Annotated in this window: 113 protein-coding genes, 3 tRNA genes and 4 pseudogenes (1 of these 120 cut by a window edge); 60 read left to right on the top strand and 60 right to left on the bottom strand. The window is 66.7% G+C overall.

The features are described from left to right. Window positions 1-469 carry the 3' portion of a hypothetical protein gene (locus ABDZ81_RS11280; protein WP_343774080.1) on the top strand. The gene continues 293 nt to the left of window position 1, outside the view, so only the last 469 of its 762 coding nucleotides appear in the window; the start codon falls outside the window, past its left edge; its stop codon occupies window positions 467-469. Between the two features lies 1 nt (window position 470). On the opposite strand, the gene ABDZ81_RS11275 is transcribed toward ABDZ81_RS11280, so the two are convergent. Further along, window positions 471-1,211 (bottom strand): CehA/McbA family metallohydrolase, encoded by a 741-nt coding sequence (locus ABDZ81_RS11275; protein ID WP_343774078.1) that lies wholly within the window; start codon window positions 1,209-1,211, stop codon window positions 471-473. Window positions 1,212-1,465: 254 nt separating this feature from the next. Between ABDZ81_RS11275 and ABDZ81_RS11270 the strand changes: the two genes are divergently transcribed. After that, entirely contained in the window at window positions 1,466-2,215 is a 750-nt protein-coding gene (locus ABDZ81_RS11270) for a ribonuclease H-like domain-containing protein (protein WP_343774077.1), read from the top strand. A gap of 37 nt (window positions 2,216-2,252) precedes the next feature. Here ABDZ81_RS11270 and ABDZ81_RS11265 read toward each other — a convergent pair whose 3' ends face one another. Then, window positions 2,253-2,984: a fumarylacetoacetate hydrolase family protein gene (locus tag ABDZ81_RS11265; RefSeq protein ID WP_343774076.1), complete on the bottom strand. Its 732-nt coding sequence runs from the start codon at window positions 2,982-2,984 to the stop codon at window positions 2,253-2,255. 203 nt (window positions 2,985-3,187) lie between these two features. Between ABDZ81_RS11265 and ABDZ81_RS11260 the strand changes: the two genes are divergently transcribed. The 4 genes from ABDZ81_RS11260 (at window position 3,188) to ABDZ81_RS11245 (ending at window position 4,453) form a co-directional block, all read left to right on the top strand. Beyond that, window positions 3,188-3,262 (top strand) — tRNA-Glu (locus tag ABDZ81_RS11260). A 242-nt stretch (window positions 3,263-3,504) separates the two neighbouring features. After that, window positions 3,505-3,714, top strand: a complete 210-nt coding sequence (locus ABDZ81_RS11255; RefSeq protein WP_343774075.1) for a hypothetical protein — start codon at window positions 3,505-3,507, stop codon at window positions 3,712-3,714. 97 nt (window positions 3,715-3,811) lie between these two features. Next, window positions 3,812-3,885: transfer RNA gene (locus tag ABDZ81_RS11250), tRNA-Lys, on the top strand. 187 nt (window positions 3,886-4,072) lie between these two features. Beyond that, a complete protein-coding gene (locus tag ABDZ81_RS11245; protein ID WP_343774074.1) occupies window positions 4,073-4,453 on the top strand; it encodes a DUF7344 domain-containing protein in 381 nt (126 codons plus the stop codon). A gap of 204 nt (window positions 4,454-4,657) precedes the next feature. On the opposite strand, the gene guaB is transcribed toward ABDZ81_RS11245, so the two are convergent. After that, a complete protein-coding gene (gene guaB, locus ABDZ81_RS11240) occupies window positions 4,658-6,157 on the bottom strand; it encodes an IMP dehydrogenase (RefSeq protein WP_343774073.1) in 1,500 nt (499 codons plus the stop codon). A 239-nt stretch (window positions 6,158-6,396) separates the two neighbouring features. Between guaB and ABDZ81_RS11235 the strand changes: the two genes are divergently transcribed. From ABDZ81_RS11235 to ABDZ81_RS11215, 6 genes are all read left to right on the top strand, one after another. Then, window positions 6,397-6,603: a DUF8099 family protein gene (locus ABDZ81_RS11235; protein WP_343774072.1), complete on the top strand. Its 207-nt coding sequence runs from the start codon at window positions 6,397-6,399 to the stop codon at window positions 6,601-6,603. Between the two features lie 3 nt (window positions 6,604-6,606). Next, on the top strand, window positions 6,607-7,557 hold the full coding sequence (locus ABDZ81_RS11230) for a DUF5794 domain-containing protein (RefSeq protein ID WP_343774071.1): 951 nt from the start codon (window positions 6,607-6,609) through the stop codon (window positions 7,555-7,557). 70 nt (window positions 7,558-7,627) lie between these two features. Continuing rightward, window positions 7,628-7,855, top strand: coding sequence for a DUF5795 family protein (locus ABDZ81_RS11225; RefSeq protein ID WP_343774070.1), 228 nt, complete (start codon window positions 7,628-7,630; stop codon window positions 7,853-7,855). Window positions 7,856-7,901: 46 nt separating this feature from the next. Continuing rightward, a tRNA-Trp gene (locus ABDZ81_RS11220) sits at window positions 7,902-8,074 on the top strand. Between the two features lie 59 nt (window positions 8,075-8,133). After that, complete coding sequence (locus ABDZ81_RS18160) at window positions 8,134-8,385, top strand: DUF7563 family protein (protein WP_425541908.1); 252 nt, start codon at window positions 8,134-8,136, stop codon at window positions 8,383-8,385. After that, complete coding sequence (locus ABDZ81_RS11215) at window positions 8,382-8,804, top strand: PD-(D/E)XK family putative nuclease (RefSeq protein WP_343774069.1); 423 nt, start codon at window positions 8,382-8,384, stop codon at window positions 8,802-8,804. Before ABDZ81_RS18160 ends, ABDZ81_RS11215 begins: the two co-directional genes overlap by 4 nt. A gap of 20 nt (window positions 8,805-8,824) precedes the next feature. On the opposite strand, the gene ABDZ81_RS11210 is transcribed toward ABDZ81_RS11215, so the two are convergent. After that, the gene (locus ABDZ81_RS11210) at window positions 8,825-9,031 is read right to left on the bottom strand and encodes a hypothetical protein (protein WP_343774068.1); all 207 of its coding nucleotides are present in this window, start codon (window positions 9,029-9,031) and stop codon (window positions 8,825-8,827) included. A gap of 461 nt (window positions 9,032-9,492) precedes the next feature. Here ABDZ81_RS11210 and ABDZ81_RS11205 point away from each other — a divergent pair, with 461 nt between their 5' ends. Continuing rightward, on the top strand, window positions 9,493-9,732 hold the full coding sequence (locus tag ABDZ81_RS11205; protein ID WP_343774067.1) for a hypothetical protein: 240 nt from the start codon (window positions 9,493-9,495) through the stop codon (window positions 9,730-9,732). Window positions 9,733-10,512: 780 nt separating this feature from the next. Here ABDZ81_RS11205 and ABDZ81_RS11200 read toward each other — a convergent pair. Both ABDZ81_RS11200 and ABDZ81_RS18195 read right to left on the bottom strand, forming a co-directional pair. Then, window positions 10,513-10,830: pseudogene (locus ABDZ81_RS11200) on the bottom strand (PD-(D/E)XK family putative nuclease); the annotation flags it as partial. A 12-nt stretch (window positions 10,831-10,842) separates the two neighbouring features. Beyond that, window positions 10,843-10,932, bottom strand: a pseudogene (locus tag ABDZ81_RS18195) (hypothetical protein); the annotation flags it as partial. A 178-nt stretch (window positions 10,933-11,110) separates the two neighbouring features. Between ABDZ81_RS18195 and ABDZ81_RS11195 the strand changes: the two are divergent. After that, entirely contained in the window at window positions 11,111-11,674 is a 564-nt protein-coding gene (locus tag ABDZ81_RS11195) for a hypothetical protein (protein WP_377074295.1), read from the top strand. Window positions 11,675-12,505: 831 nt separating this feature from the next. Here the strand turns inward: ABDZ81_RS11195 and ABDZ81_RS11190 are convergent. The 4 genes from ABDZ81_RS11190 to ABDZ81_RS11180 all read right to left on the bottom strand — a co-directional run bounded on the left by ABDZ81_RS11190 (window position 12,506) and on the right by ABDZ81_RS11180 (window position 14,659). Then, on the bottom strand, window positions 12,506-12,628 hold the full coding sequence (locus ABDZ81_RS11190; protein WP_343774066.1) for a hypothetical protein: 123 nt from the start codon (window positions 12,626-12,628) through the stop codon (window positions 12,506-12,508). A 9-nt stretch (window positions 12,629-12,637) separates the two neighbouring features. Then, entirely contained in the window at window positions 12,638-13,336 is a 699-nt protein-coding gene (locus tag ABDZ81_RS11185; RefSeq protein ID WP_343774065.1) for a TrmB family transcriptional regulator, read from the bottom strand. Window positions 13,337-13,679: 343 nt separating this feature from the next. Further along, the gene (locus tag ABDZ81_RS18155) at window positions 13,680-14,147 is read right to left on the bottom strand and encodes a DUF7344 domain-containing protein (protein WP_377074296.1); all 468 of its coding nucleotides are present in this window, start codon (window positions 14,145-14,147) and stop codon (window positions 13,680-13,682) included. 122 nt (window positions 14,148-14,269) lie between these two features. Further along, window positions 14,270-14,659 (bottom strand): DUF7522 family protein, encoded by a 390-nt coding sequence (locus ABDZ81_RS11180; protein ID WP_343774064.1) that lies wholly within the window; start codon window positions 14,657-14,659, stop codon window positions 14,270-14,272. Window positions 14,660-14,942: 283 nt separating this feature from the next. Between ABDZ81_RS11180 and ABDZ81_RS11175 the strand changes: the two genes are divergently transcribed. Beyond that, a complete protein-coding gene (locus tag ABDZ81_RS11175; protein WP_343774063.1) occupies window positions 14,943-15,767 on the top strand; it encodes a hypothetical protein in 825 nt (274 codons plus the stop codon). Between the two features lie 34 nt (window positions 15,768-15,801). On the opposite strand, the gene ABDZ81_RS11170 is transcribed toward ABDZ81_RS11175, so the two are convergent. Next, window positions 15,802-16,365 (bottom strand): NUDIX domain-containing protein, encoded by a 564-nt coding sequence (locus ABDZ81_RS11170; protein ID WP_343774062.1) that lies wholly within the window; start codon window positions 16,363-16,365, stop codon window positions 15,802-15,804. A 149-nt stretch (window positions 16,366-16,514) separates the two neighbouring features. Beyond that, window positions 16,515-18,662 (bottom strand): glycyl aminopeptidase, encoded by a 2,148-nt coding sequence (locus ABDZ81_RS11165; protein WP_343774061.1) that lies wholly within the window; start codon window positions 18,660-18,662, stop codon window positions 16,515-16,517. A gap of 181 nt (window positions 18,663-18,843) precedes the next feature. Here ABDZ81_RS11165 and ABDZ81_RS11160 point away from each other — a divergent pair, with 181 nt between their 5' ends. Together ABDZ81_RS11160 and ABDZ81_RS11155 are read left to right on the top strand one after the other, a co-directional pair. Continuing rightward, window positions 18,844-19,908 carry a pyridoxal-phosphate-dependent aminotransferase family protein gene (locus ABDZ81_RS11160; RefSeq protein ID WP_343774060.1) on the top strand — a complete coding sequence of 355 codons (1,065 nt, stop codon included), beginning with the start codon at window positions 18,844-18,846 and terminating at the stop codon, window positions 19,906-19,908. Between the two features lie 106 nt (window positions 19,909-20,014). Then, on the top strand, window positions 20,015-21,208 hold the full coding sequence (locus ABDZ81_RS11155) for a redox-regulated ATPase YchF (protein WP_343774058.1): 1,194 nt from the start codon (window positions 20,015-20,017) through the stop codon (window positions 21,206-21,208). A 14-nt stretch (window positions 21,209-21,222) separates the two neighbouring features. Here the strand turns inward: ABDZ81_RS11155 and ABDZ81_RS11150 are convergent, their stop codons facing one another. Next, window positions 21,223-22,413, bottom strand: a complete 1,191-nt coding sequence (locus ABDZ81_RS11150) for a CapA family protein (protein ID WP_343774056.1) — start codon at window positions 22,411-22,413, stop codon at window positions 21,223-21,225. Between the two features lie 120 nt (window positions 22,414-22,533). On the opposite strand from ABDZ81_RS11150, the gene eif1A reads away from it, so the two are divergent. The 3 genes from eif1A (at window position 22,534) to ABDZ81_RS11135 (ending at window position 25,198) form a co-directional block, all read left to right on the top strand. Beyond that, window positions 22,534-22,818, top strand: coding sequence for a translation initiation factor eIF-1A (gene eif1A, locus ABDZ81_RS11145; protein WP_343774055.1), 285 nt, complete (start codon window positions 22,534-22,536; stop codon window positions 22,816-22,818). A 101-nt stretch (window positions 22,819-22,919) separates the two neighbouring features. Next, window positions 22,920-24,386, top strand: a complete 1,467-nt coding sequence (locus tag ABDZ81_RS11140; RefSeq protein ID WP_343774054.1) for a type IV pilin domain-containing protein — start codon at window positions 22,920-22,922, stop codon at window positions 24,384-24,386. Between the two features lie 74 nt (window positions 24,387-24,460). Then, window positions 24,461-25,198: a profilin-fold protein gene (locus ABDZ81_RS11135; RefSeq protein ID WP_343774053.1), complete on the top strand. Its 738-nt coding sequence runs from the start codon at window positions 24,461-24,463 to the stop codon at window positions 25,196-25,198. A gap of 58 nt (window positions 25,199-25,256) precedes the next feature. Here the strand turns inward: ABDZ81_RS11135 and ABDZ81_RS11130 are convergent, their stop codons facing one another. Both ABDZ81_RS11130 and hpt read right to left on the bottom strand, forming a co-directional pair. After that, complete coding sequence (locus ABDZ81_RS11130) at window positions 25,257-26,633, bottom strand: uracil-xanthine permease family protein (protein WP_343774052.1); 1,377 nt, start codon at window positions 26,631-26,633, stop codon at window positions 25,257-25,259. A 187-nt stretch (window positions 26,634-26,820) separates the two neighbouring features. Continuing rightward, window positions 26,821-27,366: a hypoxanthine/guanine phosphoribosyltransferase gene (gene hpt, locus ABDZ81_RS11125; RefSeq protein ID WP_343774051.1), complete on the bottom strand. Its 546-nt coding sequence runs from the start codon at window positions 27,364-27,366 to the stop codon at window positions 26,821-26,823. A gap of 127 nt (window positions 27,367-27,493) precedes the next feature. On the opposite strand from hpt, the gene ABDZ81_RS11120 reads away from it, so the two are divergent. Continuing rightward, entirely contained in the window at window positions 27,494-28,105 is a 612-nt protein-coding gene (locus ABDZ81_RS11120) for a class I SAM-dependent methyltransferase (protein ID WP_343774050.1), read from the top strand. A gap of 25 nt (window positions 28,106-28,130) precedes the next feature. Here the strand turns inward: ABDZ81_RS11120 and ABDZ81_RS11115 are convergent, their stop codons facing one another. The 3 genes from ABDZ81_RS11115 to ABDZ81_RS11105 all read right to left on the bottom strand — a co-directional run bounded on the left by ABDZ81_RS11115 (window position 28,131) and on the right by ABDZ81_RS11105 (window position 30,439). Then, window positions 28,131-29,522 (bottom strand): FAD-dependent oxidoreductase, encoded by a 1,392-nt coding sequence (locus ABDZ81_RS11115; protein ID WP_343774049.1) that lies wholly within the window; start codon window positions 29,520-29,522, stop codon window positions 28,131-28,133. A 174-nt stretch (window positions 29,523-29,696) separates the two neighbouring features. Beyond that, window positions 29,697-29,930 carry an ion channel gene (locus ABDZ81_RS11110; RefSeq protein WP_343774048.1) on the bottom strand — a complete coding sequence of 78 codons (234 nt, stop codon included), beginning with the start codon at window positions 29,928-29,930 and terminating at the stop codon, window positions 29,697-29,699. Between the two features lie 17 nt (window positions 29,931-29,947). Continuing rightward, entirely contained in the window at window positions 29,948-30,439 is a 492-nt protein-coding gene (locus ABDZ81_RS11105; protein WP_343774047.1) for a YciE/YciF ferroxidase family protein, read from the bottom strand. 171 nt (window positions 30,440-30,610) lie between these two features. Between ABDZ81_RS11105 and ABDZ81_RS11100 the strand changes: the two genes are divergently transcribed. Continuing rightward, window positions 30,611-31,645 (top strand): LEA/WHy family protein, encoded by a 1,035-nt coding sequence (locus ABDZ81_RS11100; RefSeq protein ID WP_343774046.1) that lies wholly within the window; start codon window positions 30,611-30,613, stop codon window positions 31,643-31,645. 342 nt (window positions 31,646-31,987) lie between these two features. Here the strand turns inward: ABDZ81_RS11100 and ABDZ81_RS11095 are convergent, their stop codons facing one another. Beyond that, on the bottom strand, window positions 31,988-32,980 hold the full coding sequence (locus tag ABDZ81_RS11095; RefSeq protein WP_343774045.1) for a glycerophosphodiester phosphodiesterase: 993 nt from the start codon (window positions 32,978-32,980) through the stop codon (window positions 31,988-31,990). A gap of 135 nt (window positions 32,981-33,115) precedes the next feature. Continuing rightward, the gene (locus ABDZ81_RS11090) at window positions 33,116-34,183 is read right to left on the bottom strand and encodes an inositol monophosphatase family protein (RefSeq protein WP_343774044.1); all 1,068 of its coding nucleotides are present in this window, start codon (window positions 34,181-34,183) and stop codon (window positions 33,116-33,118) included. 362 nt (window positions 34,184-34,545) lie between these two features. Between ABDZ81_RS11090 and ABDZ81_RS11085 the strand changes: the two genes are divergently transcribed. From ABDZ81_RS11085 to ABDZ81_RS11070, 4 genes are all read left to right on the top strand, one after another. Beyond that, window positions 34,546-35,541 (top strand): metal-dependent hydrolase, encoded by a 996-nt coding sequence (locus ABDZ81_RS11085; RefSeq protein WP_343774043.1) that lies wholly within the window; start codon window positions 34,546-34,548, stop codon window positions 35,539-35,541. A gap of 81 nt (window positions 35,542-35,622) precedes the next feature. After that, window positions 35,623-36,273 carry a hypothetical protein gene (locus tag ABDZ81_RS11080; RefSeq protein ID WP_343774042.1) on the top strand — a complete coding sequence of 217 codons (651 nt, stop codon included), beginning with the start codon at window positions 35,623-35,625 and terminating at the stop codon, window positions 36,271-36,273. A 59-nt stretch (window positions 36,274-36,332) separates the two neighbouring features. Beyond that, entirely contained in the window at window positions 36,333-36,941 is a 609-nt protein-coding gene (locus ABDZ81_RS11075; protein ID WP_377074436.1) for a DUF2238 domain-containing protein, read from the top strand. A 68-nt stretch (window positions 36,942-37,009) separates the two neighbouring features. Continuing rightward, the gene (locus ABDZ81_RS11070; RefSeq protein WP_343774040.1) at window positions 37,010-37,399 is read left to right on the top strand and encodes a pyridoxamine 5'-phosphate oxidase family protein; all 390 of its coding nucleotides are present in this window, start codon (window positions 37,010-37,012) and stop codon (window positions 37,397-37,399) included. Between the two features lie 24 nt (window positions 37,400-37,423). On the opposite strand, the gene ABDZ81_RS11065 is transcribed toward ABDZ81_RS11070, so the two are convergent. The 3 genes from ABDZ81_RS11065 to ABDZ81_RS11055 form a co-directional block, all read right to left on the bottom strand. Beyond that, window positions 37,424-39,085 (bottom strand): ABC1 kinase family protein, encoded by a 1,662-nt coding sequence (locus ABDZ81_RS11065; RefSeq protein WP_343774039.1) that lies wholly within the window; start codon window positions 39,083-39,085, stop codon window positions 37,424-37,426. Between the two features lie 18 nt (window positions 39,086-39,103). Continuing rightward, a complete protein-coding gene (locus ABDZ81_RS11060; RefSeq protein WP_343774038.1) occupies window positions 39,104-39,460 on the bottom strand; it encodes an Hsp20/alpha crystallin family protein in 357 nt (118 codons plus the stop codon). A gap of 76 nt (window positions 39,461-39,536) precedes the next feature. Next, window positions 39,537-40,322: a GIDE domain-containing protein gene (locus ABDZ81_RS11055; protein ID WP_343774037.1), complete on the bottom strand. Its 786-nt coding sequence runs from the start codon at window positions 40,320-40,322 to the stop codon at window positions 39,537-39,539. A 271-nt stretch (window positions 40,323-40,593) separates the two neighbouring features. On the opposite strand from ABDZ81_RS11055, the gene ABDZ81_RS11050 reads away from it, so the two are divergent. After that, window positions 40,594-42,186 carry a hypothetical protein gene (locus ABDZ81_RS11050; protein ID WP_343774036.1) on the top strand — a complete coding sequence of 531 codons (1,593 nt, stop codon included), beginning with the start codon at window positions 40,594-40,596 and terminating at the stop codon, window positions 42,184-42,186. 167 nt (window positions 42,187-42,353) lie between these two features. Here the strand turns inward: ABDZ81_RS11050 and ABDZ81_RS11045 are convergent, their stop codons facing one another. Next, window positions 42,354-42,986 (bottom strand): HAD family hydrolase, encoded by a 633-nt coding sequence (locus tag ABDZ81_RS11045; protein WP_343774035.1) that lies wholly within the window; start codon window positions 42,984-42,986, stop codon window positions 42,354-42,356. Between the two features lie 83 nt (window positions 42,987-43,069). Between ABDZ81_RS11045 and ABDZ81_RS11040 the strand changes: the two genes are divergently transcribed. After that, the gene (locus ABDZ81_RS11040; protein WP_343774034.1) at window positions 43,070-43,915 is read left to right on the top strand and encodes an ABC transporter ATP-binding protein; all 846 of its coding nucleotides are present in this window, start codon (window positions 43,070-43,072) and stop codon (window positions 43,913-43,915) included. After that, complete coding sequence (locus ABDZ81_RS11035; protein ID WP_343774033.1) at window positions 43,915-45,153, top strand: ABC transporter permease; 1,239 nt, start codon at window positions 43,915-43,917, stop codon at window positions 45,151-45,153. The genes ABDZ81_RS11040 and ABDZ81_RS11035 overlap by 1 nt, the downstream gene beginning before the upstream one ends. Window positions 45,154-45,241: 88 nt before the next feature. Here the strand turns inward: ABDZ81_RS11035 and ABDZ81_RS11030 are convergent, their stop codons facing one another. From ABDZ81_RS11030 to ABDZ81_RS11020, 3 genes are all read right to left on the bottom strand, one after another. After that, a complete protein-coding gene (locus ABDZ81_RS11030; RefSeq protein ID WP_343774032.1) occupies window positions 45,242-45,565 on the bottom strand; it encodes a hypothetical protein in 324 nt (107 codons plus the stop codon). 113 nt (window positions 45,566-45,678) lie between these two features. After that, on the bottom strand, window positions 45,679-46,047 hold the full coding sequence (lwrS, locus tag ABDZ81_RS11025; protein ID WP_343774031.1) for an LWR-salt protein: 369 nt from the start codon (window positions 46,045-46,047) through the stop codon (window positions 45,679-45,681). A 3-nt stretch (window positions 46,048-46,050) separates the two neighbouring features. Continuing rightward, window positions 46,051-46,326, bottom strand: a complete 276-nt coding sequence (locus ABDZ81_RS11020) for a 4a-hydroxytetrahydrobiopterin dehydratase (protein ID WP_343774030.1) — start codon at window positions 46,324-46,326, stop codon at window positions 46,051-46,053. Window positions 46,327-46,553: 227 nt separating this feature from the next. Here ABDZ81_RS11020 and ABDZ81_RS11015 point away from each other — a divergent pair, with 227 nt between their 5' ends. The 3 genes from ABDZ81_RS11015 to ABDZ81_RS11005 all read left to right on the top strand — a co-directional run bounded on the left by ABDZ81_RS11015 (window position 46,554) and on the right by ABDZ81_RS11005 (window position 52,080). Then, a complete protein-coding gene (locus ABDZ81_RS11015) occupies window positions 46,554-47,288 on the top strand; it encodes an MBL fold metallo-hydrolase (protein WP_343774029.1) in 735 nt (244 codons plus the stop codon). Window positions 47,289-47,486: 198 nt separating this feature from the next. Continuing rightward, window positions 47,487-51,329 (top strand): efflux RND transporter permease subunit, encoded by a 3,843-nt coding sequence (locus ABDZ81_RS11010; protein ID WP_343774028.1) that lies wholly within the window; start codon window positions 47,487-47,489, stop codon window positions 51,327-51,329. Continuing rightward, on the top strand, window positions 51,322-52,080 hold the full coding sequence (locus ABDZ81_RS11005; RefSeq protein ID WP_343774027.1) for a TrmB family transcriptional regulator: 759 nt from the start codon (window positions 51,322-51,324) through the stop codon (window positions 52,078-52,080). Before ABDZ81_RS11010 ends, ABDZ81_RS11005 begins: the two co-directional genes overlap by 8 nt. 21 nt (window positions 52,081-52,101) lie before the next feature. Here the strand turns inward: ABDZ81_RS11005 and ABDZ81_RS11000 are convergent, their stop codons facing one another. The 5 genes from ABDZ81_RS11000 to ABDZ81_RS10980 form a co-directional block, all read right to left on the bottom strand. Next, window positions 52,102-53,169, bottom strand: a complete 1,068-nt coding sequence (locus tag ABDZ81_RS11000) for an mRNA surveillance protein pelota (protein ID WP_343774026.1) — start codon at window positions 53,167-53,169, stop codon at window positions 52,102-52,104. A 107-nt stretch (window positions 53,170-53,276) separates the two neighbouring features. Continuing rightward, window positions 53,277-54,011: a DUF4013 domain-containing protein gene (locus tag ABDZ81_RS10995; protein WP_343774025.1), complete on the bottom strand. Its 735-nt coding sequence runs from the start codon at window positions 54,009-54,011 to the stop codon at window positions 53,277-53,279. Between the two features lie 2 nt (window positions 54,012-54,013). Further along, complete coding sequence (rqcH, locus tag ABDZ81_RS10990) at window positions 54,014-56,170, bottom strand: ribosome rescue protein RqcH (RefSeq protein ID WP_343774024.1); 2,157 nt, start codon at window positions 56,168-56,170, stop codon at window positions 54,014-54,016. Window positions 56,171-56,256: 86 nt separating this feature from the next. Further along, window positions 56,257-56,391, bottom strand: a complete 135-nt coding sequence (locus ABDZ81_RS10985) for a hypothetical protein (RefSeq protein ID WP_343774023.1) — start codon at window positions 56,389-56,391, stop codon at window positions 56,257-56,259. 25 nt (window positions 56,392-56,416) lie between these two features. Beyond that, window positions 56,417-56,827 carry a hypothetical protein gene (locus ABDZ81_RS10980; RefSeq protein ID WP_343774022.1) on the bottom strand — a complete coding sequence of 137 codons (411 nt, stop codon included), beginning with the start codon at window positions 56,825-56,827 and terminating at the stop codon, window positions 56,417-56,419. A 128-nt stretch (window positions 56,828-56,955) separates the two neighbouring features. On the opposite strand from ABDZ81_RS10980, the gene ABDZ81_RS10975 reads away from it, so the two are divergent. Next, the gene (locus ABDZ81_RS10975; protein ID WP_343774021.1) at window positions 56,956-57,873 is read left to right on the top strand and encodes an AEC family transporter; all 918 of its coding nucleotides are present in this window, start codon (window positions 56,956-56,958) and stop codon (window positions 57,871-57,873) included. Window positions 57,874-57,973: 100 nt separating this feature from the next. Then, entirely contained in the window at window positions 57,974-58,759 is a 786-nt protein-coding gene (locus tag ABDZ81_RS10970; protein ID WP_343774020.1) for a ZIP family metal transporter, read from the top strand. 29 nt (window positions 58,760-58,788) lie between these two features. Here ABDZ81_RS10970 and ABDZ81_RS10965 read toward each other — a convergent pair whose 3' ends face one another. After that, entirely contained in the window at window positions 58,789-59,220 is a 432-nt protein-coding gene (locus tag ABDZ81_RS10965) for an SHOCT domain-containing protein (RefSeq protein WP_343774019.1), read from the bottom strand. A 198-nt stretch (window positions 59,221-59,418) separates the two neighbouring features. Here ABDZ81_RS10965 and ABDZ81_RS10960 point away from each other — a divergent pair, with 198 nt between their 5' ends. The 4 genes from ABDZ81_RS10960 to ABDZ81_RS10945 all read left to right on the top strand — a co-directional run bounded on the left by ABDZ81_RS10960 (window position 59,419) and on the right by ABDZ81_RS10945 (window position 62,993). Beyond that, the gene (locus tag ABDZ81_RS10960) at window positions 59,419-59,559 is read left to right on the top strand and encodes a hypothetical protein (RefSeq protein WP_343774018.1); all 141 of its coding nucleotides are present in this window, start codon (window positions 59,419-59,421) and stop codon (window positions 59,557-59,559) included. Window positions 59,560-59,561: 2 nt separating this feature from the next. Beyond that, window positions 59,562-61,748 (top strand): amino acid permease, encoded by a 2,187-nt coding sequence (locus tag ABDZ81_RS10955; protein WP_343774017.1) that lies wholly within the window; start codon window positions 59,562-59,564, stop codon window positions 61,746-61,748. Window positions 61,749-61,789: 41 nt separating this feature from the next. Next, complete coding sequence (locus ABDZ81_RS10950) at window positions 61,790-62,266, top strand: Lrp/AsnC family transcriptional regulator (RefSeq protein WP_343774016.1); 477 nt, start codon at window positions 61,790-61,792, stop codon at window positions 62,264-62,266. A 211-nt stretch (window positions 62,267-62,477) separates the two neighbouring features. After that, complete coding sequence (locus ABDZ81_RS10945) at window positions 62,478-62,993, top strand: CNNM domain-containing protein (RefSeq protein WP_343774015.1); 516 nt, start codon at window positions 62,478-62,480, stop codon at window positions 62,991-62,993. 125 nt (window positions 62,994-63,118) lie between these two features. On the opposite strand, the gene ABDZ81_RS10940 is transcribed toward ABDZ81_RS10945, so the two are convergent. The 6 genes from ABDZ81_RS10940 to ABDZ81_RS10915 all read right to left on the bottom strand — a co-directional run bounded on the left by ABDZ81_RS10940 (window position 63,119) and on the right by ABDZ81_RS10915 (window position 68,838). Next, window positions 63,119-64,777: a tRNA uridine(34) 5-carboxymethylaminomethyl modification radical SAM/GNAT enzyme Elp3 gene (locus ABDZ81_RS10940; RefSeq protein WP_343774014.1), complete on the bottom strand. Its 1,659-nt coding sequence runs from the start codon at window positions 64,775-64,777 to the stop codon at window positions 63,119-63,121. Window positions 64,778-64,857: 80 nt separating this feature from the next. Further along, the gene (locus ABDZ81_RS10935) at window positions 64,858-65,397 is read right to left on the bottom strand and encodes a PIN domain-containing protein (RefSeq protein WP_343774013.1); all 540 of its coding nucleotides are present in this window, start codon (window positions 65,395-65,397) and stop codon (window positions 64,858-64,860) included. Then, window positions 65,394-65,690 (bottom strand): AbrB/MazE/SpoVT family DNA-binding domain-containing protein, encoded by a 297-nt coding sequence (locus ABDZ81_RS10930; RefSeq protein ID WP_343774012.1) that lies wholly within the window; start codon window positions 65,688-65,690, stop codon window positions 65,394-65,396. The genes ABDZ81_RS10935 and ABDZ81_RS10930 overlap by 4 nt, the downstream gene beginning before the upstream one ends. Before the next feature lie 105 nt (window positions 65,691-65,795). Then, window positions 65,796-66,047 carry a hypothetical protein gene (locus ABDZ81_RS10925; protein ID WP_343774011.1) on the bottom strand — a complete coding sequence of 84 codons (252 nt, stop codon included), beginning with the start codon at window positions 66,045-66,047 and terminating at the stop codon, window positions 65,796-65,798. 124 nt (window positions 66,048-66,171) lie between these two features. Then, window positions 66,172-68,415, bottom strand: a complete 2,244-nt coding sequence (locus ABDZ81_RS10920; protein ID WP_343774010.1) for an OB-fold nucleic acid binding domain-containing protein — start codon at window positions 68,413-68,415, stop codon at window positions 66,172-66,174. A 159-nt stretch (window positions 68,416-68,574) separates the two neighbouring features. Further along, window positions 68,575-68,838 carry a hypothetical protein gene (locus ABDZ81_RS10915; protein WP_343774009.1) on the bottom strand — a complete coding sequence of 88 codons (264 nt, stop codon included), beginning with the start codon at window positions 68,836-68,838 and terminating at the stop codon, window positions 68,575-68,577. Between the two features lie 145 nt (window positions 68,839-68,983). Here ABDZ81_RS10915 and ABDZ81_RS10910 point away from each other — a divergent pair, with 145 nt between their 5' ends. From ABDZ81_RS10910 to ABDZ81_RS10900, 3 genes are all read left to right on the top strand, one after another. After that, window positions 68,984-69,706: a metal-dependent hydrolase gene (locus tag ABDZ81_RS10910; RefSeq protein ID WP_343774008.1), complete on the top strand. Its 723-nt coding sequence runs from the start codon at window positions 68,984-68,986 to the stop codon at window positions 69,704-69,706. Between the two features lie 101 nt (window positions 69,707-69,807). Continuing rightward, entirely contained in the window at window positions 69,808-70,185 is a 378-nt protein-coding gene (locus ABDZ81_RS10905; RefSeq protein WP_343774007.1) for an OsmC family protein, read from the top strand. Between the two features lie 367 nt (window positions 70,186-70,552). After that, on the top strand, window positions 70,553-71,017 hold the full coding sequence (locus ABDZ81_RS10900) for a DUF5799 family protein (RefSeq protein ID WP_343774006.1): 465 nt from the start codon (window positions 70,553-70,555) through the stop codon (window positions 71,015-71,017). Between the two features lie 10 nt (window positions 71,018-71,027). Here the strand turns inward: ABDZ81_RS10900 and ABDZ81_RS10895 are convergent, their stop codons facing one another. The 11 genes from ABDZ81_RS10895 to ABDZ81_RS10845 all read right to left on the bottom strand — a co-directional run bounded on the left by ABDZ81_RS10895 (window position 71,028) and on the right by ABDZ81_RS10845 (window position 80,980). Continuing rightward, window positions 71,028-71,171, bottom strand: a complete 144-nt coding sequence (locus tag ABDZ81_RS10895) for a DUF7557 family protein (RefSeq protein ID WP_343774005.1) — start codon at window positions 71,169-71,171, stop codon at window positions 71,028-71,030. 74 nt (window positions 71,172-71,245) lie between these two features. Next, window positions 71,246-71,803: an SHOCT domain-containing protein gene (locus ABDZ81_RS10890; protein ID WP_343774004.1), complete on the bottom strand. Its 558-nt coding sequence runs from the start codon at window positions 71,801-71,803 to the stop codon at window positions 71,246-71,248. Window positions 71,804-71,870: 67 nt separating this feature from the next. After that, a complete protein-coding gene (locus tag ABDZ81_RS10885; RefSeq protein ID WP_343774003.1) occupies window positions 71,871-72,851 on the bottom strand; it encodes an isocitrate/isopropylmalate dehydrogenase family protein in 981 nt (326 codons plus the stop codon). A 241-nt stretch (window positions 72,852-73,092) separates the two neighbouring features. Further along, on the bottom strand, window positions 73,093-73,254 hold the full coding sequence (locus ABDZ81_RS10880; protein ID WP_343774002.1) for a hypothetical protein: 162 nt from the start codon (window positions 73,252-73,254) through the stop codon (window positions 73,093-73,095). 130 nt (window positions 73,255-73,384) lie between these two features. Then, on the bottom strand, window positions 73,385-74,020 hold the full coding sequence (leuD, locus tag ABDZ81_RS10875; protein WP_343774001.1) for a 3-isopropylmalate dehydratase small subunit: 636 nt from the start codon (window positions 74,018-74,020) through the stop codon (window positions 73,385-73,387). After that, complete coding sequence (leuC, locus tag ABDZ81_RS10870; RefSeq protein WP_343774000.1) at window positions 74,017-75,438, bottom strand: 3-isopropylmalate dehydratase large subunit; 1,422 nt, start codon at window positions 75,436-75,438, stop codon at window positions 74,017-74,019. Before leuC ends, leuD begins: the two co-directional genes overlap by 4 nt. After that, window positions 75,435-75,707, bottom strand: coding sequence for a DUF7989 family protein (locus ABDZ81_RS10865; RefSeq protein ID WP_343773999.1), 273 nt, complete (start codon window positions 75,705-75,707; stop codon window positions 75,435-75,437). Before ABDZ81_RS10865 ends, leuC begins: the two co-directional genes overlap by 4 nt. Continuing rightward, complete coding sequence (ilvC, locus tag ABDZ81_RS10860) at window positions 75,700-76,746, bottom strand: ketol-acid reductoisomerase (RefSeq protein WP_343773998.1); 1,047 nt, start codon at window positions 76,744-76,746, stop codon at window positions 75,700-75,702. Before ilvC ends, ABDZ81_RS10865 begins: the two co-directional genes overlap by 8 nt. Window positions 76,747-76,819: 73 nt before the next feature. After that, on the bottom strand, window positions 76,820-77,440 hold the full coding sequence (gene ilvN / locus ABDZ81_RS10855; RefSeq protein ID WP_343773997.1) for an acetolactate synthase small subunit: 621 nt from the start codon (window positions 77,438-77,440) through the stop codon (window positions 76,820-76,822). Window positions 77,441-77,442: 2 nt separating this feature from the next. After that, window positions 77,443-79,260 (bottom strand): biosynthetic-type acetolactate synthase large subunit, encoded by a 1,818-nt coding sequence (ilvB, locus tag ABDZ81_RS10850; RefSeq protein WP_343773996.1) that lies wholly within the window; start codon window positions 79,258-79,260, stop codon window positions 77,443-77,445. A 484-nt stretch (window positions 79,261-79,744) separates the two neighbouring features. Then, window positions 79,745-80,980 carry a LeuA family protein gene (locus tag ABDZ81_RS10845; protein ID WP_343774326.1) on the bottom strand — a complete coding sequence of 412 codons (1,236 nt, stop codon included), beginning with the start codon at window positions 80,978-80,980 and terminating at the stop codon, window positions 79,745-79,747. Between the two features lie 371 nt (window positions 80,981-81,351). Between ABDZ81_RS10845 and ABDZ81_RS10840 the strand changes: the two genes are divergently transcribed. Then, a complete protein-coding gene (locus ABDZ81_RS10840; RefSeq protein WP_343773995.1) occupies window positions 81,352-81,807 on the top strand; it encodes a ferritin-like domain-containing protein in 456 nt (151 codons plus the stop codon). Window positions 81,808-81,923: 116 nt separating this feature from the next. Further along, window positions 81,924-82,220: a DUF5779 family protein gene (locus tag ABDZ81_RS10835; protein ID WP_343773994.1), complete on the top strand. Its 297-nt coding sequence runs from the start codon at window positions 81,924-81,926 to the stop codon at window positions 82,218-82,220. Between the two features lie 14 nt (window positions 82,221-82,234). On the opposite strand, the gene ABDZ81_RS10830 is transcribed toward ABDZ81_RS10835, so the two are convergent. Further along, window positions 82,235-82,927, bottom strand: coding sequence for a VOC family protein (locus tag ABDZ81_RS10830; RefSeq protein ID WP_343773993.1), 693 nt, complete (start codon window positions 82,925-82,927; stop codon window positions 82,235-82,237). Window positions 82,928-83,004: 77 nt separating this feature from the next. Here ABDZ81_RS10830 and ABDZ81_RS10825 point away from each other — a divergent pair, with 77 nt between their 5' ends. Both ABDZ81_RS10825 and ABDZ81_RS10820 read left to right on the top strand, forming a co-directional pair. Beyond that, a complete protein-coding gene (locus tag ABDZ81_RS10825; protein ID WP_343773992.1) occupies window positions 83,005-83,724 on the top strand; it encodes a hypothetical protein in 720 nt (239 codons plus the stop codon). A gap of 81 nt (window positions 83,725-83,805) precedes the next feature. Next, a complete protein-coding gene (locus ABDZ81_RS10820) occupies window positions 83,806-84,312 on the top strand; it encodes a JAB/MPN domain protein-containing protein (protein ID WP_343773991.1) in 507 nt (168 codons plus the stop codon). A gap of 11 nt (window positions 84,313-84,323) precedes the next feature. Here the strand turns inward: ABDZ81_RS10820 and ABDZ81_RS10815 are convergent, their stop codons facing one another. After that, on the bottom strand, window positions 84,324-84,533 hold the full coding sequence (locus ABDZ81_RS10815) for a ribbon-helix-helix domain-containing protein (protein ID WP_343773990.1): 210 nt from the start codon (window positions 84,531-84,533) through the stop codon (window positions 84,324-84,326). A gap of 118 nt (window positions 84,534-84,651) precedes the next feature. Here ABDZ81_RS10815 and ABDZ81_RS10810 point away from each other — a divergent pair, with 118 nt between their 5' ends. Further along, a complete protein-coding gene (locus ABDZ81_RS10810) occupies window positions 84,652-84,975 on the top strand; it encodes a DUF5789 family protein (protein WP_343773989.1) in 324 nt (107 codons plus the stop codon). A gap of 12 nt (window positions 84,976-84,987) precedes the next feature. Here the strand turns inward: ABDZ81_RS10810 and aglJ are convergent, their stop codons facing one another. Next, window positions 84,988-85,917 (bottom strand): S-layer glycoprotein N-glycosyltransferase AglJ, encoded by a 930-nt coding sequence (aglJ, locus tag ABDZ81_RS10805; protein WP_343773988.1) that lies wholly within the window; start codon window positions 85,915-85,917, stop codon window positions 84,988-84,990. Window positions 85,918-86,109: 192 nt separating this feature from the next. On the opposite strand from aglJ, the gene glmU reads away from it, so the two are divergent. Continuing rightward, window positions 86,110-87,312: a bifunctional sugar-1-phosphate nucleotidylyltransferase/acetyltransferase gene (gene glmU / locus ABDZ81_RS10800; protein ID WP_343773987.1), complete on the top strand. Its 1,203-nt coding sequence runs from the start codon at window positions 86,110-86,112 to the stop codon at window positions 87,310-87,312. A 540-nt stretch (window positions 87,313-87,852) separates the two neighbouring features. On the opposite strand, the gene ABDZ81_RS10795 is transcribed toward glmU, so the two are convergent. After that, a complete protein-coding gene (locus ABDZ81_RS10795) occupies window positions 87,853-88,806 on the bottom strand; it encodes a hypothetical protein (protein WP_343773986.1) in 954 nt (317 codons plus the stop codon). 123 nt (window positions 88,807-88,929) lie between these two features. Between ABDZ81_RS10795 and ABDZ81_RS10790 the strand changes: the two genes are divergently transcribed. From ABDZ81_RS10790 to ABDZ81_RS10760, 7 genes are all read left to right on the top strand, one after another. After that, entirely contained in the window at window positions 88,930-90,324 is a 1,395-nt protein-coding gene (locus ABDZ81_RS10790; protein ID WP_343773985.1) for an NAD-dependent succinate-semialdehyde dehydrogenase, read from the top strand. Window positions 90,325-90,327: 3 nt separating this feature from the next. Continuing rightward, a complete protein-coding gene (locus ABDZ81_RS10785; protein ID WP_343773984.1) occupies window positions 90,328-91,953 on the top strand; it encodes an acetolactate synthase large subunit in 1,626 nt (541 codons plus the stop codon). A gap of 77 nt (window positions 91,954-92,030) precedes the next feature. Beyond that, a complete protein-coding gene (locus ABDZ81_RS10780) occupies window positions 92,031-93,614 on the top strand; it encodes a midas domain-containing protein (RefSeq protein WP_343773983.1) in 1,584 nt (527 codons plus the stop codon). A gap of 59 nt (window positions 93,615-93,673) precedes the next feature. After that, window positions 93,674-94,447, top strand: coding sequence for a diphthine synthase (gene dph5 / locus ABDZ81_RS10775; protein ID WP_343773982.1), 774 nt, complete (start codon window positions 93,674-93,676; stop codon window positions 94,445-94,447). Window positions 94,448-94,508: 61 nt separating this feature from the next. Continuing rightward, entirely contained in the window at window positions 94,509-95,009 is a 501-nt protein-coding gene (locus ABDZ81_RS10770; protein WP_343773981.1) for a helix-turn-helix domain-containing protein, read from the top strand. A 67-nt stretch (window positions 95,010-95,076) separates the two neighbouring features. Continuing rightward, the gene (locus ABDZ81_RS10765; RefSeq protein WP_343773980.1) at window positions 95,077-96,309 is read left to right on the top strand and encodes an alanyl-tRNA editing protein; all 1,233 of its coding nucleotides are present in this window, start codon (window positions 95,077-95,079) and stop codon (window positions 96,307-96,309) included. A gap of 104 nt (window positions 96,310-96,413) precedes the next feature. Further along, the gene (locus ABDZ81_RS10760) at window positions 96,414-97,586 is read left to right on the top strand and encodes an acyl-CoA dehydrogenase family protein (protein WP_343773979.1); all 1,173 of its coding nucleotides are present in this window, start codon (window positions 96,414-96,416) and stop codon (window positions 97,584-97,586) included. A 339-nt stretch (window positions 97,587-97,925) separates the two neighbouring features. On the opposite strand, the pseudogene cysE reads toward ABDZ81_RS10760, so the two are convergent. Both cysE and ABDZ81_RS10750 read right to left on the bottom strand, forming a co-directional pair. Then, window positions 97,926-98,477, bottom strand: a pseudogene (gene cysE, locus ABDZ81_RS10755) (serine O-acetyltransferase); the annotation flags it as partial. 267 nt (window positions 98,478-98,744) lie between these two features. Then, window positions 98,745-99,761 (bottom strand): lysylphosphatidylglycerol synthase transmembrane domain-containing protein, encoded by a 1,017-nt coding sequence (locus ABDZ81_RS10750; protein WP_343773978.1) that lies wholly within the window; start codon window positions 99,759-99,761, stop codon window positions 98,745-98,747. A gap of 115 nt (window positions 99,762-99,876) precedes the next feature. Between ABDZ81_RS10750 and ABDZ81_RS10745 the strand changes: the two genes are divergently transcribed. Beyond that, window positions 99,877-101,448, top strand: coding sequence for a sulfatase (locus tag ABDZ81_RS10745; RefSeq protein WP_343773977.1), 1,572 nt, complete (start codon window positions 99,877-99,879; stop codon window positions 101,446-101,448). 86 nt (window positions 101,449-101,534) lie between these two features. Beyond that, entirely contained in the window at window positions 101,535-102,059 is a 525-nt protein-coding gene (locus ABDZ81_RS10740; protein ID WP_343773976.1) for a DedA family protein, read from the top strand. Window positions 102,060-102,315: 256 nt separating this feature from the next. Here ABDZ81_RS10740 and ABDZ81_RS10735 read toward each other — a convergent pair whose 3' ends face one another. Further along, the gene (locus ABDZ81_RS10735; protein ID WP_343774325.1) at window positions 102,316-103,725 is read right to left on the bottom strand and encodes an aryl-sulfate sulfotransferase; all 1,410 of its coding nucleotides are present in this window, start codon (window positions 103,723-103,725) and stop codon (window positions 102,316-102,318) included. Between the two features lie 243 nt (window positions 103,726-103,968). Here ABDZ81_RS10735 and ABDZ81_RS10730 point away from each other — a divergent pair, with 243 nt between their 5' ends. Genes ABDZ81_RS10730 through ABDZ81_RS10720 form a run of 3 tightly spaced genes read left to right on the top strand, consistent with a single transcriptional unit; the run spans window position 103,969 to window position 106,955 of the window. Continuing rightward, window positions 103,969-104,838 carry a hypothetical protein gene (locus ABDZ81_RS10730; protein ID WP_343773975.1) on the top strand — a complete coding sequence of 290 codons (870 nt, stop codon included), beginning with the start codon at window positions 103,969-103,971 and terminating at the stop codon, window positions 104,836-104,838. A gap of 49 nt (window positions 104,839-104,887) precedes the next feature. After that, a complete protein-coding gene (locus tag ABDZ81_RS10725; RefSeq protein ID WP_343773974.1) occupies window positions 104,888-105,859 on the top strand; it encodes a glycosyltransferase family 4 protein in 972 nt (323 codons plus the stop codon). Window position 105,860: 1 nt separating this feature from the next. Beyond that, on the top strand, window positions 105,861-106,955 hold the full coding sequence (locus ABDZ81_RS10720; protein ID WP_343773973.1) for a glycosyltransferase: 1,095 nt from the start codon (window positions 105,861-105,863) through the stop codon (window positions 106,953-106,955). A 37-nt stretch (window positions 106,956-106,992) separates the two neighbouring features. On the opposite strand, the gene ABDZ81_RS10715 is transcribed toward ABDZ81_RS10720, so the two are convergent. Beyond that, window positions 106,993-107,787, bottom strand: a complete 795-nt coding sequence (locus ABDZ81_RS10715; protein ID WP_343773972.1) for a helix-turn-helix transcriptional regulator — start codon at window positions 107,785-107,787, stop codon at window positions 106,993-106,995. A 246-nt stretch (window positions 107,788-108,033) separates the two neighbouring features. Here ABDZ81_RS10715 and ABDZ81_RS10710 point away from each other — a divergent pair, with 246 nt between their 5' ends. Beyond that, on the top strand, window positions 108,034-109,035 hold the full coding sequence (locus ABDZ81_RS10710; protein WP_343773971.1) for a DMT family transporter: 1,002 nt from the start codon (window positions 108,034-108,036) through the stop codon (window positions 109,033-109,035). A gap of 40 nt (window positions 109,036-109,075) precedes the next feature. Here the strand turns inward: ABDZ81_RS10710 and ABDZ81_RS10705 are convergent. Further along, a pseudogene (locus tag ABDZ81_RS10705) lies at window positions 109,076-109,174 on the bottom strand (ArsR family transcriptional regulator); the annotation flags it as partial. A gap of 93 nt (window positions 109,175-109,267) precedes the next feature. Next, on the bottom strand, window positions 109,268-109,939 hold the full coding sequence (locus ABDZ81_RS10700; RefSeq protein ID WP_343773970.1) for a hypothetical protein: 672 nt from the start codon (window positions 109,937-109,939) through the stop codon (window positions 109,268-109,270). Window positions 109,940-110,113: the final 174 nt, after the last annotated feature.

Raw genomic sequence — 110,113 nt, 5'->3', positions numbered from 1 at the left:
CGTCCATCTCGCCGTCGAGGACGTCGCCGCGGAGCGCGGGCTGCCGGTCGTCGCGTCGGGTCGACATCCGCTCGCCGCGGCGTCCGAGAGCTCCATCCGGTGGCGCGCCGGCGGCTGGATCGCGGCGCTCGCGGGGGTTTCGGGGCTCGCGAGCGTCGCCGTTCTCCCCGGCCTCGGCACCGCGCTGTTTCTCCTGACCGCGCTGGCGCTGGTCGCGGCGTACCTGCTCGCGTACTCCGGCGCTCGGATGGACGCCGACGCCGATCGGCTGTTCGAGCGAACCCTGCAAATCGCCGAGGAGCGGGGCGCTCGTCACCCGGTCGCCGTCGTCAGGTCCTCGCGGCGCGCCGGCGTGGTGCGGCGAGCGAAGTCGGCCAGGATCAGAACCCGGGAGCGCCAGCTCAGTCCGGTCGAGGACGAAACGGGTGACGAAGACGACCTGGACGAAGAAGGCGAGTTCGCGGAGTGAGCTACCCGCTGCTATAGGGCGATACCGAGAGCCCGGGCATGCGGGCGGCGACGCCGTAGGCCGCCTTCTTGAGGGCGCCGTTGGCGTACTGGCGGACGCTGCGGGTGATCGGCGTTCGCTTGCCGCTGATGCTCGTCGCGCCCGAGCGGATCGCGTCGACGACGACCTCGCCGTCGACGTCGGGGCGCGCGATCTCGGTGTCCGAGAGCGTGATCTCGGTGTACGCGCGCCCGACGAACGGCAGGTAGTGAGCGTCGCTGGCGCCGATCGGCGGGTAGTCGTGCCGGCGGGCGTACGTCCGCGCGCGGCGGTTCCGGTAGCCGGTGAACACCATCGAGTTGAACACTTCGATCGCGTCGCAGTCGTCGAGGTTGCGCTTGCGGACGCCGTGGCGCGAGCGCTGGAACGGGTGGGGGACGATCGCGACGCCGCCGTCGTCCCGGACGACCTCGATCGTCTTGTCGAGGTCCATCCCCTTGGCGGGTCGGCTGTCGACGCCGATCGCCAGCAGGTGGCCCTGCGCGGTCGAGACCTCGACGCCGGGGATGCCGACGAGGCCGAACTCGTCGGCCAGCTCGACGGCCCGGCGCGACGCCTCGATCTCGTCGTGATCGGTGATCACCACGCCGTCGAGCCCGATCGCGCGAGCGTGCGCCAGAATCATCTCCACCGGTTCGCGGCCGTCGTATGACTGCTCGGAGTGGACGTGCGGATCGATCGCGATCGATACCCCCTCTGTCATCTACCATCCGAACGTCCTCGGGACGCATTAACTGCTCGGTCGTCGGGGTGGGTAGCGCAGCCCTGCGACGCGGGAGCGGCGACTCGCCAGTCCTATCGCGGTAAGTTCGCCTTTCGCGCCGCGTTCGTCCGCGATTCTCGGCCGCGCGATCCCGACGCCGACCGCCGCGGCGCGTCCGGCTTGACGGCGGCGTCCACCCCTCGCCCGCCCGCGGAAAGCGAACGTTTACGACCGAGCGGCGCTCCAGACGACACGTGCGCATCGAGAACAGTTTCATCCCCGTCAGCGGCGTCGGCGAGGCGACCGAGCGAAAGCTCTGGCGCGCCGGGGTGACCCACTGGGACGAGTTCGACGGCTCCGTCGTGGGCCCGACCCGCGCCGAGGCCATCGAGTCGTTCATCGCCGAGGCCTACGAGCGCCTCGACCGCGGCGACGCCCGCTACTTCGACCGAGCGCTGCCCTCCGGCGAGCGCTGGCGGCTGTACGAGAACTTCCGATCGGACGCCTGCTTCTTCGACATCGAGACGACCGGGCTCGATCACGACCGCGACTCGGTGACGACCGTGAGCTTCCACCGCGGCGGCGACACGACGACGCTCGTCAAGGGCGAGAACCTGACCGCCGACGCGCTCGCCCGCCAGTTCGAGGGCGCCGATCTGCTGGTGACGTTCAACGGCAAGCGCTTCGACGTCCCGTTCCTGGAGACGTCGTTCGACCTCGATCTGGACAAGCCCCACGTCGATCTGATGTACACCTGCAAGCAGCTGGGTTACTCGGGCGGGCTCAAGACCGTCGAGAAGGACGTCGGCATCGAGCGCGACCGCCCGGACCTCTCGGGTCGCGACGCCGTCCGCCTCTGGCGCGAGTACGAGAACGGCGACGACGACGCGTTGGACACGCTGGTATCCTACAACCGCGACGACGCCGTCAACCTCAAGGAGCTGATGGAGACCGTCACCGACGAGCTCCACCGCGACGTGTTCGAGGCCGCCCGTCAGGACTGATCGGCGCTCGTTCGGAGACCGTTCGGGCGCTCTCCGCTCAGGGCGCGCGAACGTCGTGTTCGAGCGTCCCGACGCCCTCGATTTCGACCTCGACGGTGTCGCCGTCAGCGAGCGGACCGACGCCGGCGGGCGTCCCGGTCGCGATCACGTCACCCGCTTCGAGGGTCATGTACTCGGTGATCTCCTCGATCAGCTCCGGGATCGAGAAGATCAGCAGTTCCGTCGAGGAGTCCTGGCGCGTCTCGCCGTTGACCCGAAGTGTGATGCTCGCGTCGTCGGGCACCTCGTCGGGCGTCGCCACGACGGGGCCCATCGGCGCGGCGCCGTCGAACGCCTTTCCTCGCACCCAGTTCTGTTCGACCCGCTGGTCGTCGCGATTGGAAACGTCGTTCACGCAGGTGTACCCCTCGACGACGTCCAGAGCGTCGTCGGCGTCGACGTTCCGGCACTGCTCGCCGATCACGACGCCGAGTTCGGCCTCGTGTTCGACCTGCTCTTTGCCCTCGGGGAGCGCGATCTCGTCCCCGTGGCCCGCCAGCGCGTTCGGCGGTTTCAGAAACAGGAGCGGCCGATCCGGTACGTCCTCGTCGCGCTCGTCGGCGTGCTCGGCGTAGTTCCGGCCGATGCAGACCACCTTCGAGGGATCGGTCGGCGGGAGCACGTCCACGTCTTCCGGGTCGTACTCGCTGCCGCCGAAGCGGATCGTCCCGTCGCGGTACTCGCCGCGTCGCACGGACCCCGCAGGGTCCCGAAAGCGTACGTACTTCATGCTCCGTCGTCGGTCGGCCAGCGCGTTAAACGTTCGACATCCGGCACCGCGTTCCGTCGGCGTCGGGACGCCGCTTTCGCCCGAATGCCGCTGATGAGTCGGCCCCCGAAACGCCTTCCCACGGCGCCTTCGGAACGACACCTTTAAGCGAATTAGCCGGATACCCAAGAGTACGCTTCGCTGATCGCGAGGCGGTCTGCGGCGCTCCGTTGGTGTAGTCCGGCCAATCATTTCGGCCTTTCGAGCCGATGACCTGGGTTCAAATCCCAGACGGAGCACTTCTCTCGATGCAAACCGGCGAGCGACCGCTGTGTCGCGAGCAACGTTTGCGAGAGGAATGTAACTCGCTGGGATTTGAACTACGCGAGACGAGCGGAGCGAGTCTCGCCATCGAGTTCAAATCCCAGATGGAGCATCCTTCTGTGGAACCACGCACCGGAAAGTTATTGCTCGCACCGAGCGCGCTTCGCCGGTCGATCGGGTGATAACTACTTTTTCGGAGGAGTGGAAACGTCTCGACATGCTCGACGACGTCATCGAGATCGCCGGCTCCGCGATCTTCGATGCGGCGCTGGACAGGCGAGACGATCGGAGCGGGCCCCACTGGGCCGCGCTCTTCATCGGGACCGTCTTCGGCATCGGGTCGCTGGGGCTGCTCGCGACGGGACAGCTCGGCGTCGGCATCGCCGCCCTGTTCGTCGGCGGCGTGCTGTTCGGATGGGGGATGTGAGCGCGGGCGGTCGGTGCGGCGGTTCGTCACCGCTCCACAATCACGAAGTTGAAACACAACGTATTTCACTGTACCCCGGTAACCCGAAAGTGCAGGAGGGCCGGTAGCTCAGTCCGGCAGAGCGTCTGACTCTTAATCAGACGGTCGCGCGTTCAAATCGCGTCCGGCCCGCTTTTCCCGCGATCATTCACGTGGTAGTATCAACTGTCGACCGGTGCGATGCGGTCGTACAGTGTAGCGGACACGAGAATCGCCCGCCGGTATTATCCCGCTATACATTAGTGTAATAAAACGGGCATGCAGTTTCCGGTACAGCAACCAAATCTTATGTAGGTGCTCGTCGTTGAATCCGATAGCAATGGCTAACGACCATAGTCCGGTACTCGGGGGCGAAAGGCGTTCGAGCGCGACGGACGACCGGCCGCTGAACGCGGCGGTGCTGGAACGAGAACTCGAACTGCTGGGCCACGAACGACGGCGTCGGATGATCCAGATCTTGGAAAACGCCGACGCGAGCACCTTCGACCGACGCGAGATCGCCCGTCGGATCGCGGCGGCGGAAGCCGGCGCCGACGCGGCGTCCGACGAAGTCGTTCGACGCGTCGAGTGTTCGCTTCACCACAAACACCTCCCGATGCTCGACGAGTACGGCGTCGTCGACTACGATTCCGACGCGGGGGTAACCACGTACTCGCCGTCCCGGGAGTTCGACCGGCGAGTGCTGGCGTCGGTCGAATGACGGAGCGGTAGCGACGCGAATCCGAGCGACGGTTCCCGACGACGCACCGCGACGCCGTAAGGCATTTTGGATCGCCGAACAGTAGTTCGGACTGGCATGTCCGACTTCGAAACGTACGACTGTGACTCCTGTGGTAGCGAGTTCAAAGCGTACCCGGACGCCAACGCCGCGGAAAAGCAGGCCTGCAGCCCGACCTGCGAGTAGTTACTCGTCGGGGCTGTAGTTCGGCGCCTCGTCCGTGATGACGACGTCGTGGGCGTGGCTCTCGCGCTGGCCGGCGCCCGAGACGCGGACGAACTCGGCGCGCTCCTTGAAGCCGGGGATCGTCTCGGCGCCGACGTAGCCCATCCCGCTTTGCATCCCGCCGGTGAGCTGGTGGAGCTCGCTGGCGAGGCTGCCCTTGTACGGCGTCGCCGCCTCGACGCCCTCGGGGACGTACTCGTCTTCCTCGTCTGGTTCCTCTTTCAGGTAGCGGTTGTCCTCGTCGTCGCCGGCGGACATCGCGCCGACCGACCCCATCCCGCGGTACTGCTTGTACTTCTTGCCGTTCATCGTGACGACGCGGCCCGGCGCCTCGTCGGTGCCCGCGAAGTACGAGCCCAGCATCACGGCGTCCGCGCCGGCCGCGATCGCCTTGATCGCGTCGCCGGAGTAGCGGATGCCGCCGTCCGCGATGACGGGCACGTCGTGCTGGCTGGCCACGTCCGCGACCTGCGTGACCGCGGTGATCTGGGGCATCCCGGCCCCGCTGACGACGCGGGTGGTACAGATCGAGCCGGGCCCGATGCCGACCTTGATCCCGTCCGCGAACTCGACGAGTTCGGCGGCGGCCTCGCGCGTGCCGATGTTGCCGACGACGACGTCGGCGTCGACCTCCTCTTTGATCTCGCGGGATCCCTCGACGACGTTCCGATTGTGGGCGTGGGCGGTGTCGATGAAGAGCACGTCGGCGCCCGCCTCGTCGGCGGCGACGGCGCGCTCGAGGTTGAACGGGCCGACAGCGACGCCGCAGCGCAGGCGGCCGTTCTCGTCGCGGGCCGCGTCGCCGTACTCGCGGCGCTGGAGGATCCCCTGCATCGTGACGAGACCCGACAGGCGGTTCTCGTCGTCGACGACGGGGACGCGCTCGATCTTGTGCTCGTACATCAGTTCGAGCGCCTCGCGCGCGGTGACGTCCTGGGGCGCGGTGATGACCTCGTCGGTCATCGCCTCGCGGACCTCGTCGTGCTCGCCGACTTCGAGGTACGGGCGGATGTCCGTGCCCGAGATGATCCCGAGCACCTCGCCGTCGTCGTCGACGACGGGAGCGCCGCTGACGCCCTCCCCTTCCATCATCGCGTCGACCTCCCGGACGGTCTGACCGGGCTCGGCCGTGACGACGTCGCGGATGATCAGTTCGTCGGCTCGCTTGACTTTCTCGATCTCCTCGACCATGCGGTCGAGATCCAGGTTGCGGTGGACGACGCCGAGTCCGCCCTGGCGCGCCATCGCGATCGCCATGTCGCTCTCGGTGACGGTGTCCATCGCCGCCGAGAGGACGGGGACGTTCAACTCGACGTTACGCGAGACTCGCGTGCCGAGATCGGCTTCGTCCGGTTCGACCGTGCTCTCCTTGGGGCGGAGCAGCACGTCGTCGAACGTCAGCGCTTCCGGTACGCGAAGTTTCTCCGAGAATGGACCGTCGTCGGGAACGTCGTTCGCCATGTCAGTGGTCCGCCGCGCCGCCCCAAAAACGTTGCGAGACGCCGCTCCACTGGGGAGATCTGTCACGCCTGCGCGGCGTTCGCCGCCCGATTGGGTGCTCAAGAGCCCGGTCGACGAACGTCCACGCATCGGTGTACGAAGTTGAACATCGACGAGTGTACTCGCCCGTATCGGGCGTTTCGGGGCGTGTGTCCGCGTCTCACGGAACGTTTATGGCTCCACCTGATAGATTATGTAGTATGGACGTCGCCAGTTCCATCGCAGCCAGCATCGCTGGTCAGCCGCGCGCGGACGCGGACCACTGCTTTACAGCCGCGATGGAGAGCAAACTGGCGACAAATCGGACGGACGGCGCGAACTGGTTCGCCGGCGCAACGGGCGTCCGGGCGGGACCGCAACGCGGCGCCGACCACCCGCGGGCCAGGGGGCACGGCCACCCGACGTGAGCGATGAGTAGCTCCCAACACCCGGTCGCCCTGGAGATCGAAGAGCTGGTCGGCGGCTCGACCAGACTCCTGGCGACCGTCATGTTCCTGCCGCTGCTCGATGGCATCTTCCCCGCGCTCGTGCTCGCGGGCGCCCTCGACTCGACCGCCGGCATCCTGCAGGTCGGCCTGCTGGTGTTCGGCGGCAGCGCGACCGTCGCGGTCATCCTCGCGGAGATGGACGGCGGCCCGCGCGAGCAGGCGACGACCGTGTTATTGGTCGGCGTCCCGCTGCTCGCGCTCGCTGCGATCGAGGCGGCGCTGGCGCCGACGATCGAGAGCGTCCTCGAGATGGTGATCTTCGAGCGCTTCGCCGCGCTGGTGATCCTCGCAGTCGCCGCCCAGACCGCCAGCGCCCGCATCGGCGAGCTCCTGCCGCGACCGGCGGTCATCGTCGGCCTCGGGCTGTTCGCCAGCCTCGACGTCGGCGGCCTGCAGGTCGCGCTGGTGACCGACCCCGAGCTGGTCGCCCGCGGCGTCGCCGCGGCGGGCGTCGGCGTCGGCTTCGCGCTCGCCGTCGCGCTGCTGGCGCCGACGCTGCGCGAGCTGGTCCACCTCGACCGGTTCCGCTTCGGTAGCGCCGTCGCGCTGGGGCTGCTCCCGCTGTCGCTGCTGGGCTACCCGTTCGGCGACTACGCGCCGCTGGCGGTGCTCGGCCTGACGACGCTGTTCGCGCTCGACCCGAACGCCGAACCGCCGGGCGACGCGGCGGTCGGTTCGGCGTCGACGAGCGAAGGCGGGACGGAGCGACGATCGCGTGAGACTCCCGCCGAAGTCGGTGGCACCGACGACCACCCGCTGGCCGCGGCGAACCCGCAGGTCCCCGACGGCGGCGACCGCAGCCGGGGATGGGACACCGTCGGCGCGGACGACGCCGAAGACGGACCGGGCGAGAGCCGCGAACCCTGGCTCTGAGACGCGGCGGCGTCACGACGCCGCGGCGCGGTTCCAAGACTTTACACGCGCGCCCTTCTTTCGGTGAGGTATGAGCGATAATCGCGTCGTCCAGGGTCGCATGGTCACGCCACTGAGCCTCGCCGAACTGATCGAAGACGACGACGTCATGGACGCCGAGGCGATCGAGGAGGCCGACCGCCAGTGTCCCGACTGCGGCGGCGACGTCCTCGAAGTCGTCTACATGCCCGGCGTCACCGAACTCGTCACGGGGCGGAAATGCCAGGACTGCGACTGGGCCGAGACCGAGCGGGACTGACCCGAATCGAAACCACTTTAGGGCGGTCGGGCCAACGAAATTCCGAGGGGTCGTGGCCAAGTCCGGGATGGCGACTGACTCCAGAGATATCCGCCCGGTGACGAACTCCACTGATATGCCGAGCGGGCGACTGATCATCGCTCGCGTTGACGACGCTCTGGAGTACCGAGGCGATTCGGAGATATCAGTCGATCGGGGGTTCAAATCCCTCCGACCCCACTTGAAATAAAAAGGACGTGGACGGTTTTACCACGTTCTCGACACAACTTCTATAGGGGGTGGTCCGCGTGACGATCGCCCCCTGGTCGTCACCCTCCAGTACCGACTGTCTCAACTGCGAGGCTCACGTTTTAGCCGACTTCCGGCGGGTCTACGGCGACGCTGACGACCAGGCCCATCGTTGCCCACAGTGCGATACCTGGGTGCGACTCTTCGAAGGGAGCGCTGCCGGGCTCGACGTCCGGACGCCTGACCCTGAAACATCGCCCGGTTGCCATGGGAACGATCCGGCGGAGGGGTGGTCGGCGTGAGCACGCCGTCGATGCAATCGGCCAGCTCGAAGCGAGCGGGCGAGCGCGCGGAGTCCAACGTGATCGACGCGGTATCCGAACTCACCTACCTGCCGGATACCGAGGTCGAGCACGCTGACGCCGAGGTCGAGACTACCATATCGCCCCGCGCCGGGCTGCCGACCATCGCGCTGCCGGTGGTCGAACAGGGAACGCTCGTCGAGATCAAGAGCGCGATGGTCCGCCTCGAAAGCGGTGGGCATGGGCGGTTCTACCTCCGACGCGAGCAACACGAGCAGGTTCGTGCTGACGCCGGCGTCTATCTGTTCGCGGTCTGTGAGCCGACGCCCGACCGATCGGTCCTCGCGCTGAAGTTCGTCGCGGCGACCTCGCTCGACGAGATCGGCGCCGGCCCTGGAGGTGATTGGCGTGACGAGTGAATGGTACGCAAGTGCGGAAGTCAGTTTACCCGCTCCTCTCGCTGCTGCTCGACGCCTTCCAGAATTAGATCGACAGCTTCCCAGATCTTCCCGTCCGAATAGAGATCCTCAACGGTCGCTTCGAGTTCGTCATCCTCCAGTATCTCCTCTTGGAGATAGCGCTGGACAACCCGTTCACCATGGTGTTGATAATTATCCTTCCGTTCCTCAGACGAGCGACCACTCATTGTCTGTTCATAGTAGTTCAACCAGAGCGTCTCAAAGGTTCACCCTAGATAGCTATGTATTCCATTGTCCGGGAGCCTCTACACTTAGGATTTGTACCGTTCATCATCTGGAACAGTAATCGGTTACGAGGAGAAGAGGAATCCCGATAAGATTGGTCCCGGCCCAGAGGGTGATCGGCGTGGCGAGGGAGCCAGCCGACCGCGACCGTACCGCCGAACTCGACGCACCGGAGTCCGGCGAGCGAGGCATCCTTCGATGCGGTCTGTACCGGGTGCGGGCAGGTCCGGGTCAAGCGCGCTGACGAGGACCCGGAGAACCCTACGTCGTTCAAACACGCCTGTCACCGCTGTAAGACGGCGACGTGGTGGAACCCGATCCGAACGCTGACCGGGGTGATGCGGATAAACGAGTACCCGGCAGTGGAGGTAAAGAATGAGAGCGGGGCCGGAGGTCGATCGCCGTGAACGTCCTCCTGGCGCAGAAGGAAGGCTCGAACACGGTGTACAAGCCGAGCAACGACGGGCCGAACGAAGATATCGTGGGCTACAACCACCGCCTCGTGCTGCCGAAAGCCGACGCTCGCGAGTTGAGGACGTCGACGCCCGGCAAGCGGCGTCGAGCGCGTTCCAGAAGGGATGCAGAAGTACGCCGCCACCTTCGAGTTCGACGAGGACCGCGCGGGGCGAACGATCCGAATTGACACGCTCCTGGGCGAACTCAAATCTACGTCGTTCCCCTATATCGCCGACGTGATCGACGCCGCTCGAAGCTATCGACGCTCGCCCGGTAGCGCGGCCCCTCGTAGTGGCAACACTGTTCTACGGTCCGATTTCGACAAGTTCAGTTGCTATTCTTGGGTGGTTACGGACAAGTTAGGGATACTTGCGTCGAGCGGCGTCGACGCGATCGGCTCCGAGCTGACGCCGGGCGATTCCCGCTGTGCGGGAGATCCCCCTTAGGAAGTGTGCCGAAGGGAACCCGGCGGAAAAAGTACTCCGCGCCGCGGGATTCCAAATGAAACACCGGACAGCATGGCAGGCGAGAGAACCAATTCATTACAGACGAGAGGATGAACATTCACATCAAACTCAAAGACAACCTTTTTGGACATGTGAACGAATTATTACTTCGCGGTGGTTTTGGAACTGCCGCTCGTCGATTCATTGGCATACCGAGGGTAATACACGGGAGCTCCTGTGGGCGGGTGGGTGCCCGCCACTCATTCACATCTGTAGTGAACTATTACTTCATAGATATCGAATTGCCAACACCAATTGCCAATACCATACATGAATTTATATTTCTCAAGCCCGTAGGATCGATACCAGCATAGTGCTGGCGTGCCACACGAGGGCCGAATCCCGATCGAGCATCCCATCCGCTGGTATCTACCGTCGTGTGGTACAGGCGTAATGCACGACCCCGGTCGTGGGCGGGCCGATAGCCCCGCCGCCTCACCATCATGTTCCGCCGGTCATTCTTAGAAAAGTTCGTCAATCCCGAGTTTCGCCTGTTGGGTATCGCGGTGATCGCCGCCACCGTGCCACCGGATTAGCGGGAGATCGCCAGCGCGGACCATCTTGTCGTCGAGCACGGTACAGCCCTCTCGGCCGTGCGGGCGGTACACGACGAAACAGTACCAGCCGTCAGCTCGTCGAAGCCGATCGTGATACTACCGGTAGATTTTGAAGTTACCCGGCTGGCCGTCGGCGTGCTCGACCATCGTGCTCTTGATCTCGACGGGCGTTCCGTTCTTGAATCGCGCGTCGTGCCAGCTCGCCCGGTCGAGCTGGAACTTGAGGATCACCATCAGGAGCACGATGACGAACTCCATGTCGGTCAGATCCTCGCGCGTGGTCTGGCCGTTCGTGGTCCAGGCGATGAAGATCACCGCCATGGTGACGACGAACGCCTAGGTGATTTCGGTGCCGTGAGCTGCGTACAGCGCGTCGTCGAACGACCAGAAACTCAAAGCGGAGGACGAGACGAAGCTCCCGTCGTTCTACCGTTCGTCGCAGAAGCACTTCGGGCGACCCAAGCACGCCTTTCTCGAAGTGGCGTGGCACGTCGGAGCGCGAATGAGCGGCGTTCGGGCGCTCGACCTCCGGGACTTCGATCCCGATCGACAGACGCTCGAATTCCGTCACCGACCGCCGACCCTTCTCAAGAACAAGACGGAAGGCGAGCGGATCGTCGGGATCTCGGAGTCCGTCGTCGACGCGCTCCAGGCGTACATCGAACGCGAGCGATTCGCGAAGCGAGACGACAACGGTCGAGAACCGTTGTTCTCCGGGCGGCAGGGACGCCCGTCCGATTCGACGTTCCGCGCCTGGTCGTACATGGGCACCCAGCCGTGCGTCGTCGAGGCGTGCCCTCACGGGAAGCGTCGCGCGACGTGCGATTACACCCGGCGGAACTTCTCCAGTAAGTGCCCGTCGTCGCGGTCACCCCACGCGATCCGCACCGGATCGATCACGTGGCAGCTGCTACGTGGGCTCGATATCGAAACGGTCGCCAAGCGAGTGAACGCCCGGCTCGAGACGATCCGCCGGCACTACTACAAGGCGACCGAGCGCGAGGGGTTCGAGGAACTGCGCGCAGAGAAAACCCTGAAACTTGATATCGAAGACAGCAATGAGTGAGATATTCGCCCAAAAATCGGCTCGTACAGCCCGACTGACCATCGCAGTTCAGGAGAGGGTTCCCTCCGACCCCACTCTCTCTGGCGACAAACGGACGTGAGGAGCCTGAGGTATTCACGTCGGAGGGTTTGAACCGCGCAAGACGAGCAAAACGAAGTCCTCGCGGTTCAAATCTCTCCGACCAACTACCTTTCGGCGGACCTGCGTAGCGCGCGCTTGCCACGCGTGAATATTTGTTCTGATTGTATTCACCGACCGCCGCGAGTACTGGGCAGAAACCCGGTTCAGCTGGGAGTTACGTTCCCCCTCGCGGCGAATCCCTATTTCACATCAAATGTCGACTGTTTGGGTAGCTTGGTGAATTGCTATCTCGCGATAGTCCGAACACTACCGTTCGCTGATCTAGTAGTTTACTGGACCTAATGCACTGTCTTTACCTGTGTCTGTAGATGCGTGCCCTCAACCCGCATAGAGGTGATACGAAATTTCTCCTCACACATTTAGTATTTCTAACGCTAATTACCAATGGCATACATGAATTTATAATTCTCAAGTCGTTATAGGTCAATACCAGCGCACGCTGGTGTACCACACGCCGACCGAATCCCGACCGAGCGTCCATTGACTGGTATCCGAAGACAGTGTGGTACGGCCGTAGTACACGGTTCGACCGTGGGCGGGCCGATAGCCCCGCCGGCCCAACTGATTCCGCCGGTACTATGTCGAGAGCCACTGCTCGATCAGCAACTATGCCCGATCGTCAGTAGCAAATATCGGCCCGTCGCCCGCTCCGGAAGCACCACGGGACAACGGCACAACCGGCAGGCCGGATCAGTTCTTTTCGGGATCGGCGCCGCGCCCCAGGCCCGTCGCCATCAGCCGGCGGGCGATCACGACGATGCCGTTCTCGAACCCCTTGCCGAACACGGCCTTCTCCCGCTGTTCGGAGCGCACCGTCGGTCGCTAGGTCGTACTAACCAGGATGGAGCTGCGATCGACGAGCAGGAGCTGGCTGATAGAAACGGTGTCGGTCGGATCGTCTTCGAGCTCCGAGAGCCACTCAAGTTCCGAGACGAACACCTCGACGTCCGGCATCGACTCAACGACGCGGTCGCGCAGATCATCCGACACTGTGCCGACGAGGACGGTCGTTCCGCGATCCTGTGCGGCCCGGAGCTGATCGAAAAGATCCTCGGTAAGCTTGCTCTCGTCGCCGACGACCAGCACGATCTCGTCGTCGGCGTCGTCGAGTAGCGACTTCGTCCGGTTCCGGATCGCCGATTCGCCGGAGAGCGACCAGACCTCGTGGGCGACCTCTTCCTCGTCCTCCTCCAGCGACACAGCGTCGATCGAGGCCAGCGAGTCGGCAAGTTTCTCCGTGCGGGACTCGAACTCCTCCCGGAGCGTCGCCGCCGCCTCGTCGATCTTGACGGCGCGGTACTGCTGGGGATTCGAGTGCTGGATCTCGACGAGTCCCTTGGCCTCCAGCACGCGGATGGCGTCGTAGACGCGCGTCCGCGGGACTTCCGAGACGTCACTGATGTCTTTAGCCGTCGCTTTCGGCAGTCGCGACAGCGCGACGAAGCACTTGGCCTCGTACTCTTTCAGCCCCAGCTGCTGGAGCAACTCTACCGACTGTTCGTGACTCGAGATGTCCTTCATGGGTCCCAACCACACGACCGGCGAACCGGTGTTGTCGACACTAACGTGCCCACTCGGAAGTCAGTTCTCCCTCGGGAAGCGATACTCGCCGGATGAAGGTGTAAGAGTGACAGGAAACGCTGCTGTCACCCGATTAATCACAGTACCATTATACGTGTAGAGGGAGAAGTCCCATCCGGCGCGGAGCAAGGACTGGTCCCAACCACCTCACTCCGCGCCGAACTGCCGATTTCCGGCAGTTTTCGGCGTGATTCGGACTGTGACGGACCACTGATCTTCTGCGACGGTTCGTCCGCGTCAACGGCCGATGACGCGCCTCGACGAACGGTTATAACTCCGAGCATCACACGTTTCGACTAACTGTGGTGCTACGACCCCGGACGCCGAACGGCGAAGTATCACGGACGCACGGCGTCCGCGAGCGACACGGATATCGGAGCAGAGAGAACGAGACCGAAAGCACCGTCAGCCGCGGTAGCGACGGGAGGAGCGCAAGCGACGACCGGTCATTCGGACGGCAGCGTTCCGACGAGCTCGTCCCGGTTTTTTCGAGCAGGACGAGCAACGGTCGGATCTGATCGAACAGCGGTCCCTTCGTGATCTCGTGGCGCTCACGATCCCAGTCGATCAGTCCGTAGTCTTCCAGTTTCGGCAGGTGGACGTGATGGAGTTCCGTCGCGCGCGATCGCTCTTCGTCCGTCCGAACAGCAGTGGTCACGGATCTGTCGTCGCCCGGGTTTTTGTCCAGGATCGCCAGCAGCACCTCGCGCCGCTGCTCGTCGGCAAGTGCGTCAAAATGGTCATCGATCATGTGCTCCTCGCGTACTCTCCTCGAACGCCGGCGGTAAATACCGGTAGCACTTTCGCGGGACGGATTTGTTTGAGGAAACGAGTGACAGATGAGTGTGCGTTCGGTCGGGGGACCGTCGACCGCTACGCGGCCCCGGTGTTCTCCCGTAGTACCCCACGTACGGCGGTCGCGAGCTCGTCGAACTCGTCCATGTGCATCTCGTCGGTCGTCACGTACACGCCGCGATCGCCGACGATGACGCGGGTGACGTAGCCGTACTCGAACGCGCGGATCGTGAACTCGTACTCGCCGAGTTCGGAGTCGCCGTAGGTCTGCTGGGACGTGAACCCGAGACGTTCGTTGGCTACGAATCGATCGAGTTCGGCGTCCTGCTCGAGGTCGCTGCGGATGTAGAGCTGGTCGTAGTCCTCCGCGGTAAAGAGGGTGATACTGCGCAGCGTGTCGCCGATCGACGTCCGACACGCGCTGATGAGTTCTTCTGCCAGTTCCTCGCTATTTGATTCTCCCGACATAGATGTACGTAGCGGCAGTCTCGAACTTCAACGTCGGGCCGCTGCGGGACCGACGCCGACCTTGCGACAAGTGTCAGAATTTCAAGTGGAAAGTATTATAGTGTAACGCGAACTAATTAGAAATATGAAGCGACTGGTGAAGGTCCTGCTCGTACTGTTCGTGATCGCCGCCCTCTGGAAAGTGGTGTCGACCGACGCCGAGGTCGACGTCGAGTACGACGACGCGTAGCGACGCCGCTTTTCGGAGCGAATCACTTACCCCTCTGCCCGCCCAGCATCGGGTATGTACGGCGTGGTGACGCGCAACGAGGAGGAGTTGGCGTGGGGCGAGTTCGACCGGTCGTTCTACGAGGTCAAGGACGTCACCGGCCGGGCCAGCGAACCCGTCGCCGGCGCGGTCAACATGATCTCGTGTTTCGGCGACACCGCGGCGGCCGACGCGCGTCCAGAACTGGTGCCCGTCAGCGAGGACGGCGAGCGCGCGACCCGCGAGCGGCCGTACTTCGACTGGACCTACGTCTGTCCCAATCGCGACGAGTACCGCGCCGGCATCTTGGAGATGGTCGAGGACGCCGCCACGGCGAGCGGGGACGTTCGGCTCGACGACGTCGGCTTCCCGCGCGGCGAGTACTGCCACTGCGAGGTCTGCGAGGAGCGGTTCGCCGCGAGCGAGTACGACGATCGGCCGACGTGGCGGGCGAGCGTGATCACCGAGTTCGTCGCCGAGGCGGCCGATCGGGTCCCGGGCGACACGTACCTGACGCTCCATCCCGATCCCTACCCTGGTCACCTCTACGAGCGCTCCGGGATCGACGTCGAGGCGATCGAGCCCCACGTCGACGAGTTCGTCGTCCCGCTGTACGACACGGCGTACGCGACGACCTACTGGATCGAGACGATCGCGAAGGGGTTCCAGTCCCGCCTGGACACGCCCTTCAGCGTCGAACTGTACGCCGTCGACGTCGACATCGACGATCTGCTCCGGGCCGCCGACGTCGCCGGGGAGTACGGCGAATCGGTGCTGTTCGGCTACGACGCCAGCAACGCGCGGGCGGCGCTGCGCAGGCTCACAGCCGAGTCCAACGACGGCGTCAGCCACGGCGAGTAGGACGCCGCGGCGTCGGTCGGCGTCCCGCCGACTCTCAGACCGACAGTGCCCGCTCCCGCCAGGCGAGGATGTCCCGGCGGTCGCGGGTGTCCTCGGGCGGCTCGGCGAACCACCGTGCTTCCGAAATTTCGCCGTCGGGATCCGATACGGTCGGCTCGGTGGTCTCGGCCTCGCCGGCGAACACCGGCAGCACGCCCCACGTCTCGGAGTCGTCGGCGACGACTCGCACGTCGGTGAGGATCGCCAGCCCGTCGTAGTCGACCTCGACGCCGGCTTCCTCCGCGACTTCGCGCTCGGCGGCCTCGCGGAACGTCTCTTCCTCGCGGACGCCGCCGCCCGGGAGCACCCAGAGGTCGACGTCCTCGTGGCGTACCAGCAGAAGTTCCCCAGACGGCCGGTAGACGATCGTGTGGGCGCCGTACGGCGTCCCGTTGTCCCGGATGCGCTCGGCGAGCGTTCGGAAGCGCGGTCGGCTTACCCGGCGCGTGCGATCGAACTCCAAGTAGTCCTCGTACCGCCGGTCGAGCCGGTGGCGCGCCTGCTCGGCGCACTGGTTCGCTTCGTCCGCGAGATACCAGAGGTCGTCGAACGACGTCATCGGCGACGCTGGCGGACGGAACTGCGATCGGGCGGCGTGACGGGGCGGAGGGAGAGCGAGCGGCTGATCATACTGTACTGTCCAGTCGACTGGCAGGAATACCCTTCGAAACGGGCAGATGACGACGCCGCGGCGTCCCGGCTCGGGCGTCAGGGGCGTCGAAGCGCGTACGCGCCGCCAACCAGCAGCGCGAACGCCGCAACTACCGCGATCCCGGTGCCGAGCGTATCGTTCCCAGGCCAGCCGCCACCAGCCCCGTCGTCGCCGCTGGTCCAGCCGCCGTCACCCGCCCCGCCCTCGATCGATCCGGACTCGGCGACGCGCACGGTCGATTCGCTGCGACGCTGCCCGTCGTCGATCGAGATCCTGTAGGTGCCCGCGCCCTCGAACGCCAGCGACACGTCGACGGTCCGTCGCCCGTCGGCGTCGAGCAGAACGTCGCGCTCCGCTCGCCGCTGGCCGTCCGCGCTGACCGTCAGCGTCGCGCGGCCGGGGTAGTCGGCGTCGTTCGTCACGGTCGCGGTCACGGTGACGTTCTCGCCCATCGCGAGGCGATCGCGGTCGAGCGCCACGTCGGTCACGCGCGCGGCGGCCGGCTCGCGCACCGTCACGGAAAGCTCGGCGCCGCCCACGGAGAGTTCGTACTCGCCGGGCTCGTCGAACGTCCGATCGAACGTCAGCGTCCGCTCCGCGTCGGCGTCCAGCCGTCCGGTTCGTCGGTCGACGACCGTCCCGTCGACCCGGAACGCGGCGTCGTACGTCCCCTCGGTGCCGCCGTCGTTCCGGACGGTCGCGTCGAGCGAGAGCCGCTCGTCCGCGACGAGCGTGATCGGCCGCTCGCCGCCGATCGAGCGCTGGCGGTACTCGCCGTCGACGCGGATCGCGTCCGGGCTGTCGACGTCGGGCAGTTCGTAGCTGATCCGCGCCGACAGCTGTCCGAACGCTTTCTCGTGCTCGTCGGCCGACCAGAGCGCGGGCGCATCGCTGGTCTCGGTGTACCGCCGAGCCGTCGCTCTCGGGTCCTCGCCGCCGGCGTCGCCGACCATCGAGAGGAAGGCCGCCTGAGAGATCGGCTCGCCGCGCTCGTTCATCCGTTGGAACGGCGTCTGGAGCGTCGCGCCGCTGTCGGTCGCGAGCCGGAGCCGGCGGTCGATCTCGCCGGCCGCGAGCGCGCCCTTGTCGTAGTTGGCGCCGTCGGGCCACGTCGACGGCTCCGACAGCACGGCGTCGGCGTAGCGGCTGTTGCGGCCCGCAGACAGACGACTCCGGAACCGCTCGAACTCGATCCGATCCTGTTCGAGCGTCAGCGACGCGGCGTAGTAGGTCGCGGCGGCTTCCGTGAACCACCTCGTCGCCTCCGTGGTCTCGTAGTCCTGACGCGTGTGGACGTACTCGTGGAGCCAGACGTTTCCGGGTTCGTCGACCCGCTCCGAGTCCCGGACCCAGCCGTCGGCGTCGCCCGTCTGGAGCCCGCGCACGCCCCAGCCCACGTCGCCGGTGGGCGCCGCGATCAGAAACACCTCGTCGTCGAGATCGTCAACCCGGAGCGCGTCCGACGCGTGGTTCAACGAGTCGAACACGTCCTCGGGATCCTCGGCCATCGTCGCCGCGTCGGGGACTACCAGACGAAACTGCTGGCGATCTCCGTCGTGCGTGATCGTCTCGTGGGCGCCCAGGAACGCGATCCGGCCGCCGACGGCGCCCGATCCGTCGACGGTCGTCTCGCGATCGATCGCGACCTGTCCGCCGCCCGACCAGCTCCAGCTGTGGTAGAGTCGGGGCTGCTGGACGAGCGCCCACTCGCCCGTATCGACGAACGTGTACGACCCCGATCCGGCGATCGGCCCGCTCTCGTCGAGCGTGCGGTTCACCGCGAGCGTGTACGTCGCCGTCGGGTCGTCGGTCCGCCCGTCCCACGTCAGGTTCCCGCCGGAACCGGTCGAGAACCCGTCGGTGGACTCGACCGTCGGATCGTCGAACAACTGCACCTTCAGCGTCTCGAGTCGGTCCGGCGTCGCGTACCGGAGCTCGACTGCGATCGTCCCGGGACGCTCGGGGAGCCGGTGTAACCGCGCTTCGGCGCCGAGCGTGTCGGCGTCGCTGGCGGCGGTCGTCGTGGCGTTCCCTCCTGCTATCCCACGATCCGCGCTCGTGGACGCCGACGCAGTCACGCGGTCTGCGCTCGTCGACGCCGTCGCGATGTCCGCGGTCGTCGGCGCCGACGCCACCGGCGCCGCGACGCCGCCGACTAGCGTCACGACGAGCAGCGTCGCGAGAACGACCCGTCTGCGTAGCACACTCCGGCACTTGGCCTCGGTTGCCTTGAGCGTTCCCGATAGTTACGGTTGCGTTCGGCTTGTTTCACCGGGATCGACGGCGGCATCGTCCCGCGACCGAGAGGGGCGGACACGTCGCGACGACCCGCCAGCGCGGACGAGTTCGGCTGCATTTATGCACGCGGCGGCCCGCCCTCGAAGCATGGACGAGGACCCACTGCTGATGACGCCCGGGCCGACGGCCGTCCCCGCCGCGGTGCGCGACCGGATGGCCGAGCCCGCGCCGAACCCGGACGTCGAACCGGAGTTCGTCGAGTTCTATCGCGACCTGACCGACAAGCTGGCCGCCGTCTACGGCGACGACGACCTCGCGATCCTGGGCGGCGAGGGCATTCTCGGACTGGAGGCCGCGGTCGCCTCGCTCGTCGAGGACGGCGACCGCGCGCTCTGTATCTCGAACGGACTGTACGGCGACGGGTTCGCCGACTTCGTCGAGGACTACGGCGGCGAGGCGGTCACCTGCCGCGCGCCCTCGACGGGCGGGATCGACGTCGACGCCGTCGCCGAGGAGTTGGAAGACGGGGAGTTCGACGTCGCGACGATGGTCCACTGCGAGACGCCGACCGGGACGCTGAACGATCTCGATCCGGTGCTCGACCTGCTCGACGACCACGACGTGCTGAGCGTCGTCGACGCCGTCTCCTCGCTGGGCGGGACGCCCGTTCCAACGGGCGAGATCGACGTCTGCATCGGCGCCAGCCAGAAGTGCTTCAGCGCGCCGCCGGGGCTCGCGGTGCTGTCGATTTCGGATGCGGCCTGGGAAAAGATCGAGGCGACCGAGGTCCGCTCGTACTACGCCGATCTGACGCCCTGGAGGACCGCCGCCGACGAGGAGTGGTTCCCCTACACCATGCCCGTCAACAATCTGCAGGCGCTCGACGCCGCCGTCGACCTGCTGCTCGAGGAAGGGGTCGACGCCGTCTTCGAGCGTCACGACGCCGCCGCCGAGCTGTGCCGGGAGCGCGGTCGAGAGATCGGGCTGGAACTCTATTCGGACGCCGACGTGGCGTCGCCGACGGTCACCGCGTTCCGCGTCGAGGGGCGGGCACAGGAACTCCAGCAGCGGCTTCGGGAGGAAGAGGGCGTCGTGCTCGCGACCGGGCTCGGTGATCTGGAAGACGACGTGCTCCGCGTGGGGCACATGGGCCACAACGCTCGCGAGGACCGCGTCGAGCGCACGATGGACGCCATCGATCGGGTGCTGTAGTCCGAACACGCGACGGGAGCCCGTTCGCCCGCCTCTGCCCCGTCAACGCATACCGAAGCGCCGACGGAGAGAAATCCGTATAGGCCCCGCTCTACGATTGCAGGCAATGAGTTACCGGATCGGACTCGTCGGCAAGCCCTCGGTGGGCAAGTCGACGTTTTTCAACGCGGCGACGATGAACGACGTGCCGGAAGGCGCCTATCCCTTCACGACGATCGACCCGAGCGTGGGCGAGGCGTACGTGCGCGTGCAGTGCGCGGCCCCCGAGTTCGACGAGACCTGCACGCCCAACACCGGCTACTGCGACGACGGCGTCCGCTTCGTGCCGACGAAGATCGTCGACGTCGCGGGGCTGATCCCCGGCGCCCACGAGGGCAACGGGCTGGGCAACCAGTTTCTGACCGACCTCAACGAGACCGACGTGCTGGTCCACGTCGTCGACTTCTCGGGCAAGACCGACATCGAGGGCGAGCCCACCGAGGACCACGATCCGCGCGAGGACATCGACTTCCTCGAAACCGAACTCGACCAGTGGTACCTCGACGTGCTCGAGAAAGGCATCGAGCGCTACCGGAGCGGCCACGTCACCGAGGACGACGACATCGAGGAGGAGATGGCCGAGCAGATGAGCGCGTTCCGGACCAACGAGGACGAGATCAAGCTGCTGATCCGCCGCGTCGGCGTCGGCTTCGATCCCGGGGAGTGGGACGACGAGGACAAGTTAGAGCTCGCCCGCGAGATCCGAAAGGAGACCAAGCCACTGGTGATCGCCGCGAACAAGATGGACATGCCGGAAGCGCAGGCCAACTGGGAGGAAATCACCGACGATCCCGAGTACGACCACCTCACGTTCGTTCCGGCGAGCGCGCACGCCGAGAAGGCCCTCAAGTCCGCGGACGAGGGCGGCGCGGTCGACTACCGACCCGGCGACGGCGAGTTCGAGATCGTCGCCGACGTCTCCGACGAACAGGAAGCGGGTCTCGAACAGATCCGCGAGTTCCTCGACGACTTTGGCTCGACGGGCGTCCAGGACGCCCTGGAAGCCGCGCTGTTCGACGTGCTCGGCGTCACGCCGGTGTTCCCCGGCGGCGCCAACGGGCTGGGCAACGAGCGCGGCGAGGTGCTGCCCGACTGCTACCTGCTGCCCCCCGATTCCACCGCGGAGGACTTCGCGTACAGCCTCCACTCCGACATCGGCGAGGGGTTCCTCCACGCGATCGACTGCCGGTCGAACCGCCAGCGCGGCGCCGACTACGAACTCGACGACCGCGACGTGCTCGAAGTCGTCACGACGAACTGAGGGCGTCGGTCGCGTTACGCGCCGTCTCGATCGCCCTCGTTCGTACCGGTCCGGTTTCCGCTCGCGCTCTCGTTCGTACCGCTCTCACTTCCGCTCGCGCTTTCCTCGCCTTCGGCGTCGCCGAGCGGGATCCGGACGCCGCGGCCCGATCGCTCGACGGTCGTTCCGAACGGCGCCGAAAGCGTTCGCATCCGCTCTCTGAGCCACGCCGCGGCGTCGTCGCCGGCCCGCTCCGAACGTCTGTCGGCGATCTCGATCGGTCGGAGTTCGAGGGCCGTTAGCTCGCTGCCGTCGACCGCAAGCTCGAACAGGAAGCTCCGGTCGTTGTGCAGCCCCTCCTTGATCGCGTAGTCGTCGACGAAGTCGCCCGCGTCGTAGATGATCGGCCGCCCGCGGTACGTCTCGACGCCCTGGATCACGTGGGCCGAGTGCCCGTGGACGACGTCGACGCCCTCGTCGATCAGCCAGCGGGCGAACCGCTGCTGATCGGTCGAGGGTTCGACCTCCCAGTTGGGGCCCCAGTGCAGCGACGCCACGACGAGGTCGGCGCCGCGCTCTCGAGCCGTCGCGACGCCGTTCCGGACCGCGCGCCGGGTCGCTTCATCGTCCGCCGAGAGCGCGACGTGTGCCGTCCCGGGGCTGTCGGGACCGGCGCCGAACTGGCTCCACTGATCGGTCAGCCCCAGCACGCCGACGCGCAGCCCGCCGGCGTCGACGACCGTCGGTTCGAGCGCGGCGTCGACGTCCGCCCCCGCTCCGGCGTGGGCGATCCCGCCCGCCGAGAGGTGATCGAGCGTGTCCAGCAGCGCCGTCTCGCCGAAGTCGAGCAGGTGGTTGTTCGCGAGGCTCACCGCGGCCACGTTGCCGGCATCGAGCGCGGGCACCGCCCAGTCGGGGTCGGCCCGGAAGTAGAACGTCTTGTCCGGCCAGCGCTCGCCGCGCTCGGAGACGCAACACTCCAGGTTCGCGACGACGCCGTCGAGCGACTGCAGGTGCTCGTGCATCGACCCCCAGACGTCGGCGGGCGAACCGTCCCGGTGAACCGCGTCGACGTCGCGGCCGAACATCAGATCGCCCACGAAACCGACGCGGTGGTCGGCCGACGACGGTCGAAGCGGCTCGCCGGGAGACCGCTCCGTCGGCGCCTGACAGCCCGCCAGGGGAACGAGCGAGGCCGCGAGCAACTCCCTGCGGGTTCGCGTCATCGTCCGGTCACGGCGGTACGATCCAGCGACGGATACAAAAACGTGCCCCACCGCGTGCGTCGTGAGCCGTGGTACCGTTTCTTACCAACCACTTAAACGTCCGCGGGTCCTATTACGGCTGTGAGTGAAGAAAGCGGGCGTCGGAATCTCCGAATGCCCAACGACGACGAGCTGTTTGCGGTCGTGACCGAACACAACGGCGGGAACCACGTCCGCGTTCGCTGCGAGGACGGCAAGGAGCGCATGGGCCGGATCCCCGGCCGCATGAAGTACCGCACCTGGATCGAGCAAGACGACATCGTGGTCGTCGAGCCCTGGGACTTCCAGGACGAGAAGGCCAACATCGAGTGGCGGTACACGAGCCAGGACGCCGAGCAGCTCCGGCAGGAAGGCCACATCGACTAACTCGATTTCTACGAGGCATCTTCGCGCGCGCCGACTGCACAGTGTCGACGCCGCAATAGCTCGGGAAAGTTACAACCGTTCCGAGTCCATACGAACCGCTCATGCGCGGTTTCGACCGATCCGCGGCGGACGACGCCGAGCGCGCGGTGGCGCCGGTAGTCGGCGTCGGGCTCCTGATCGCTATCGTCGTCACGCTGGCGGCGGTCACGCTGTTCATGCTGGGCGGTCTCACCGACGGGACGGAGTCTGCCCCTCAGACCGCACTCGACTTGCAGTCCCAGGACGACGGTCCCGGCCACGAACTCGTCCACCAGGGCGGTGACAACCTCGACGAGCAGGAGGGCCGCATCGTCGTCCGCGGCGTCGCCGACCCCGACGTGGTCGAGAGCGGGACTCTCAGCGCCGACAGCGCCGTGACGGTGTACCCCGTCGAGGAGGAAGTCGAGATCGTCTGGGTCGCCGACGAGTCCGACGAGAGCCACGTCCTCGATACGTTCGAGGCCGATCCGATCCCGGCGACCCCCGACGAGGGCTGCGAGTGGGTCGAATCGGAGACGAGCGGCGGCACCGGCGACCTCACGGTCGACGGCATCACGGTCGCCTGCGACGTCGACACCAGCGGCGACGTCGACGTCATCGGAGGCGGATCGGTGGTCGGAGACGTAGAGGGGGAGGAACTCGACTTCGACGACGGAGCCGTCTACGGCGACGTGAACGCCGCGCAAGACGTCGATCTCACCGACGCGAACGTCACCGGCGTGGTCGACGCCGACGGCGACGTCACTCTCGACACCGGCTCCTCGATCGACGGCGCCGTCGCGGGCGACGAGGTCGACCTCGACGCGTCGACCGCCGGCGGTCCCGTCGACGCCGATAGCGATCTCGACCTCACGAACGCCAGCGTCGATGGCCCGGTCGACGCCGGCGGAGACGTGACGCTCGATACGGATTCTTCCGTCAGCGGCGGTATCGCGGGCGACGAGATCGACCTCACTACCTCGACGGTCGACGGAGAGATCGAGGCCGATAGCAGCCTCGATCTCTCCGATACCGACGTGGGCGGCCCGGTCGACGCCGACAGCGACGTGACGATCGACACCGGATCGGCGGTCGGCGGCGCGGTGGCGGGGAACGCGCTGACCGTCACCGGCTCAGAGATCGACGGCGCGGTCGACGCTACCAGCTCCGTCGATCTCGGAAGCTCGCGGGTCAGCGGCGGCGTCGAGGCTGATTCGGACGTGACGTTCTCGAACGCGACCGTCGGCGGTGACGTCGACACCGCGGGCGACGCAACCGTCGACACCGGCTCGTCGATCGACGGCGATCTGTCCGGCGGCGAGGTCGGCGTCAGCGGTTCGACGATCGCGGGAACCGTCGAAGGGGGCGACGTCGAGATCCAATCCGCCGCCGACGTCGACGGTGCAGTCGCCGGGACCGGCGACGTCGGGATCGACGGAAGCACCGTTTCGGACCACGCTTACGTCGACGGCGACTTCGATTGCGACTCGTCGACGGTTCACGGCGACGACTGCGGCGACTACTCGTCGCAGGAGTACAGCGACTACTGAGCGCTCCTCGCTGTTCTCCCGTCGTGCGGGTCGGAGTCGCACCCGTTAAGCCCGCCCGGATCCTCCGTTCGCGCGTGACAGACTGGCCAGACGTAGACGTCGCTGACGCCGAAGCGGTCGCGGAACAGCGCGACGAGGTCGTCGCCGCGGTGGAGGACCACGCCGGCCGGGTCGCCTACCAGCTCGCCCGCCTCCAGGGCGGGGACTACGGGCAGGAGACGTTCGCCACCGAGCGCGGCGAGTGGACGGTGAAGTACGAGGCCGGCGATCTGGAGTACCTCCGATTCGATCCGAAGTCGGGTTCGGAGACGTACGTCGTCTCGACGAAGCAACCGCCCGAGCCCGAGCCGCTGGCGACGGCGCTGGTCGACTACGAGGCGTTCGTAGCGGCCTTTAACGACCACGTCGACTCGCTCGACGGCGTCCTCGACGACGTGTCGACGGAGTTCCCGAGCGTCGAGACGACCGACGCCGTCGTCGCCCAGCGCGATCGCGTGCTCGGACGCATCCGCGAACTCTGCGACGTGATCGCGGGCGAGCTCCAACGCTACGAGGGCGGCGACTACGGGACCTTCGTGACCCGCGTCGACGGCACGCGCTGGGAGCTCAAGTGGGACACGGACGGCACGCAGTACCTCCGGGCCGGCGGCTCGGGCGGCGTCTACGTGCTCTCGCAGTACGAACCGCCGTCGGCCGCCGACATCCGGGAGTACGCCCCCGCGTTCTCCGGGTTCGTCGACGCGTACAACGAACACGTCGAGGAGCTGGAATCCGATCTCCGAAAGGTGTCGGTCGACGGAAAGACCGCCTGAATACGGGCAGACGGACTATATACGGGCAGAGAGCGAAAGAAAGAGCGACCGAATCGCGTCAGTCGTCGGTCGGCGCTTCGACGTTCGGCGTCTCGACCGACGATTCCTCGGGGGCGACGTCGAACAGCGGACTGTGCTCGCCGGGAACGAACGTGTTGAGCACCAGCGCCGTCAGCGCCGTCATGATGACGGGCTCGCTGAAGAACGTTTCGGCGCCCGAGGGCAACTGGGCGAGGGCTTCGGGACGCGTCGTCACGCCGAGCCCGATCCCGAGCGAGGCGGCGACGATGACCATGTTCCGCCGGTCGAGTTCGGTGTGCAGCGTGATCAGGCGGAAACCGCTGGCGGCGACCATTCCGGCCATCAGCAGCACGGCGCCGCCGAAGACCGCCTGCGGGATCGTCGTGACCGCAGCGCCGACCTTGGGGCTCAGACCCAGAACGACGAGCATGGCGCCGGCGATGCCGACGACGTGGCGGCTCATCACGCCGGTGAAGTTGACGATGCCGGCGTTCTGCGAGAACGAGGTCACGGGGAAGGCGCCGAACAGCGAGCCGAGCGAGCTCAGGAGGCCGTCGGTGAACAGGCCGCCGCGGAACTCCTCGTCGGTCGGGTTCCGCCCCTCGGCCGCGGTGACGCTGGACATGTCGCCGACCGTCTCCATCGCGGAGACCAGAAACAGGAACGCGAACGTGACGATCGGCACCGGCTCAAACGAGAGTTCGAAGGCGCCGGGCCGCGGGAGCGCGACCCAACTGGCTGCGGACACGGCACCGAAGTCAACGTAGCCGAGCGCGAGGGCCGCTCCGTAGCCGACGGTGATTCCCGCGAGGATGCTCAGGAGCCGCGCGACGCCGTCGGCGAACAGGTTGAGCACGACCGCGACGCCCAGCACGAGCGCGGCGAGCCCGAGGTTGTGCAGCGCCCCGTAGTCGGCGGCGCCGACGCCGCCGGCCGCGTAGTCGATCGCGACGGGGATCAGGTACAGGCCGATGATGACCACGACCAGTCCCGTGACCAGCGGCGGGAAGAAGGGTTTGATCCGCTTGAACTGCCAACCGATCAGTCCTTCCACGGTGAATCCCGTCACCAGAATCGCGCCGAGGACGGCACCGAGACCGTAGTCGACGCCGATCGTCGTCGCCGCGCCGACGAACGTGAAGCTCGTTCCCATCACGATCGGTAGCTTGGCGCCGACCGGGCCCGCAGTGTACGCCTGCACGACCGTCGCCAGTCCTGAAAACAGGAGTACCATCTGGACGATGTAGGCCACGTCGACGCCGCCGACCGCGTTGCCGACGATGTACGCCACCGCGGTCGCCGGGACGATCATCACCGCGACGTGTTGCAGTCCCAGCAGGATCGACCTGGGCAACGGCGGCCGCTCGTCGAGTTCGTATTCGAGCTCGATCTCGCCCTCCGTATCTGTCGCCATCTATGCACCCAACCAGCTACCCGGGTTCAATAATAGTTTCGTGTTCGAGCGCATCTCGATGCTAGCTGGCGGAGAAGTATGCACCCACGTGCATATTCATGGGTCGGGATGCCGTACCGCGATTTCGCTCGCGGCGAGTAACTTCGGATCGGCGTCCAGCCGAGAATGTCCACTGAGAACGTGACGCTCAGTGGATGATGACTTCGCCGTCCTCGACGGTGATATCGATGAGACTGGTCGCCTCGTAGTCGGTGTCGTCGAGCGCCGAACTGCCGACCTTGCGGATCACCACGACGATATCCGATATTTCGGCGCCGATGTCGTCGAGCGCGCCGGTGACGGCCGCGAGCGTCCCGCCGGTCGAGAGCAGGTCGTCGACGATCAGCACGCGGTCGCCCTCCTCGACGTCGTTGATGTACATCTCCGACTCGGAGTAGCCGGTCGTCTGGTGGAGCGCGACCTCGCCGTCGAGGCCGTACTGGCGCTTGCGGATGACGACCAGCGGAATGTCGGTCTGGAGCGACAGCGCGGTCGCGATGTGGATCCCCATCGCCTCGGGCGCGACGATCTTGTCGACGTCGAGGTCGGCGGCCTGCGTGACGCCGACGACCACCTCCCGGAGCAGTGCGGGATCGAGCATCGGGACGCCGTTGCTGATCGGATGCACCAGGTACTCGTAGCCGTCCTTGTCGACGATCGGGGCCTCGTGAAGCGACTGCTGTAACCGTTCCATACCGCCCGTTTCTCCGATCCGCGGAAAAGCGATTCGTTCTCGCGGTCGCCGGACCCGACTCGACACGGCCCCGTGGCGGCGTCCTCACTCCGGGAGGGATTTACGGCTCGGCGCCGACTACCGGGTAATGGACTCTCCCGACGTCCGAGACCAGTGGGCCGAGCGGAGCGGCGAGTACTCGCCGGACTACTACGCCCACTACGGCCCCGACGAGACGAGCGAGGCGATCCGCGAGGCGCTCGACGGGCTGGCGTCGGACGCGCCCGTGCTCGAACTAGGTTGCAGTTCGGGGCGTCATCTCGCGCACCTCCGCGAGCACGGGTTCGAGACCCTCCACGGCGTCGACATCAACGCGGACGCGTTCGACGTCATGGAGGACGCCTACCCCGGGCTGGCCGACGACGGGACGTTCTACGTCGAGGCGATCGAGGACCTCGTCGAGCGCTTCGACGACGATCACTTCGCCGCCGTCTACTCCGCGGAGACGCTCCAGCACGTCCACCCCGACGCGACCGACGTGTTCGAGGAACTCGCGCGGATCGCGAGCGACCGAATCGTCACCGTCGAGAACGAGGGCGACCACCGCGACGACGACCCGGACGTGAACTACGTCCGCGACGAGCTGCCGCTGTTCTACCGCGACTGGCGCGAGATTTTCGAGGCGTTCGGCTTCGAGCAGGTCGAAACACGGCCGACAAAGCGCGACACGCTGCGAGTGTTCCGGGCGAGCGAGCGCTGAGTGACACCCGCCCTCCGAGCGCCGATCAGTCCTCGGCGGGGACCGGATCGGGCTCTTCGGCCTCCTCGGGGTCGTCCGAGTCCGCCCGCGGGAAGTTCTCGATCGTCTCCTCGCGGAACGCTTCCTCGTCGAACCCGTAGTCCTCGTCGAAAAAGTCCAGCAGCTGGTCGGTGTCGCGCATGGCGTTCTTGACGCAGGTCGACGCGCCGGGCGAGGGCGTGATGTTGAAGATGATCCCGTCGCCGGTGATCTTGGCCTCGCCCATGTCCAGCGACTTGGCCTCGGTGTCGACTATCTGCGGGCGGACGCCGCCGTACCCCTTCGCGCGGTCGATGTCGTCGACGTCGGCCGTCGGGACGACCTTCTGGACGTTCGGCAGGAACGCCCGCTTGCCGACCACGGGGAGGTCGTAGATCAGGTTCCGGACGACGTACGGGAACAGGATGCGGTCGGCGAGGATGTTGGCGTAGCTCAGGAACGAGTCCACGTTCATCCCGAACACGTCGGCGAAGTCGCCGATCGTCTCGATCCGACCCCGCTCCAGGGTCGGCACCAGCTTCGCGGTCGGGCCGAAGCGGGTGACGCCGTCGTCGTGGACGTCGGCGTCACCGTGGACCGCCGCGAACGGCAGCTTCTTCATCTGGAGCGTGTACACCTTCCCGTTGAGCATGTCGCCGCCCAGGAAGAAGCTCCCGGCGACGGGCAGCAGCGACTTGTTCTCGCCGTAGCCCATCTCCTTGGCGATCTGGAGGCTGTGGGAACCCGCGGCGACGACCGCCACGTCGGACTCGAACTGCGGGCCGCCGGTGTCGACGACGTAGCCGTCGTCGGTCTCCTCGATGTCCGTGACTTCGGTGCCGACGAACACGTCGACGCCCTCCTCCTCGCGGGCGTTCTCGACGAACGACTTGGCGGTCTGGCCGTAGTCGACGACGTAGCCGTCGGGCGTCTGCAGGGCCAGCATCTCGGTATCGGGGTCCCGACCCTCGACGACCTTCGGTTCGAGGTCGGCGATCTCTTCGCGACCGATGTCCCGGAGCTTGGGGAACAGGTCGCCGAAGCCCTCCTCGTAGTAGCGTTCCTCGAGGTTCTGAACTTCCTCGTCGCCGACCGCCAGTACCATCTTGCTGCGCTTGCTGTGCATCTCGCGGTCGGGATCCTCGTTCTCGAGGTAGCCCGCCATCATCTCCGCGCCCTCCTTGACCTCCTCGGCCTTCTCCAGGGTGTAGTTCGTCTCGATGTCCCCGAAGTGCAGCGTCTGGGAGTTGTTGGTGTGGTGGGAGTTGATCGCCGCGATCTCGTCTTCCTTTTCTAGGAGCGCCACGCGCTCTATGTCCGTGAACTTCGCCACGGTGTAGAGCAGCGCCGCGCCGCTGATGCCGCCGCCGACGATGATGAGGTCGTATTTCTCTGTCATAGCTGACACCTGTGTCGCTGGAACCGGCTCTGACTGGACGAATGGATTTGAGGTACTTCTGTATCCCGATGTTCGGCTGGGAGCCGATCCCGTCGCCTGCTGCCGATTAGCATCCGTTCCCGCCTCTGACGCCCGACGATCCGGGCACCTCTCTCCGTCTCGACACGCCCGGCGTCACCGCGTCGCACGATAGCCGATCACGAACACCAGCATCGCGACGACGATCGCGCCCGGCGACGTCTGGATCGACATCGGGACCCGCGCGATCCCGACCGGCTGGTAGTCGTCCATGCCAAGCGTCGTGAACGCGGGTGTACTGAAGTACACGCTGTCGAAGAATAGTCGCCGATTTTCCGCGATGCTCGCGTAGTGAGCAGCGTGCGATCGATCGCCGGAGCCGCCCGCCACGGAGGCGCCTCGGCGATTCAGTCGCCGGCGACTTGCTGCCGATCGAACTGCTCGCCGGCCTCCGAGAGTTCGTCGAGCGCCGCCTCTTCCTCGCGCAGCGTCTCCTCTAGTATGTCTGCGGCCTCGTCGTGGCCGAGCTTGCCCGCCAGCGACGTGACGTTCCCGTACATCGCGATCTCGTAGTGCTCGGTCTTCTGGCCCGTCGAGATGTTGTACCGGTCGAGCACCTCGCCGTCGTTCTCGCCGGCGAACGCCTCGTGTTCCTGGATCAGCGCGTCGACGACCCGCTCCTCGCGGCGCTGGGGCTCCTCGCCGATCTCCTCGAACACTTTTTCGAGGCGCTCGACGTGCTGCTCGGTCTCCTCGCGGTGCTCGGCGAATCCCTGACTGACCTCCTCGTGGTCGGTCTGGTCGGCCAGCGTGTCGAGCGCGTCGAGCAGCTTCTGTTCGGTGTAGTACAGCTCTTCGAGGCCCTGTACGAGCAGTTCGTCGGTTGATTCGGTAGTCATGATCCACTAGCCGCTGCCACGGCGCCGTCAATGAGCGCGGACGTTGGGTGTGCAGGCGAACTAAAACCGGGGCGGTAATCCGACGCGCACGGTCAGTTCGAGGGGCACGTAAGGGGCTTGCAACTGCCACGTCGGCGTCAAAGGACACGTCCGTCGAGTCACCAACTATCGATGGCCCTCGGGTGGAAATCGGGAGTCGCCGCGCTCGTCGTGATCGCGTTGCTCGGTGGAATCGTCGCGTACGGGCTCGTGGTGGTCGACAGACCGCGCGTCGAGTCGGTCGACAACAGCTGGGGCACAGTCGAGGAGAATCGGAGCGAGGTCGAGACGGAGATCGCCGTCGACAATCCGTTGTTGCTCCGCGTCAGCGATGGTGCGGCGAACGTGAGGTACACCGTCGCGATGAACGACGTCAGGGTCGCCGACGAGCGGGAAAAGCGAGTGCAGCTACAGGGCCGCGACGACGTCGTCACGGTCCGAACGTGGGTCGACAACGACGAGATTCCGGACTGGTGGGTGACCCACGTCAACCGGAACGAGACGACGACCGTGCGAGTCGATCCAACGGTCGCCCTGGAGTACGGCGGCGTCGACGTCCCGGCGGACTCGTTGACGCGCGAGCGGACGTTCCGCACCGATCTCCTCGAACCGCTGCAGACGGAGCAAACGCGCGAGTTCTCGGCGTTCAATCGGACGGCACTCGTCGTCAACGAGACCGACGCGCAGTGGGGGCACGCGACGGCCGAGCGGACGCCGATCAACGCGTCCGCGACGGTCACGAACCCGCTCCCGGCGCCGCTCCCCATCACGAACGTGAGCTACACCGTCCGGATGAACGGGGTCGTCGTCGGGCAAGGGCAGGCCGGCCAGCAGACCCTGATCCCAGCCGAGAGCACCCGGACGATTCGGGCGAACGCGACCATCGACAACTCCGAGCTGGACGAGTGGTGGGTCACGCACTTGCGGAACGACGAGACGACGCAACTCTCGGTGGACTTCAACGCGACGGTCGAGTACGCCGGGATCGAGCGCGAGCTGCCCCTGGAGTTCGTCTCCTACAACCGGACCTTCGAGACTGACGTGTTCGCGTCGTCGGGAAGCGGCGCCGAGGCTCGCGTCGCTGCACCGACCGGCGCTCCCGGCTCCGAAACGCACGCTTCGACGCTCGCAGGGAGGAGCGCAACCGACGCTCGTCGACCGAGCTGAGAGGTGGCGGACGACGAAGAGATAGCGATGAGACGGCGAACGGCGACGGGATGGCGCCGTTCCAGTTCGACGCCGAGCGCCGGTCGGTCTCGCCGATCGGCGTCGACGTCCGACGGCAGCTCCGGGGATCGCCGACGAAATCCCGGCGATCGAGAGCGAACCGCCGGGACCGCTCGAGGGCAGGCTAGAGAGCCGGATCATCGTGGGCCATCTGACGCTGTTCCCGGATCGGCCGTAATGCGACGCGACACCGTTCAGAACGGGGAAACTCTCGCGGTCGAGATCGGACCCGGCGGTGTCGAGAGAGCAGCAGCGCCGACTCAGAGGCGCCGCGTCGCCGACTTACGCGAGCAGGCCGGGATAGTCGGCGATGATCCCGTCGACCCCCGCGTCGACGAGCTGCTCCGCCTGGTACCAGGTACCGACCGTCCACGTGTTGACCTCCCGCCCCTCGTCGTGGGCCCGCTCTACCAGGTCGATGTCGGCGAATCCGGGATCGTCGATGTAGTAGGAGTCGTTGAAGAACGGCGTCCCTTCGACCATGTTGTACGGCGGATGGAGCGCCTCGCAGTCGTACTCGTCGGTGATCTCGAGTCCGACGTCGATCGAGTCCCAGAACAGGAACGCGATCGGAACGTCGGCGTCGCACTCCCGCGTCGTCGCGAGCGCGGCCTCCATGAACGACGACACGAGGACGTGATTCTCGAACTCGGACGCGACGTCGAGCACGCGCCGCGCGAACGGCCGCCAGACGTCCTTCCGGCCCTCCAGTTCGTCCCCTTCCAGCTTCTCGGCGAACCGGACGTCGACATCGCCCGGGTTCTTCAGTTCGACGTTGACGGCCACGCTCGGCGGGATCGCCGACAGGACCTCCCGCAGCGTCGGCACCGTCTCACCGCTGTCGAGGACCTCGGCGCTTCGCACCTCCGAACAGGGCGTGTCCCACACGAGCGTGTTCTCGTGGTCGGTGACCCCCCGCTCTCCGCCGTCGCGCGAAGCGAGCCGGTCGTCGTGGAAGACCACGACCTCGAAGTCGTCGCCCTCGTGGGGGCGTCCGCCGCAGGGCACCACGTCGATCTCGATCATGTCTGCGCCGCGCCGGGCCGCGCCGCGACCTTTTCCCCCTCTCGAGGCGTTCTCCACCGCGGCGACCGTGTTCTCCGGATACACGCCCGCGAACCCGCGGTGCGCGATCAGCGTCGTCGACTCGTCGTCCCGCGAATCGCCGTCGTCGCGTCCCTCTGCATTCGCTGCCCCTCCCACGTACGATCCTATTACTGCGCCGCCCGTCGCCTTCAGCAGGGTTCGCCGGTCGATGTCGGGAATCTCGAACATTGCATGGAACGGTGACAACGAGCCCCATGATAAAATATTTTATAAAATAATTTTAATATATGTTTATTGTCACCGGCGGCTGTCCGCCCCGAGCGAAGGCAGCGGAAGCATCCCCCGGACGACCGGAACCGCGGGCTAGCGTTCGAGCGTGTCGATCGGCCTCGTGAGCCAGTCCTTCCCGGAGTCTTCGAGCAGATCGAAGAAGTCGTCGTGGAGTTCGCCGTTCGAGGCGACGACGTTCCCCTCCAGAATACTGTCGAGGTCGGTGTTCCCCTCGAAGTCGGTCACCGTGCCGCCCGCCTCGCGGACGATCAGCGCCTCCGGTGCGACATCGACCGGCTTCAGGTCCTTCACCGAGACGGTGTCGAACACGCCCTCGGCGACGAACGCCAGGTCGGGCGCGGCGGCCCCGAGCAGTCGCGTCCCCTGGGTGTTCGCGAACAGGTACCGCCACAGCCCCATGTAGTCGAAGTCGTCCGCCGTCGCGCGGCTGTAGAAGCCGACGCCGTGGAACGAGTCCTCGACGGCCTCGGTGTCGGAGACCGACAGCTCCGCGGGCTCCGAGTCCTCGGCGACGAGGTCGTAGCCGTCGCTCCGGAACTTGTAGGCGCCCTCGTCCCTGACCGCGACGTACACCTCGTCCCAGAGCGAGTAGTACATCACGCCGGCGTGTAGCTCCCCGTCCTTCGTGACCGCGAGGTTGACGCCGAAATGGGGAATCCCCTTGACGAAGTTCGTCGTCCCGTCGAGCGGGTCGATGATCCAGACGTACCCGCCTTCGAGCTGCCCGCCCTGTTCCTCGCCGTACAGCGCGTGGTTCTCGTCCTCGAAGTCGTCGCCGAGCTCCTCCCTGATCGTGTCGCGGATCAGCGTCTCGGCCTCCGTGTCGACCTGGGTGAGGAGGTTCTGCGGATCTTTCTCCTCCGCCTGTCCGATCTCGCCGTAGTAGTTCTGGTGGAGCTGTGCCGCCTTCGCCGTCGCCAGAACCGCGATCCGGAGGTATCGGTCCTCGATCGGCAACTGACCCTGAAGGTCATCGATCTCGACCCCCTCGTCGTCACCCTCCTGAGCGAGCGCGCTGAGCATCCCGTTGGAGCCGACGATGCCGGCGGCCCCGGTCACGCCCGCCAGCTTGAGAAACCGGCGGCGCGCTTCGCTCTCTGTACCGCTGTCGCGTTCGTAACCACCATTGCCATTGGACATGGCCTATTTCGAACGTCAACGAACGGGTGCTTAAATCTAGCAAAATTAAATTTCAGCTACGTATATTAACTGCGTCACATCTCTACCGCTGAATAATACCACGTGTATTACGGAAATTGGTTCTCGAAATGTGGGCCGCGGGCTCGACGACATTCCAGAGGTCGAAAAGTCGGCCTCGGCACTCATAGGGCTCGTCGTCGCCGGGTGCCGAGTCCGGCTCGGAGCGGAGCCGTCGTCATCGGCCGGTCGTCGGTACGCGCCCGCTGAACTAAAACCGTCCGCACCGGCGCGGCCGGAGCACTGTCACCACCGCACACGCCCGGCGAGGGGCTTATACGCGCTCCTAACCTAGCCGCGGTGACGTGTTTCTCGGACACGCGCTGCTGGCGTTCGCCCTCGCGACGCTGGTCGCGGACTGGCGAGGCTGGCCGGCTCGGCGGGCGCTGACGCTCGGGCTGGTCGCCGGTGCGTTCGCCGCGATCCCCGACGTCGACGTCGCGTACGCCGCGGTGGCGATCGACGTCGACGCACTCAACGCCGCCTCGATCACACAGCCCAGCACGTTCTGGGACGCGACGCGGGACGTCCACCGGACGATGACCCACTCGCTGGTCGTCGCGCTGCTTGCGGGTCCCGCGTTCGGCCTCTGGGCGGTCAAGCGAACCGGTTCGCAGCTGACCCGAGCGGCGGGGCGGGGCGTCAGCGCCGTCGCGCTCGCGGCGCTGGTCGGCGCCGCCTACGCGGTGAGCGGCCCGCTCGGCGGCGTCGTGATGGGGCTGTTCGCGGTCGCCGGCGTCGGCGTCGCGACGCTGTGCCGGATCGCGACCGACTTCCCGGCGCGGACCGTCGCGCTCGCGGCGACCGCCGGGCTGCTCTCCCACCCGTGGGGCGATCTGGTAACCGGCGAGCCGCCCCGGCTGTTCTACCCGTTCGACGTCGGCGTGTTCGACGGTCGTGTGCTGCTCCATGGCGATCCCACGCTCCACCTGCTGGGCGCGTTCGCGATCGAACTCTCGGTCGCGTGGCTCGCCGCCGTGACGATCGCTCGCGTCGCGGGGTTCTCGATGGGAGAGCTGATCGATCTGCGGGCGCTCGCCGGCGCCGCGTACGGCGTCGCAGCGGTCGCGATGGCGCCGCCGACGCTGGCGGTGTCCTATCACTTCGTGTTCTCGATCCTCTCGGTCGGCGTGATCTGTGCGGGCGTCTCGACCCGACCGACCGCGGTGCCGACCGCAGCAGAACTTCGACGGCAGTTCGGGCGTCATCCCCTGCTGCTGGGCATCACGTTCACCGCGCTGACGGGGATCACCGCGGCGCTGGTCGGGTACGCGGCGGTGTACCTCGTCGTCGCGGCGTGACGCCGCGTCGCGAGCCGGACCGACCCACCCCGATGCCTGCCGGCCACACATAATTTTATGTGGGAAGTCCTTACGGTCGCTATGTCTCTTTCCGAGCTCGATCAGATGCTCGACGACGGCCGCAGAAACGCGGTCATCGCCTGGCTGCTGGTCGCGCTGCTGGCGGCCGCGAGCGTGGGCGTCGTCGTGAGAGCGGGCGCGCTCTGGTCGCTGTTCGCGTTCGTGTTGCTCGTACTGGCGCTGATACCGCCCGCAGCCTACCGGACGCCGCGGATAATGCTGCCCTGGGAGGTGTTGCTGATGGCCGCGCTACCGGTCGTCGGACTCGCACTCGGCGCCGAGATACTGTCGAGCCAGTTCGCGGCGTACTTCGCGGTCGCCGCGATCGCGCTGGTGATCGCCGTCGAACTCCAGTCGTTCACGTCGATCCGGCTCTCTCCCGGCTTCGCGGTCGTGCTCGTCGTCATGTCGACGATGGCCGCAGCGGCGCTGTGGGGCGTGGTTCAGTGGGGATTCGACATCTACCTGGGAACCAGCTACATCACCCCCGTCGACGACCCGGATCAGGCCAACGCGAACCTGATGTGGGAGTGGATCTACTGTACTCTCGCGGGGCTGTTCGCGGGCGGCGTGTTCACGCTGTACTTCCGGCGCCGGATCACCATGGAGGATCGCGTGCCCGCCGAGATGAAAGACGAGGTGCTCGGCGACGAGCGAGGTGAGCGCCTGTGAACAACCTGCTTTCTCGGGGGCTCCCCTCGAAGCGACGCCAGCGCCAGCTGTCGTACTTCATGGAGATCAGTCTGGTCGGCCTGCTGTTCGTCGGTCTCGAACGAGGCAGCGTCGGCGTCATCGTCAACGCCGGCATGTGTCTGGCGGTGACCCAGCTCCCGCCGATCCTCGAACGTGACTACGATCTGCCGATGGACCCCCGGCTCACGCTGTGGATCACGAGCGCCGCATTCCTCCACGGCGTCGGCGTCGTCGGCATCCCGGGCGTGACGGAGGGGAACTTCTACTCCGGCGTCCCGGTGGTCAGCGAATACTGGGACCACATCACACACGCCCTCTCGTCGTCGGTCGTCGCGGCGGCCGGCTACGCGACGGCGCGGGCCGTCGATCAGCACTCCGAGAAGGTGTTCCTGCCGCCGAAGTTCATGGGCGTGATCATCCTGCTGTTCGTGCTGGCGTTCGCGGTGGTGTGGGAACTGCTGGAGTTCGGGATCGGCGTCGCCGCCACGGAGTTCGGCACCGCGTCGGTGCTCACCCAGTACGGCGTCTACGACACGCTGAAGGACGTCCTGTACAACTCTGTCGGCGCCGTCATCGTGGCGGTGTGGGGCGGCGTCTACCTGAACGACATTTCGGATGCGATCGCCGAGCGACTCGGGCTGAACTAGATCCGGCATCCTGGTGATCTCTGCAGGGCGAGTCTGACTGTTTTCCGCGTCGAGGTCGTACGCCCGCTATGGCAGACGCCGTTCCCGAACGAGCCGAGACGCTGCTCACCGGCGAGCCGCTGATGGCCCACCTCGCGACCAGCGTCGACGACCGGCCCCACGTCGCGCCGGTCTGGTACGACTACGCCGACGGCGTCGTCGAGGTGCTGACCGGTGGCCGAAAACTCCGAGATATCCGCGAGAACCCGAAGGTGGCGATCTCGGTCCAGAAGGCCGTCGGCGGCGACGCCGAGTGGATGGTCGCGCTCCACGGCACCGCCGAGATCGTCGACGACGAGGCGGCGACGCGCGAGGCCGCTCGTCGGATCAACGCGAAGTACGGCGCGAGCGAGGACGCCTACGCCGAGAACGTGCTCGTGCGGATCGACGTCGGGTCGGCGCAGTTCCGGGAGTACTGACGAGCCGAGAGGTGCCGAACGTCCTCAGTCGCCGCCGCGCCGCTGGCGCATGCTCTGGCGGGTGAACTGCGGCTTCGCGCGGATGCCGCGCCTGCTGCGGAACGAGCGGTACAGCATCGCGACGACGAACACTGTGAACGCGCCGGCGATCGCCGCCGAGAGGATGGTTCCCCAGGCGTACAGCAGCGCCGTCGATAGCGTTCCGGCGGCGCCCAGCATCCCGAGGACGATCCGTTTCGCCAGCTTGTCCAGCAGGTCGTCCGAATCCTCCAGATCCGCCCGGAGATGGAAGTCCTCGCGCTCGACGCGGTCGAGCGCGCTCTCGAGTTTCGGCGGCACGCGGACGGCCGACTCGGCCGACTCGCGGAACTGCTCGCCGGCCTCCGCGACGTAGCGTCGGGCGGTCTCCTCGCGGTAGCCCTGCTCGGTGAGATACTCCGTCGCGCTGGAGATGAAGTCGTGGTTCTCGTCGAGGGTGACGCAGACCCCCTCGACGACCGTCGCGACGCGCAGGACGAGCGCGAGGTTCTTCGGCAGGCGGAACGGGAACTCGTAGATCGAGTCCTCGATCTGGCCGACGATCTGCTGGACGCGGTACTGCTCGATGTCCTCGCCGCGGGCGTCGGCGATCGCCAGCTCCATCACGTCTGCCATCACCGCCCGGTCGGCGTCGGGGCTGAGCGTCCCCATCTCGATGAGCGCGTCGAGGATGCCGTCGATGTCCTGGTTGGCGATGGCGACGTAGAAGTCGACGATCTTCTCCTGGAGGAACGCGTCGACCCGCCCGCTCATCCCGAAGTCGTAGAACACGATCGTCCCGTCGTCCTGCACCGCGAGATTGCCGGGGTGGGGGTCGGCGTGGAACACGCCGTCGTCGATGATCATCTGCATGTACGCCCGCTGGAGGTTTTCGGCGACGGCGCCTCGGTCCACGCCGCGCTCGTCGAGTTCGTCGACGCGGCTGATCTTCGTCCCCGGAAGGTACTCCATCGTGAGCACGCGCGGGCCGGAGTGGCTCTCGACGACCGGCGGGATCTTGATGGCCTCGTCGTCCGAGAAGTTCCCGCGGATCTCGGTGAGCATCGCGGCCTCGCGCTGGTAGTCCATCTCCTCGCGGATCGTCTTGTCGAACTCGTCGGCGAGGTTCCGCAGCGAGAACGAGCGGCCCTCGCCGACGAAGCGCAACAGCAGCGGGAGCGACCACTTGACCACGCGCAGGTCGGCCTCGACGAGCGACTCGACGCCGGGGCGGCGGATCTTCACGGCCACGTCGTCGCCGTCGACCGTCGCGCGGTACACCTGCCCCAGGCTGGCGCCGCTGATCGGGTCGGTGTCGAACTCGTCGAACCGGTCGTCGATCGGCCCGAGTTCGTCTTCGAGCACTTCGCGAGCTGGCTCCCACTCCGCCGGCGGCACCTCGTCTTGCAACTGGGAGAGCACCTCGATGTACTCCGGGGGCAGGATGTCCGGCCGCGTCGAGAGCAGCTGGCCGAGCTTGATGAACGTCGGCCCCAGCGTCAGCAGGGCGTCGAGCAGGTGCTCGGCGCGCTGCTGTCGGGTCTCGGCGTCGACCTGCCGACCGCGGCCGAACAGCAGGAACCGGTTGCGGTCCCGGGCGTAGGCGAGCAACAGCGGCAGAAAGCGCCTGGCGACGACGAGAAAGCGCCAGTACGCCCTGAGGTTCACCAGCGTCACCACCTCGCGCTACTCGGCGGTGACTTCGATGGTAGTTTCGACGTCCTGGCCCCGCTTGGGCACGGTGAGCTCGAGGACGCCGCTCGACATCGAGGCCTCGGCGTCCTCGCCCGAGGCGTCCGGCGGCAGGGGTAGTTCGGCGTCGAGAAACAGGGATCGGTCCTCGCGGAGGTAGCGAAACTCCGCGGGAGCGGACTTCGTGCGCCGCGCTTCGATCACGAGGCGGCCGTCCTCGACGCGCACGTCCAGCGTCTCGGCGGTGACGCCCGGCAGGTCGATCACCAGCTTGTACGCCTCGTCGCTCTCGAGGAGGTCGGCGAACACGGCGTCGGGGAGGTCGCGCAGGGCCTCGCGCAGCGCTGACATGCGCGTCACTTGGGAGCGGGGAGCGTTAAAGCCCGTGGTCGCGGCCAGCGCGCTCCGATCGGTTCTCGGAACCGCATCAGAGTCCGCCGACGACGAAGGCCCCGGCGATGGCGACGATCACGGCGCCGAAGATCGCGTACGTCGCGCCGGACTTGACCTGCCGCCGGATCGCGTCGGATTCGGAGCCCTTCGAGATGCGGAACCGCGGCGTCGCCTTCCCGCTGCCGATCACGGCGTTCACGGACCCGGAAACGTCCCCTATCGAGCGCCCGTGTCGCGACTGTCCGTAGACGTGGATCTCGTCGCCGGCGTCGATGCGCCGCTCGATGTAGCGCCGCCGATCGCCGTGGTGGATCGAGAGCGGGCCGATCGAGGTCTCGCCGCCCTCCTCGCGCTCGACGCCCACGCTATCGAGAAACTCCTGGATCTCCTCGGGCGGCGTCTCGCCGCCGTCGGACTCGATCTCGGCGTCGCGTTCCAGCGAGTACTCGGCGCCCTCGGGATCGATCGCGACGCTGCCGCTGTCGTCTTCCAGCAGGAACGGAACGGCGTTGAGGTTCTCGTGGAGCGTCTCCCAGTGGCTGTTCTTCCCGGAACTTTTCCACTCCTGAATCTTGTACTCGCAAACGAGCGTCGGCGTCCCCGTGAACGGCGACTGCAGCGTCCGTCCGCCCGACGCCGCCGTCCCCTCGACTTCGACCGCGCCGGTGACGTTCGCGACGTCCATCACCGCCACGGGATCGTTGCGCCACAGCGTCCAGCCCTGCCACAGTTCGATTGCGGCGTGCCACCACAGCCAGCCGACCAGCGCCGCGAGGCCGACGCCGACGGCGAGCAGCCACGGCGGGAGGTTCGCGATCATGGGGCGATGTTATTTCCGGCAACTAATAAATCGTATCATTGTCAGGATGGCGTCGATCGGGCGCTCGGACGGGGCTAGATCTTATCTGTTATCCGTCTTCCATTGATGTTCTTTCCGGTTCTCCCCCCTTCATTTGGATTTTGTAAACAATAGGTATCGTTTGAGGTTTAAAAGAAACTAGGTGGAGGAGTGAAGCAGTTTCCCTTGAGAGATGTGTTTACCGTCCAGTAATTATTTGAAAGCTGTCTTCTAAATATAGATAATAACTGGTATGGCCGACGAAGATCTCTACTCCCGCCGTAGAATATTGCAGACAGGAACTACAATAGCGACAACACTTTTAACTGGATGTGCGGATCCGCTTAGCAGCAACGCCAATGATTCTGTCAATGTAAATAAAATCGATCTCTCAGCCCATGAAGATACTATCCGTCTACCTTCAGTCTGGACCGATGAGGATAGTTTGGAGGATGTGCAAGCCACTCTGACTGCGGAGATAGAAGCAGACAGTAAACTCGGAGAAGCAGTACTGGAAAGCAACGGAGAAGAGTACCAGTCCTGGAACGACCTAGGTCGTACACTCGAACAAGAAATAACAGTGCCTCCAGGAGACCTCCAGAACGGAGAAAACACGTTCACACTCACCTCAAACAGAAACAAAGACAGCCACCGAATAACCAAAGAAACCCCTCAAACCCACCTACTCAACCTCCAACCAGCTAACGAAAACAACGCCGACAGCAACATCTTCACCACATACCAACCACCAAAACAGATACAACACAACCAACTAACCATCGACCTCCAAAAACTAGAAAACTGGCACGATAACGACTACGAAAACATCGAACACCAAGAAGGAAGCCAGTTCATACAATCAATCGGCACAGACACACCAGAAGACAGCATATCACACCAAGCTAAAACCCGGCCAGAAAGCGTCAGATACCCTAACGAAGAAGGAAAATCCAACACGTACGGACACTTCGACTACCAAAAATTCTCCAGCTCAGAATCAGTCGGAGAAGCATTAGACTGGCTACAGACCTACTTATTCAACTGGCAGAGAAACTTCGATGATCCCGGACCGATCTCCACGGAAGACGAACTATACGCAGCAGTACTACAAGAAGGACTCGACCAACATACCGATATTGAGTCGCATTTCTGGGCGTTCGACCTACCGGAAGCACCAGCCAGCACACACGGAAACGGACTTGTCTACGACCAAACCAACAACGAACTCCGAATCATGGAAACAATATCCGCCCCAGAAACATGGAGCCCCGAAACCGGAGAACAATACCACCCACTGGTCGAAAACTCAAACTACCTCAACCCAGACCACGACGCATACAGCAGCTGGTGGCACCCACTCAGATTCAACGGAGAAAAGACAGGAAAAAACTCTCTCAGCCTCAGAGACGGAAATTTCTATGCTTCCACCGTTCTTAGAGGCATAGCAACAGGGCAGGATGAAGATGTAGAACTAACAACGAATTCAGCTGAGTCGGGTATTGCTCCGGTAGGTAACTACCTACCTGATCTTATGGATAAACTCCGGAACTGGAACGTGAACGACGAATACGACGAAGAACTATTCCAAGAAATCAAAGACCAGTCCAAAGCATACAACAAACTCAGAAACGGACACGAAAACTACCTTGTCGGCGGAACGGTCGAAAATCCGATTTACGCCAAAGTAGACCAAAGCACGGTAGAAAAAGCCTGGAACAACCCCGAAGAAACCATCGTTGATTACGTGGAGGAACTGGACGAAGAAATATACGAACAAATGGTTTCAGGAACAGCATCCGCATCAATCGAAACCACCAACCAACTACTCGAACCCACAAGCGCATAAACACACAATCGCCTGTCAAGGGCTTTGAACCATGCGTTCACCGTTCTCCGCCGTGTTTCCCTTGGATTTTATATAGAACCTTTAGTTCAGGTTCGGATACCCCGTGTTTCCTTTGAGGGCTTTGAACCCTTGGTCCTAGATACGGCCGGGCCGGCCTTCCGGCGGGCTCAGCCCAGCTCGTCGAACGACCGGATGCGCCGGTCGCCCCACACCGCGAAGCCGCGCTCGTCGGGATCGTAGCGCTGGACGTGGATGCCGTCGAGTCCGGCGTTCCGGGCCGCACCGACGTCCTCGGCGCTGTCGCCGACGAGCGCGCCGACGTGACCGTTGTGCGCGACGCCGAGGTCGCGCATGGCGCGCCGCACCGGCGCCGGGTCGGGCTTCCAGCCCAGCTCGTCGGTACAACAGACAACCGTATCGAACCAGTCGGCGATGTCGTGGTGCCGGAGGACCGGATCGGTGAGATACTGCTGGCAGTGGGTGACCAGCCCCGTCGGGCGTTCGAGGTCCGGGACGACGGCGGCGTCATCGAAGAGGAACGTCGACTCCGAGCGCGTGGTCGGATCTTCGACCTCGTGGAACGTCTCCCAGAACGTCGCGGCGTCGACGTCCATCCCCTCGATGACGCGGTCGCGCTGCCCGCCGTACCCGTGCCAGAGCACCTCGGCCTGCCGATCCGTGATCTCGACTCCCAGCCGGTCGCCGACCTCGCCCATCACGTCGCGGACGTAGGTGGGCTCGACGTCGACCAGCGTGCCGTCGAGGTCGAGCAGCCAGAAGTCGTAGTCCGGGAGGGCCATGGGGCACACGAGTACGCGACGGTCGCCAATAAGCGTTCTCCCCGGAGGAATACGGGGCTGGAGCCCTTACGTCCATCCGACTGATGACGGGTCACACGGACGCGGCCGACGCCGACGGCGCCACCGGAACCCCGCCGCCGGCGGTATCGCTCTCCGGCGTCGGCAAGCGCTACGAGCGCGGCGGCGAGGTCGTACGAGCGCTCGACGACGTCTCGCTCGACCTCCCGCGAGGGTCCTACACCGCCGTGATGGGCCCGAGCGGCTCGGGCAAGAGCACGCTGATGAACCTGGTCGGCTGTCTGGACACGCCCAGCGCCGGCACCGTGCTGGTCGACGGCGAGGATGTCTCCGCGCTGTCCGACGACGGGCGCGCGCGGATCCGAGGCCAGAAGGTCGGGTTCGTGTTCCAGACGTTCAACCTGATGCCGCGGCTCACCGCCCGGGAAAACGTCGCGCTGCCGCTGGTCTTCCGGGGCGTCGACCGCGCCGATCGGCTGGAGCGGGCGGACGAGCTGCTCGCCCGGGTCGGACTCACGGATCGGACGGACCACCGCCCCAACGAGCTTTCGGGCGGGCAGCGCCAGCGCGTCGCCATCGCGCGGGCGCTCGCGAACGACCCCGCGATCGTGCTCGCCGACGAGCCAACTGGGAATCTCGACGCCGAGACGGGACGGGCGATCTTGGGGGAGTTCGAGCGCCTCCACGAAGCGGGGACGACGGTGTTGCTGGTGAGCCACGAGCGCCACGTCGCCGAGCACGCGGAACGGATCGTCCAACTCCGTGACGGCGAGATCGAGGGGATCGAGGAGATCGAGGAGCGGCGTCGAGCGGCCGTCGCGGACGCTCCGGACGGGCCGGGAGGCTCACCGACCGGCACGGGCGCCCCGGACGGTTCGGACTCACCGACCGGCGCAGACGGGGATCGCTGATGGAACTCCGCGAGAGCGTCCAGCTGAGCCTGCGGGCGATCCGCGAGCACGGGCTCCGATCGGCGCTGACTGTCGTCGGCATCACGATCGGCATCGCCGCGGTGATCACGTTCGTCACGCTCGGGGCGAGCCTCCAGGCGGAGGTCGTCGGCGAGGTCTCCGGCGACGCGCCGCCGGAGATGCAGGCGACTGTCGGCCCCGAGGGGCAAGAGGGCGGCCCGCCGGGGGCGTCGACCGTGCCTGCGTTCACCGAGCGCGACGTCGAGGAGATTCGGGACCTCCCGAACGTCGGCCAAGCGATACCGCAGGGGACCGTCCAGATCGCCACGCTCGAACACGAGGGCCGATCGATCGCCTGGGAGAGCGCGACGGCGACGACGCCGGGCTACTTTGCGGACCGGCAGTTCGAGTCCGGGGGTCCGTTCGAGCAGGGGGCCAACGAAGTGGTCGTCAACGAGCAGGCCGCCTCGCTGTTCGACCCCGAACTGGAGGTCAACGACACGCTCGTCCTGCAAAGCGGCGCGAACAGCACCCGCGAGGCGACGGTCGTCGGCGTCCTCGAAAACGGAGGGGATGGTCCCTTCGGCGACATCTCGATCCCGCAGGTGTACGTGCCGACCGATCCGTTCTACGAGACGACCGCGGAGAGCCCGGCGACCGGCGAGCGCCAGCGCGTCTACCCCTCTCTCACCGTGGTCGCGAGCGACTACGAGAGCGTCCCCACAGTCCAGTCCGACGTGCAGGCGTACCTGAGAAACGACTCGGACGCCCGCTCGCTCAAGCCCGACGAGTACGAGTTCTCGGTCCAGACCAACGAGGAACTCGTCGAGCAGATCCGCGAGGTGATCGGCACGTTCACCGGGTTCGTCGCCGGAATCGCCGTCATCTCGCTGATCGTCGGCGCCGTCGGCATCGCCAACATCATGCTGGTCAGCGTCACCGAGCGCACGCGCGAGATCGGCATCATGAAGGCCGTCGGCGCGCGGCGCCGCGACGTGCTCCAGCTCTTTCTCGTCGAGTCGGTGCTGCTGGGTATCGCCGGCGCCGTCCTCGGGACCGTCGTGGGGCTGGCCGGCGGCTACGTCGCGACGGACTACCTCGATCTCTCGCTGACGTTCGCGCCCGAGTGGTTCGCGGCCGCGGTGGTCGTCGGCGTCGGCGTCGGCGTCCTCGCGGGGCTGTATCCGGCCTGGAACGCCGCGCGGGTCGATCCGATCGAGGCGCTCCGGCGGGAGTGAGGGCGTCGGCTAGTTTCCAAAGATTCGCTTGAGGTTCAGCGAAACCACCGTTAGGGAGAGTTGCGTTCTGCCCAGTCTGCTTTGACTGTTAGTCCTCATCATCTTGAAGACGGCGCTGTTTCGCTCCAGTCTGTAATCCGATAAGACTGGCACCAATGAGCATACTTAGCATCCCAAGAAGGATGAACCCCAATGCAATCGTCGTAGTGATTGTCGCCGTGGCAAGCATGAGGTGTCCGAGAACGACAGCACCGCCAATGAGAAACAACCCCAGTCCGGCGGTCGTTATCGGTACTGCCCAATGCGTATATGCCATCTCAGATTCGACCACCATCTGCAGAAGGATGGCGAACGCAGGAAGTGAGAGCGCCACTAACTGCAGAATGCTAAATGCAAGTTGCCTGTCAACCATACTCTCACTACCAGTGCTACAAAAATCGGTCTATCGGTCAATCCGTGACCTGCATCTACCACTAACCGGGAACGCATCAAAGGGGACTGAATCGTACCACCGCCCCTCAAAGTTCAGGACTCGACTTCCACGGAACTCCCGAAGTACTTGGTGAGCGCCTCACTGACGTTGTCAGCCTTGAACAACTCCAGATCCTCCGAAATAGCCGCCTTGAGCGCGTCGTAGTACTCCTCATCGGTGTCGAACCGCCGGTACTCGACGGATTCGACAGGTACGCCCAGCGCGTCCTCGGCGAGCTCGCGGGCGTGAACTGGATCGTTCACCTCGCCCCGCCAGAGGTTGTCGCGGAAGAACAGCCAGCCGTCCTCGCCGGGCGGATCGGCGGCGCGGTACAGCGTCGTCTCGAACGTCGCGGGCTCGACGCTCACCGGGGCGTCGGGCGAGAGCCGGAAGCGCACGGAGAAGACGTACGTCGCGTCCACCGGTCAGGTCTCGTTTTCGATCAGCTCCGCCATGTGGATGTCCTGGTCCGTGATGCCGCCCTCCTCGTGGCTGGTGAAGCGGACCTCGACTTCCTCGTAGCGGATCTCGATCGTCGGGTGGTGGAACTCGGCTTCGGCGATCTCGCCGACCATCTGCGCGAACGTGACCCCGCGGAGGTAGTCGTCGAACTCGTAGACGCGCACGATCTCGTCGCCGTCGCGCTCCCACTCATCGGGCAACTGTTCCGCGATCTCGTCGTCGGATAGCAGGTCGGCCATACGGCCTGCAACGGGGGCATCCGAAATAAATCATGTCCCCGCGACCGCGGTTCGGCGTTCCGTCGCGTCTCAGTCGGGGGACGACAGTGCCACGATGCCACGCATCAATGATATCGAACTGACTGTTTCGGCCGTCGTTCGGCGTCGACGCTCGCGTCGGGCGACTCGATCGGACATCGTTCCGCGGGTGCAAAGCGGTTATGGGGGTTCGGGACGGCGAGACGAGTATGCGCGTCACCTTTCTCGGGACCGGCAGCGCGATGCCGACGGGCGATCGCTTCCAGTCGGGCCTGCTCGTCCAGGACGAGGGCCGAACCCTGCTGGTCGACTGCGGCAGCGGCGTCCTCCACCGGCTCCAGCAGAGCGGCGTCGGCTACGAGTCGGTGTCGACGGTGCTGCTGACCCACCACCACCTCGATCATGTCGCAGATCTGCTACCCCTGCTGAAGGCACGCTGGCTCGCCGGCGAGGAGACGCTGACGGTCGTCGGGCCGTCCGGGACGAAGGCGCTGGTCGACGACCTGCTGGACGTGCACGACTACCTCGACGGCCGGGTCGACCTGAGCGTCCGCGAGGTCCACCCCGGCGAGTTCTCGGTCGCCGGCTTCGACGTGCGAGCGCGGGAGGTCCGACACTCCAAGTACGGACTCGCCTACCGGTTCGACGACCGGCTCACGGTCAGCGGCGACACCGAGGCGTTCGCCGGACTGGCGTCGTTCGCCGAGGGGTCGGGGCTGCTGGTCCACGACTGCTCGTTCCCCGACGACGTCGAGGTCGACAACCACCCGACGCCGTCGTCGCTCGGGCGGGCGCTCTCGGGCCGCGAGATCGGGCGCGTGTACCTCACGCACCTCTATCCGCACACCGAGGGGCGCCACGACGAGATGCTCGAGAGCGTCGGCACCCACTACGACGGCGACGTCCGGTTCGCCGAGGATCTGACGACCGTCCGGATCGACTGAGGGGACGCGGCGCCGTCTCCGCGCGGCTGGTTCTGAACGGCGAGGCGATGCCAAAGCGACCGCCGTCTCTCGATTTTCGCTTCGGTCGCGTACCGTCACAATTAAACCCGCCGTACTGTTAGTAGCGTCATAACAACAGTGGTGTTGTATGCAGGATACTAACAGAAACGCGCCGAACGGTCGCCGGAGGGGGTCGCGGTGAGCCTCCCGGAACGTCTCGCGTCGCTGATCGCGAACCATTCGAGGATCGCCATCGCGGCGATGCTCGTGTTGACGCTCGCGCTCGGCAGCGGCGCCGGGATGGTCGAACAGTCGTCGTCGCTCGATCAGTTCCAGAGCGACAACGAGGAGGTCGACGCTCAGAGCTACATCGACGAGAACTTCGTCCCGCCGGGGGAGGAAAACATCACTCAGGTGCAGGTGATCGTCAGGAACGAGAGCGGCAACGTCCTCTCGAAGGACTCGCTGCTGTCCTCCTTGCGCTACCAGCGGTCGCTGCTCGACAACGAGTCGGTCAACGCCACGCTCGATCAGGACCAGCCGGCGACCGGCGTGTCGAACTTGATCGCGATCACGGCGGTCAGTCAGGAGCGCGCTGCGGAGTTGGAAGCTCGCACTGCACCGCTGAGCGACGCGCTCAACACGACGGTCGGACTACAGCGCCAGTACGATCAGCTCAACGCATCCTACCAGCAGGGTGAGATCAACCAGTCGACCTACCAGGCCCAATCCGCGGAGATCGAGCGGTCGATGGCCGCGACGCGGGCCGACGCCACCGCCGAGCTGAGCGCCGAGAAGTCGGCCCGGTTCAACGCGTCGGCCGCGGCGGTCAGGAACGTCACCCACCAGCAAGCGCTTCTGCAGGGCCGATACGACAGCGGTGAGATCAACCAGTCGACCTACGAGGAGCGCTCCGCTGAGCTGGACGAACAACTGCAGGAGGCCTACCAGCAGGGCACCCAGGGCGTCTTCGCCGAGGAGTTCGCCGCGCTCCGGAGCCAGGAGAACCGACCCTCGATCGACGAGCAGATCGAACAGCTGGAGTCGATGAGCGACGAGGAGGTCGAGGCGCTCGTGGCGTCGACGCTCGATCCCGACAGCGGGCAGGGGATCGCCTACCAGCTGATGTCGACGTCGTACGAGCCCGGCGAGACCACCGCCGACGCCCGGATGATGCTGGTCCGCCAGGAGGTCGCCGACGCCGGTAACGCCCAGACCGGCGAGGCGAGCGACGTCCTCATCGACAGCCAGAGCGCGATGCAGAACCTCGCCGACGACTCGGCGTCGACCGACGAGTACGTCGTGTTCGGCTTCGGGCTGATCAGCGACGAGATGAACCGCTCGATGGGCGACAGCTTAGCGATCGTCGGGCCGCTGGCGATGCTGTTCGTCCTGCTGACCCTGATCGTCGCCTACCGCGACCTGCTGGACATCGCGCTGGGCTTCGTCGGCATCGTCGCCGTGTTGCTCTGGACGTTCGGGTTCATGGGCTGGGCCGGGATCACGTTCAACATGATCTTCATCGCGGTGCCGGTCCTGCTGATCGGGCTCTCGGTGGACTACGCGATCCACGTGTTCATGCGCCACCGCGAGCAGCGCCAGGAGCGGGGCGCAGCGGCGAGCGAGGGCGCCCGGCCGGCGATGAAGGTCGCGCTGACCGGCGTCGGCGTCACGCTCGTGTGGGTCACCGCGACGACCGCGATCGGGTTCCTCTCGAACCTCGTGAGCCCGCTCGGGCCGATCCGGGACTTCGGCATCGTCAGCTCGGTCGGGATCTTCTCAGCGCTGCTGATCTTCGGCATCCTCGTCCCGGCCGTCAAGATCGAAATCGACGAGTTCCTCGAAGCCCGCGGCTTCGACCGCAAGAAGCGCGCGTTCGGCACCGGCGGCGGTCGCCTGGCGAACGCGCTCTCGACCGGCGAGACGCTGGCGCGGAAGGCGCCGCTCGCGGTGATCGCGATCGCGCTCGTGATCAGCGTCGCCGGCGGCGCCGCCGCGACGCAGGTCGACACCAGCTTCCAGCAGGAAGACTTCATCGCCGACGATCCGCCGGACTGGATGGACAGCCTTCCCGGTCCGCTCGAACCCGGCGAGTACACCGCCAAGGACCACATGAACTACGTGTACGACAACTTCGTGGTCCAGAACTCGCAGGGCCAGATCCTCGTCAGGGGCGACGGCGTGACCGATCCGGAGACGTTACACCGGATCGACGAGGCCGAGGGCGAGGCCGCCGAGATGGGCACGGCCGTCGTGCTCTCGAACGGCGAGGCCGACGTCCGGAGCCCGCTCACGGCGATGCAGAGCGCCCGGAGCAACGAGACGTTCAACGCGACGTTCAACGAAGCGGACACCGACGGCGACGGCGTCCCCGAACAGAACGTCGAGGAGGTCTACGACGCGCTGTACGACACCGCGCCCGCCGAAGCCGCGCAGGTCGTCTATCGCACCAAGGGCGGCGAGTACGAGGCGCTCAAGATGTCCGTCTCGGTGAAGGGCGGCGCCAGCACCGGCGCGGTCACCGAGGACGTCCGCGGCGTCGCGGACGGCATCGACGACGAGGGCGCGAGCGCGAGCCGCTCGGCGATCGCGACCGGGACGCCGATCGTCAACGAGGTCGTCCAGAACGAGCTGCTCGACACCGTCCTCCAGAGCCTGCTGGTGACACTGGTGACCGTCTTCGCCTTCCTGGCGGTCGTCTACCGGTTCCAGTACGGCAGCGCGACGCTGGGCATCGTGACCTTGCTCCCGGTCGCGCTGTCGGTCAGCTGGATCCTGGGCACGATGTACCTGCTCGGGATGCCGTTCAACGTGCTGACGGGGATGATCACCAGCCTGACGATCGGGCTGGGCGTCGCCTACAGCATCCACATCAGCGAGCGCTACAACATCGAGCTCGACAGGCAGGACGACGCCTGGGAGGCGATGCGCGTCAGCCTGACCGGCACCGGCGGCGCGCTGCTGGGTAGCGCGGCGACGACCGTCGGCGGGTTCGGCGTGCTCGTGTTCGCGATCATGCCGCCGCTCCAGCAGTTCGGCATCATCACCGGGATGACGATCATCTACGCGTTCGTCGCGAGCGTGATCGTGCTGCCGAGCCTGCTGGTCGTCTGGACGCGCTACCTCGGGCCGTCCGAGGCGCTCGCGACGTCGGGCGGCGATCCTGACGACCGCGACGACGCCGCTTCGATAGACGACGGTTCCGCGCCGGCGGACGCCGGATCCGCCGCGGCGGACGATGGGTCTGAGCCGTCCGGCGACGGGGCGACCGCCGCCTCATCCGACGGGAGTGATCCGTCGGCGTCGGAAACGGCGGCGTCCGCGGCGAGCGATCCGATCGCCGAAACCGAGACCGGTGCATCGTCGCAAGAAACGGCGGTCGCGAGCGCCGCGGGCGCGAACACGGTCGGCGCCGCCGACGCAGCTAACTCCGGCGCGTCTGACGCCGGCACGTCCGGCGCGGCGGGGAACGGTCCCCGGGTCACGCGGACCGTCAGCACCGACGCCGTCCGGCCGGGCGAACAGTTCTCGGTCGGGCTGTCGGTTTCGGACGCGTCCGGTCGCGTGCTGCTCGTCGAGGATGCGGCCGGCGTCGGCGGGCACGTCACCGACATCTCGCCGTCGCCGACGACGTACACCCAGGTCGGCCGGACGCTGTACATCCTGTGGCAGTCGGTCCCGCAGATCGACCTGACGATGGAGTACGTCGCCGACGCGCCCTCGGACGCGATGCCGGGCGAGCGCCTCGCGTTCGACGGGCACGTCGTCGCGGGCGGCGACGAGTACGAGACCGACGGGGTCGACGCGGTCGACGTCACGAGCGACGAACTCGCGGTCCTGCGGGCCGGCGACGAACCGACGATCGACGACCTGGAGCGGGCCGGCGAACTTGCGCGAGAGGGCGAGCTGACCGAGGACGAGCTCGAACGGCTGTACCGGGGGTGGATCGTCGCCACGTCGGCCCAGCCGTCCGACCGGAGCGACGCCGCGAACGCCGGCAACGCTCGGTCGATGTCACCGGGGGCGCCCGAGGATGAGTGAATCCGACGCGGTCGAGTCGCTCGAACGCCTCGGACTGACCAGCTACGAGGCCAAGGTGTTCATCGCGCTCCAGAAGCTGGGGGCCGGCACCGCCAGAGACGTCCACCGGATCACCGACGTTCCGCGGTCGCAGGTGTACAGCGTCGCCGAAAATCTCGCCGATCGCGGGTTAGTCGAGATCCAGCAGTCCAACCCGATCCAGTATCGCCCCGTCGACATCGAGGAGGCCCGCGAGACGCTGCGCTCGCGGTTCGAGCGCGAGCAGGAGCGGGCGTTCGACTACGTCGAGGACGTCCGCGACCAGCACGACGACGGCGCCGAGGAACAGGAGGCGGTCTGGACGCTGCGCGGCGGCGATCGGGTCGCGGAGCGCGCCGTCGAACTGCTCCGCGAGGCCGACGAGCGCGTCGTCTTCGGCACTGGCCGCGAGTCGCTGGTGACCGACGAGGTCGAGCGGACGCTCCGCGAGCGGGCCGCCGAGGGGCTCGTCGTGGTCGTGCTCAGCGAGAATCCCGACGTCCGGGCGCGATTCGAGTCTATCGACGGGATCTTCGTCCACGAGCCGCCGGTCGGCCACGGCCAGGAATCGCCGGCCGGTCGAGTCGTGTTCGCCGACGGCGACACGGTGCTGCTGAGCGTCGTCGGCGACGACACGTCGCTCGGTGACGCCCGCGAGACCGCCATCTGGAGCGCCGAGTCGAACTTCGCGCGGATGCTGAGCCAGATCGTCGAGGCGAACCTCGGCGTCTGAGCGCGACGCCGTTCGTTCTTCTCACTCCAGCCGGTAGCGCAACAGCGCCGCGATCCCGCCCAGATTCGAGAGCTGCTGACCGGGGTCGAAGTCGCTCGAAAACACGGTGACGTCGCCGCCCTGGCGCTCGACCTGCGTGATCACTTCGTCGACGTCGATCTCCCACTCGCCCTCCGCGCCCCGTTCCTCGCGGAGCTTCTCGTCGAGGATCAGCAGCGTCTCGACGGCGCCGAACTCGGCGGCCTCGGCGACGTTCTCCGGGCCGTAGGACGCCTTGTTGCCCTGTGCGATCCGGGCGGTCAGTTCGTCGATGTACTCGGCCTCCTCGGCGATGCGCGTTTCCTCCTGAACCTCGTCGATGGCGCCGCGCTTGAGCACCTCGTGGACGCCGCGGTCGCCGACGCCGCTCGTGTCGACGGTCGAGATCTTCTTCGCCACCTCCGGAGCTTCCTCCTCGATGTGATCGAGCGCGTCCTGCTTGGTGAAGCCGGGCCCCGCCAGGATGATCGCGTCGACGTCCATCCGGGCCAGCGCCGTCGAGAGTTCGTCGAACAGCTCGTCGCGACCGCGGCTGTACTCGCCCTTGCCGGTCGTCCCGGTGAACCGGGCGCGCTCCTCGGTGCCGTACTGGGCGACGGTGTGGATGTGGGCCTGGCCCTCTTCGACCGTCGCGACGGCGACGTCGGGGTTCTCGGTCGCCTCGACGGCCTCCTGCAGGCGCTCGTTCTGGTCGGGCTTGAACACCTTCTCGACGGTGAGCTCCTCGCGCTCCTCGACGTTGAGCGTGTGATGGAGCCCGAGCTGGTCCTCGCGGGAGCAGTCCTCGATGACGCCGCCGACGCGCAGGCGGTTGGCGAACTTGTGGAACTCCACCTCCTCGACGTCGATGGTGACGTGCATCGGCTCGCGCTGCCCGCCGGTGTCGCGCATCTGGTCGTCGTTGCGCTGGATGCGCCGGGTCGTGTCTCCCGAGACGAGGTCGCCCGGCTCCAGCACGTACTGGAGGTGCCAGAGGTCGTCGAGGCTCTCGGGGACGAGCGTGACGCGCTCCCGGCCCCCCTCGACGGAGTGGCGGTCCTGAATTCGCATGGCCGAGACTCGGAGCCCCTGGCGTAAGTGCGCTGTTATTCGACCGGCGAGGGCGATGGCGTCCGCCGCGGCGTCTTCGTCGCCCGGCGACGGCGTCCGGACGCCGATCAGTCGTCCCGCCGGTGGAGTCCGACCGATCGTCGGTACCCCTCGGCGGCGACGCGGGCGCCGGCGAGGTGGAGGTAGAACGCGACCACGACCGCGAGCAGACCGAGCACGTTCTGGTTCGTCGCGGCCAGCATCGCCGACCAGCCCGTGAGCACGAGGACCGCGCCGAACGCCCAGCCGACGAAGTACCGGGCGTCGGCGAGCGTCCGACGGCGGCCGCGCGGATCGAGCGCCGACCGGAGCGACTCGCCGCGCGCGGCCGCGCCGAACGCCGCGAGATACGCGTAACAGAACAGCCCGACGAACACGAGCGTCATCGTGCCCGCGGCGTAGATCGCGATCGTCGCCCCCGAGGAGATCGACTCGCCGGAGAGCGGTGACTGGATCGCGCCGACGAGCGTCACCAGCATCGCGAAAATCGGGAGCAGGAGGTACGCGAGCGTGACCGCGCTCGCGCGGGCACCGTCCCGAAAGAGCTCCGACGGCGAGCCGAACGACGGCGGCGTCTCGCTTCCCTCGACGGTCGCGGCGAACGCCCGGAGCAGGTAGCCGAGCAAGGCCACCGCGGGCAGGATCGCCAGCGCGGCCGCGGGGAGCCACAGCACCGTCGGGTAGAACGCCGCGGCGATCCGGAGCAGGATCGCCGTCGCCAGCCCGAGGACGACGCCGACGGCGAACAGGTCGGTCGGCCGCTCGGCCCGGAACGGGTACCGAAGCCCCTCGCGCATCCGCATGCTCACTCCTCCGCGATCCTGCTAGTGCCCGGCGGCAGGAAGTGCTGGATCCGGTCCGGGCTGGCGACCGACCGGACGAACGAGGTGTCCGCGAACCGCTCGCGGAACTCCCGGTAGATCCGCTTCGCGACGTCGCCTTGGGCGTACCGTCCGGGCTCGACCTCGATCAGCGTCTCGGCGTGCTCGCGGACCGCGCTGGGCGGCCCGCCGACCACGCGGGTCGAGGGCTCGCAGGTGATCCCGACCGCTGCGCCGACGCCGACGTCGCGGAAGTACTCCCGGTCGCCCCGGATCGCGAACCCGCCCTTCTCTAAGTACTCGCCGCTCTCGGGCGTCTTGGTCACCTGATCGTAGTCGACGGCGTACACGTCGCCGCTGTACTTGCCGTCCTTCCAGACCGAGGAGTTCGACACCGCGAAGGTGGCGGCTTCCCGCTCGCTGGACTCGGGGATGTCGACGTCGCGGGCGGACTCGCTGGGCCCGGTCGCCTTCAGGATCGTCGCCGGACCGCCGTGGGCCTGCGCGTGGAAGAACCGGTCGCCGCGGTCGAGGTACTTCTTGACCAGTTCCTCGTTCTGGTCGGCGTTGCGCCCGCCGATCACGAGGAAGCCGTCGCTGGTGTGGAACCAGCGGAACCGCTCGTACCACTGCTCGGACTTCCTGACGGGGATCGACGGTTCGGCGAGCCAGTCGACGTCCTCGGACTCCTCGTCGTCCGCACCGCCGTCGTCGCCTTCCTCGCCGTCGGCGTCGGACTGCTCCTGGCGCTCTTCCCACGCGTCGCGCCGCTGCTTCACGTCCTCCAGCGCCTCGCGGGTGTCCTCGATGGCGGCTTTCGCGCCCTCCTTTTTCTCCTGGATGCGCTTTGCCTCCTTGTAGAGTCGATCGGCGTTCTGCTCGACGCCCTCGCTGGCGTCGAGCGTCACGTCGGTGCCGTCGAGCCGGACGGTCACCCGGCCGTTCTCGCCGTCGATGCGCTGGACGGCTTCGGCGGCGTCGATCCCCTGCTCGGCGCCGGCCGCGAACGTCTCCTCGATCTCGGTCCAGGGGACGTCGTTCTCGCGGGCGTCGCGTACCGTCGAGAGGATCTCGTCGACCAGCCCGTACTCGGCGTACAGCAGCTCGGCCTTCTCGCGCTCGGCTTCGGCGTCCTCCTCGAACCCCTCGATCGCCTGCTCCTGCTGCTCGATGATGCGTTTCTGCTTCTCGATCTCGCCCTCGAAGTCCGGCCGGTCGGGGCCGCTACCCCCGGCGTCCTCGTCCTCGGTGAGATCGAGGTGGTGGAAGTAGTCGTCGACGGCGTCGGTGAACGTGTCGAACGCCTCGGCGGGGAGGTGCTCGTACTCCTCTAAGGCGATCGGCGTCACGTCGACGCGAGTGCCGTCTTCGATCCCGCCGCCCTCCTCCTCGGGCTCGTAGTACACCCGCGGATCGAGCGCGCCGGTCCGGAGCTCGACCGCCAGCGCCTCCATCGCTTCGTAGAGTCGCTCGTACTGCTCGGCGTCGGCGTCGGCGATGTCGAGGTTCTTGTCGACGCCCGCGCGGGAACACAGCTCCTCGGCGTACAGGCCGCCGAAGTTGAGCTGGGTCGCCAGCGTCCGGACGACGTCGCTGTCGGACTCGTCCATCAGCGCGGCGAACGCCTCGTAGGACATCGCCAGGGGGTTGACCTGCGACTCGGGGAACTCGTACTGGGCGCCCGGCGCGACGGTCCGGGACTTGAGCCGGACCGTGTCGAGGCAGTCGATCACCTCGCGGTTCGGATCGAGCACCGCGAGGTTGCCCGGGCCGAACAGCTCGGCGACGATCGTCGTGTTCTCGTCGTCGCGCTCGAACTCGAACTCCAGGATGCGGTCGAACTCGTACTGCTCGACGCCGACGAAGTCCGCGCCCGACAGGCGATTTCTGAGCATCATCGCGAAGTTCGGCGGCCGACCCGGCGCGTCGGGGACGTGCTCGGGCGCCGAGACGTGGGTGCGCTTCACGTCGCCGACCTCGACCAGCAGTTCGACACGGCCGCGCTCGAAGTCCCGGAGCTTCAGCCGCAGAAAGTCGTCGCCGTAGAGGTAGGCTTTGTCGACCTTGGCGCCCTCGTAGCTGCCGAGTTCCGAGACGAGGGCGGCCAGGTCGACGCTCGTCATCTCCCGCTTGCGGTCCATACGTGAGTGGTCCGACGCGCGGGGGAAAGGCGTGTCGCTCCGCGAGCGCGGCGGCCAGCGGGGATCGGCGGCGAACCGCGGGCTCGCTACACGAGATCGGAAACATCCTCGATCAGGTATTGGAACTGCTCCGCCGGATCGAACGAGATATCGTGGCGCTCGATGGCGTTGATCGTCCGACGGGGCACGTCGACGGCCGCCGCGGGGTCGGCCCGACTCACCTCGCGTCGCTCCCGGGAGAGTTTTTCACGTTCGATATCGCAAGGCGGTGCAGATCGCGCCCCACGTCAGCGTGATCGCCGCGTACGCGTACAGCAGCGTCTCCACGGTCGGGCCGATCGAGGGGCGGCCGAGGGCGTCGAGCAGAAACAGCCCCACGAACGCGAACAGGCCCAGGAACCCGTACAGCTGGAACGTGATGTTGCTCGCGCTCCGCGCGAGTTCCGCCTCGCGCTCGTCCTGCAGCGTCACGGCGCTGCCGAACTGCAGGTAGACCGTGGCGCCGTCCCCGCCGATCACGGCGAGGGCGTACACCACGATCCCCGCCAGGTCCCGCCCGATGGTCATCCCGACGAGCAGCGCGGCGATTCCGACCGCGAACAGCGCGTTCACGATTCGCCTGTACCGCAGTCCTCGGCGGATGGTTGAGGTTGTCATGAGAGTTCGGTGCACGCACCCCTTGTGTAAAACGTGTTTTACACGCCGACTTAGTTCTTGGGCCGACAGCCTCGATCGGTCGGACCGAATCCAACAGAGCCATTACCGGCCTCACGCTTCCAGTATCCGTGTCGCTCGTCTCGAACCTGCTCTACATGCTGGTGCTGCTGGGCGTCGGCATAGCCGGACGCTCGCTCGGCGTGCTGACGCCGTCGCGCCGGGAGCTGCTGAACGCGCTTGCGTTCTACGTCGCGCTCCCGGCGCTGATCTTCTCCTCGATGTACGCACAGCAGCTCGACGAGGTTCTCACGCCCGCGCTGCTGGCGGGGCTGTGGAGCGTGCTGGTGGTGATGGTCGCGGCCGGCTGGATCGTCCACCGGTCGGCCCGCTCGAACCGCGAGCGGAGCGTCGCGATCGTCCAGTCGTACCACGGCAACCTCGGCTTCTTCGGGCTGCCGATCGTGGCGGCGACGTTCGGCGACGTGACGACGGCCAAGGCCAGTATCCTGCTGGGGATGGGCGCGCTCACGCAGGTTCCGCTGACGATCCTGATCCTCGTGGTGCTGAACGACCGGGAGGCCTCCTTCGTCGACGAGCTACAGCAGTTCGCGAAGAATCCGGTGATCCTCTCGCTGGCGGCCGGGCTCGCAGTTGCCCTGACCGGCGTTCCGGTTCCAGACATCGCGACGACCGGCCTCGACGTCCTCTCGCAGTTCGCGCTGCCGATCGCGGTGATCTGCGTCGGCGGCGCGCTCTCGCTGGAGTCGGCGGACGTCGACCTCCCGACCGTGGGATCGGTGGTCGCGCTGAAGGTGTTTCTGATGCCCGCGGTCGCGCTGGCGGCCTTCTCGCTGCTTTCGTCCTCGCCGTCGACGGTCAGGGCCGGCGTCGTGATGCTCGCGATGCCCTCGGCGGTGTCGACGTACGTCTACGCCACCGAGTACGGCGGCGACGAGCGACTCGCCTCGGTTGACGTGTTCGCGACGACGGTCGTCTCACTGGCCACGATATTCGTCCTTTTGCGATTCGTGATCGGGGCGGGGTGATCGGCGTCGCTGCGGCGCTCGCTCGGAGTCGCCAGGGTCGTCGGGACGCCGCTTCGCGGTCCCGGCGGGTTTAACACGCTGGAGCGAGCGCTTCGGGTAGATGGCGTCGCTACCGGAGGTCGTCGGGATCGCGTTGCTCGCCGGGGCTGCGACGGGACTCGGCGCCGTGCCGACGCTCTTTACTGATCGAATCAGTCACCGCACCTACGACGGCGCGCTCGGGCTCGCCGCCGGCATCATGTTCGGCGCGGCCGTGTTCGCGCTGATCGTGCCCGGACTGGAACTCGGCTCGCTGTGGTCCGTACTCGCCGGACTGCTCGCGGGCGGCGTCGGGCTGCTGGCCGCGAACAAGCTGCTCCCGCACATTCACCTCGGCTTTCGCGGCCCCGAGTCCCACGGAATGACCGACGACGAGACGATCCTGCAGGCCGCCGACAACTGGCGCCAGGCGGTGCTGATCGGCGGCTCGATCACGCTTCACAACGTCCCCGAGGGGCTCGCGATCGGCATCGCCTTCGCCAGCGGGCTGGACGAGGTCGGCGTCGCGCTCGCGCTGGCGATCGCCGTCCAGAACGTCCCCGACGGGTTCGCGATGGCGGTGCCCGCGACGAAGGCGGGCGTCTCGCGGTGGCGCACGCTGGCGTACACGACGATCTCGGGCGGGATTCCCGAACCGATCGCGGCGGCCGCCGGCTTCGCGCTCGTTTCCGTCGTCACCGACGTGTTCCCGTTCGCCGCCGGCTTCGCGGCCGGCACGATGATGGCGGTGATATTCAGAGAGATGATCCCCTCCAGCCACGGGCACGGCTACGCCGACCTGGCGACGCTCTCGTTCGTCTCCGGCTTCGGCGTCATGCTCGTCGTCGACGTCGCGCTGGCGGTCTGAGTCCGCGTTCGTCGTCCAGCGCGCTCAGTTCAGCGATCGTACTCCAGTTCCCGTTCCGCGCGCCGCCGATCCTCGACGTCCTCGATCGTCTCCGTCTCCAGGAGTCGCTCCAGCTTGCGCTCGAACTGCTCGTCCGTAAGTTCGCCGCGGGCGTACCGTTCGCGAAGCGTCTCCAGGGGATCGTCCCCGCCGCTGTCCGTCTCTCTCGAAGATCCGGATTTCTTCTCTCGGCCCCGCCAGTGGGACCGCTCGCCGTCGTCTTCGGCGTCGTCGTACTCCTCCTCGTCCTCGCCGAACAGCGTCTGGACGATCGGTAGCACGGCCGCGTAACCGACGATCAGCACGCCCAGCCACCAGTTCTGGTCGGTGAGGAGCAGGCCGCCCAGCCAGAGCCCCGTGATCAGGAGCGACGTGATCTCCACGGCGTTGTTCCGGAGCCGATCGGTCACCGTCTCGCTCATACGGAGGATTGTGCGCGCATACGGTAAATTTGCGCCGGTCCCCGATCTCGATAGATCGGGAGCGCATTCGGGCTGGCTGTTGATGAATCGACGCGTTGCACCCATTTGAGAAACGAACCACGAAAATTACGGTTATTCGGTGACGATCCATGAATCAAAACGAGTCGCTTTTACGATACCGGTCCGAAGGTGGCGATAATGAATGGAAACGTGAGCGGCGCGTCGGCCGCCGAACGGAGCGATCCGCCCCTCGCCGCGCCGTCGGCGCAGTCGCCGGGCACGCAGATGGATCCGACCGTAACGACCGCGTCCGGAACGCCCGACTGGGGAGGCACCTGACCGTGCCCAAGAAGCTCGAAAAGGACCTCGGCCTCCCGGCGGTGCTCGCGATCAGCATCGGTGCCATGATCGGCAGCGGCATCTTCATCCTGCCGGCGCTGGCGGTCAAAACCGCGGGCACCGGCGTCGTGATCGCCTACGTGCTCGCCGGGCTGCTGGTCGTCCCGGCAGCCCTCTCGAAGTCCGAGATGGCGACCGCGATGCCGGAAGCCGGCGGAACGTACATCTACATCGAGCGCGGGATGGGACCGCTCCTCGGAACGGTCGCCGGCATCGGAACCTGGTTCGCGCTGTCATTTAAAGGCGGCCTGGCGCTGGTCGGCGGCGTCCCCTACCTGCTGTGGCTGTTCGACGTTCCCGATCTGGTCACGACGGTGATCGCCCTCGCGCTGGCGACGGTGCTCATCTTGGTCAACCTGGTGGGCGCCAAGCAGACGGGGACGCTGCAGATCGGCATCGTCGCCGTCATGCTCGCGATCCTCTCGTGGTTCGTCGTGGGCGGCGTCCCGGCCGTCGACGGCGGCTCGTTCTCGACGGCGTTCGACAGCGGCGCCGGCGGCATCTTCGCCGCGACCGGACTCGTGTTCGTCTCCTACGCGGGCGTGACGAAGGTGACCAGCGTCGCCGAGGAGATCGAGAATCCGAGCAGGAACATCCCGCTGGGGATCCTGGGCTCGCTCGCGTTCACGACGCTCCTGTACGCGCTGATCGTCGTCGTGATGCTCGGAACGACCGATCTCGATGCCATCGCTGGCTCGAAGGTGCCGATGATCGACGCGGCCCAGGCGACGCTCGGGACCGCAGGCATCTACGGCGTCATGATCGCCGCCATCCTGGCGCTGGTCAGCACCGCCAACGCCGGCCTGCTCTCCTCGTCCCGCTATCCGTTCGCGATGAGCCGCGACGACCTCGCGCCACCGTCGCTCGCGGAGATCAGCGAGCGCTTCGGGACGCCGAGCCAGTCGATCCTGCTGACGGGTGCGGTGTTACTCCTGCTGATCGCGTTCGTCCCGATCCTGGAGATAGCGAAACTGGCCAGCGCGTTCCAGATCCTGGTGTTCGTGCTGATCAACGTCGCCGTCATCTCGTTCCGCCGCGGCACCGTCGAGTACGAGCCGACGTTCCGCTCGCCGCTGTACCCGTGGATGCAGCTGTTCGGGATCGTGACCGGTCTCGCGCTGCTGACCCAGATGGGCCTGGTCGCGATCGCCGGCGCCGTCGTGATCACGATCGGCGGGATCGCGTGGTTCTACTACTACGGCCGCCCGCGCGTCGACCGCGAGGGCGCCGCGCTCGACGTCGTCCGGCGGGAGGTCGGCCGCAAGGCCGTCGGCCGGACGCGCGAGGCGATCGAGCCGACCGAGGACTACGAGGCGCTCGTCGCGCTGCCGGAGGGGGCCTCCCGCGAGACCGAGGCGACGCTGCTGTCGGTCGCCGCGGACCTCGCGCGACCGCACGACGGGCACGTCTCCGTGGTGCAGTTCGACGAGGTCGCCGACCAGGTTCCCCTGGAAGCCGCGACCGAGCAGTCCGCGGCCGACCTCGAGTTCGAGGACCGAACCGACGAACTCGCGTCCGACGCCGACGTTCCCGTGCAGGCCAGCGAGATCGTGAGCCACGACACCCGCCACGCGCTCGCGAACTACGTCGAGGAAACCGAGCCGAACGTGCTCGTCGTCGAGCGAGAACACGGGGGGCTGCGATCCCGGATCCTCGGCAGCGACGTCGACTGGGTGCTCGAACACACCGACTGCGACGCCGTGCTGGTCGAGGACCGGGACGTCGGCGAGATCGACTCGATCGCCGTCGTCACCGACGAGGGGCCCTACGACTCCTCGAAGATCGCCGTCGCCGACGCGATCGCGACCGCCCACGACGCCGACGTCACCCTGGAGTTCCCGGTCGACGCCGACGGCTCCGACGAGCTCGACGAGACGATTCAGGACTACCACGACGAAGTCGCCGGACTCGTCTCGGCGTCGACGTCCACGAAAGTGGTCCGGCCGGGCGACACCGCGGCGTTCGAGAGCCCGGAGACGGACCTGCTGATCGTCGGCACCGGTCCGGACGGCGACGGCCGCGCCGACTCGCTGGTCGACGGCGTGGACTCCTCGGCGCTGGTCGTCCGGCCCAGAAGCGCGGAGGTCCCCGGACGACTCGGCCGCGCGATCGAGCGCCGGCTGTTCTGAGGATCAAAACACCTTAGGGCCCCGCTCCCGCCCGAACTGGTATGCAGACGCGCGATCTGGACGATCTCGACAAATACGTCATCTACCGCTTGCAGGGCGACGCCCGGACGACGTCGGCCGCCGAAATTGCAGAGGACTACGGCGTCTCGCCGAGCACCGTTCGCAACCGGATCGCCCAGCTCGTCGAGGACGGCGTCGTGGAGGGTGCGCACCTCGACGTCAACTACGAGCTCGTCGGCTATCCGCTGTACACGCTCATCTTCTGCACGGCGCCGATCCCCGAGCGCGAACGGCTCGCCAGGGAGGCCCTGGAGATCTCGGGCGTCGTCTCGGTGCGCGAGCTGATGACCGGCGAGGAGAACCTCCACGTCGTCGCCGTCGGACAGGACAGCGACGACCTCAACCGGATCAGCGGGGAGCTCTCCGGGATCGGCCTGGAGATCGCCGAGGAGGAGCTCGTCCACAGCGAGCACACGCGGCCGTACGACGACTTCGAGGCCGACTGCGGCGCGGAGTGAACTCCCGAACGCGGAGCGTCGAGTACCGGAGGTGTTTTGTAGCGACGGAAGAGAGGATCGTGTAGACGGCACGGTCGGGGCCGCCTTTCAACTCGCGTGGTCTTCCACGTGGGACTCGGCAACCGACCTACTCCGTCTCTTGAACGACTGCGAGCTACTGCTGAACTACGTCCATCGCCGGGTTCTTGAGACGGGTCTCGAAAGTAGATCCATGAGTAGTCACGTAGCCGCAGTGATCGGCGGCGTCGCGATCGCGTTCCTCCTGACACTGAGCGCGTTCTTCTCGAGTTCCGAGACCGCGATCTTCTCGCTGCCCCGCGAGTGGATCGACCGGCAGGCGACGACCGACGACCCGAGAGCGCACGTGCTGAAGGATCTCCACGACGACTCCCACCGGCTGCTGGTGACGCTTCTGGTCGGGAACAACGTCGTCAACATCGCGATCTCGAGCATCACGACCGTCCTCGTGGCCAGCTACCTCCCGGCCGGGCCGGCGGTGGTCGTCACGACGGTGCTGACGAGCTCGCTCATCCTGATCTTCGGCGAGATCGTCCCGAAGGCGTTCGGCCTCGGAAACGCCGAGCGGTGGTCGCTCACCGTCGCCTCGCCGATACAGGTCGTCGAGCGCGCGCTCTCGCCGCTGATCACGCTGTTCGACGGGCTCACGAGCCGGATGAACGCGCTCATTCCCGTTCGGAGCGACATCGAGAAGCCGTACACGGACTAAAGACGACCTTTTTCCGGATCGGGTGACCTCGCTCCGCTCGGTCACCACTCGCGGCAAAAAGCTCGACCAAAAAGGCGGCCTCGCGTCGCTCGGCCGCGAGAACCGCTCGCTGTGCTCGCGGACGCTCAGATCCGCTTGCTCACGTAGGGACCGTCCTGATGGTAGCCCAGTTTCTCCCTGTAGTACTCCCGGGCGCCGATGCCCGAGATGACGCTGAGCTTGTCGAAGCCGGCGTCCACCGCCAGATCCTCGGCGCGCTCCATCAGCCGACGACCGTACCCCTTGTGCTGGTGCTGCCCGAGTTCGGCGTCCTGCCCGATCCCGGCCTCGCTGCCGTAGACGTGGAGCTCGCGGATCAGCGCGGCGTTGTCCAGCTCCCGACGGACGGGGTCGTTCGGGAAGCGGAGCCGACAGAAGCCGACGAGCAGGTCCTTCTCGAAGTCCTCGAAGCTGATGAAGTGCTCCGTGCCGCCGCCGGCCTCGTAGGTCATGACGTCGAGTTCGACGTTCTCGGGCTCCTCGTCGTTCATCCCGGCCTCGCGACAGCGGATGCAGTCGCACTCCCAGCCGTGCTCGTCCATCTTCTTCCGGGCGAGCTGGCGGAGGTTCGACTTCCAGACGCCGGCGTCGATGAAGTCCGCGGGGATGTCCCGCTGGACGCGCTGGAGCCGGGTGTAGCGGGGGATCTCCTTTTTGATGCGGGCGACGAGCTCGGCGGCCTCCTCGTTGGTGAGGGGGTCGTACTCGTCGTTGTACCACATGTCGTAGGTCATCGTCCCGCGGACGACCAGGGTCGGGTAGATCTTGAGGTAGTCCGGACGCCACTTCGGGTCCTCGAAGATCCGGCGGAAGTCCTCCAGGCACATCTCCTGAGACATCCCGGGCTGGCCGGGCATCATGTGGAAGCCGACCTTGAACGCGGCGTCGCGCAGCCGGCGGTTGGCGTCGATCGACGCCTGGACGCCGTGGCCGCGGTGCATCTCGCGGTTGATCCGCTCGTAGGTCGTCTGGACGCCGACCTCGACCTTCGTCCCGCCGAGCCGGAGCATCCGGTCGATCTGCTCGGGGTCGCACCAGTCGGGCTTGGTCTCGAAGGTCGTCCCGATGTTGCGGATCTCGCCCGTCTCGTTCTCGGCGATGACGTCCTCCAGGTAGCTGAACTCGTACTCGTCGGGGTCCTGCGCGAAGCTCTCGCCCTCGGCCGGCTCGGGCTCGGCGTCGAGATCGTAGTCGTTCATCGCCTCCAGCGCGCGCTTGACGAACCACTCCTGGTAGTCGTGAGAGCGGGCGGTCATCGTCCCGCCCATGATGATCAGCTCGACCTTGTCGACGGGGTGGCCGATCTCCCGGAGCTGGTGAAGCCGCAGCGTGACCTGCCCGTAGGGGTCGTAGTCGTTCTGCTCGCCGCGCGCCGCGGCGGGTTCGTGACCGGTGTAGCTCTGGGAGCTCGTGAACTCGGAAGCCGGACCGCCCGGACAGTAGAGGCACTTCCCGTGCGGGCAGGTGTGGGGGCTGGTCATGACTGCCACCGGCGAGACGCCCGACGCCGTCCGCACGGGCTTTCGCTGCAGCACCTCCTCTAACTCCTCGCGGCGCTCGTCGGGCGCGTAGTCCAGCAGCTCGGTGTTTTTCGGAACTTTCGGCGCGGAAAAGTCCGAACAGACGTCGAGCTTCGCGGACTCGAGGTCGTCGCGCTCGATCTCGCCGGCGAGGATCCGGTCGATCAGCTCCTCGCAGACCCGCTCGAACGCGTCGGTCTCGGTGACGTCCTGCTCGGTACTCATTACGGTGTACGAAGCGGGTTCGGCCGAATAAGAATGTCGACTGGCGGGCGGTCGGCGCGCTTCGAGCGGCACCTCCTACTTCAGACGCCGTCAGTCCGGAACCGCTCTACAGACACGTCGACGGGCAGATCGTCGAAATCGTCGTCTGCACCGGCCAGCAGGGTTGCATCTCGGTCGTGAGCGAGCGCCACCGCACAGGCGTCGGCCAGCGAGATGTCGCCGTGGGCCTTTATTTCCCCGACGAGACGCCAGTCTGCGCGCTGAACGGAGAGCCCTCGACGTTCCAGCGCGCGAACGTCGCGGTCCGCCGTCCGGAGCGACGCGGTCGTCGGTTCGTTCGAGTCGCCCTCGAATCGGGCGACGAGATAGAAGACCTCGGAGGCGTTCGACGCCGCCAGCAGCCCTTCGGCGTCCTCGCGAGACGAAGTCGAGCGAGGACTCGGAGAGCTTTGCTCTCCGGCGTCCTCGGGGGCGCCAGCGACCGAGGGCTCGCTGGACTCCCGTCCAGCGGCGTCCTCGCGAAAGACCTCGGCGAGGCGACGCTCGACCGCCTCGTGGCCCGGTTCGGCGTAGAGAAACGCGATGATCGCCTCGGTGTCGAACACGTAGGCCGCCGTCATTCCGCATCCCGGTCCGGGCGCAACCGCTCCGAGCGCTCGTCCTCGCGTCGACGATCCCGTTCACGTAGCTCGCGGGTCTTCGCCAAGACCTCTCCGGACTCTCGATCGTCCGCGTGGATTCCGTGGAGTTGCTCGACCGACGGAACCGGTTCGACGACGATCCGGCCGTCCTCCTCGTAGACGAACACCTCTCCGGGCGCCTCGATCCCGAGTTTCTCGCGGAGGGATTTCGGAATCGTCGCCTGTCCCTTCGGGGATACTCGTATTATTTCGGGATCGGTCGTGCTACTCATCTTCTCAGGTAATACTGACGGGCCAGAGAATTACAAATCTGTCGCCGTATTACTGCACCGCAGGAGCGATTCGAACGCGACACCCGGCGTGGGTACAGGAGGTCGCTACTCATCGAGCGCCGAGTCGTCCTCGGACGCCTCGTCCGACTCGCTTTCGGCGTCCTCATCCGCTTCCTCGCCCTCGTGCTCATCCTCCTCGCCCCCTTCGACCTCGATCTCGGCTTCGACTTCGATCTCGACGCCGTCGGACTCCAGTTCGGCTTCGAGTTCTTTGACGTCGCCGGCCTCGACTTCCAGCTCGTCGGTATCTACCTCGACCTCGACCTCAACGTCGACTGTGACGTTCTCAGGGTCCATACGGCACTGTTCAGCGGCGCGACTCATAGGTTTAGGGACACCGGTCGACGGCGATTGTCGACTGCGCAACCCGCTGGAGAGCGCCGCGGCTACCGGGGACTGGGCGACGAGAGAGGAAGGGACCTTACAGTTCGCTCGCGATCGAGGCGACGACGGCCTCCAGCACGGCGTCGCGCTGGCCGGCCAGGAACTCGACGTGGCCGTCGCGGCCGCCGACGACCGAGACGCCCGCTTCGTCGGCGCGCTCCGCGGCCGCCTGCCCGATGTCGCGGACGTCGACCGGCTCGGTGCTGCGGACGTGAATCTCGTCTTCGTCGACGCCCAGCGTCACCAGCGGCGCGCCGTGCTCGTCGCGCTGGCGGCGGTGCAGCGCGTCGACCAGCAGCGTCGTGTTCGGGAAGTCGAAGCGGTGCGTGTACGCGTCGGTGTCCAGCACCGCGAACGTGACGTTGCTGGCGTTCCGAATCGTGAGGTTGCGCTCCGCGGTCTCGAGCTCGGCGTCGAGCTTCGTGCGGAACTGGCCGCTGACGTGGCCCGCCAGCCCCTCGGCCTTCTCGAACAGCAGGTCGGCGATGAGTTCGCGCTTGTCCTTGTACGTCTGGTAGTAGGCTTCGAGCGCGATCGCCTCGCGGATCTCGCGCACGGCGTCGGCGTCGTAGCCGGCTTCGGCGGCCAGCGCGAGGTACTCGGCAGGGGCGTCTTCCCAGTAGCCGACCGCGGGGACGTGGTGCAGTTCCTCGCGCACGTCCGCGTTGACGGCCGCGGCGACGTTGGCCGCCAGCGCCGGCGTCGTCACGTCGTCGCTGCCGGGGTTGACGAACGTGTCGACGGCGTCGGCCGCCGCGTCGTCGGGCGCGCGCGCGTCGACGACGACCGTCTCGACGTCGTAGACGTCGACCAGGTCGTAGCCGTCCTCGGACTCGACCGTGCTGCCGGCGTCGACCAGCACCACGAGGGGGAGCTGGTCGCCGTGGCGCTCGCGGTCCTCCAGCATGTCCGTGACGTCGCTCGTCGCGGCGTCCATGTCGTAGATGTGGCCCTCGATCGGGCGGCGCTGGAAGTAGTTGTAGACGGCGTCCTGCCGGGAGTGCTCCTCGCGGATCAGCGGCAGAGCGGCCCGCTCGATCGCGGCGCCGCCGGCGTAGCCGTCCGCGGTCGCGCTGTGGCGGACCACGATCGGCCGCGCTTCGAGGATCGCCCGCCGGATCGCGGTCGCGGCGGCCGTCAGGTCGTCCTCGATCGCGGCGACGTCGTCGTTGTCCGCCAGCAGCTCGAACTCGTCGGGCTCGGCGGCGTCGTCGAGCGCGGATCGAAGCCGGTCCTTGACGGCGTCGGCCTCGACGCCCTCCAGGCGGACCAGCGTCTCGGTCTCGACCTGCAGCTCGTCGCGGCGGAGCTCGACTTCGCCGTCCAGTCGGACGACATCCTCGACGTCGATGTCGGGGTAGGCGCGGACGCCGGCCTCCTCGAAGGCGGCGCACTCGATGACGCCCGTCTCGTCGCGCAGCTCGAAGATCGTCGGACCGCTCGTCTGGCGGACGCCGACGACCTCGCCCTCGATGCGGACGCGCTCGTCGACGAGGCCGTCGAGATCTTCGACCGGCGAGCGCTCGATCGCCGCCTCGGCGTCGTCGCTCTCGTCGGATTCGTCGGTCGCGGCGTCGTCCGCCGTCTCTTCGGCAGGCGCTTCGTCATGAGCGTCCGCTTCGTCGGCAGCGGTCGCTTCGTCGGCAGCGGTCGCTTCGTCAGCGGCCGCCTCGGCGGCGTCCGTCTCGTCGCTCGCGCTCTGCGACGTGTCGGCGGGCGAGTCGTCTTCCGCCGCTTCACTCGCCCCTTCGTCTGCGTCCTGCTGAGCCTGCGAAGCAGGGCTCGACGAGTCTCGCTCGTCGGTGTCGACCGCCGCGGTGCGACCGCCGTTAGGCGTCGCCGTCGCCGCGGCCGACTGCGCGTTTCCCTCGCTCGCCTGCTCCTCCGTCTCGTCGCCCGATTCGTCTTTCCGGACGTCGCCGCGCGGCGTGTCCACGAGCGTGCCGCGGAACTCGTCGGCGGACTGCCGGATCGACCAGCCGAGGTCGACGTCGCCGTTGTCCCGGACCGATTTGACTTTGACGTACACTTCGTCGCCCGAGTCCCAGTCCAGGCTGTCGAGCCGGCGGTCCAGCTCGCTGCGGTGAAGCAGGCCGGTCACGGAGTCGCCGATGTCGACGAACACGCCGAAGTCGGCGAAGCCGTCGACCGAGCCGCGGTAGAAGCGGTTGGCGGTCAGTTGGTCCGGCGAGTCGCCCTCGAACTCGAACGCTACGTCCTCTTCGTGAGTACTGCAGACTTGCCCGTCGACGGGCGCGCCACAGATGATACAGTTACCCATTTGATCGGTCTGAATGGTCCCGGCCTAAAACTGTTGTCGAAACGCGCTCGCCAGGCGCCCCGGATTCGGCGGGCGTTCGATCGGAGTCGCGTCCGGCGGCGGCACATCGCGGTGTCGTCGATTATCTCGCGTAAGGCCGGTACGGCGCCGCGTGCCGGCTCACTCGAAGACGGGGCTATCGTCCTCCAGGGTCTCGATGTCGCTCGCGATCGACCGGACGTCCTCGGGGAACAGCGCGACCTGCACCTCGTTGCCCTCGCCGTCCTCGAAGACGAGCTTGACGCGCTTGTCGCCGAACTCGCGGGCCTCGGCCGACTCGACGTCGAACAGCTTGGCGCTACCCGACTTGTTCGTCGGACCGACGTTCTTGAGCGATCCCTCCTTCAGTTCGAGCATGAACTCGTCGAGTTGCAGGGTGAGCACGGCCGACGGTTCGCCCGCGGCGGTGAAATAGCTGCCCGAAGTCGGCCTGACGGCGGGCCGAGCTCCCCACCCGCGACAGCCGCCGCTCCACGGATTTCCGGTCCGAGTAGCATTAAGTGGCTGTCGGCGGTAGTCCCCCGTGACTATGGAGCTCACCTGGCACGGCCACTCGACGTGGCACGTCTCGGTCGAGGACACAGAGCTGCTGATCGACCCGTTCTTCGACAACCCGCTCACGTCGACCGATCCGGCCGACGTCGATCCGGACTACGTCCTGTTGACCCACGGGCACGCCGACCACATCGGGAGCGTCGGCGAGTTCGCCGACGTACCGGTGGCGGCGTCGCCCGAGCTCGCGGGCTACGTCGAGGACGAGTACGGCGTCGAGGAGACGATCGGGTTCAACCTCGGCGGGACGGTCGAGCTCGGCGACGCCTACGTCACCAAGCACCGCGCCGACCACACCAACGGGTTCGACACCGACTACGGGAACGGCGCCGGGATGCCCTCCGGCTTCGTGATCAGCGATACGAAGCCCACCCAGGTCAGCGACGAGGAGTCGACGACGTTCTACCACGCCGGCGACACCGGGCTGATGACCGAGATGCGCGACGTGATCGCCCCCTACCTGGAGCCGGACGCCGCCGCCGTGCCGGCCGGCGACCACTTCACGATGGGGCCGATGCAGGCCGCGATCGCCGTCGACTGGCTCGACGTCGACCACGCGTTCCCGATGCACTACGACACGTTCGGTCCGATCGAGATCGACGTCGACGACTTCGTCGACGAGGTGAAAGGGACCGGCAGCGACGCCGACGTCCACGTGCTCGACGGCGACGAGACGTTCGAGCTCTCGGAAGGGTACTGACGCCGATCCCGGGGAGCGCCCTGCTCCGCGACGAGCATTTTTTCGACGCGCCTGCCGCCGGACCAACGCTTACGTCGGTCGCGGTAGACCCTCTAGGTGCTATGGCGAAGGAAGTACACTCCACCTCGACCGAAGGGTATTCCACGACGAACCAGATCCGCGACTTCGAGACGACGATCGACGCCACCGGCGAGGACGCGCCGGACACGCTGGAGGCGCTGCTGGCGGCCTACAGCTCCTGTTACGTCCCCGCGCTGCGCGTCGCCGCGGAACAGCGCGACGTCGGCGACCTCGGCGAGATCTCGATCGACGTCACGGGCGAGCTCAACGACGACGACAAGCTGGAGTCGGTCGCGTTCGACGTCGAGACGGAGGCCGACGTCGGCGACAAGGCCGACGACGTGATCGAGCGCGCCAACGAGCTCTGCAAGGTCCACGACGCGCTCAAGGAGAGCCTCGGCGCCGAAGTGAACCTGTAGACGCGGCGCAGCCCCGTTTTTCGCGCGCCGCTCGACACCCGAGCAGCGGCGCGGCCGGGCCGCGCGTGGTCGCCGTCAGGCGACTCGCGCACTGCGGTTGCGGTGCTGTCCTGGCGTCCTGCCGAGAGAAGCGAGGCAGAACCCGGAAGACGAGCGGTGCGCGGTTCGGAACGAAGTGAGAACCGCGAAAGCGAACGGCGAAGCCGTGAGCGAAACGAGTCTTCCGGCGGAAATGCAAAGGGCGTCCTCGCGAGCGAACGCAGTGAGCGAGGGAGGGCTCGGGAGAGCTTTGCTCTCCCGGCGAGCGACCGAAGGGTGCGAGGGCTTTGCACAACCCTGATACGGTGGCTCGCCGTACCTATCCGGTATGAGCAACGGAGACTGGACCGACCGATTCGTCGGCGACAGGATGTCCGTCGATCAGGAGTTCAACCAGCGAGTCGCCCAATCCGACTTCTCCAGCCAGGAATGGGGGATGATCATGACGGCGGTCGAGCTCGACATCGAGAACGCCGACGACCCCGAAAACGCCGAGCTCGTCGCCGACACCGAGAAGCTCCCGCAGGTGATGCCCGCGCTCGACGACGTCCGCGAGCAGATGGGCGGGATGGGCGGCGCGCCCTCCGGCGGGTCGTCGGGGAGTTCGAGCAGCGGCGGCGGCATCGTCGGCGCGATCAAGGGACTGCTCGGCGGCGGCGGTGGCGGCGACGACGAGCGCGAGCGAGCCGCGGCGGAGCTCGCCCAGGAGTACGCCGACCAGTTCCAGGAGCGTTTGGAGTCCCAGGGCAAGTGGGAACGAGCCTGCGACGCGGCGGCCGAGCGCGCGGACTGAGCGGACCGGCCTACCCGTCCGTCGTGAACAGCGTCAGCTCCTCGGCCTCGTAGATGTTGATCAGCTCGCTCACGATCTCGTCGTAGGACTCGTCCTCGGTTCGCAGCGCGTCGAGCCGTTCGATCGTCTCCTCGTCGAGGTTGACGTTCGGCATACACGACTCTTTGCGATCGAGCGACTTAAGCCATGAGCATAGCCGCGGCGCCGCCTCGATTCCGTCGACGGATCTTACCGTTCGTGCTCCCGGTCGAGGGGTCGCTCCCCGGTTCGGCGTCGGGCCGCGTCCGACTGCTCCAGGTGTCGTTCGAGACGGCGCTCGTACTCGGCCTCGCCGATCTCGCCGCGAACGTACTGGTCGGCGAGCCGGTCGAGCGGATCGTCCGACGCCGCCTCGCCCGAGTCGTCGCTACCGCGTCCGATTCCCGGGAGCCGGCCGAGCAGCGACCCGTCGTCGCCGCGCTCGCGGACCGAGCGCTCCCCGGCGGATCGACGCCCTGCCTCGGCGCCGACGTCGTACTCCGTGCCGGGGCGTCGTGCCCTCTCGCGTCCGCGATCGCTACGCCCGCTCGCTCCGCTCCCGAGCGCCCACGAAACGGCGAGGTACGCGATGCCCGCCAGCAGGAGCGCGGTCGCGACCGTCGTCACGATCGCGACGACCGTGGTGACGATCGAGATCGCCGTCGCGACGACGAGCGACAGCACGAACAGCACGCCCAGCAGCGCCAGGCCCCACACCAGGAGCGTCGCGCCGAGGCTGCGCTCGCGTCGATCCGTTCGAGTACCCATACGCGTAGCTCCGAGACACTACAGCAAGAAGGTTCGGTGGGTGACGGACGGCGACGGCGTCTCGCTCCTACAGCCGATCCAGCACGGCCTGCGTGACGTCCTCGGTCGAGGCGTCGCCGCCGAGGTCCGGCGTGCGCGGCCCCTCGTCGAGCACCGCCTCGACGGCGTCGCGCACCCGGTCGCCCTCGTCGTCGTAGCCGAGGTGATCGAGCAGCATCGCCGCCGAGAGGATCATCGCCGAGGGGTTGGCGACGCCTTCGCCCGCGATGTCCGGCGCCGAGCCGTGGACCGGCTCGAACAGCGCGTTGTCGGGGCCGACGTTGGCGGACGGTAGGAGGCCGAGCCCGCCGACCAGCCCCGCGGCGAGGTCCGAGAGCACGTCGCCCGCCAGGTTCGGGCAGATGATGACGCCGTAGTCCTCGGGATGCATGATCAGGTGCATCGCCAGCGCGTCCATCAGCGCGGTGTCGTAGTCGGCGCCGCGCTCTTCGGCGACGGCTTCGGCCGCGTCGAGGAACTCGCCGTCGGTCGTCCGCATCACGTTGGCCTTGTGGGCGATCGTGACGTCGTCGTAGCCGTTCTCCTCGGCGTAGTCGAAGCCGAACTCGGCGATGTCGCGGGACGCCTCCTCGGTGATTACCCTCGTGAGCGTCGTGACGCCGTCGGCGATCTCGGACTCGATGCCCGAGTAGACGCCCTCGGTGTTCTCGCGGACGAAGACGAGATCGGTGTCCGGCTGCACGGCGTCCAGCCCGGGGTACGAGACCGCGGGGCGGACGTTGGCAAAGGAGCCGACGACCTCGCGCAGCGGGAGGATCACGTCGGCCGCGGTCTCGCCGGCGGCGCCGAACAGCGTGGCGTCCGACTCGGCGGCGAGGTCGCGCGTTTCCTGCGGTAGGGCCTCGCCAGTTTCCTCCTTGACGGCGTCGCCGGCCTCGCCCTCGACGAACTCGAACTCGACGTCCAGAGCGTTCAGGACGTCGACCGCGGCGGGCGTCACTTCCTGGCCGATCCCGTCGCCGGGGATGACGGCGATCTGGTGGGTCATGCTCCTCCCTCTCTCGGGGGCGAAAAAGAGGGTGTCGATGTGTACGGAACCGGCGCGAGAACGGATCGGACGGTCCTGCCACTCGGGAGTATTGAAACGCACCCGCGTGGTGACACGCGGGGTGGACTTCCGATCCTAGGAAGGCCAACTGGACCGAATCGCCGTGCGGGTAAAAGTGTTTCAGTACGGCGGCGTCGACGCTCGGCTTTCGGCGTCGTGGCGGCGAGCTTCGAGACGGGTCTCACCCCGAGAGTTCGCTCTCCTCTAACTGCTCGTACGTGGAGACGACGTCCCGGGCGAGCTCTCGCTTCGTATGCTCCTCGACGAGGTGGTCTTCGAGCCGCTTCTCCTCGGATAGTTCGCCGGAACACAGCGGGCACTGGACCGGCGGCTTCGATGCCATACCGTTTGTACGCCGTCCGACGCCAAATACGCGGAGGCGTCCGGCGGGCGAACGCGTCGCTGGGAGGATCGGAGTGACGCTCGGCGTCGAAAACGAAGAACCGCTACGCGGTACGATCGACCGAACCGAATTAGTCGGCGTCCGGAATCGCCGCGTCCTCGACGTACGGCAGTTCGCGGGCCTTGTCGCGGACGGCGCCCGCGTTGGACTTCATCAGCGCGGTGGTGTCCCAGACGCCCTCGACGAGCGCCTTGCGCTGGGCGTCGTCGACGGTGACGTCGATCGTCCGGTCGCCGTAGGTGACGGTCTCGGCCTCGACGTCGATGTCGATCTCGCCGTCGGGGTTCTCGTCGACCCAGTCCTGCAGGTCCTGGATCGTCTCGGAGTCCGCGGTCACGGTCGGGATGCCCAGCGCGAGGCAGTTGCCCGCGAAGATCTCCGCGAACCCTTCGCCGATCAGCGCGTCGATGCCCCAGCGCATCAGCGCCTGCGGGGCGTGCTCGCGCGAGGAGCCGCAGCCGAAGTTGTTGTTGACCACCATCACGTTGGCGTCCTGGAACCGCTCCTCGTTCATCGGGTGGTCCTTCTGGTTGTCCTCGTCGTCGAAGCGGACGTCGAAGAACGCGAACTCGCCGAGGCCGTCGAACGTGACGACCTTCATGAACCGCGCGGGGATGATCTGGTCGGTGTCGATGTCGTTGCCGCGGATCGGCACGCCGGTGCCGGACACGTAGTTGACTTCGGGAATCTCGACTTCCTCGCTCATGCGAGGTTCACCTCCTTCAGGTCGCGCACGTCAGAGACCTCGCCGGTGATCGCCGCCGCGGCGACCATCCGGGGGTTCATCAGCACGGTGCGGCCGTCCTTGCTGCCCTGTCGGCCGATGAAGTTGCGGTTCGAGGAGCTGGCGCAGGCCTCGTCGCCCTCCAGCTGGTCCTCGTTCATGCCCAGACACATCGAGCAGCCCGCGTTGCGCCACTCGAAGCCGGCCTCCTCGAAGATGTCCTTGAGGCCCTCCTCTTTGGCCTTCCGCTGCACGCGCTGGCTGCCGGGGACGACCATCGCGCGCACGTCGTCGTCGACCTGCCGGCCCTTGACGATCCGGGCGGCCCGTCGCAGGTCGGGGAGGCGCGCGTTCGTACACGAGCCGAGGAAGGCGACGTCGATGTCGTACCCTTCCATCGTCTCGCCGGGCTCGACGCGCATATGCTCCTGGGCGCGCCGGGCGGTGTCCTGCTTCTCCTCGGGCAGCTCCTCGGGCGACGGAATCGGGTCCGTGATGCCGATGCCCTGCCCGGGCGTGGTGCCCCAGGTGACGACCGGTTCGAGCGAGGAGCCGTCGATCGTGACGACGTCGTCGTACTCGGCGTCGTCGTCGGACCGGATCGACTCCCAGTACGGCTTGAGTTCCTCGAACTTCTCGGGGTTCTCCTGGAAGTAGTCGGTCTCCTCGAGCCACTCGTAGGTGGTCTCGTCGGGGTTGACGTAGCCCGCGCGGGCGCCGCCCTCGATCGACATGTTGCAGATCGACATCCGGCCCTCCATGTCGAGGTCCTCGATGGCCTCGCCGGCGTACTCGTAGACGTAGCCGACGCCGCCCTCGGTGCCGAGCCGGCGGATGATCTCCAGGATGATGTCCTTGGCTTCGACGCCCTCCTGGAGTTCGCCGGTGACCTCGATCTTGCGAACCTTCTGTTTCTCCATCGCGACAGTGCCGGTCGCCAGCACGTCGCGGATCTGGCTCGTCCCGATGCCGAAGGCGAGCGCGCCGAACGCGCCGTGGGTCGACGTGTGGGAGTCGCCGCAGACGATCGTCTTGCCGGGCTGGGTGATCCCCTGCTCCGGACCGATGACGTGGACGATGCCCTGGTCGCCGGTCGTCGGATCGGAGAACTCGATCCCGGCGTCGCGGACGTTCTGCTCCAGTTCAGCCATCATCTCCTCGGCGGCGTCCTCCTTGTAGGGGCGGGACTGGTCGGCCGTCGGAACGATGTGGTCGACCGTCGCGTGGGTCAGCTCCGGGAACGCGACGTCGAGGTCGCGCTCTTCGAGCATCCCGAACGCCTGCGGGCTGGTGACCTCGTGGATGAGGTGGAGGCCGACGAACAGCTGATCCTGTCCCGTCGGCAGCTCGGTTACCTTGTGGTTCTCCCAGACTTTGTCGTACAGCGTGCCCTTACTCATTCTTCGTCCTCTGATACGTCGTCCGCGACTCTTTCGGCCTGCGGCTTCTTCCCGCGCTCGAACGCGGGGTTCGCACCGTCGCCCGCCGGGGGCTGGTGGTCCACGTCGGCCATCGAGTCGTCGTCGCTTTCGGTCGCCTGTTCGTTCTCTCTGTCCGCGGGTCGACCGCTACCATCGGCGGCGACGGCGGGGCCGCGCCGGAACGACCGGGCGGCGCCGGAGTCGCCGTGAGGATGGGTGTGGTCGACGTCTTTCATGGTGTCAGTCATCTGCTTGCACTTGCTCTTTCTCGTCGGCGTCCTCCTGGGCCTCCCAGGCGAACAGGTCGCGCAGGCGGCCGCCGACGTCCTCGATCTCGTGGTCTTCCTCGGCCGCGCGCAGCTGCTTGTAGCTGGGCCGGTTGGTCTGGTTCTCCGAGATCCACTCGCGGGCGAACTCGCCGTCCTGGACCTCGTCGAGCACCTGCTCCATGCCCTCGCGGGCGTACTCCTCGTCGACGACGTACTCGCCGCGGGTGAGGCCGCCGTACTCGGCGGTGTCGGAGACGGAGTTCCACATGCCCATCAGCCCGCCCTCGTAGATGAGGTCGACGATGAGCTTCATCTCGTTCATGCACTCGAAGTACGCCATCTCCGGGCTGTAGCCCGCGTCGACGAGCGTCTCGTAGCCCATCTTCATCAGCTCGGTGACGCCGCCACAGAGGACGGCCTGCTCGCCGAACAGGTCGGTCTCGACTTCCTCCTGAAACGTCGTCTCGACGACGCCCGCGCGGGTGCAGCCGATCGCCTGCGCGTAGGCCAGCGAGCGCTCCTTGGCGTCGCCGGTGGCGTCCTGGTACACCGCGATCAGGCCGGGGACGCCCTCGCCGCGCTCGTACGTTCGGCGCACGAGGTGGCCCGGCGATTTGGGCGCGACCATCGTCACGTCGACGTCCTCGGGCGGCCGGATCTGCCCGTAGTGGATGTTAAAGCCGTGGGCGAACTGCAGCGTGTCGCCGGCGTCGAGGCCGTCCTCGATGGCCTCGTAGACGGCGGGCTGGACGGTGTCGGGCACCAGCATCTTGACCACGTCGGCCTCGGCGGCGGCGACGTCGGGCGTCTCGACGCGCAGGCCGGCGTCTTCGGCCTCGTCCCACGAGGAGGAGTTCTCCCGCAGGCCGACGATCACGTCGACGCCGCTCTCGTGCAGGTTGAGCGCGTGCGCGTGGCCCTGGCTGCCGTAGCCCAGCACCGCGACCGTCTCCGATTCGATGTACGAACTGTCCGCGTCCTCGTCTCGATATACCGTTGTCGTGAATTCGTCTGCCATGTGTGTCGATCTCTTTTCGCGTCGCGTATACGTTGCGAATCGCTCGTCGTGTCAGTCGTCGGCTCGATCGGCGTCAGTCGTCTGCCGGCGCGCCGTCGGGGGTCGTCGCAGTGTACTCGGCGCCCCGCGAGAGCGCCGCGGTGCCGGTCCGGACGATCTCGTGGATGCCGAACTGCTCGAACGCCTCGACGGCGGCGTCGATCTTCTGGGTGCTGCCGGTGATCTCGACGGTGATCGTGTCCCGGCCGGCGTCGACGCCCTTCGCGTCGTACATCTCGGCGATGGCGTGGACCTCGTCGGGTCGGGTCGCGCCGACCTTGATCAGCGCGAGCTCGCGCTGGTTGGCGTCCTCGGGCAGTTCCCGCACCGAGACGACCGGCAGCAGCTTCCGGAGCTGCTTTTTGGCCTGCTCGATGCCGGGCTCGGGCTCCTCGATCACCAGCGTGATCCGGGCGCGGTCGTCGTCCTCGGTCGGGCCGACGGTGAGGCTCTCGATGTTGAACTGGCGCCGGCTAAAGAGGCCCGACACCTCCGCCAGGACGCCGGGCTCGTGTTTCACCAGCGCCGACAGCACGGCGCGGCGGGTGTCGGGTTCGGCTTCGGCGTCGGGATCGACGCGGATCCCCTGGCTGTTGCGCCGACCGTCAGGTCGGGGTCGATCCTTCGGTCCGGGTCCTTGCAGTCCTCCGGTCATGATTACAGGTCCTCCAGCTGTTCTTCGCTCAGTGCGAACTGGCCGTTGGCCCCGCCGCTGGGGACCATCGGGTAGACGTTGGCGCGGGGGTCGATGTGGAAGTCGATCACCGAGGGGCCGTCGTACTCGACGGCGGCCTCGACGGCGTCGGCGACCTCGTCGTAGTCGTCGACCGCGAACCCGCGGGCGCCGAACGCTTCCGCGAGCTTGTCGAACTCCGGACACCAGGAGTACTCCGAGGCGGCGTGACGGCCGTCGAAGAAGGCGTCCTGCCACTGGCGGACCATCCCGACGTACTCGTTGTTGAGCACGGCCACGGTGATGTCCATGTCCTCGCGGACCGCGACGGACAGCTCCTGGATCGTCATCAGGAAGGAGCCGTCGCCCTCGAAGCAGACGACCTCCTGGTCGTCGTCGGCCGCGACGCGGGCGCCGATGGCCGCGGGCAGCCCGTAGCCCATCGTCCCCAGGCCGTGCGAGGAAACCCAGGTTCGGGGCTCGGTGTAGGTCCAGTACTGGCAGGCCCACATCTGGTGCTGGCCGACGCCGGTCGTGACGATGGCGTCGCCGCCGGTTGCCTCGTCAAGCGCCTCGACGACGAACTCCGGTTTCAGGGGTTCGTCGTCGGGCGTCGAGTAGTCCATCGGGTACTCGTCTTTCCAGGTCTGGCACTGCTCGCGCCACTCGTCGGCGTCGGGCGCAAAGTCCATCTCGGCGTCGAGCTGCTCGATGACCGTCCCCGCGTCGCCGATCAGCGGGTAGTCCGCGTGGATGTTCTTGCTGATCTCGGCGGGGTCGATGTCGACGTGGACGACCTCGGCGTCGGGCGCGAACGTGTCGATGCCGCCGGTCAGCCGGTCGTCGAACCGGGTGCCGATGCCGATCAGCACGTCACAGTGCGTGATCGCCATGTTGGCGAAGCCGGTGCCGTGCATGCCGGCCATCTCCATCGAGAGCTCGTGGTCCTCGGGGAACGAGCCCAGGCCGGGCATCGTCGTGACGACCGGGATCTCGTAGGTTGTCGCGAACTCCCGCAGCTCCTCAGTGGCGTCGCCCTTGATGATGCCGCCGCCCGCCAGGATGACGGGCTTCTCCGAGGCCTCGATCGCCCGGACCGCCTCGGCGACGGCCTCGTCGTCGGCCTCCTCGGGCGCGTGGAACGTGTCCGGGGTCTCGGGCTCGCCGGGCTCGACGTCGGTGTCGGCCTTCGTGACGTCCTTGGGCAGGTCGACCAGCGTCGGGCCGGGGCGGCCGGTGTTCGACAGGGCCAGCGCCTGCCCGACGTCGTCGCCGACGACGTCGGGATCGTCGGCGAAGAAGTTCGTCTTCGTGATCGGGTCGGTGACGCCCGTGGTGTCGGTCTCCTGGAACGCGTCGTTACCGACGAAGTCGCGGGCGACCTGCCCGGTCAGCGCGATCATCGGGTCCGAGTCCATGTTGGCGTCTGCGATGCCGGTCACGAGGTTCGTCGCGCCCGGACCGGAGGTCGCCATGCAGACGCCCGGCTCGCCCGCGACGATGCCGTAGGCGTCGGCGGCGTGGGACGCCCCCTGCTCGTGGGCCATCGTGAAGTGGGTGAGCTGGTCGGAGTCGTACAGCGCGTCGTAGACGGGCATGATCGCCCCGCCCTGGACGCCGAACAGGTACTCGATGCCGGCGTTCTCCAGCGCGCGGACGACCGACTGGGCGCCCGTCTCGACGGGCCGTCCTTCGGCCCGTTCCTCGGGCGATCGGTTGGCGCCGGACGCCGCGGCGTCCGCGGCGTCGCCGGCGTCGGTCGCCTCCTTTTCGGTCTCGGTGACCGGCGCGCGTTCGCTCATGCGCTCTCACCGGACGCTTCGGTCCGTGCCGCGGATGCTGTAGTTCGAGCTGCCGGTGTTCGTCGAGGCTGTTCGGTCGCGGGTCGGTGTTGTCGTCGGGTGTGTGGTTGTCGGTACATATGTCGAGCGGGTGCTGGACGTTCTGAAGACGGTGCGATCCGTGGTCGAGAAGTGGATGTGTGAGGGGCTAGTGGGCCCCTACGATCACACCGAGCGTCGCGAGAAGGGTCGCCGCGGACCCGCCGCTGACCGGGCTCGTGACCTCGGCGGCGGGGGTCCGTCTCATCATTGCAGTGATGATGCGTTCGTCGCTTATAATTGTTGCGCGTCGGGGGGCGCCGCCGAGACGCACGCACCACTACGCGTGCGCGGCAGCCGGCGAGAGCGAGTCCGGCGCCGGCGCGACTGTCGCCGCGGCGTCCGGAGTCGTCGCGCTCTACCTGTCGCTCCCGAGAGTGGGAAACGACGAACCCGGCGGGGGGCATCAGACCGTGACCTCCTCCGTGCGCGTGACGCCCTCCTCGCGGGCGAACTGCTCCAGCGTCTCCATCGTGACCTGCTTTTTCTCGGCGCCGTGGTCCTTGACGCGGCGGGTGACCGCGCGGACCTCCTCCTCGGTCGGCTCGAAGCCGGCGTCCTCCAGTCGCTCGCGGACGGAGTGGTTGCCGGTGTGCTTGCCCAGCACCAGCTTCCGGTTCGCGCCGACCATGTCGGGCGTCATGACGCCCGGCTCGAAGGTGTCGGAGTTCTCGATCACGCCCGCGGCGTGGATGCCGCTCTCGTGGGAGAAGGCGTTCTCGCCGACGACGGGCTTGTTGCCCGGCACGTCGATGCCGCTCAGCTCCTCGACGAGCCGCGAGAGCTCGGTGATGCGGGTCGTGTCGATGCCGGTGTCGACCTGGTACACCGACTCGACGGCCATCACGAACTCCTCGTAGGCGGCGTTGCCCGCGCGCTCGCCGATGGAGTTGACCGAGACCTGGGCCTGCTTGGCCCCGGCCTCGATACCGGACAGCGCGTTGGCGGTCGCCAGCCCGAAGTCGTCGTGGGTGTGGACGTCGACGTTGGCGTCCGTGTGGTCGACGACCGTGCTGATCAGGTCGTAGAACCGGCGGGGCGTCGCGACCCCGCAGGTGTCGGGGATGTTGATCCAGTCGGTCCCCGCGTCGGAGACCGCCTCGATCACGTCGATCAGGAAGTCCTCGTCGGTGCGGGTCGCGTCCATCGGCGAGTACATGCAGGTCACGCCTGCCTCCTTGACTCGCTCGACGGCCTCGACCGAACGCTCTACTACCTCCTCGCGGGTGGCGTGCATCGAATCCTCGATCTGGACGTCGCTCGTCGAGGAGAACACGTGGACCATCTCGACGCCGCTGTCGATCGCGGCCTCGACGTCCTTGTCGACCACGCGGGCGAGCCCGCAGGTGGTCGTGCTCGTGTTCTCGGCGATGTCACGCACCGCCTCGAACTCCGCGTCGGAGTTGACCGGGAACCCCGCCTCGATGACGTGGGTGCCCATCTCGTCCAGCACAGCCGCTATCTCCCGCTTGTCCTCGTAGGAGAACGACGTGTGTGGCGATTGCTCCCCGTCGCGGAGCGTCGTGTCGAAAACGCGTGCTGACTTTATCTCGTCAGTGGAATCTAACGTGCCCTGGAAGAACTCGACCCCCCTGGCTGGTGCCAGAGGACGAATCCATGGACGTGTCGTCGGACATGGTATCTAACCCACAGTGGCTTCACGATATATAAAGCTGTCTTTAGAACAGATTTCGTCGCCGCCCGTTCGGCGGGCGAGCGATCCGGAATCGCGGTACATCGACGGCCTAAATCACCTAGTATCCATCAATGTATCTACCATGTGGTCTGATGGCACGGGGCGGCGAACCCGCGGCGTCGAGTGGGTTATTTCGCGGCGCGCGGTCGACGCCGCGGCTCGCACGCACCCCTGCGATCGGCGACAACCGGAGAATTCGAGTACCGCCGACGGCGGCGACGCGTCGGCGTCACGCCGAGAACGGCGACGCCGAAAGCAGCCGGACTTGCCTTTCGGCACCAGACGTATTTGGCTTCCACGTCGTATTCTAGGACGCCATGTCCGACGAAGACGTTACGCGGCTTCTGAAGGAAGCCTACAGCGACGAGATCGAGACCGTGATGAACTACCTGTCGAACGCGGTGGTGCTCGACGGCGTGCGCGCCGAAGAGATCAAGAACAGCCTGGAGGCCGACGTCCAGGAGGAACTGGACCACGCGCGGATGCTCGCCGAGCGACTGAAACAGCTCGACGAACAGCCGCCTGGGTCGATGGAGTTCGAGGCGCGTCAGGAGTCCCTCCAGCCGCCCGAGGACACGACCGACGTGCCCTCGGTGATCGAGGGCGTGCTCGAAGCCGAGGACGACGCCATCGAGACGTACAAGCAACTCGCGAAGGCCGCCGAGGAGAACGACGACCTCGTGACCGAGGACATCGCGGTGACGCTGCTCACCGACGAAGAGGCCCACCGCACCGAGTTCCGCGGGTTCCGCAAGGAGTACGTCCAGGACTGACGCGCCGGGACGGTCGCGAGAGCACCAGACCGGCCGACTCGTCGGCGGTCGACCGAGCGACGTGCGGCGGCGCCGACTGAGAAGGATTTTTGCCAGGGGGTTCCGTGGGGAGGGATATGACCGACTTCAGCCTCGATCTCGGCGCCGTCGAGGATCAGATCGAGGAGGACGACGACGAGGCGCTCGAAAGCGAGGTCGTGCTGGGCGTGCTCGACGGGACCACCGACCCCGACGAGTGGACCGAGACCGTTCTCGGCGGGAACGTCCTCGTGCTCGCCGTCGAGGGAGAGATCAACGATCTGGCCGCCGGTTTCGCCCGCGAGATCCGCGACGGCGGCGGCGAGCTCGTCCACTTCCGGGGCTTTCTCGTCGTCTCGCCGCCCGGCGTCTCGATCGACACCGACCGGCTGTAGTTCGCGCCTCGGCGTCACTCATTTTCCTCTGGCGCGATCGTCAGGTAGTGCCCGTCCGGATCTCTGACCGCGGCGCGCTCGCCGTCCCGCTCGACCCGGCAGGCCCGCTCCCGGATCGCCTCGACCGCGGCGTCGACGTCGGGCGCCGCGAACCCCAGATCGACGTGGACGCCGCCCCGGGCGTCCGCGAGGCCGAGATGCGGTTCCCAGAGCTCCAGATCCATCGGCCCCGAGAGCCGGACGCGACGCCGCTGTGCGCCGCGGTCGACGACCGAGAAGCCGAGCGCTTCGTAGAAGGGGAGCGCCCGGTCGAGATCTTCGACCTCCAGGACGACCTCGAAGACACCGTCGATTCCCGGCCCCGCGACGTCCGACTGACCGAGTTCGACGCAGTTGCCCGCCGGATCGTAGCAGTACAGCGAGGACGCCGAGCCGAACGTGTGTTCCTCCAGCGCTCGCTCTGCGGAGAGCCGGTCCCACCAGTCGCCGTACTCGTCGGCGGGGATCGAGAACGCGAAGTGGGTGTGGAGACCGCCCCGCGGGACGCCGTCGGGCCTGCGGACGACCAGCGTCGTCTCGCCGGCGGCGAACGACAGCTCCCGATCGAACTCGTCGACGACGTCGAGGTCCAGTTCGTCGCCGTAGAACGCGCGCATCGGATCGAGGGCCTTGGCCTCCAGCGCCAGGTGCTCCAGGACGGCGAGCATACTCGGACTACGGCCTCGATCGCCAAATCGGCCGCGGTGGTCGGGCTTTATTCCGGGCGAGATCCAAGATACGCCACATGCCGATGAAAGCCTCGGGCGCGGCGGCCGACAGCGAGACGTTCCGCTGGGAGGGCGGGCTCACGTGGATCGCCCACCCCGACGAGGCGATGCAGCGCGCGAGTCACGCGCTCGTCGCCGGCGAGGGACCGGACGGCACCGACGCCGACGAGACCGGCGAGCCGAGCGTCTGGCTGATCGACCCGGTCGACACGCCCGACCTCGACGAGACGGTCGCCGATCTCGGCGAAGTCGCGGGCGTCGTCATCCTGTTGGATCGCCACAAGCGCGACGCCGCCGCGATCGCGCGGCGACACGACGTGCCGGTGTACGTCCACGCCACGATGGACGACGTCGCCGAGACGCTGGACGCGGATATCGAACGGTTCGACGCCGAACTCGCCGATACGGGCTACCGGACGATTCGCGTTCTCAACCGAGGGTTCTGGACCGAGATCGCGCTCATCACGCCCGCCGACGGGACGCTCGTCGTTCCGGAAGCCGTCGGCACGAGCGACTACTTCCTGGCGAACGACGAGCGCCTCGGCGTCCACCCGGCGCTGCGCCTGCTCCCGCCGCGCGGATCGCTCGGCGGGCTCGCGCCCGATCGGATCGCAGTCGGACACGGGGCGCCCGTCGTCGATGACGCCCCGGACGCGCTGGCCGACGCGCTCGCCGGCGCCCGGCGCCGCACGCCGCAGCTGTACGTCAACACGCTGGCGGATTTCATCAGGAGCTGATACCGGGAGCGCCGAACGAGTCGCTCATCGGGTCCGATCAGTCGGTACGGTTAACCTCCCGCCGCGGGTAGTGGTACGCACGTGTCGCCCGATACCGACGTCTACGTGACGAAAGGACTGCTGGACGTCCTGCTGGAACTCGCCGACGACGAGGATCCCGAGGCGATCAGCGCCGCGCTCGCCGTGACGCCGGCGGGCGAACTCGACTGGTCGACCACCTCCGACGGAGCGACGGAAAGCGACAGTCTGATCGACACCGCCGGCGCCGCCGACCTCGATCCCGGAACGTCCGTGTTCACTGATCTGTTCTTGCCTCAGGAGCGCCGCTCGGTCAACGCCGTGTTCGGGATGAACATGACGATCCCGCCCCACCAGACGCAGGGTCGGTTTCTCTCGCACCCGCTGGGCCGGCTGGAGGTGACGAAGGAAGACGACCTCCACGAAGTCGTCCTCGTGGCGGTGCCGCCCTGGGACGGGGACGCCGTCGCCGCGTTCGACCGTCGCGGCAGGCGCCGGAAGCTGATCGTTCTCGATGCGGCGCCCCCGCTCGGCCAGCTCGAGGACTTCGACGAAGCTCAGTCGATGTAAGCGCGATCCCGTCAGTCGATATAGCCGAGATCCCGTAGCTGGCTGGTGATCTCCTCGAACTCGGCCTCGGTCAGCTCGCCCTCCTGCTGGTGCTGGATCACGATGCTTCGGAGCAGGAACCGGACGAGGTCGCTCGTCGACGAGAAGCTGGTCCCCTCGATCGTCTCTTCGACCCGGTCCGCGAGATCCTTCGGGATCGAGACGGTCGTGTACTCGGTCATACCGATAGGTCGGTCTGCGACGCCGAAAGTCCTTGCGAAGGGCCAGGAGAGATATCGAGTCGCTCGCCCCACGCGCAAGCGTAGCGTTGATAGGCGGGGAGCCGTCTCCGTACTCACAATGGCAGCGCGCCCACCGACCGGCGACGACGGCGACGAGCCGGAGGTCATCGCCTTCGGCATCGCGGCGCTCGACGCGCGCCTCGACGAGGCCGAGCTCACCTTCCCCGCGACCGACGACGAGATCCTGCGCGCGCTGGGGGAGCAGGAAATCCCCTACGACGCGAGCGGTCGGACGATGGAGATCGGGGACGCGCTCGCGGCGGTCGATCGCCAGGAGTACGACTCGAAGAACGAACTGCTCGACGTGCTGTACCCGGTGTTCGACGAGCGCCGGGGCGACGGCGGAATGCTCGGACACCTGCGATCGATGCTTCCGTTCTGAGCCGCCGTCCGATCACTCCTCGTCGTCGTTCCGAGCGGCGATCCGTTCGAGGCGCTGGCGCTGCTCGCGGTGGAGCGTGACGACCATATCGGAGAGGACGCCGAACATGAGCAGCTGCACGCCCAGCAACACGCCGAACCCCGAGAGCATCGCCATGACCTCGTGGCTGATCCCGACGACGAAGTATCGGTACGCGACCCAGGCCGCGACCAGCACGCCAGCCAGGATCGCCGTGACGCCGACACTGCCGTAGTAAAACAGCGGGTTGTTCATCTTCGCGAGCCGGTACAGCGTCAGCATGATCGTCGCGCCGTCCTTGAACGGATGGAGATTCGTCTCCGACCCGTCCGGGCGGGGATCATAGCGGATCGGGACGACCTCCGTGTCGATCCCGTGGCGGACGCACTCGACGGAGAACTCGGTCTCGATGCCGAACCCGTCGGCGGTGAGATCGAGGTGCTCGGTCGACTCGGTCGTGAAGGCGCGGTAGCCGCTGAGGATGTCGCCCAGGTCGCGGTGGTGGACGACGGAGAACGCCCGGTTGATGATCCCGTTCCCGACGCGGTTGAGCCGGGACATCGCGTCGGGGTGCATCTCGGCGAAGCGGTCGCCGATCACGTGGCTCGCACGGCCCTCGCGGAGCGGTTCGAGCAGCGCCTCGGCGTCCGCGGGCCGGTAGGTGCCGTCGCCGTCGAGCATCAGGACGTACTCGGCGTCGATCCGGCGGAGCGCCTCGCGGACGGCCTGGCCCTTGCCCGAGCCGGACTGGACGAACACCCGCGCGCCGCGGTCCTCGGCGATCTCGCGGGTGCCGTCGCTGGAGCCGCCGTCGGCCACGAGCACGTTGTCGTACCCCAGTTCGCGGAACTCGTCGATCACGTCGCCGATGGTCGCGGCCTCGTCCAGCGTCGGGATCAGCACACAGACGTCCGTCTCGGCCATCGTACCCGGATTCGACGCCACGGGTGCAAAAGCGTTATTGGTCGCTTACGATTCTGGAAGCGACGTGTTATACGCCAAGGTATTCATGCCGGCAGTCGGAGATTGGAGTGTGACACCGAGACCGAACGCAGGGAGCGGACCTGGAGCAAGCGGACCGCAGCAGCGTAGCCGACTGTCGGAGGTGACGACGGCGTGAAAGCCGTCGTCCTCGCGGCGGGCGAGGGCACCCGCATGCGCCCGCTGACGGCGACTCGACCCAAGCCGATGGTCCCCGTCGCCGGCAAGCCGCTGGTCGAGCACGTGTTAGACGCCGCCGCCGAGCACGTCGACGGCTACGTGCTGGTGGTGGGCTACAAGGCCGATGCGATCCGCGACCATCTCGGCGACGCCCACCGCGGGAAGCCGATCACCTACGTCGATCAGGACGAACAGCGCGGCACCGCCCACGCGATCGGGAAGGCCGACCCGCACGTCGACGAGCGGTTCCTCGCGCTCAACGGCGACGTCGTCATCGACGACGGGCTGGTCGCGAAGCTCGCGAACGCCGACAGCACCGCGATCGCGACGATGCGCGTCGACGACCCGCGATCTTACGGCGTCGTCGGACGCGACGGCGACCGCGTCGTCGACATCGTCGAGAAGCCCGACGACCCGCCGTCGAACCTCGCGAACCTCGGACTGTACGCGTTCGATCCGGCGATCTTCGAGTACATCGAGCGCACAGGTAGAAGCGAGCGCGGCGAGTACGAGATCACCGACTCGATCGAGATGCTGATCGAGGACGGCGACCGCGTCGTCGCCGTCGAACACGACGGCGCGTGGCTCGATGTCGGCCGTCCGTGGGAGGTGCTCGACGCCAACGAGCGCCTGCTGGAGCACTGCTCGCGCCGACTCGACGGCGAAATCGAGGACGGCGCCACACTCAACGGCGACGTGGTCGTCGAGGAGGGCGCCCGCGTCCGGTCGGGCGCGTACGTCGAAGGGCCCGTCTTGATCCAGTCCGGCGCGGACGTCGGGCCGAACGCCTACGTCCGCGGGGCGACCGTGATCGGTCCCGACGCCCGCGTCGGCAACGCGGTCGAGGTGAAGAACTCGATCCTGCTCTCGGGCGCGAGCGCGGGGCACCTATCCTACGTCGGCGACTCGATCATCGGCGCCGACGCCAACCTCGGCGCCGGCACCAAGGTCGCGAACCTCCGCCACGACGATCAGTCAGTACAGATGGCCGTCAAGGGCGAGCAGGTCGACACCGGCCGCCGGAAGCTCGGCACGGTGCTCGCCGACGGCGTCAAGACCGGCATCAACACGAGCCTCAACGCCGGCACCAAGCTCGGCGTCGGCGCCATGACGCGGCCGGGCGAGGCTGTGATGTCCGACCGCGGCGACGGCGTCTGAGAGGGGTTAACTTCCCGTTTCGTAAATCCGCGATTCAGAACGTCCAAGGCCATATAAAAGTAGATAATATTCCCGAGAGGTTATATTCGGAGGCAGTTCACAATCTATTTTGGCGTGCAACTATGATTGCAAACCGATGGAGAGCATAAAGAATAAAATCGGCACTGCCATCGGCGCGTTCGCGTTCATATTTGTTGGAAGCGCTGTATGGGTAGTAATCCTATCTGAGGGTGATACCGGAGCTTCGATCATATTTAGTCTATCGTATATACTCATTGTACTAATCGCCATGTTGATAGCAGGTATTGGGTACTGGATTGGAAATAAGATGGGTCTTGGAGATTAACGCTATCTAATGAGTTGATAGTGAAATCGTCTTCTCATCCGAAGTTGTATCAGTCGATTGGATTTCGTGAATCTATGATTTGGAGTGTAAAGTTCCCATCTGCGCCCTTTTCCCTATGATCATCTCTAAGCACTACACCTACTCATACGCCGAATATATCACAATTAAAACATTCGTAGTAATTCTGTGTAGAGCTAGAGATAAGGCTGGCAATTATTCACTACCCACGAGCAGTTACCGGAAACGGCAATCAACGCGACGTTCGGTAAAAGCAGATCTGCCGCTATCACGATACAGCCGAGGGAGTACAACCCAGTCACCGAACAACCAACTCCAATAGCAGCAAAGTGAGGCGCAGATGCCAAAATATCACCAAGACAGTGCTGTCCTGTTTCAACACATCCCGGCCCATGTCCACTAATTGTAATATCACCTGGTGAGCTGGATTCGATTTCTTCTTTCTCTCTGATTTTATTTATATTATGGCCTAAGTAGTATGTGGCGTCCGGATAGCTAACTCGGTACTCGCCTGAACCTCCCTTTTGGGGTCGAATTGCTTCAATAGCCACCGGATCGTCTGATCGACCAATTAAATCAAGACACTGTTGTTTCTCTGCAGCCGTAACTGACCGAGCAAAGACGGTGGTTCCAAAAGATTTTTCGTACGCGAGTAGGGCATCTGTCCCATCGGGCCACCCAAGGTTTCGAGATAGCTGTCGGGTATTATTTGAGGAATCCCTATCTAGGACGACAACTGCTTTTTTTAGTTCAGAATCAACAAATGTGGTGCTGAGCGTTCCATTTTCTGTCGGTATTTTCAATGAATACCCGACTTGTTTTTCATCAATGTATATATCGATCTGTGAACTATCCCTCATTTCGATTTTTGACTTATCTATGGATCTAAGAATTCTTTGCGTTTCCTCTGTGTCTAATGCAGATTTCACTGTATCCAAGCTTGCATCAGTTTCTTCTTTTCGTATCTTAGTCCTATCTTGCCCACTTTTCGCGAAAGAATTACTTGCCAATGTTACACTCCCCAAACCGGTTGACCCGGCAACTTTTAACAGGCTCCGTCTATCCAAGCGGTTGTTTTCACCGGATTCATCTACATTTTTGATCTCAGATCCGAGACCATTTTCTCCCATACAGGTTAATGTATTCCATATATACATAAATGTTTTTGTGGACAGGGCTATTAGATCGGTTCAAGCGAGTTCACCCCCCAGATGTTTGTCCTCGTCAAAGTAGAACTAGAGGGGGAACCCACTATGCAGAGCACCAACCCGGCTACGGGCGAGGTAATCGAGGAGTACGAGACGCACGACGAGGACGACGTCGAGCGGCGGCTCGACGCCGCGGCGGAGGCGGCGCCGGCGTGGGGCGACGCCACCGTCTCGCAGCGCCAGGAGATCCTGGAGAACGCAGCCGACGTGCTCCGGGAGAACGTCGACGAGTACGCCGAGCTGATGACCCGCGAGATGGGCAAGCCGGTCACGGAGGCCCGCGCGGAGGTCGAGAAGTGCGCGTGGGCCTGCGACTACTACGCCGAGCGCGCCGGCGAGCACCTGCAGGACGAGGTGATCGGCAGCGAACCCGAGTCGAAGACGTTCGTGTCCTACGAGCCGCTCGGGCCAGTTCTGTCGATCATGCCGTGGAACTTCCCGTTCTGGCAGGTGTTCCGCTTCGCCGCGCCGTCGCTGGCGGCGGGCAACACGAGCGTGCTCAAGCACGCCTCGAACGTGCCCGGCTGCGCGCTCGCGATCGAGGACATCTTCTCGCAGGCGGGCGTGCCGGACGGCGCGCTGTCGACGCTGCTGATCGGCTCCGACCGGATCGACGACGTGATCGCCGACGACCGGATTCGGGCGGTGACGCTCACCGGCAGCGAGGGCGCCGGCCGATCGGTCGGCCAGACCGCCGGCAAGAATCTGAAAAAGCACGTCCTCGAACTCGGCGGCAGCGACCCGTTCGTCGTACTCGACGACGCCGATCTCGACGCCGCGATCGAGACCGGCGTCCAGGCGCGGACGCTCAACTCCGGCCAGTCCTGTATCGCCGCGAAGCGATTCATCGTTCACGACGACGTGTACGACGAGTTCGAGGAGCGCTTCGTCGAGCAGATGCAGGACCTTACGGTCGGCGATCCGATGGACGAGGACACCGACGTCGGCCCGCAGGCCCGCGAGGATCTCATGGAGGATCTCCACCAGCAGGTCACCGACACCGAGGACGCCGGCGCGACGATCCAATGTGGCGGCGAGCCGCTCGACCGAGAGGGCGCGTTCTACCCGCCGACCGTCGTCACCGACGTTCCGAGAGACGCGCCGATGGCAGCCGAGGAGGTGTTCGGTCCCGCCGCGGCGCTGTTCCGGGTCGACGACGTCGAGGAGGCGATCGAACTCGCGAACGATCACCACCTCGGCCTCGGCGCCTCGATCTGGACCGAGGATCTCGACCGGGGCGAGCGAGTCGCCCGCGAGATCGAGGCCGGGCTGACGTACGTCAACGAACTTGTCAAGTCCGACCCCCGGCTCCCGTTCGGCGGCATCAAGGACTCGGGCTACGGCCGGGAGCTGGCCCACATGGGCATCCGCGAGTTCGTCAACCGCAAGACCGTCTGGGTCCAGCCGGCCGGCGGTCCCGACGACGTCGCCACGGAGTGACCGATGAGCGACGACGCCACCGCCACGGATGACGCCGCCGCGAGCGAGGACACCACCGCCCGCCTGATCGTCGACTGCCTCGAAGCCGAGGACGTCGAGCACGTGTTCGGCATTCCCGGCGAGGAGACGACCGAGCTGCTGTTCGCGCTCGGCGACTCAGACATCGAGTTCGTCCCGGTGCGCCACGAGCAGGCGGCCGCGTTCATCGCGGACGTGTACGGTCGATTGACCGGGGACGCCGGGGTCTGCCTGGGAACGCTCGGTCCCGGCGCGACGAACCTGCTGACCGGCGTCGCGGACGCCTACCTCGACAAGAGCCCGCTCGTGGCGATCACCGGGCAGGGCCGCCGCGAGCGCATCCAGCGCGAGAGCCACCAGGCAATAGACGTCGTGTCGCTGTTCGACAGCGTCACGAAGTGGAACGCCCAGATCGACGACGCCGCGTTCGCCGCCGAGGCGGTTCGCAAGGCATTCCGGTGCGCCGAGCGCGAGAAGCCGGGTCCGACCCACCTCGAACTTCCCTACGACGTGGCCGGCGAGACGGTCGACGACGAACCGCTCGCCCGGCGCGAACCCGTCTCGCTGCCGGCTCCCGACGAGGAGACGATCGACGCCGCCGCCGAGTTGCTCGAAGCCGCCGAGCGACCGCTCGTGCTGGCCGGCAACGGCGTCCTCCGGACGCGAGCCGCGCCCGCGCTTCGGTCGTTCGTCGACGACACCGGGATCCCCGTCGCCGCGACGTACATGGGCAAGGGCGCGGTGTCGGACGCCGACGAGCGCTCGCTGTACACGCTCGCCTCCGGCGTCGACGAGCAGTACGCCGCCGTCGAGCGGGCGGACTGCGTCGTCGCGGCGGGCTACGACGTCGCCGAGCACGAGCCGGTCGACTGGAACCCCGATCTGGATCGCTCGATCGTCCACGTCGACACCGCGTCGGCCGACGTCTCGCGACACTACAACCCCGACGTGGAGGTCGTCGGCGACATCGACGCCGCGCTGGACCGGCTGGCCAGCGACGCCGATCTGGACTTCGACGACGAGTGGTGGACCGAGATCCGCGAGGAGGTCCACGCGGCCGCGACCGAGCATCCGGCCGACGACGCGCCGCTCACCGTCGAGCGGCTCGTCCCGCTGCTCCGCGACGCGATGGCCGACGAGGACGTGCTCGTCTCGGACGTCGGCCACCACAAGGGCGTGCTCGCGCGCCGGTTCCCGACGTACGATCCCAACACCTGCGTGATCTCGAACGGCCTAGCGACGATGGGGATCGCCCTCCCGGGCGCGATCGCGGCGGACCTCGCCAGCGACGCGAACGTCGTCGCCGCGACCGGCGACGGCGGGTTCATGATGAACGCATCGGACCTGGAGACCGCCCGACGGCTCGATTGCGGCTTCACGGTGCTGGTGTTCGAGAACCGCGAGTTCGGCTCGATCGCCCGCCAGCAACACGCCCACGGCGGCGGTGACTACGGGACCCAGTTCACGAACCCGGATTTCGCCACGTTCGCGGACAGCTTCGACGTCGACGCGTACCGCCCCGACTCCTGGTCGGCGATCGATCGAACGCTCTCGGAGGTCGTTCCGGACGACGACATGGCGCTGGTCGCCGTGCCGGTCGACGAGCGCTGACGGCCGACCGTCGGACGTTTATTTCGTTTGATGAATATTTTTAATATGGTTGTCGCTCACGTCCCATTCGATAGAGGATGGTTGACAACGAACGGGGGATCGAGGGCGACGCCGACGGCTTCGGGGGGAGTCCGGCGGACGACGACCCGGTAGACCTACTGGCCGACGCCGAAGCGGAGGACACCGCCGCCGTCGTCGAGCGGTTGCGCGAGAGCGGGCCGCACCAGCACGTCTCGGCGGAAAGCGTCGACGACGTACTGGCGGAACTCGACGGCGACGGGAGCGCGACCGACGACGGCGGCAGAGAGAGCGACGCCGGCGGCGAGCGCGACGCCGCCGAGCGAGAATCGCACGGCGAGTCCGACGACGCCGACAGCGAGGCGAGCGGTGGGCTCGTCGGCGGCGGTCCGACGACGACCGTCTCGCAGGAGGGGATCGACGAGGTGTTCGAGAAGCTGGAAGCCGAGACGCCGGATCGCGGCGACGACGCGGACGACGTTGCGGGCGACGCGGCGCGCGCGGACGACGAGACGATCACGGGCGACGATCAGACCGACGCACCGCCCGGATCGTCGTCGAGCGACGACGGCTTCGGCACGCTCTCGGGCGGCGGCCCGGCGACGACGGTGTCCGACGAGGGCGTCGACGAGATCGTCTCGCAGGTCAGCGACGACCTCGACTACGCGACGTTCGAGGGGGACGACGCGCCGGACGTCGCCGCCGAGACCGAGGTCGACCCCGACGCCGTGTTCCCCGGGGACTGGGAGACGGCCGACGCCGACGAGGAGGCGGACGCCGTCCCCGAACCGGACGAGCACTCGCCGGACGAGGACGCCGAAGACCTGCGACCGGACGACGACGCCGTGTTGAACCTGTTCGCCGACGTGGCCGACGAGGTGAACGAGGGATCGTCGACCGCCGAAACGCCGGACGAAGCAGGGGAAGTGACGGACGAGTCGGCCGTCGACCTCACCGAGTCGACTGACGGGCTGTTCGAGGACGAATCCGATGACGGCCTCTTCGATGACGATGCGCCGGGCGCCGATCCCGATTCGATCGCGGACGACGCTCAGACGGACGACGAGTTCGAGATGGACGACGACGGGTTCGCGACGGACGACGGGCTCGCGGCGAACGAGGACGCCGAGCCGACGGAGGACGGCCTCGACCCCGGCCTGGCGGCCGAGGTTGACGCGCTGTTGTCGGCCGCGGACGAGGTAGATTCGGGAACGGGAAGCGGGACGACGGTCGATTCGCTCGATGATGCCGAAACTCGGGATGAACCCGCCGCCGCACCGACATCGTCTCACCGAGACGCCGAAGCGCAAACCGAGAGCGACGAGGAGCCGTCGAGCGATTCCTCGCCGCGGCTCGCGCTGAACGCGTCGGACGACGCCGGCGTCGAGTGGAGCGAGGGCGGCGAGGACGACGAACAGGCGTGGGTCCCGTTGGAGACGTCCGAGTCGGGCGCGGCTACCTCGAACAAGGACGACGATACGACGCCGGAGGACGGGCGGGCTGACGATGACGGCCACGATGAGCGACAGGACGACGATGCCGATCTCGACGAGCGACAGGATGACGAACGGAGCTTCGTCGGCCTGCGGTACGCCCGCGCCACCGCGGGCTGGCTGCGGTCGCTGCTGGCCCGCCTGGCCTGAGCGCGGATCGGTCGGCGGAAACACGCACGACTTTTCACCCGCACGCGCCGAGTGAGAGCATGCTCACCTTCGTCGGACTCGGACTCTACGACGAGCGCTCGATCACGGTCGAGGGCCGCGAGGCGCTGCGGGCGGCCGACCGGGCGTTCGCGGAGTTCTACACCAGCAAGCTCGTCGGCGCGACGGTCGAGGAGCTCGAATCGCACCACGACGTCGACATCGAGGTCCGCGACCGGGCCGGCGTCGAGCAGGACCCGGACCCGATCCTCGACGCCGCCGAAGCGGGCGACGCGGTGTTTCTCACGGCGGGCGACACGATGGTCTCGACGACCCACGTCGACCTCCGCCTGCGCGCTCACGAGCGCGATATCGACACGCGAGTGATCCACGGCGTCACCGCCCAGTCGGCCGCCAGCGGGCTCACCGGGCTGCAGAACTACCGGTTCGGCAAGGCGACGACGCTGCCCTTCGAGTACGCCCACGGCGCCGAGGGCGTCCCCGACAGCGTCGTCGAGACGATCCGGGCGAACCGCGAGCGCGGGCTGCACACGCTCGTGTATCTCGACATCAAGGCCGAGCGCGAGGAGTACATGACCGCCGACGTCGCCGCCGAGCAGTTCGCCGCGGAATTCGGCGACGATCTCGGCGTCGTCGTCGCGCGGGCGGGTAGCCCCGACCCGCTCGTGGCGGCCGATCGGATCGACGCACTGGCCCAGCGTAGCTTCGGCGACCCGCTACACCTGCTGGTGATCCCCGGCGACCTGCACCACATCGAAGCCGACGCGCTGGCGGCGCTGGGCGACGCGCCGCCCGAGCTGCTGGATCCCGTCTGAGAGCCGGCGACGGCTGTCGGTCACCGCGCCATTGAAATGAGCGACCCGCCTACGGGGTAGCATGGCGAAGTATTCGACGGGCGGCTCGTCGGGGTCGGGCGAGGCCGACGCCTGCGAGCTTTGCGGAACGGAGAGCGCGTCGCTGCGGCCGGCGAACGTCGCCGGCGCGGAGCTCGACGTCTGTCCCGACTGCGCGCCCCACGACGACAACGCGCACAAGGACGAGAAGACGAGCGACCAGTCGGGGGGCGGCTCCGACCGCAACCCGGTGGAGGCCGCCAACTCCGACACCACGATGTGGGACGGCGACACCTCACACTGGGAGGAGGAGGGCACCGACTACGACGACGACCCCCTTCCCTATCTCGTGAGCGGCTACGGGTCGGTCGCCGAGGAGGCCCGCCAGGATGCCGGCCTGCAGCGCGGCGAGCTCGCCGACGAACTGGAGATCCCCGAGTCGGATCTGCTGGCGATCGAGCAGGGCCGGGCGAACCAGGCCGGCATCTCCGGCTCGGTCGTCGCGGCGCTGGAGGATCGGCTCGACGTCGAACTCGCGGAGTGACGATCGCCGGGCCGCGGACAGGTCGTCGGCCCGATCATTTTTGTAGGTTCCCCGCCACCGGCGAGTGATGAGCGGACAACGCGCGGCGGCCGAGCCCTACACCACGCAGTTCTCCACGACGGTTCGGTCGGTCGACGGCCGAGACGTTCGCCTGGAGACGACGTACTTCTACGCCGAGAGCGGCGGCCAGCCCGCCGACGCGGGACGGATCGGAACCACGCGCGTCGAGGGCGTCCGCCTGGAGGACGGCGAAATCGTCCACGAACTCGCCGAACCCGACGCCGTCCGACCGAGCCAGTCCGTCCTGTGCACGATCGACTGGGAGCGCCGGATGTACTGCATGCGCGCCCACACCGCCAGCCACGCGCTGTACGGCGCGGCGCGCCGACTGTTCGACGACGTCGATTACGCCGGGTTCGACATCGGCGCCCCCGACGGCGACCTGGGCGGCGACGAGTCGGTCCGCATCGACTTCCGGACCGACGCCGAGATCGACGACGCGGCGCTGGTCGACCTCGAACGCGCGGTCAACCGGGTCGTCTGGGACGCCCACGACGTCGCCTGGGAGACGGTGCCGGCCGACGAGGCGTTCGACCGCAACGACGTGGCGTACAACGCCAAGACCGAGGAGGGCCTCGCGGGCGACGGGGACGGCGTGCGCCTCGTCACGATCGAGGACTGGGATGTCGCGGCCTGCGGCGGCACGCACGTCCGGAACACCCGCGAGATCGGGCCCGTGACGGTGCTCGACCGGTCGAACCCCGGCGCCGGCCGCACGCGCGTCGAGTTCGCGGTCGGTCCCGCCGGAATCGAGCGCCGGTGCGACGAGAAGGCCGCGGCGACGGCGGCGGCCCGCGGCCTCGACGTCGGCGTCGACGAGGTCCCGGCAGCGCTCGACCGGTTGCGCGAGGAGCGCGACGAACTCGAAGCGGAGTGCGCCGACCTCCGCGGGAGACTGATCGACGCCGAGGTGGCCGCGCTCGCGGACGCCGAAATCGAGCGGGACGACGCGAGCTGGCGGGTCGGCACGGTCGACGGCGTCGGTCCGAACGACGTCGCGGAGGCGCTTCGCAACCGGGCCAGTGATGGCACTATGCCAGCTGACGCCGTCGCGGTGGTCGGGACCGAACGCCCGCCCTTCCTCGTCGTGGCGGCGGGCGAGGGCGTCGACGCCGCGGCGGCCGTCGACGACGTCACGGCGGAGTTCGGCGGCGGTGGCGGCGGCGACACCACGGTCGCCCAAGGCGGCGGGCTCGACGCCGATCCCGAGGACATCGTCGCGTTCCTGCGCGGCGAGTGAGTGGGTGAGTGCGGGCGACTGCGGGCGAGTACGGGCGACTGCGGGACGGGTCGAACCCCCGCCGGACGCTCACGTTTTTCCATTCGGAATCTGAACGGTCCAGTATGAACCTCACCGGAGAGCAGCGAGCGGTCCGGGACGTCGTCCGGGAGTTCGCCGTCGAGGAAATCCAGCCGGTCGCGCGGGAAGCCGACGAGTCCGGCGAGTTCCCCGAGGACGTCTGGGACGGGCTGGCCGAGCTGGATCTGACGGGGCTGACGACGCCGCCGGAGTACGGCGGCTACGGCGCCGACCGGACGACCTACGCAGTGGTGAACGAGCAGCTCGCGTACGGCTCGCTCGCGGTGGCGACGGCGCTGTCGGTCCACTGCCTGGCGACGTCTTGCATCGCCTCCTTCGGCGGCGAGGCCCAGAAGGAGCGCTGGCTGCCCGAGATGGCCGAGGGCCGGCCGGTCGGCGCGTTCGCGCTGTCCGAACCCGGCGCCGGATCGAACCCCGCCGAGATGACCACCGAGGCGCGGCCGGTCGAGGGGTCGGACGGCGACGTGGGGTCGTACGTAATCGACGGCGAGAAGCAGTGGATCACCAACGGCGAGCGCGCCGGCGTGATCGTCCTGTTCGCCAAGACCGACCGATCTGACCCCGACTCGATCACGCAGTTCGTCGTCCCCGCTGACGCGGAGGGAGTCACGGTCGGGAAGACCGAGGACAAGATGGGCCTGCGCGCGAGCGACACCGCCGCCCTGCAGTTCGACGGCGTCGAAATCCCCGCCGAGAACCGCCTGACGGAGGAGGGCGCCGGGCTGCGCGCCGCCCTGTCGATCCTTACTGGCGGGCGGATCGGCATCGCCGCCCAGTCGGTCGGGCTGGCTCAGGACGCGTTCGACAGGGCCCGCGAGTACGCCACCGAGCGCGAGCAGTTCGGCCGGCCGATCGGCGACATCCAGACGATCCGGCACAAGCTCGCCGAGATGGCGACCCGGATCCACGCCGCGCGGGCGCTGACCTACGATGCCGCGGGCGCCGCAGAGCGCGGACGCGAACAATCGCTGTACGATCCCGCGATGCTCGCGAGCATGGCGAAGTACGTGGCCAGCGAGACGGCCGTCGACGTCACGAACGAAGCGGTCCAGATCCACGGCGGCTACGGCTACGTCACCGAGTTCGACGTCGAGCGGCTCTACCGGGACGCCAAGGTGACGACGATCTACGAGGGGACCAGCGAGATTCAAAAGACCGTGATCGCGCGCCACCTGATCGGCGAGCGCGGCGAGTAACTCGCGGAGGAAACCGGGGTCGACGTCGCGAGAGCGCCGCGCCGGCTATCGGTCGCGCCGCAGGCGCTCGACGTCCTCGCGCAGCTCGCGGAGCCGCCGCTCCCGATCCTCGGCGTCGGCCAGCGCGGCGTCGATGGCGTCGAGCAACTCCTCGGGGTCGGGGGCTCCGGTTCTGTCCTCGCACGACTCGTCCAGAAGCGCGACGGCGCCGGACCCCGCGAGCGCGGCCCGCTGCGCGGCGTCTCGCTCGGCGTCGCCGCCGCGACCCGCTTCGACGCCGCGCTCGCCGTCCGGCCCGGGTCGGGCGTCGTCGCTGTCGTCGGTCGGCGCCGGATCGGCATCCGGATCGCCGCCGGCCACGGAGTCGGCGGTCGTCGTCCCGGGTTCGACCGGTTCGGCCGGGACGCCCGTGACCGTGGTTTCAGGGGGGACGTCGTCGACGACGACCGCGCCGGCGCCGACGGTCGCGCCCTCGCCGATCGTGATGTCGCCGACGAGCGTCGCGTCGGCGCCGAGCGTGACGCCGTCTTCGAGGGTCGGGTGGCGCTTCTCGGGACGCGGCGAGTTGCCGCCGAGCGTGCAGCCGTGGTGCATGTGGACGTCGTCGCCGATCTCGGCGGTCTCGCCGATCACGACGCCCGATCCGTGGTCGATGAAGCAGCGCCGCCCGACCGTCGCCGCCGGGTGGATCTCGACGCCGGTGAGAAATCGCGAGACGTGCGAAACGAGGCGGGCGAGCCAGGGTAGCCCCCCGTTCCACAGCGCGTGGGCGATCCGGTGGACCCAGACCGCGTGGAGCCCGGGATAGCTGGTGAGCACCTCGCGGCGGCTCTTGGCAGCGGGATCCTTCTCCAGAGCCGTCCGGACGTCCTCCCGGATTCGTTCAAGCATGCTCCACCCGGCGTCGGCCGCCCCGTCGGTTCCGGCCCGTTTCCAGCCCGTCAAAGCGGATTCCGGACGCCGCGCTCGGCCGCCGAGCGCCGGTCGACCGCGTCCGGCCCGCACCCTGGCAGCGACACGGCGCCGCGGGGCGCCGTCGCTGCTCGTTGCCTGTTCTCGGGGTGCGGGCTGTCGTCGCCATGGTGTGGAACTGACGCGACGCGCGTAAAAAGGCGTTCGGATGTTTCCGTCGCGGGGTCGGCCGACACCGCCGGTCGCTCAGCCGAACGACCGGACGCCCAGCGCCGTCATCGAGCCGCCGCCGATCAGCACCGGCAGCCAGTAGATCACCGCTCGGTAGATCACGACGGCCGCGGCAACCGACGCCGCGGGGATCCCCGTCGTGGGCACGAGCAGTCCGACCATCGCCGCCTCGATGCCGCCGAGCCCGCCCGGCAACGGCGCCGCGCCCGCCATGTTGCCCAGCGGGATGACGAAGAGGGCCACGTACACCGGCGCCGAGTAGCCGACCGCCGCGAACGCCGCGACCAGCGCGGCGGTCTGGAGTAGCCAGCCCAGCGTCGAGAGGCCGAGCGTGAGCGCGAGCCGGCGACGGTTCACGGCCACGCGCTCGACGTGGCCGAAAAAGCGCTCCATTCGATCGACGATGTCGGCCTCGTCGATCCCCTCGAACCGGTCGAACGGGAGGCGCTGTGTGAACCGCGCCACCGCGCCCGCGGTCCGGTCGATGAACCGCTCGTGATGGCGCCAGACGTACCAGAAGACGAACGCGATCGCGCCCGCGAGCGCGGCGACGAGACCGATCGCCGTCCCCAGTCGCTCCCCGAGCGTGAAGTGGACCGCGTAGTAGCTGACGCCGAACCCGATCAGCGCGAGCGAGGAGACGACGTTGAGAACGTCGAGACTCGCGATCCCGACCAGCCCGGTTTCGTAGCGGGCCGTCGAGGACCGCGAAATCAGCAGCGCCGCGACCGGTTCGCCGCCCGCCTGCCCGAAGGGGGTGACGTTGTTGGCGAACGCCGCCGCCGAGTAGATCGCGAACGACCGGAACGCCGTGACGGCGATCCCCAGCGTGCCGAGGATCGTGCGGAGCATCAGGCTCCAGGCCAGCAGCCAGGCGAGACCGACCCCGACCGTCGCCCCGACCAGCGACGGTTGGGCGCTCGTCAGCACCTCGAGGATCTCCCCGCCGCCGATGAGGTAGAACAGCACCGCGAAGATGGCCAGAGCGCCCGCCACGCCGGCCGCGAGCATCCGCCAGTTGCGCCCGTCCATTCAGGTCGAAGGTGGTGGGGGCGCTTCAAAATGTTTCCGTTGTTATCCCTTCGAGCGCCCCGACCCGAACGGGCGTTTCGAGCGTTTTATCCGTCGCTGCTGGGAACCCCAGATAATGACCGGTCAGGGCCCGTCCAACGTTCTCTTCGTCGTGCTCGACACGGTCCGGAAGGACCACCTGACGCCGTACGGCTACGATCGACCGACGACGCCGAACCTGGAGGCGTTCGCCGAAGAGGCGACGGTGTTCGAGGAAGCCGTGGCGCCGGCACCCTGGACGCTGCCCGTCCACGCGTCGATGTTCACCGGCCTCTATCCGAGCCAGCACGGCGCCGACCAGGAGAGTCCATACCTCGACGACGTCGCCACGCTCGCGTCGGTGCTGTCCGCCCGCGGGTACGACACGGCGTGTTACTCGTCGAACGCCTGGATCACGCCCTACACCAAGCTTACTCGGGGATTCGAGCACCACGACACCTCCTTCGAGATCATGCCCGGAAACTTCCTGTCGGGCACGCTGGCGAACCTCTGGCAGACGATCAACGACAACGATCGGCTGCGGAACCTCGCGAACCGGATCGTCCACCTCGGAGCGAAGGCCCACGCGAAACTGGCGGGCGACGACGACGCCGCCTCGAAGACGCCGGCCGTGATCGACCAGACGAAGTCGTTCATCGAGCAGAGCGACGAGGATCCGGGCTGGTTCGGGTTCATCAACCTGATGGACGCCCACCTGCCGTACCACCCGCCCGAGGAGTACCGCGAGGAGTTCGCTCCCGGCGTCGACTCCTCGGACGTGTGCCAGAACTCCAAGGAGTTCAATTCGGGCGCCCGCGACATCGACGACGACGAGTGGGAGGACATTCGAGGGCTGTACGACGCCGAGATCGCCCACATCGACGCCGAACTCGGGCGGCTGTTCGACTGGCTCCGCGAGACCGGCCGGTGGGACGACACGACGGTCGTGGTCTGTGCGGACCACGGCGAGAACCTCGGCGAACACGACCTGTACGGCCACGAGTTCGCGCTGTACGACGAGCTGATCAACGTCCCGCTGATGGTGAAACATCCCGATCTGGAAGCCGATCGGCGCGAGGATCTGGTCGAACTCGTCGACCTCTATCACACGACGCTCGACGCCGTCGACGTCGATCCGGCCGCCGGCGACGGGTACGAGTTCGACGCCGTCGCCCGGGACGCGACCCGCTCGCTGCTCTCGGCCAGCTACCGCGAGTTCGCGGCCGGGCCGGACGCCGACCCCGGCCAGCGCGCGGTCGTCGACGGCGACGGAGACGGCGACTACGCGTTCGTCGAGTACTCCCGGCCCGTCATCGAGCTCCACCACCTCGAAGAGAAGGCTGCGAACGCCGGGATCGAGCTCCCCGACGATCACCGCGCGTACTCGCGGCTGCGCGCCGCGCGATCGGAAAACAGCAAGTACGTCCGCGCCGACCGGATCCCCGACGAGGCCTACCGTCTCGACGAGGATCCCGACGAGCTGACGCCGATCGATCCCGACGACGACGAGGTCGTCGCGGCGACCGAGCGCGCCCTCTCGCGGTTCGAGGAGCAGGTCGGCGGCGCCTGGACCGACGGCGAGGGCGTCGACGCCGGGGGGGCCGACGCGCTCGACGACGCCGACGAGGAGATGCGCGAGCGGCTTCGGGACTTGGGCTACATGGAGTGAACCGGGGGCGGCCGCGGATCGTCGCCCGATCGCTTGAATCCGCAACAAGCAACCCTTAACTTCGACAGCGAATTAGCGACTCGCCAATGCTGCTCGCACAGACCGAGCACTTCCCCGGGTGGGTCGAGAACTGGCTCAGCTCGGAGCTCGGGCTGCTCGTCCTCTTCGGCATCTGTATCCTCGAAGGCGCGATGATGCTGCGGTTCATGCCGAGCGAACTCGTCGTCCCCGGCGCCTTGCTGGTGATGGGCGCCGATCCGACGACGGTCGTGGCCGTCGTGATCATCGCGGTCGTCGGGACGACGATCGGCCAGTACGTGCTCTTCCGGCTGCTCCGGCGGGGCGGTCGCGAGTACCTGCTCCAGAAGCGCTGGTTCCGCGTCTCCGAGGACCGGCTCGACACGCTCGACGGCTGGTTCGAGCGCTGGGGGGCGATCGCCGTGCCGGTGAGCAACTCGATGCTGATGATCCGCGGCCTGCTGACGATCCCGGCGGGGCTCTCGGAGATGGACGGCCGGACGTTCGTCGCGCTCTCGGCGGTCGGGTCGCTGTCGTTCCAGTCGATCCTCGCGGGACTGTTCCTCGCGTTCGATCACGTGCTGCTGTTCTAGGGCGTCGCCTCGACGCGGCGACCCGACGTCGACGCTGTGCCTGTACTCGGCGTCGACGCTACCGTGATCAGTTCTCGGCATCGACGCCGACGCCTCGGCTTCGATGTTGACGCGACGGCGTCGACGCTGATACGTCGGCATCGACGCTGCTCCAGCGGAGTCGGCTCCTGTGCCTCGGCGTCGTCGCTTGCACGCCGGCGTCGTCGCTTGCGCGCCGGCGTCAGGCGGCAAGAGGCGCGAAAAAGAAACGTCCCGATCAGCTACCGCCGCGGCGGGTGACCGGCGATCGGAACCCGACGCCGGCGTCCCGGAGCTTCCACCGCGATTCGAGGCCGATCCAGCTCAACGCCGCCAGGATCGCGACGAACGCTGCGCCGAACTCGGTGTCGCCCATCCACACCGGGGAGATGTAGACGATCCCGTTGTGGATCCGGTGGGGGACCAGCCCCGCGACCGTCGACTCGACGCGATCGAAGGGATCGAAGCCGAACGTCCCGCCGCCGCTCTCCTCGCTTTCCTCGACGGTCTGGGACTCCAGGCCCAACTCTTGGGCGCTGTGGCCGCCGGCGCTCTCGTCGCCGGTCTCCAGCCGTTCGACGTCGTAGGGCAGCGACATCGGGACTTCCCAGACGATGTCGCCGTCGGGAGCGACCTCGACGACGCGCTTGCCGTTGGAGTCGGCGATCAGCGTGTTGCCGTTGGGGAGCCGATCGGCGTCGCGGGGCCACTGCATCTGCTCGTCGGCCCACTGCCAGGTGCGCACCCACTCGCCGTCCTCGCGCTGGAACTCCTGGACGCGGCCGTTCTCGGAGTCGGCGACGACGACGGCGGGCCCGCCGCGTTCCTCGGGAATGTAGTCGGGGTTGTGCTGCTCGTACTGGACGTCGTACTCGTCTTCGGCGCCGAGCGTCCAGTCCTCCTGGAGGCCGGTCGAGCGGTTGATGAACACGACCTGATCCTGGTTGCGCAGGCTCGCCATGATCCGGCCGTCGGGGAGCACCTCGACGTCGTTGAGGTGTGCCCAGTCGCCGGGGTAGGCGCCGCCCTCGTCGAGCGGGAACTCGCTCTGGGCGTCCCACATCCAGGTGATGATTTCAGTCTCCGTGTTGACGACGAAGATCTGGTCGGCGACCATGTCGGCGACGACGACGTGGGTCTCGTTGATCCGGTCGACGTCGTGCCACTCGGCCGCAGTCTCCCGGTGATCCATCCGCTCGTAGATCACTTCGGTCTCGCCGGTCGAGAGGTTCGCCCGTTCGAGGATGTTCCGCGCGCAGGGCGGCGACCGGCAGTTCGGCCCCGACGTGTGGATCGTGTCCGTCGCGGCGTACTCGACGGTCATCGACTCGCCCTCGACGGGGTCGACGTCGAAGTACTTCGTGTGGCTGTTGTTGTAGTACTGGAGGCTGCCGTTCGGTTCGAACGCCGTGATCGTCCCGTATCGTCCCGACTCGGTGACGACGGTGTGGTTCTCCGTCTCGGGCGCCTCGGGGACGGCCTCGGCGTTCGCGGTCGTCGTCGCGTTCGCGGCGCCGTAGGCGAGCACGCCGGCACACAGCAGAAGGACGACTACGAACGCGACGCGAAGTCGGTTGCGAGAAAGGTGCGCTCGTCCGCTTGCGATCGCTTTCCGGCCGCGATCGAGGGCCGTCTGCACGCTGTCCATCGGGGAGCCGTCGGAGCCGGAGGGCGACGCGTCGTCTCGCGTCACGGTACCCTCCGCCTCCACGTCGGTCGATTCGAAACGCGGCTGTCCATACCAGTCATTCCGATGTTTGACCAATAGGCGTTGTGCTTTCCGGGGGAGTTCGGCGCGTTCGGGTGCTCCCGAGAATGCCGTGCTCGACGCGTGACGAGCCCGATCGTATCGGAAAGCATATAGACCTCCGATCGAATCTTCCGACGACTGATGCAGGACCAGCGCTTCCTCGAGTCAGAGTGGGACTACTGCATTGTACTCGACGCCGCCCGGTACGACGTGTTCAGCGACGTCTACGACGACTACCTGGACGGTTCGCTCGAGAAGCGCTGGAGCAAGGGCTCCTCGACGCCCGAGTGGGCCTACCGCACCCTCGACGGCGACCACGACATCGCCTATTTCTCCTCGAACCCCTTTATCAACGATCTCGGCATCCCGCTGAACGAACTCAAGTGGGGCGCCTCCTGCGACTACGAGTGGACGGCGTCGGACCACATCTCGAACGTGTTCGACGTCTGGAAGACCGGCTGGGACGACGATCTCGGCACGGTACCCCCGGAAAGCATGACCGAGGCGTTCGAGCAGAACCGGGACGCCGTCGAGGACGCCGAGCGGACGGTGATCCACTTCATGCAGCCCCACGCGCCGTATCTCACGCGCGGCAAGGGCCAGAAACTCAAGCAGATCCGCAAGGGGATCAAACGGCAGGGAGAGGAGGAAGAGAAGGAGGATGCGGGCAGCGACGGCGGCGTCCTATCGTCGATCGGCAACACCGTCAGACCGAAAGTCGAGAGCGTCCTCGAGGAGAGCCAGTTCGCGATGAAGGCGGGGCTCTGGCTGGAGCTCGATCCGGTCAGCCTGCTCCGGGACGGCACCCGCGCGACCGCGATGAGCTACTACGAGGAGAACCTCCGGATCGCGCTGGAGGAAGTCGAGGAGCTCGTCGAGCAGCTCGACGGCGACGTCGTGGTCACCGCCGACCACGGCGAGGCGTTCGGCGAGGAGGGCGTCTGGGAACACCACGTCGAGACGCACATCCCGGCGCTGATGGAGGTCCCGTGGCTGGAACTCGACCAGTAGCGTCGTCGACGCCGCGTCGGCACGAGCGCGAACTCCACGGAGAGACGCCATGAAGGTCAGCCACTACTTCGAGTTCTCCGACTCCGTCACCGGCGGGATCGCCGAGTCCGTCCGCCACCAGCGGAAGATGCTCGATCGGGAGGGCATCGAGTACACCGTCGAGCCGACGCCGTCGGCCGACGTGCTCCACCTCAACCTGATGGGGCCGCGGTCGGTGGCTCACGCCGCCCGCGCCAAGCGCCGCGGGACGCCGGTCGTGATCCACACCCACGTCACTGCCGAGGACTTCGGGGATAGCTTCCGCTTTACGAACGCGCTGGCCAAACCGCTCCGACCGTATCTACGGGCGGCGTACGCGCTGGGCGACCGGCTGATCTGCCCCTCCGAGTACAACCAGAACTTGCTGCGGTCGTACACCGACACGCCGACGACCGTGATCTCGAACGGCGTCGACCGCGAGAAGCTGGAAGGGTTCGAGGCGCTCGAAGACGAGTACCGCGAGCGATACGATCTCTCGGAGCCGACCGTGTTCCAGGTCGGCCACGTCATCAAGCGCAAAGGGCTGGAGACGTTCGTCGAGACGGCCCGCGAGATGCCCGAACTCGACTTCGCGTGGTTCGGGCCGCTCGACCTCTCGTTGAAGGGCCGCGAGACGAAGCGACTGATCCAGGAATCGCCGGACAACTGCACCTTCACGGGCTTTATCGACGACATCCGGGGCGCGTTCGCGGCCGGCGACGTGTTCTTCTTCCCGACCCACGAGGAAAACGAGGGGATCGCGCTGCTGGAGGCGATGAGCGCCGGCAAGCCGGTCGTCGTTCGGGACATCGACACGTTCGAATGGCTCGACGACGGTCACGACTGCCTGAAGTCCGAGGGCGACTTTCGGTCCCAGTTAGATAGATTGAAAACACCAGAGCTACGACACCAACTCGGTGAGAACGCCGCCGCCACGAGCGAACGGTTCGCGCTCTCGAACACCGCCGAGCAGTTGCGGGATCTGTACGAGGAGGTGATCTGACATGAAAATCGGGTTCTTCACGGACAGCTACTTCCCCGAGATCGACGGGGTGACCTACACGATCAAGCACTGGCGCGAGAAGTTGGAGCGCGACGGCCACGAGGTGTACGTCGTCTACCCCGACGGCGACTACGACCCGGGCGACCGAGAGATCGCGGTCCCGTCGATCCCGAATCCCTTCTACAGCGGCTACCGGATCCCCCTGTTCGTGCGCACCGCGAAGCTCCCCGACCTGGACGTCGTCCACTGCCACGGGCCGGCGCCGGTCGGCATCCTCGGCCGGCTGTACGCCTGGAAGCACGATATCCCCTCAGTGTACACCCACCACACGCCGATCGAGGAGTACTTCCCCCAGAGCGTCAAGTCCGAACTGCTCGGCTCGGCGCTGGCGTCGGCGTACGTCCCCTGGGAGAACTCGCTTCTGGGGAGTTTCGACGCGGTGACGGCCTCGACCGAGCGCATCGACCGGGACGTCGATCACGTCCAGTTGCCCGTCGGCATCGATCTCGACTTCTTCGAGCCGACCGACGAGGACTGGTACCCCGACCAGACGGTCGTCGGCTACAGCGGCCGGCTCAGCGGCGAGAAGAACGTCGACGAAATCGTCGACCTCGCGGAGCGACTCTCCGATCGGACGTTCGTCATCGTCGGCGAGGGGCCCTGTCGATCGACGCTCGAACGCCGGGCGCCCGACAACGTCGAGTTCAGGGACTTCCTGCCGCGGGAGGACCTCCCGACGTTTTACTCGTCGCTCGACGCCTTCGTCACCGCGTCGACGGCCGACACGCTCGGGCTCTCGACGCTGGAGGCCAACGCCTGCGGCACACCCGTCGCGGCTCCCGACGTTGCACCGTTCAGCTCGACGATCGAGGCCGAGAACGGCGTCCGCTACGAGTACGGCGACCTCGACGCCATGGCCGAGGCCGTCGAGGCCTGCCTGGTCGAGGAGCGCGAGACGCGAGAGGCCGTTCAGGAGTACGCCATCTCGCACACGCTCGACCGGCTTGAGCACCTCTATCAGGAAGTGACACTGGCCTCGGACACCACGTCCGAGCCCGCCGGCGCGCGGAAGTTCCCCGAGCGCGACCACGGCTGAGCGGCGAAAGGACACTGATCGGACGCGATGTGGCAGCTTACTCCGCGAACTCCTCGGCGTCGAGCGGCGTCGCCGTCCGCCAGTAGTGGTCCATCGTGTCGTGGGCCCACGAACGGACGGCGTCGTCGTCGGTGTCGACCGACGCCCGGAGGACGCCGTTCTCGTCGCGCAACAGCAGGTGGACGACGTCGTCGGCGATCGTCGCGGCGAGCGGGATCCCCTCCTCGCGGACCCGCACTGCGGCGCTGTCGGCGTCCAGCAGCGAACGGAGCCGGTCGCGCAGCGTCGGATCGTCCGCGACCGCAGCGACGGCGCTCTCCGAGAGCACGGCCCGGAAGGTTAGCTCGCCGGCGGTCGTGCGCTCCTCGATCACCGAGAGGCTCTGCTCGTTGAACGCGTGGGAGAAGGCCCGCACCTCCTCGGCCGATCGTTCGAGGTCGAGCAGCCGCTGGACCGGCGCGTTCGGCCGCGTCTGGCTCGGCACCGTGATGGTGGCGTCGGCGAGGTGGCGCAGGTCGAAGTCCATCGCGTGAGTCGGGAGATACCGGACGATCTCGCGAAGTTCGCCCTCGGTTTCGAGGATCTCCAGCAGATCGGTGAAGCCCTTCGCGACGAGCCGCCCGGTCGCCGTCGCGACGTACTCGCCGTCCTCGCGGCGGACCCACGAGCGCTCCTCGAAGTCGCCGAGGATCCGGCCGAGCGTCGCCTGCGAGGCGCCGGTGGCCTCCGCGAGCTCGGTCCGCGTCTTGCGGCCGTCCGCGAGGAGTCCGAGCACGTCGACGCGGTTCGAGGACAGCGCGAGGAACTCGATCTCCTCCAGCGCGGATTCCATACCGGATCTGGCGCGCGTCGGGATATACAGCTTTCGCACCCTGAAACGCTTGCAGCCCCTGCAGCGGCGACACGCCGACCGGCAATTTCTTACCGTGAAATAGTTTCTGAACGAAACTATAAGCCCCGCACTCCTACGGTATAGTAAGATGATTCGTACGCTCAGTGCGCCGACGTTCGATCGCGCGACGCCCGCGTCGTCGATCCGATCGTCCGGCGCCTCGTTCGCGAGGAGGTGCGCGTAGCCGTGGCCGACCGACGCATCCTCGCCGCGTTCGCCGCGACGGCCGTCCTCTTCGGCGGCACCTTCGTCGCCGCGAAGGCCGGGCTGGCGTACTTCCCGCCGCTGCTGTTCGTCGCGCTCCGGTTCGACGTCGCCGCGGTCGCACTGGCGGCCTACGCGGTGGCGACGACCGCCCGCGAGGACCTCGTTCCGCGAACCCGCGGCGACGCCGTCGGCATCTTCGCGACGGGCGTGCTCGCCATCGGGCTGACGAACTCCTTGTTGTTCGTCGGCCAGCAGTACGCCACCAGCGCCGTCGCGTCGATCGTGTTCAGCCTGAACCCGATCCTGACGCCGGTCTTCGCCGCGGCGCTGTTGGCCGACGAGCGCCTCTCGGCCCGCGGCGCGGCCGGGATGGTGCTGGGCCTGCTCGGCGTCGGGCTGGTCGTCAACCCCGACCCCGCGATGCTGGCCGACGGCGGCGTCGGCCAGCTGATCCTGTTCGCCGGCGCCGTCACCGGCGCGCTCGGGAGCGTCCTGATCCGCTGGGCCGACAGCACGATCTCCAGCACGGTCCGCACCGCCTGGGGGCTGCCCCTGGCCGCCGCGCTATCCCACGCGCTCAGCCTGGGCGCCGGCGAGTCCGCGGCGTCGATCGTCTGGACGACCGAGGCCGTGCTGGCGCTGGCGTACGTCGGCATCTTCGCCGGCGCGATCGCCTACATCGCCTACTTCGGCCTGCTCGACCGCACCGGCGCGATCCGCGCGAACCTGGTGTTCTACGCGGTGCCGGTCGTCTCGACGCTGGGCGGCTGGGCGCTGCTCGGCGAGCGGATCTCGGCGCTGGTGATCGTCGGCTTCCTGACGATCTTCGCCGGCTTCGCGGTGATCGGCACCGAGGACGTGAACGTTCGCGGGCAGGTGGCCCGGCTGGCCGGGCGGCTGCCGGACGAGGTCGTCGAGGCCGAGGATGCCGAGGAGCGGCTCGGGATTCGGAACGAGCCGCGAGGGTTCGAGTCGGACTGAAGCGTTCTGTTTGCGGTCTTTTTCGGACGGAGTCGTTGGATCAGTTCTCGACCGAACTGTCGTACATCGCCTCGAACTCCCGCTCGCCGCGGATCAGCTCGTCGACGCCATCGGAAAGCATGACTTCGCCGAACACGGTTCAGGCATAGTTTATTTTAGTCATCCCCGGCAAATCACCCGTACATCTCTTGGCAACAATTGTTTCCTAAAATGGATATTAAACACAGAACAGCTAATCGGTCTTGTTCTCATCAAAAAAGGAGATGAGTGCCTGCAAAATTGGGAAAGACATTAGAATAAGAGCTGCGACTTGAGGTCCGCCAAGATGATATCCGATTATTGCAACCGCAACAATAGAGATACCGGAAATAAACATTAAGCGATTGAGAGTTATAGATTCGAGTAAAGTTTCTATTAAAATTCGTGGAGCCGATGGCCCATCAACGTCTTCCTCCTCGTCTTCTTGCTCGGGGAGAGTCAACGCCCTGCTACGCATATAGAATACATCTTCAGCTATAATACGCAAGTTTTGCTCAAATGATGAATCAATTGCATTCTTATATTCTTTTTCTCCACTATCTTCGAGATGATTTATATATGACATCAACTCTTCTTGACGTTCTGGAGGAAGAACAATCCTGTTAGAGGACCCGCAATAATCCTTAAAATCTCCTAGATAAGTTAGTATCTTCTCATAATTTGGTCCATTCTCATATTCATATATGGCAGATTCTAGATAATGGTAGGCAACCTCCCGCTCAGAATATCCATACTCTTTCCGTTTGTTTGAGAACACTCTCACTATTCCAAATGCAGATATTATTGATATTCCGATAATCGTAAACTGTGTAAGGTCTGTAATTCCAAATTGATTAGATTCAATCCCAAGAGCAGTATATGCCACCACTGCAAGAACTGATGCTATTACCGTCGCGTAAAGATAGACGAGGATAAAACCTCCGTTTGAGGCCTTTGAAAGAACTTTATATCTTTTTATTGAGCCTGCAGGCGGTGTTCAGATAAGCTCTGAAGAAGGAGGCGGTGTGATTTCTAGGTGTCCATGCCAGAAATCGCCCGC

The organism is Natronoarchaeum mannanilyticum, from assembly GCF_039522665.1.
GTDB classification, from domain to species: Archaea; Halobacteriota; Halobacteria; order Halobacteriales; family Natronoarchaeaceae; genus Natronoarchaeum; species Natronoarchaeum mannanilyticum.
The sequence above is the reverse complement of the archived record's forward strand: the minus strand, read 5'-3'. Positions and strand labels throughout refer to the sequence as shown.

Excerpts from the sequence above, each read along its gene's own strand:
- ABDZ81_RS11275 (WP_343774078.1), bottom strand. The coding sequence starts at position 1,211 with ATGACAGAGGGGGTATCGATCGCGATCGATCCGCACGTCCACTCCGAG.
- ABDZ81_RS11265 (WP_343774076.1), bottom strand. The coding sequence starts at position 2,984 with ATGAAGTACGTACGCTTTCGGGACCCTGCGGGGTCCGTGCGACGCGGC.
- ABDZ81_RS11255 (WP_343774075.1), top strand. The coding sequence starts at position 3,505 with ATGCTCGACGACGTCATCGAGATCGCCGGCTCCGCGATCTTCGATGCG.
- ABDZ81_RS11245 (WP_343774074.1), top strand. The coding sequence starts at position 4,073 with ATGGCTAACGACCATAGTCCGGTACTCGGGGGCGAAAGGCGTTCGAGC.
- guaB (WP_343774073.1), bottom strand. The coding sequence starts at position 6,157 with ATGGCGAACGACGTTCCCGACGACGGTCCATTCTCGGAGAAACTTCGC.
- ABDZ81_RS11235 (WP_343774072.1), top strand. The coding sequence starts at position 6,397 with ATGGACGTCGCCAGTTCCATCGCAGCCAGCATCGCTGGTCAGCCGCGC.
- ABDZ81_RS11230 (WP_343774071.1), top strand. The coding sequence starts at position 6,607 with ATGAGTAGCTCCCAACACCCGGTCGCCCTGGAGATCGAAGAGCTGGTC.
- ABDZ81_RS11225 (WP_343774070.1), top strand. The coding sequence starts at position 7,628 with ATGAGCGATAATCGCGTCGTCCAGGGTCGCATGGTCACGCCACTGAGC.
- ABDZ81_RS11210 (WP_343774068.1), bottom strand. The coding sequence starts at position 9,031 with ATGAGTGGTCGCTCGTCTGAGGAACGGAAGGATAATTATCAACACCAT.
- ABDZ81_RS11195 (WP_377074295.1), top strand. The coding sequence starts at position 11,111 with ATGAGCGGCGTTCGGGCGCTCGACCTCCGGGACTTCGATCCCGATCGA.
- ABDZ81_RS11185 (WP_343774065.1), bottom strand. The coding sequence starts at position 13,336 with ATGAAGGACATCTCGAGTCACGAACAGTCGGTAGAGTTGCTCCAGCAG.
- ABDZ81_RS18155 (WP_377074296.1), bottom strand. The coding sequence starts at position 14,147 with ATGATCGATGACCATTTTGACGCACTTGCCGACGAGCAGCGGCGCGAG.
- ABDZ81_RS11180 (WP_343774064.1), bottom strand. The coding sequence starts at position 14,659 with ATGTCGGGAGAATCAAATAGCGAGGAACTGGCAGAAGAACTCATCAGC.
- ABDZ81_RS11175 (WP_343774063.1), top strand. The coding sequence starts at position 14,943 with ATGTACGGCGTGGTGACGCGCAACGAGGAGGAGTTGGCGTGGGGCGAG.
- ABDZ81_RS11170 (WP_343774062.1), bottom strand. The coding sequence starts at position 16,365 with ATGACGTCGTTCGACGACCTCTGGTATCTCGCGGACGAAGCGAACCAG.
- ABDZ81_RS11160 (WP_343774060.1), top strand. The coding sequence starts at position 18,844 with ATGGACGAGGACCCACTGCTGATGACGCCCGGGCCGACGGCCGTCCCC.
- ABDZ81_RS11155 (WP_343774058.1), top strand. The coding sequence starts at position 20,015 with ATGAGTTACCGGATCGGACTCGTCGGCAAGCCCTCGGTGGGCAAGTCG.
- ABDZ81_RS11150 (WP_343774056.1), bottom strand. The coding sequence starts at position 22,413 with ATGACGCGAACCCGCAGGGAGTTGCTCGCGGCCTCGCTCGTTCCCCTG.
- ABDZ81_RS11140 (WP_343774054.1), top strand. The coding sequence starts at position 22,920 with ATGCGCGGTTTCGACCGATCCGCGGCGGACGACGCCGAGCGCGCGGTG.
- ABDZ81_RS11130 (WP_343774052.1), bottom strand. The coding sequence starts at position 26,633 with ATGGCGACAGATACGGAGGGCGAGATCGAGCTCGAATACGAACTCGAC.
- hpt (WP_343774051.1), bottom strand. The coding sequence starts at position 27,366 with ATGGAACGGTTACAGCAGTCGCTTCACGAGGCCCCGATCGTCGACAAG.
- ABDZ81_RS11120 (WP_343774050.1), top strand. The coding sequence starts at position 27,494 with ATGGACTCTCCCGACGTCCGAGACCAGTGGGCCGAGCGGAGCGGCGAG.
- ABDZ81_RS11115 (WP_343774049.1), bottom strand. The coding sequence starts at position 29,522 with ATGACAGAGAAATACGACCTCATCATCGTCGGCGGCGGCATCAGCGGC.
- ABDZ81_RS11105 (WP_343774047.1), bottom strand. The coding sequence starts at position 30,439 with ATGACTACCGAATCAACCGACGAACTGCTCGTACAGGGCCTCGAAGAG.
- ABDZ81_RS11100 (WP_343774046.1), top strand. The coding sequence starts at position 30,611 with ATGGCCCTCGGGTGGAAATCGGGAGTCGCCGCGCTCGTCGTGATCGCG.
- ABDZ81_RS11095 (WP_343774045.1), bottom strand. The coding sequence starts at position 32,980 with ATGTTCGAGATTCCCGACATCGACCGGCGAACCCTGCTGAAGGCGACG.
- ABDZ81_RS11090 (WP_343774044.1), bottom strand. The coding sequence starts at position 34,183 with ATGTCCAATGGCAATGGTGGTTACGAACGCGACAGCGGTACAGAGAGC.
- ABDZ81_RS11080 (WP_343774042.1), top strand. The coding sequence starts at position 35,623 with ATGTCTCTTTCCGAGCTCGATCAGATGCTCGACGACGGCCGCAGAAAC.
- ABDZ81_RS11075 (WP_377074436.1), top strand. The coding sequence starts at position 36,333 with ATGGAGATCAGTCTGGTCGGCCTGCTGTTCGTCGGTCTCGAACGAGGC.
- ABDZ81_RS11070 (WP_343774040.1), top strand. The coding sequence starts at position 37,010 with ATGGCAGACGCCGTTCCCGAACGAGCCGAGACGCTGCTCACCGGCGAG.
- ABDZ81_RS11060 (WP_343774038.1), bottom strand. The coding sequence starts at position 39,460 with ATGTCAGCGCTGCGCGAGGCCCTGCGCGACCTCCCCGACGCCGTGTTC.
- ABDZ81_RS11055 (WP_343774037.1), bottom strand. The coding sequence starts at position 40,322 with ATGATCGCGAACCTCCCGCCGTGGCTGCTCGCCGTCGGCGTCGGCCTC.
- ABDZ81_RS11050 (WP_343774036.1), top strand. The coding sequence starts at position 40,594 with ATGGCCGACGAAGATCTCTACTCCCGCCGTAGAATATTGCAGACAGGA.
- ABDZ81_RS11045 (WP_343774035.1), bottom strand. The coding sequence starts at position 42,986 with ATGGCCCTCCCGGACTACGACTTCTGGCTGCTCGACCTCGACGGCACG.
- ABDZ81_RS11040 (WP_343774034.1), top strand. The coding sequence starts at position 43,070 with ATGACGGGTCACACGGACGCGGCCGACGCCGACGGCGCCACCGGAACC.
- ABDZ81_RS11035 (WP_343774033.1), top strand. The coding sequence starts at position 43,915 with ATGGAACTCCGCGAGAGCGTCCAGCTGAGCCTGCGGGCGATCCGCGAG.
- ABDZ81_RS11030 (WP_343774032.1), bottom strand. The coding sequence starts at position 45,565 with ATGGTTGACAGGCAACTTGCATTTAGCATTCTGCAGTTAGTGGCGCTC.
- ABDZ81_RS11020 (WP_343774030.1), bottom strand. The coding sequence starts at position 46,326 with ATGGCCGACCTGCTATCCGACGACGAGATCGCGGAACAGTTGCCCGAT.
- ABDZ81_RS11015 (WP_343774029.1), top strand. The coding sequence starts at position 46,554 with ATGCGCGTCACCTTTCTCGGGACCGGCAGCGCGATGCCGACGGGCGAT.
- ABDZ81_RS11005 (WP_343774027.1), top strand. The coding sequence starts at position 51,322 with ATGAGTGAATCCGACGCGGTCGAGTCGCTCGAACGCCTCGGACTGACC.
- ABDZ81_RS11000 (WP_343774026.1), bottom strand. The coding sequence starts at position 53,169 with ATGCGAATTCAGGACCGCCACTCCGTCGAGGGGGGCCGGGAGCGCGTC.
- ABDZ81_RS10995 (WP_343774025.1), bottom strand. The coding sequence starts at position 54,011 with ATGCGGATGCGCGAGGGGCTTCGGTACCCGTTCCGGGCCGAGCGGCCG.
- rqcH (WP_343774024.1), bottom strand. The coding sequence starts at position 56,170 with ATGGACCGCAAGCGGGAGATGACGAGCGTCGACCTGGCCGCCCTCGTC.
- ABDZ81_RS10980 (WP_343774022.1), bottom strand. The coding sequence starts at position 56,827 with ATGACAACCTCAACCATCCGCCGAGGACTGCGGTACAGGCGAATCGTG.
- ABDZ81_RS10970 (WP_343774020.1), top strand. The coding sequence starts at position 57,974 with ATGGCGTCGCTACCGGAGGTCGTCGGGATCGCGTTGCTCGCCGGGGCT.
- ABDZ81_RS10965 (WP_343774019.1), bottom strand. The coding sequence starts at position 59,220 with ATGAGCGAGACGGTGACCGATCGGCTCCGGAACAACGCCGTGGAGATC.
- ABDZ81_RS10960 (WP_343774018.1), top strand. The coding sequence starts at position 59,419 with ATGAATGGAAACGTGAGCGGCGCGTCGGCCGCCGAACGGAGCGATCCG.
- ABDZ81_RS10950 (WP_343774016.1), top strand. The coding sequence starts at position 61,790 with ATGCAGACGCGCGATCTGGACGATCTCGACAAATACGTCATCTACCGC.
- ABDZ81_RS10945 (WP_343774015.1), top strand. The coding sequence starts at position 62,478 with ATGAGTAGTCACGTAGCCGCAGTGATCGGCGGCGTCGCGATCGCGTTC.
- ABDZ81_RS10940 (WP_343774014.1), bottom strand. The coding sequence starts at position 64,777 with ATGAGTACCGAGCAGGACGTCACCGAGACCGACGCGTTCGAGCGGGTC.
- ABDZ81_RS10935 (WP_343774013.1), bottom strand. The coding sequence starts at position 65,397 with ATGACGGCGGCCTACGTGTTCGACACCGAGGCGATCATCGCGTTTCTC.
- ABDZ81_RS10930 (WP_343774012.1), bottom strand. The coding sequence starts at position 65,690 with ATGAGTAGCACGACCGATCCCGAAATAATACGAGTATCCCCGAAGGGA.
- ABDZ81_RS10925 (WP_343774011.1), bottom strand. The coding sequence starts at position 66,047 with ATGGACCCTGAGAACGTCACAGTCGACGTTGAGGTCGAGGTCGAGGTA.
- ABDZ81_RS10920 (WP_343774010.1), bottom strand. The coding sequence starts at position 68,415 with ATGGGTAACTGTATCATCTGTGGCGCGCCCGTCGACGGGCAAGTCTGC.
- ABDZ81_RS10910 (WP_343774008.1), top strand. The coding sequence starts at position 68,984 with ATGGAGCTCACCTGGCACGGCCACTCGACGTGGCACGTCTCGGTCGAG.
- ABDZ81_RS10905 (WP_343774007.1), top strand. The coding sequence starts at position 69,808 with ATGGCGAAGGAAGTACACTCCACCTCGACCGAAGGGTATTCCACGACG.
- ABDZ81_RS10900 (WP_343774006.1), top strand. The coding sequence starts at position 70,553 with ATGAGCAACGGAGACTGGACCGACCGATTCGTCGGCGACAGGATGTCC.
- ABDZ81_RS10895 (WP_343774005.1), bottom strand. The coding sequence starts at position 71,171 with ATGCCGAACGTCAACCTCGACGAGGAGACGATCGAACGGCTCGACGCG.
- ABDZ81_RS10890 (WP_343774004.1), bottom strand. The coding sequence starts at position 71,803 with ATGGGTACTCGAACGGATCGACGCGAGCGCAGCCTCGGCGCGACGCTC.
- ABDZ81_RS10885 (WP_343774003.1), bottom strand. The coding sequence starts at position 72,851 with ATGACCCACCAGATCGCCGTCATCCCCGGCGACGGGATCGGCCAGGAA.
- ABDZ81_RS10880 (WP_343774002.1), bottom strand. The coding sequence starts at position 73,254 with ATGGCATCGAAGCCGCCGGTCCAGTGCCCGCTGTGTTCCGGCGAACTA.
- leuD (WP_343774001.1), bottom strand. The coding sequence starts at position 74,020 with ATGAGCGAGGAAGTCGAGATTCCCGAAGTCAACTACGTGTCCGGCACC.
- leuC (WP_343774000.1), bottom strand. The coding sequence starts at position 75,438 with ATGAGTAAGGGCACGCTGTACGACAAAGTCTGGGAGAACCACAAGGTA.
- ABDZ81_RS10865 (WP_343773999.1), bottom strand. The coding sequence starts at position 75,707 with ATGACTGACACCATGAAAGACGTCGACCACACCCATCCTCACGGCGAC.
- ilvC (WP_343773998.1), bottom strand. The coding sequence starts at position 76,746 with ATGGCAGACGAATTCACGACAACGGTATATCGAGACGAGGACGCGGAC.
- ilvN (WP_343773997.1), bottom strand. The coding sequence starts at position 77,440 with ATGACCGGAGGACTGCAAGGACCCGGACCGAAGGATCGACCCCGACCT.
- ilvB (WP_343773996.1), bottom strand. The coding sequence starts at position 79,260 with ATGAGCGAACGCGCGCCGGTCACCGAGACCGAAAAGGAGGCGACCGAC.
- ABDZ81_RS10840 (WP_343773995.1), top strand. The coding sequence starts at position 81,352 with ATGTCCGACGAAGACGTTACGCGGCTTCTGAAGGAAGCCTACAGCGAC.
- ABDZ81_RS10835 (WP_343773994.1), top strand. The coding sequence starts at position 81,924 with ATGACCGACTTCAGCCTCGATCTCGGCGCCGTCGAGGATCAGATCGAG.
- ABDZ81_RS10830 (WP_343773993.1), bottom strand. The coding sequence starts at position 82,927 with ATGCTCGCCGTCCTGGAGCACCTGGCGCTGGAGGCCAAGGCCCTCGAT.
- ABDZ81_RS10825 (WP_343773992.1), top strand. The coding sequence starts at position 83,005 with ATGCCGATGAAAGCCTCGGGCGCGGCGGCCGACAGCGAGACGTTCCGC.
- ABDZ81_RS10815 (WP_343773990.1), bottom strand. The coding sequence starts at position 84,533 with ATGACCGAGTACACGACCGTCTCGATCCCGAAGGATCTCGCGGACCGG.
- ABDZ81_RS10810 (WP_343773989.1), top strand. The coding sequence starts at position 84,652 with ATGGCAGCGCGCCCACCGACCGGCGACGACGGCGACGAGCCGGAGGTC.
- aglJ (WP_343773988.1), bottom strand. The coding sequence starts at position 85,917 with ATGGCCGAGACGGACGTCTGTGTGCTGATCCCGACGCTGGACGAGGCC.
- ABDZ81_RS10795 (WP_343773986.1), bottom strand. The coding sequence starts at position 88,806 with ATGGGAGAAAATGGTCTCGGATCTGAGATCAAAAATGTAGATGAATCC.
- ABDZ81_RS10790 (WP_343773985.1), top strand. The coding sequence starts at position 88,930 with ATGCAGAGCACCAACCCGGCTACGGGCGAGGTAATCGAGGAGTACGAG.
- ABDZ81_RS10785 (WP_343773984.1), top strand. The coding sequence starts at position 90,328 with ATGAGCGACGACGCCACCGCCACGGATGACGCCGCCGCGAGCGAGGAC.
- ABDZ81_RS10780 (WP_343773983.1), top strand. The coding sequence starts at position 92,031 with ATGGTTGACAACGAACGGGGGATCGAGGGCGACGCCGACGGCTTCGGG.
- dph5 (WP_343773982.1), top strand. The coding sequence starts at position 93,674 with ATGCTCACCTTCGTCGGACTCGGACTCTACGACGAGCGCTCGATCACG.
- ABDZ81_RS10770 (WP_343773981.1), top strand. The coding sequence starts at position 94,509 with ATGGCGAAGTATTCGACGGGCGGCTCGTCGGGGTCGGGCGAGGCCGAC.
- ABDZ81_RS10765 (WP_343773980.1), top strand. The coding sequence starts at position 95,077 with ATGAGCGGACAACGCGCGGCGGCCGAGCCCTACACCACGCAGTTCTCC.
- ABDZ81_RS10760 (WP_343773979.1), top strand. The coding sequence starts at position 96,414 with ATGAACCTCACCGGAGAGCAGCGAGCGGTCCGGGACGTCGTCCGGGAG.
- ABDZ81_RS10750 (WP_343773978.1), bottom strand. The coding sequence starts at position 99,761 with ATGGACGGGCGCAACTGGCGGATGCTCGCGGCCGGCGTGGCGGGCGCT.
- ABDZ81_RS10745 (WP_343773977.1), top strand. The coding sequence starts at position 99,877 with ATGACCGGTCAGGGCCCGTCCAACGTTCTCTTCGTCGTGCTCGACACG.
- ABDZ81_RS10740 (WP_343773976.1), top strand. The coding sequence starts at position 101,535 with ATGCTGCTCGCACAGACCGAGCACTTCCCCGGGTGGGTCGAGAACTGG.
- ABDZ81_RS10735 (WP_343774325.1), bottom strand. The coding sequence starts at position 103,725 with ATGGACAGCGTGCAGACGGCCCTCGATCGCGGCCGGAAAGCGATCGCA.
- ABDZ81_RS10730 (WP_343773975.1), top strand. The coding sequence starts at position 103,969 with ATGCAGGACCAGCGCTTCCTCGAGTCAGAGTGGGACTACTGCATTGTA.
- ABDZ81_RS10725 (WP_343773974.1), top strand. The coding sequence starts at position 104,888 with ATGAAGGTCAGCCACTACTTCGAGTTCTCCGACTCCGTCACCGGCGGG.
- ABDZ81_RS10720 (WP_343773973.1), top strand. The coding sequence starts at position 105,861 with ATGAAAATCGGGTTCTTCACGGACAGCTACTTCCCCGAGATCGACGGG.
- ABDZ81_RS10715 (WP_343773972.1), bottom strand. The coding sequence starts at position 107,787 with ATGGAATCCGCGCTGGAGGAGATCGAGTTCCTCGCGCTGTCCTCGAAC.